The sequence below is a fragment of the Candidatus Polarisedimenticolaceae bacterium genome, assembly GCA_036275915.1.
Classification (GTDB): Bacteria; Acidobacteriota; Polarisedimenticolia; order Polarisedimenticolales; family DASRJG01; genus DASRJG01.
Window position 1 is genome coordinate 343,895 of sequence record DASUCV010000009.1, and the last position, 88,149, is coordinate 432,043.

General features: G+C 68.5%; 67 protein-coding genes and 4 pseudogenes (1 of these 71 running past the window's edge). 27 read left to right on the forward strand and 44 right to left on the reverse strand.

Annotated features, from left to right (window positions below; all coding sequences use genetic code 11):
• Positions 1 to 3, forward strand: partial view of a GreA/GreB family elongation factor gene (locus VFV19_08450; GenBank protein HEX4824332.1) — the 3' end only. It extends 447 nt beyond the left edge of the window; the window shows 3 of its 450 coding nt (coding positions 448-450); the start codon falls outside the window, past its left edge; the stop codon is at positions 1 to 3.
• A 17-nt stretch (positions 4 to 20) separates the two neighbouring features.
• On the opposite strand, the gene VFV19_08455 is transcribed toward VFV19_08450, so the two are convergent.
• The 5 genes and pseudogenes from VFV19_08455 to VFV19_08475 form a co-directional block, all read right to left on the reverse strand.
• Positions 21 to 503, reverse strand: a complete 483-nt coding sequence (locus VFV19_08455) for a putative metal-binding motif-containing protein (GenBank protein ID HEX4824333.1) — start codon at positions 501 to 503, stop codon at positions 21 to 23.
• Positions 504 to 593: 90 nt separating this feature from the next.
• A pseudogene (locus VFV19_08460) lies at positions 594 to 698 on the reverse strand (thrombospondin type 3 repeat-containing protein).
• A gap of 966 nt (positions 699 to 1,664) precedes the next feature.
• Positions 1,665 to 4,334, reverse strand: a pseudogene (locus VFV19_08465) (hypothetical protein).
• 69 nt (positions 4,335 to 4,403) lie between these two features.
• Positions 4,404 to 5,879 carry a pitrilysin family protein gene (locus VFV19_08470; protein ID HEX4824334.1) on the reverse strand — a complete coding sequence of 492 codons (1,476 nt, stop codon included), beginning with the start codon at positions 5,877 to 5,879 and terminating at the stop codon, positions 4,404 to 4,406.
• On the reverse strand, positions 5,879 to 7,504 hold the full coding sequence (locus VFV19_08475; GenBank protein ID HEX4824335.1) for a pitrilysin family protein: 1,626 nt from the start codon (positions 7,502 to 7,504) through the stop codon (positions 5,879 to 5,881). The genes VFV19_08470 and VFV19_08475 overlap by 1 nt, the downstream gene beginning before the upstream one ends.
• A 210-nt stretch (positions 7,505 to 7,714) precedes the next feature.
• Here VFV19_08475 and VFV19_08480 point away from each other — a divergent pair, with 210 nt between their 5' ends.
• Positions 7,715 to 9,115, forward strand: coding sequence for a hypothetical protein (locus tag VFV19_08480; protein ID HEX4824336.1), 1,401 nt, complete (start codon positions 7,715 to 7,717; stop codon positions 9,113 to 9,115).
• On the opposite strand, the gene VFV19_08485 is transcribed toward VFV19_08480, so the two are convergent.
• Positions 9,116 to 9,937 (reverse strand): methyltransferase domain-containing protein, encoded by an 822-nt coding sequence (locus VFV19_08485; GenBank protein ID HEX4824337.1) that lies wholly within the window; start codon positions 9,935 to 9,937, stop codon positions 9,116 to 9,118. It lies immediately after the preceding gene.
• Positions 9,938 to 9,959: 22 nt separating this feature from the next.
• Complete coding sequence (locus VFV19_08490) at positions 9,960 to 10,889, reverse strand: NAD(P)-dependent alcohol dehydrogenase (protein ID HEX4824338.1); 930 nt, start codon at positions 10,887 to 10,889, stop codon at positions 9,960 to 9,962.
• Between the two features lie 76 nt (positions 10,890 to 10,965).
• On the opposite strand from VFV19_08490, the gene VFV19_08495 reads away from it, so the two are divergent.
• On the forward strand, positions 10,966 to 12,645 hold the full coding sequence (locus VFV19_08495) for a hypothetical protein (GenBank protein HEX4824339.1): 1,680 nt from the start codon (positions 10,966 to 10,968) through the stop codon (positions 12,643 to 12,645).
• 4 nt (positions 12,646 to 12,649) lie between these two features.
• Here VFV19_08495 and VFV19_08500 read toward each other — a convergent pair whose 3' ends face one another.
• The 5 genes and pseudogenes from VFV19_08500 to VFV19_08520 all read right to left on the reverse strand — a co-directional run bounded on the left by VFV19_08500 (position 12,650) and on the right by VFV19_08520 (position 20,413).
• On the reverse strand, positions 12,650 to 13,147 hold the full coding sequence (locus VFV19_08500) for a cupin domain-containing protein (GenBank protein ID HEX4824340.1): 498 nt from the start codon (positions 13,145 to 13,147) through the stop codon (positions 12,650 to 12,652).
• 10 nt (positions 13,148 to 13,157) lie between these two features.
• Entirely contained in the window at positions 13,158 to 13,781 is a 624-nt protein-coding gene (locus VFV19_08505) for a murein L,D-transpeptidase catalytic domain family protein (GenBank protein ID HEX4824341.1), read from the reverse strand.
• A 556-nt stretch (positions 13,782 to 14,337) separates the two neighbouring features.
• Positions 14,338 to 14,574, reverse strand: a pseudogene (locus VFV19_08510) (thrombospondin type 3 repeat-containing protein).
• Between the two features lie 39 nt (positions 14,575 to 14,613).
• Positions 14,614 to 19,491, reverse strand: a pseudogene (locus VFV19_08515) (putative metal-binding motif-containing protein).
• Positions 19,492 to 19,732: 241 nt separating this feature from the next.
• Entirely contained in the window at positions 19,733 to 20,413 is a 681-nt protein-coding gene (locus tag VFV19_08520) for a hemerythrin domain-containing protein (GenBank protein HEX4824342.1), read from the reverse strand.
• A 69-nt stretch (positions 20,414 to 20,482) separates the two neighbouring features.
• On the opposite strand from VFV19_08520, the gene VFV19_08525 reads away from it, so the two are divergent.
• From VFV19_08525 to VFV19_08535, 3 genes are all read left to right on the forward strand, one after another.
• Positions 20,483 to 21,634 carry a protein kinase gene (locus tag VFV19_08525; GenBank protein ID HEX4824343.1) on the forward strand — a complete coding sequence of 384 codons (1,152 nt, stop codon included), beginning with the start codon at positions 20,483 to 20,485 and terminating at the stop codon, positions 21,632 to 21,634.
• Positions 21,635 to 21,831: 197 nt separating this feature from the next.
• Positions 21,832 to 22,650, forward strand: coding sequence for a class I SAM-dependent methyltransferase (locus VFV19_08530; protein ID HEX4824344.1), 819 nt, complete (start codon positions 21,832 to 21,834; stop codon positions 22,648 to 22,650).
• An 11-nt stretch (positions 22,651 to 22,661) separates the two neighbouring features.
• Positions 22,662 to 24,101 carry an FAD-binding oxidoreductase gene (locus tag VFV19_08535; protein HEX4824345.1) on the forward strand — a complete coding sequence of 480 codons (1,440 nt, stop codon included), beginning with the start codon at positions 22,662 to 22,664 and terminating at the stop codon, positions 24,099 to 24,101.
• Between the two features lie 56 nt (positions 24,102 to 24,157).
• On the opposite strand, the gene VFV19_08540 is transcribed toward VFV19_08535, so the two are convergent.
• Both VFV19_08540 and VFV19_08545 read right to left on the reverse strand, forming a co-directional pair.
• A complete protein-coding gene (locus tag VFV19_08540; protein ID HEX4824346.1) occupies positions 24,158 to 25,060 on the reverse strand; it encodes an SPFH domain-containing protein in 903 nt (300 codons plus the stop codon).
• A gap of 80 nt (positions 25,061 to 25,140) precedes the next feature.
• Complete coding sequence (locus VFV19_08545) at positions 25,141 to 26,982, reverse strand: tetratricopeptide repeat protein (GenBank protein ID HEX4824347.1); 1,842 nt, start codon at positions 26,980 to 26,982, stop codon at positions 25,141 to 25,143.
• Between the two features lie 132 nt (positions 26,983 to 27,114).
• On the opposite strand from VFV19_08545, the gene VFV19_08550 reads away from it, so the two are divergent.
• The gene (locus VFV19_08550; protein ID HEX4824348.1) at positions 27,115 to 29,100 is read left to right on the forward strand and encodes a hypothetical protein; all 1,986 of its coding nucleotides are present in this window, start codon (positions 27,115 to 27,117) and stop codon (positions 29,098 to 29,100) included.
• A 3-nt stretch (positions 29,101 to 29,103) separates the two neighbouring features.
• Here VFV19_08550 and VFV19_08555 read toward each other — a convergent pair whose 3' ends face one another.
• The 3 genes from VFV19_08555 to VFV19_08565 are packed head-to-tail and all read right to left on the reverse strand — an operon-like array spanning position 29,104 to position 31,482.
• Complete coding sequence (locus VFV19_08555; protein HEX4824349.1) at positions 29,104 to 29,913, reverse strand: hypothetical protein; 810 nt, start codon at positions 29,911 to 29,913, stop codon at positions 29,104 to 29,106.
• Positions 29,910 to 30,836, reverse strand: coding sequence for an alpha/beta fold hydrolase (locus VFV19_08560; GenBank protein ID HEX4824350.1), 927 nt, complete (start codon positions 30,834 to 30,836; stop codon positions 29,910 to 29,912). Before VFV19_08560 ends, VFV19_08555 begins: the two co-directional genes overlap by 4 nt.
• Before the next feature lie 19 nt (positions 30,837 to 30,855).
• Positions 30,856 to 31,482 (reverse strand): hypothetical protein, encoded by a 627-nt coding sequence (locus VFV19_08565; protein ID HEX4824351.1) that lies wholly within the window; start codon positions 31,480 to 31,482, stop codon positions 30,856 to 30,858.
• 74 nt (positions 31,483 to 31,556) lie between these two features.
• On the opposite strand from VFV19_08565, the gene VFV19_08570 reads away from it, so the two are divergent.
• Positions 31,557 to 32,798 (forward strand): GAF domain-containing SpoIIE family protein phosphatase, encoded by a 1,242-nt coding sequence (locus VFV19_08570; protein HEX4824352.1) that lies wholly within the window; start codon positions 31,557 to 31,559, stop codon positions 32,796 to 32,798.
• Here VFV19_08570 and VFV19_08575 read toward each other — a convergent pair.
• Positions 32,795 to 33,631 carry an MBL fold metallo-hydrolase gene (locus VFV19_08575; protein ID HEX4824353.1) on the reverse strand — a complete coding sequence of 279 codons (837 nt, stop codon included), beginning with the start codon at positions 33,629 to 33,631 and terminating at the stop codon, positions 32,795 to 32,797. The genes VFV19_08570 and VFV19_08575 overlap by 4 nt on opposite strands.
• Before the next feature lie 191 nt (positions 33,632 to 33,822).
• Between VFV19_08575 and VFV19_08580 the strand changes: the two genes are divergently transcribed.
• From VFV19_08580 to VFV19_08610, 7 genes are all read left to right on the forward strand, one after another.
• Entirely contained in the window at positions 33,823 to 37,368 is a 3,546-nt protein-coding gene (locus VFV19_08580) for a hypothetical protein (protein HEX4824354.1), read from the forward strand.
• A gap of 160 nt (positions 37,369 to 37,528) precedes the next feature.
• Positions 37,529 to 40,801: a FecR domain-containing protein gene (locus VFV19_08585; GenBank protein HEX4824355.1), complete on the forward strand. Its 3,273-nt coding sequence runs from the start codon at positions 37,529 to 37,531 to the stop codon at positions 40,799 to 40,801.
• Entirely contained in the window at positions 40,801 to 42,774 is a 1,974-nt protein-coding gene (locus VFV19_08590) for an adenylate/guanylate cyclase domain-containing protein (protein ID HEX4824356.1), read from the forward strand. Before VFV19_08585 ends, VFV19_08590 begins: the two co-directional genes overlap by 1 nt.
• A gap of 4 nt (positions 42,775 to 42,778) precedes the next feature.
• Entirely contained in the window at positions 42,779 to 44,371 is a 1,593-nt protein-coding gene (locus tag VFV19_08595; protein ID HEX4824357.1) for a hypothetical protein, read from the forward strand.
• A gap of 59 nt (positions 44,372 to 44,430) precedes the next feature.
• A complete protein-coding gene (locus VFV19_08600; GenBank protein ID HEX4824358.1) occupies positions 44,431 to 46,533 on the forward strand; it encodes a prolyl oligopeptidase family serine peptidase in 2,103 nt (700 codons plus the stop codon).
• 2 nt (positions 46,534 to 46,535) lie between these two features.
• Positions 46,536 to 47,519 (forward strand): HupE/UreJ family protein, encoded by a 984-nt coding sequence (locus tag VFV19_08605; GenBank protein HEX4824359.1) that lies wholly within the window; start codon positions 46,536 to 46,538, stop codon positions 47,517 to 47,519.
• 91 nt (positions 47,520 to 47,610) lie between these two features.
• Entirely contained in the window at positions 47,611 to 47,973 is a 363-nt protein-coding gene (locus VFV19_08610; GenBank protein HEX4824360.1) for a hypothetical protein, read from the forward strand.
• Here VFV19_08610 and VFV19_08615 read toward each other — a convergent pair.
• Together VFV19_08615 and VFV19_08620 are read right to left on the reverse strand one after the other, a co-directional pair.
• Positions 47,970 to 49,061 carry a pyridoxal phosphate-dependent aminotransferase gene (locus VFV19_08615; GenBank protein HEX4824361.1) on the reverse strand — a complete coding sequence of 364 codons (1,092 nt, stop codon included), beginning with the start codon at positions 49,059 to 49,061 and terminating at the stop codon, positions 47,970 to 47,972. The two genes, VFV19_08610 and VFV19_08615, sit on opposite strands and share 4 nt — an antisense overlap.
• Positions 49,058 to 50,347 (reverse strand): amino acid permease, encoded by a 1,290-nt coding sequence (locus VFV19_08620; protein HEX4824362.1) that lies wholly within the window; start codon positions 50,345 to 50,347, stop codon positions 49,058 to 49,060. The genes VFV19_08615 and VFV19_08620 overlap by 4 nt, the downstream gene beginning before the upstream one ends.
• A gap of 58 nt (positions 50,348 to 50,405) precedes the next feature.
• Between VFV19_08620 and VFV19_08625 the strand changes: the two genes are divergently transcribed.
• From VFV19_08625 to VFV19_08635, 3 genes are all read left to right on the forward strand, one after another.
• Positions 50,406 to 52,208 (forward strand): M2 family metallopeptidase, encoded by a 1,803-nt coding sequence (locus tag VFV19_08625; protein ID HEX4824363.1) that lies wholly within the window; start codon positions 50,406 to 50,408, stop codon positions 52,206 to 52,208.
• Between the two features lie 132 nt (positions 52,209 to 52,340).
• Positions 52,341 to 57,161 carry a sigma 54-interacting transcriptional regulator gene (locus VFV19_08630; GenBank protein HEX4824364.1) on the forward strand — a complete coding sequence of 1,607 codons (4,821 nt, stop codon included), beginning with the start codon at positions 52,341 to 52,343 and terminating at the stop codon, positions 57,159 to 57,161.
• A 267-nt stretch (positions 57,162 to 57,428) separates the two neighbouring features.
• Positions 57,429 to 57,761 (forward strand): hypothetical protein, encoded by a 333-nt coding sequence (locus VFV19_08635; protein ID HEX4824365.1) that lies wholly within the window; start codon positions 57,429 to 57,431, stop codon positions 57,759 to 57,761.
• A gap of 72 nt (positions 57,762 to 57,833) precedes the next feature.
• Here the strand turns inward: VFV19_08635 and VFV19_08640 are convergent, their stop codons facing one another.
• The gene (locus VFV19_08640) at positions 57,834 to 58,388 is read right to left on the reverse strand and encodes a hypothetical protein (GenBank protein HEX4824366.1); all 555 of its coding nucleotides are present in this window, start codon (positions 58,386 to 58,388) and stop codon (positions 57,834 to 57,836) included.
• Positions 58,385 to 58,891, reverse strand: coding sequence for a hypothetical protein (locus VFV19_08645; protein HEX4824367.1), 507 nt, complete (start codon positions 58,889 to 58,891; stop codon positions 58,385 to 58,387). The genes VFV19_08640 and VFV19_08645 overlap by 4 nt, the downstream gene beginning before the upstream one ends.
• Positions 58,892 to 59,069: 178 nt before the next feature.
• Here VFV19_08645 and VFV19_08650 point away from each other — a divergent pair, with 178 nt between their 5' ends.
• The gene (locus VFV19_08650) at positions 59,070 to 61,337 is read left to right on the forward strand and encodes an aconitate hydratase (protein ID HEX4824368.1); all 2,268 of its coding nucleotides are present in this window, start codon (positions 59,070 to 59,072) and stop codon (positions 61,335 to 61,337) included.
• A 132-nt stretch (positions 61,338 to 61,469) separates the two neighbouring features.
• Positions 61,470 to 61,865, forward strand: coding sequence for a response regulator (locus tag VFV19_08655; GenBank protein ID HEX4824369.1), 396 nt, complete (start codon positions 61,470 to 61,472; stop codon positions 61,863 to 61,865).
• Here VFV19_08655 and glgB read toward each other — a convergent pair.
• A complete protein-coding gene (gene glgB / locus VFV19_08660) occupies positions 61,804 to 64,092 on the reverse strand; it encodes a 1,4-alpha-glucan branching protein GlgB (GenBank protein HEX4824370.1) in 2,289 nt (762 codons plus the stop codon). The genes VFV19_08655 and glgB overlap by 62 nt on opposite strands.
• Before the next feature lie 115 nt (positions 64,093 to 64,207).
• On the opposite strand from glgB, the gene hemN reads away from it, so the two are divergent.
• Entirely contained in the window at positions 64,208 to 65,581 is a 1,374-nt protein-coding gene (hemN, locus tag VFV19_08665; protein HEX4824371.1) for an oxygen-independent coproporphyrinogen III oxidase, read from the forward strand.
• Positions 65,578 to 66,918 (forward strand): protoporphyrinogen oxidase, encoded by a 1,341-nt coding sequence (hemG, locus tag VFV19_08670; protein ID HEX4824372.1) that lies wholly within the window; start codon positions 65,578 to 65,580, stop codon positions 66,916 to 66,918. Before hemN ends, hemG begins: the two co-directional genes overlap by 4 nt.
• 10 nt (positions 66,919 to 66,928) lie before the next feature.
• On the opposite strand, the gene VFV19_08675 is transcribed toward hemG, so the two are convergent.
• From VFV19_08675 to queF, 10 genes are all read right to left on the reverse strand, one after another.
• Positions 66,929 to 67,885, reverse strand: a complete 957-nt coding sequence (locus VFV19_08675) for a GntR family transcriptional regulator (GenBank protein HEX4824373.1) — start codon at positions 67,883 to 67,885, stop codon at positions 66,929 to 66,931.
• A gap of 82 nt (positions 67,886 to 67,967) precedes the next feature.
• Positions 67,968 to 69,044, reverse strand: a complete 1,077-nt coding sequence (locus tag VFV19_08680; GenBank protein HEX4824374.1) for a hypothetical protein — start codon at positions 69,042 to 69,044, stop codon at positions 67,968 to 67,970.
• Positions 69,041 to 69,448 (reverse strand): hypothetical protein, encoded by a 408-nt coding sequence (locus VFV19_08685; GenBank protein ID HEX4824375.1) that lies wholly within the window; start codon positions 69,446 to 69,448, stop codon positions 69,041 to 69,043. The genes VFV19_08680 and VFV19_08685 overlap by 4 nt, the downstream gene beginning before the upstream one ends.
• Positions 69,445 to 70,215 carry a c-type cytochrome gene (locus VFV19_08690; protein ID HEX4824376.1) on the reverse strand — a complete coding sequence of 257 codons (771 nt, stop codon included), beginning with the start codon at positions 70,213 to 70,215 and terminating at the stop codon, positions 69,445 to 69,447. The genes VFV19_08685 and VFV19_08690 overlap by 4 nt, the downstream gene beginning before the upstream one ends.
• Complete coding sequence (locus tag VFV19_08695) at positions 70,212 to 70,577, reverse strand: hypothetical protein (GenBank protein ID HEX4824377.1); 366 nt, start codon at positions 70,575 to 70,577, stop codon at positions 70,212 to 70,214. The genes VFV19_08690 and VFV19_08695 overlap by 4 nt, the downstream gene beginning before the upstream one ends.
• Complete coding sequence (locus VFV19_08700) at positions 70,574 to 71,287, reverse strand: hypothetical protein (protein ID HEX4824378.1); 714 nt, start codon at positions 71,285 to 71,287, stop codon at positions 70,574 to 70,576. Before VFV19_08700 ends, VFV19_08695 begins: the two co-directional genes overlap by 4 nt.
• A gap of 97 nt (positions 71,288 to 71,384) precedes the next feature.
• Positions 71,385 to 72,815 carry a pitrilysin family protein gene (locus tag VFV19_08705; GenBank protein HEX4824379.1) on the reverse strand — a complete coding sequence of 477 codons (1,431 nt, stop codon included), beginning with the start codon at positions 72,813 to 72,815 and terminating at the stop codon, positions 71,385 to 71,387.
• Complete coding sequence (locus VFV19_08710; GenBank protein HEX4824380.1) at positions 72,812 to 74,080, reverse strand: pitrilysin family protein; 1,269 nt, start codon at positions 74,078 to 74,080, stop codon at positions 72,812 to 72,814. The genes VFV19_08705 and VFV19_08710 overlap by 4 nt, the downstream gene beginning before the upstream one ends.
• Entirely contained in the window at positions 74,077 to 74,574 is a 498-nt protein-coding gene (infC, locus tag VFV19_08715; GenBank protein ID HEX4824381.1) for a translation initiation factor IF-3, read from the reverse strand. The genes VFV19_08710 and infC overlap by 4 nt, the downstream gene beginning before the upstream one ends.
• Positions 74,575 to 74,676: 102 nt before the next feature.
• A complete protein-coding gene (queF, locus tag VFV19_08720) occupies positions 74,677 to 75,027 on the reverse strand; it encodes a preQ(1) synthase (GenBank protein HEX4824382.1) in 351 nt (116 codons plus the stop codon).
• Positions 75,028 to 75,096: 69 nt separating this feature from the next.
• On the opposite strand from queF, the gene VFV19_08725 reads away from it, so the two are divergent.
• Positions 75,097 to 75,708: a hypothetical protein gene (locus VFV19_08725; GenBank protein HEX4824383.1), complete on the forward strand. Its 612-nt coding sequence runs from the start codon at positions 75,097 to 75,099 to the stop codon at positions 75,706 to 75,708.
• A gap of 1 nt (position 75,709) precedes the next feature.
• On the opposite strand, the gene VFV19_08730 is transcribed toward VFV19_08725, so the two are convergent.
• The 5 genes from VFV19_08730 to VFV19_08750 all read right to left on the reverse strand — a co-directional run bounded on the left by VFV19_08730 (position 75,710) and on the right by VFV19_08750 (position 78,341).
• Positions 75,710 to 76,822, reverse strand: a complete 1,113-nt coding sequence (locus VFV19_08730; GenBank protein ID HEX4824384.1) for a trypsin-like peptidase domain-containing protein — start codon at positions 76,820 to 76,822, stop codon at positions 75,710 to 75,712.
• Positions 76,819 to 77,139, reverse strand: a complete 321-nt coding sequence (locus tag VFV19_08735) for a cytochrome c (protein HEX4824385.1) — start codon at positions 77,137 to 77,139, stop codon at positions 76,819 to 76,821. Before VFV19_08735 ends, VFV19_08730 begins: the two co-directional genes overlap by 4 nt.
• 57 nt (positions 77,140 to 77,196) lie before the next feature.
• Positions 77,197 to 77,511 carry a cytochrome c gene (locus VFV19_08740; protein ID HEX4824386.1) on the reverse strand — a complete coding sequence of 105 codons (315 nt, stop codon included), beginning with the start codon at positions 77,509 to 77,511 and terminating at the stop codon, positions 77,197 to 77,199.
• Between the two features lie 18 nt (positions 77,512 to 77,529).
• Complete coding sequence (locus tag VFV19_08745; protein ID HEX4824387.1) at positions 77,530 to 78,006, reverse strand: universal stress protein; 477 nt, start codon at positions 78,004 to 78,006, stop codon at positions 77,530 to 77,532.
• 71 nt (positions 78,007 to 78,077) lie between these two features.
• Positions 78,078 to 78,341, reverse strand: a complete 264-nt coding sequence (locus tag VFV19_08750; protein ID HEX4824388.1) for a hypothetical protein — start codon at positions 78,339 to 78,341, stop codon at positions 78,078 to 78,080.
• A 91-nt stretch (positions 78,342 to 78,432) separates the two neighbouring features.
• Between VFV19_08750 and ispG the strand changes: the two genes are divergently transcribed.
• Complete coding sequence (gene ispG / locus VFV19_08755) at positions 78,433 to 80,367, forward strand: (E)-4-hydroxy-3-methylbut-2-enyl-diphosphate synthase (GenBank protein ID HEX4824389.1); 1,935 nt, start codon at positions 78,433 to 78,435, stop codon at positions 80,365 to 80,367.
• On the opposite strand, the gene VFV19_08760 is transcribed toward ispG, so the two are convergent.
• The 4 genes from VFV19_08760 to VFV19_08775 form a co-directional block, all read right to left on the reverse strand.
• Positions 80,364 to 81,689, reverse strand: coding sequence for an acetyl-CoA hydrolase/transferase C-terminal domain-containing protein (locus VFV19_08760; protein HEX4824390.1), 1,326 nt, complete (start codon positions 81,687 to 81,689; stop codon positions 80,364 to 80,366). The genes ispG and VFV19_08760 overlap by 4 nt on opposite strands.
• A complete protein-coding gene (locus VFV19_08765) occupies positions 81,686 to 82,792 on the reverse strand; it encodes an alanine dehydrogenase (GenBank protein HEX4824391.1) in 1,107 nt (368 codons plus the stop codon). Before VFV19_08765 ends, VFV19_08760 begins: the two co-directional genes overlap by 4 nt.
• Before the next feature lie 88 nt (positions 82,793 to 82,880).
• Complete coding sequence (locus VFV19_08770; protein HEX4824392.1) at positions 82,881 to 83,147, reverse strand: YciI family protein; 267 nt, start codon at positions 83,145 to 83,147, stop codon at positions 82,881 to 82,883.
• Positions 83,147 to 84,538 (reverse strand): MBL fold metallo-hydrolase, encoded by a 1,392-nt coding sequence (locus tag VFV19_08775; GenBank protein ID HEX4824393.1) that lies wholly within the window; start codon positions 84,536 to 84,538, stop codon positions 83,147 to 83,149. The genes VFV19_08770 and VFV19_08775 overlap by 1 nt, the downstream gene beginning before the upstream one ends.
• A gap of 61 nt (positions 84,539 to 84,599) precedes the next feature.
• On the opposite strand from VFV19_08775, the gene VFV19_08780 reads away from it, so the two are divergent.
• Both VFV19_08780 and VFV19_08785 read left to right on the forward strand, forming a co-directional pair.
• On the forward strand, positions 84,600 to 84,824 hold the full coding sequence (locus tag VFV19_08780) for a SelT/SelW/SelH family (seleno)protein (protein HEX4824394.1): 225 nt from the start codon (positions 84,600 to 84,602) through the stop codon (positions 84,822 to 84,824).
• A gap of 25 nt (positions 84,825 to 84,849) precedes the next feature.
• Entirely contained in the window at positions 84,850 to 85,749 is a 900-nt protein-coding gene (locus tag VFV19_08785; protein ID HEX4824395.1) for a proline dehydrogenase family protein, read from the forward strand.
• On the opposite strand, the gene VFV19_08790 is transcribed toward VFV19_08785, so the two are convergent.
• Both VFV19_08790 and VFV19_08795 read right to left on the reverse strand, forming a co-directional pair.
• Positions 85,750 to 86,175 carry a DUF2231 domain-containing protein gene (locus VFV19_08790; GenBank protein ID HEX4824396.1) on the reverse strand — a complete coding sequence of 142 codons (426 nt, stop codon included), beginning with the start codon at positions 86,173 to 86,175 and terminating at the stop codon, positions 85,750 to 85,752.
• Between the two features lie 7 nt (positions 86,176 to 86,182).
• The gene (locus tag VFV19_08795; protein ID HEX4824397.1) at positions 86,183 to 87,085 is read right to left on the reverse strand and encodes a J domain-containing protein; all 903 of its coding nucleotides are present in this window, start codon (positions 87,083 to 87,085) and stop codon (positions 86,183 to 86,185) included.
• Between the two features lie 62 nt (positions 87,086 to 87,147).
• Here VFV19_08795 and VFV19_08800 point away from each other — a divergent pair, with 62 nt between their 5' ends.
• On the forward strand, positions 87,148 to 88,095 hold the full coding sequence (locus VFV19_08800; GenBank protein ID HEX4824398.1) for a hypothetical protein: 948 nt from the start codon (positions 87,148 to 87,150) through the stop codon (positions 88,093 to 88,095).
• The last annotated feature ends 54 nt before the right edge of the window (positions 88,096 to 88,149 follow it).

Consider the following 88,149-nt stretch of genomic DNA (forward strand, 5'->3'; position numbering starts at 1 on the left):
TGAGGGGACCTCGGGAACGCTCAGGGGCACGCGGCGGGTGAAGCCTGGATCGAAGCATCGCGCGACGCGACCTGGTGACACACCTCGGCGTCGTACGTCGGTGCGTCTCCGTCGAGCCGGTTCACGCGGACGAGATACCAGTAACCGCCGCCCGCCGTGGGCGCCTGGTCGTCCTCGAGTGAGGTCGCGCCCGCGTCGTTCGCGAGGCAGTCCGTCGTCGCCACGCTGAACTCGCCGTGGCTGGAGGCGAGGACGCCGAGGCTTCCGCGGACGACATCGTACGTGCTCGATTGTTCGGGAGCGGCGAAGTTGAGCACGGTCTGTCCCGGAGCCGGCTTCGCGAGCGACAGGAGTCCAGCGTCTTCGAACGGCTCGTCGATCAGGCCGTCGCAATCGTCGTCGAGGCCGTTGCACGACTCGCGGGCGCCCGGATGGACGTCCGGGTTGTCATCCGCGCAATCACCGCCTCCATGCGGGCACGTGGCGCCGGCGACCACGATCATCCGGGCATCGCAGTAACCGTCGCCGTCGTCGTCGCAGCCTTCATCGATGATCCCGTCATGATCGTCGTCGATCCCGTTGCAGATCTCGGCGTCGCACGCATCGCCGACGCCGTCCCCGTCCGCATCCGACTGCGCCGGGTCGCTGACCGTCGGGCAGTCGTCCTCGCTGTCCGGGATGCCGTCTCCGTCGCTGTCATGCGCGGGAACGAGCGCCGTCCGCAGCAGGTAGATGTGGCCGACCTGACCGAGGAGGTAGCCGCGGCCGTCCGAGTTCAGGAAGGCGAGCCCGTTCGAGCCCCAGCGGATCAGGCTGCTCGTGTAGAACGAGAGATCCGTCGGAAGCGCGAGCGAGCCGAGCTCCGCGAGCGTGTCGCGGTCGCACGCCGCGATCGTGTACGCGCTGGGCTTCTCGAGAAGATAGACACGAGCCGTTACCGGGTCCGGGGCGACGGCCTTCGAGGTCGAGGCGTTTCCGGGGAACGTTCCGATGCGCGTCTTGGCTTCGGGGTCGATGATGTCACCGTCCGAAGTGAACACGCGTCCCCGATCGAAGCGGATGTCGACGTCGAAGCCGGTGACGAGATTCTGCGTCGAGTCGAGGAGCGACACGCCGCCCGGGCCCACGTCCATTCTCGAGAAAGGAAAAGCAGAGCTCTGGTTGTAGTACCCGTACACGCGCGCGGCCGTCGCGCCGAACTCGATGACGTTGGCCGAGTAGGCCGACGTGCCGCGCTTCACGCCGTCGTCGTAGACCGCGACCTCTGCCGCTCCCGCGGCAGCGACCGTCTGCGGCCCTCCGGGCGCGACGGCGAGGTCGAACACGGCCCCGCCGCTCAATGCCGGGAACTCGAGACCCGGGGTCAGGGTCGCCGTGTCGAGCCTGCGGATGGAGAACCCGCCGGTGAGGGCGACATAGACGGCGGAACCGTCGTCCGACAGGGCGAGCTTGCCGGGCTCGCTTCCGACGAGCGTCGATGCGACGACGTTCCCTGTCGACGCCGAGATCGCCACCACGCGGTTCGGGTAGTGAGGATCCAACCCGCTCACGCTGGCCAAGATCCGGCCGGAGCCCGGGTCGTAGACGAGATCGTTGGCCGTCAGATCGAGCTCCGCCAACCGGTTGGCCGTCGGCGTGGCAACGACTCGATTCGTCTGACGGTCGGTGTTGTTGAGCGGCCGCGAGTCCGGTTGATCGCTCACGACCGAGACGGTGTTCACCGCCGGCCCGGCACTCGGCATGCGGATCGTGATCCGCGCCGTGATCGTGCTGTCCGCCGGGACTTCGCCGAGGGCGCAACTCACGGTGCCCGCGGAGGCCGAGCATCCCGCGGTCGTCGAAACGACGGAGGCCCCGGCGGGAAGCGTGTCCGTCACGATGACGCCGGTGGCGTCGGCCGGTCCGAAATTCTGCACGGCCAACCGGTACGTCAGGTCTTCTCCCACGACGGCCGGATCGGGACTGTCCTGCTGCACGACCGCGACGTCGGCCGACGTCGCGGACGCCGCGACGAGCGGCGCATCGAGGAGCACGATGAAGCCCTGATCCGCGAAGGAGCTCTGCGGGATGGCAAGGGCCAGCCCTTGCGCCCCGACACGGACCAGATCGATCGGGTCGCCGTAGCTCCCCGGCGGCACGATCGATCCGAGGTAGGCGAACGAGCCTCGATCGAACGCACGGACCGACGGATTCGGACCCACAGTGGCGATGAACGCGCGGCCACCATCGGCATCGAGGGCCACCTTCTTGCCGGTGATGATGCCGGGATTCAGGCCTAGCCGGCGAGGCACTTCCGGATCGACGACCTCGCCATGAGCCGCGTAAATCCGGCCCGCGTCGAAGGCGATGTCGCCGCTGCTCGAGATCAGCCCGCTGAACGCATCGCGGATTGATACGCCGAGCGAATCCACCTGCATCCGTGTGAACGTGTTGCCCGAGCTGCCCGCCTCGTAGCCGTACAGCTGCGCCGCGGAGGCGCCGAACTCGATCCGGTCGCTGCTCGGCGGACCGACGAGGTGCGGGCGTACGCCTGCGTCGTCGTACACGGCGATTCCCTGCCCCGTATTGGTGCCGCTCTTCCTCGCGACGACGAACGCCAGCGGATCTCCGGGAACCGCCTCGAGATCGTCGACGGTGTACGCGCCGAACGACGAATCCCGTCCCACCCAGATCGCGGCGCCCGCCGTCCACGCCTGGAGGTCGACCCGCCGGACGGCCTCCGCGCCGGCCAGCGCGACGTACAGGTACCGGCCGTCGTCGGAGACGGCGAGGGCCCGCGGCTCGCTCCCGACGTCGAGCGAACGCACGATGATGCCGGTCTCGGGATCGATGGCGCTGACCGTGTTCCCGTAGCGAGGATCCGCGCCGCCGATGCTAGCGAGCAACAAACCCGTGTTGGGATCGACGGCGAGTCCCTTGGCCGACACGTCGACAATGCCGAGGCGCTGGCCGGTCACCGGCGCCACCGCCAGAACCGACTGCGTGGCGGTGTTGTCCGCCGGATGCACGTCCGGCTGCGCCGCGGTCACCGACGCCGTGTTCGAGATGCGATCGGATCTCCACGCGTTGGCGACGATCTCGACGGTTGCCGTCTGGCCCGGCGCGAGCGTTCCGAGACTGCAGCTCACGACGAACGTCCCGGTGCAGCTCGGAGGCGCCGCGACGAACGTCAGCCCGATCGGCATCGTGTCCTGCACGACGACGCCGCTCGCGGACGCCGGCCCCGCGTTGCGCACCTCGAGCGTGTACGTGACGTTCTGGCCGACGGTCACCGGCCCGTAAGAGCCGGTGAAGTCGAGCGAGAGGTCCGCGGCGTTCGCGGCCTGGACGAGAGCGGTGCGGACGAGGATCAACTCGCTCGTCGTCCGGACCGCCAGGCCGTCGTCCCCCCAGCGCAGGACCTGCTGCGACGATCCGAAGGAGCCGCTGAAGGTCTTCGATCCGAGCAGGACGAACCGGCCGAGGTCGAATGCCGAGACCGTCAAACCGCTCGTGCCGGAGCTGACGCCGAACGCGCGTGCGAGCGAGGCATCGGCGACGACGACCCCGGCGCCCGGGAGCACGCCGCTCAATCGGTTCGACGTCGGGTCGAGCACCTTGCCGCCGTCCGAGTAGAAGTGCCCCGCGAGATACCTCATGCCGCCGGCGGCGTAGCACGGGACGGCACCCGTCACGTCCTGGACCGAGACGCCATCCGGTCCCACGACGAGGCGCGTGAAGTCGGCCCCGCTCGACTGCCGGTTGCAGACATCGAGCTGCGAAGCGGACCCCGCGAATCCGAGGTCGTCGCCGTACACCTGTACGGTCCCGGATCTTTCGACGCCGCCGTCGTCGATCGCGACGCGGTAATAAGGAAGGCCGACCGTCGTCGCGACGGCCACCGACGCTGGCGATCCGGGCACCGCCGCCAAATCGATGAGACTCCTGGGCCCCCACTGCGGATCCGTGCCGAGCGAGAATCGGAGATCCGGCGCCAGCGTGTTCAAGTCGATCCGCTGGATCGCTTTCGGGGTCCCGAGCCCCACGTGGAGATACTGGGCGTCTTCCGAGAGCGCGAGCTTCGTCGGCGTCTCGCCGATGAACAGCGGCGTCCCGATCGCTCCGGTGACGGGATCGATCGGGACGACTCTGCCGCCGTCGCCCCCCGCGGTCGGCAGCGTCGCGTAGATGCGCTGCCGGGTCGCGTCGTAGACCATGTCGATGAATCGGCTCGCGATGACGCGCGAAGAGTCGGCGTGCGCGACGCTAACCGCGAAGCCGAAGAGCAGGGAGCCTGTGAAAAGCGCGACGCGTCGCATCCCCACCCTCGCGTCGAGCCGGTCGTCGCGGCCCATCTGCGGCGAAAGTTAGTCCCCGGACGTCCTTGAATCAATAGGACGGCGCAAGGCCACCCTGAAGCCGCGTCACGGCATTGGCTTCATCGTCGCCGGATCCCGGAGCGGCAGCTTCTTGTAAGGGAGCGGCGTCGCGTCCTTCAGGGCGCCGGCGTGGTCGGGGTCGCCCGGTTCCACCTCGTCGCCCTTGCCGACGACGACGATGACCATCTTGTTGACGTCGAAGAGCTGCTTCGCCATGCGCTGCACGTCGGCCGCGCTGACGGCCTGGATCTTCTCGCGGAAGTTCGCCCACCAGTCTTCGGGCCAGCCTTCGCGGGCTTCGTCGGCGAAGCGCGTCGCGATCGCCTGCTTCGTGCCCCACTGGCTGGGGAACGCTTCGATGATGCCGTCCTTGTTGACGCGCATCTCTTCTTCGGAGGGCGCCTGGTCCTTCAGCTTCTTGATCTCTTCCATGGCGAGACGCAGCGCGTACGCGACGGAGCGGTTCTTGTTCTGCATCGTGCCGATGACGTCGCCGCGCCAGTACGTGCCGGGCTCGAGGTTCGAGTAGACGCCGTAGGTGAGCCCCTCGTCGGAGCGGATCCGCTTCATGAGGCGGCTCGTGAACCCGCGGCCGCCGAGGATCTGGTTCGCCACGAACGCCGCGTACCAGTCGGGATCGCTGCGGCGGATACCGGGGAACGCCCAGCGGACCGCCGCCTGCGTCCCGTCCTTGTCGACGAAGTAGAGGCCGGGGGTCCGCTGGAACTCGGGAGCGGGAACGGCGGGGCTGACCTTGGCGTCGGGCCCGGCCTTGATCGATCCCACGGTGCGGTCGAGCGCGTCGATCATCGACTTGCGGTCGAACTGCCCGGCGGCGGCGACGAAGAAGTTCGACGGATTGAGGAAACGCTTGTGGAAGGCGGCGAGGTCGCCCTGCGTGATCGATTCGAGGCTGGCCATCGTGTCGTCGGCGCTCGCGAAGTGATCGTCGCCGAAGAGGAGGTGCCGGGACTGGTAGCCGGCGATCGACAAGACGTCGTCGTTGCGGCGCCCGATGCGCTGCCGGCCCTGGCGCTTCGCGAGGTCGAGACGATCCTGCGCGAACGCGGGCTGCGTCAGCACCTGCATCATCAGGTCGAGGCCTTCGCTGAGATCCTTATCGAGCACCGTGAGCGACACGTTGCAGCTCGTGTCGGTGCACGCGCTCGTCAGCGTCGCGGCCAGCGACTCGAGCCGGTCCTCGAGCTGCGAGGCGTCGAGCTTCGCCGTGCCGCCCTGCGCGAGCTGCGCGCCGTAGATGGCGGCGAGCCCTTCCTTCCCCTTGGGGTCCATGTACGACCCGCCGCGCCATGAGACCGTGACGCGCACGAGCGGCGTTCCTTCCTTGCCGTTCGGCGCGACGTAGACGGGGATGCCGTTCTTGAGCTTCGCCTTGTAATCCTTCACCCTCGGGGTGTCGAACTTGATCGGAGAGAAGCTCAGCTTCTCGGGACGGTCGGGAATCTGCTGCGCGAGCGCGGCGGTCGCCACGAGGAGAACCGGAATCGCTTTGCGGATCATCACTGGTTCTCCTTCTCGGTGGGGGCCGGCGGGCGAGGCCCGCGCCGTCTCATGCCCTCGGGGGGTGCGCCGCCCTTCCGCGTCGTGATGAGCACGTTGCGTCCTTCCTTGACGAGGTACTCCTTCGCCACGCGCTGCACGTCGTCCTTCGTGACCGCCTGCACGCGCGGGAGCGCGTCCTTGAAGTCTTGGACCGTTCCCACCGCGAGGAACTGCGCCAGAGTCTCTCGGATGCCGGCGTTGGTCTCGAGCCGGTTGTAGTAACCGACGACCGTCGCGTTCTTGAAGTGCTCGAGCTCGTCGTCGGTGACGCCGTCCTTGATGATGCGATCGATCTCCGCCTGGAGCGGGGCCTCGAGCTCTTCGGGGCCCTTGCCGGGCACCGGCGTGACGTCGAACTCGAAGGTGCCGCCGAATTTCATTCCGCGCGAAGCGGCGGAGGCCCGCGTCGCGATCTTCTGGTCGAGCACGAGCGCCTTGTTGAGACGGCCGGAGGGCGGCCGCGCGCCGCCCGGGCCGCCGGGGCGCCCCTGGAACATCGCCGTGCCGCCGAGGATGCCGGCGAGCGCTTGTAGCGCGGGCGCGTCCTTGTGGACGGCGGGCACGGTCTTGAAGACGACCTGGTACGACGGAGTCGTGTCGACCTCGGCCAGCATGCGCTGTTCCGCCGGCTGCTTCGGCTCGAGCGTGATCACCTCGGGCACGCCCTTCGGGTTCGCGGGGATACGCCCGAAGTACTTCTCGGCGAGCGCGGTCGCCGTGTCGGGGTTGAAGTCGCCGACGATCACCGCGGTGATGTTGTTCGGCGCGTAGTAGGTCGCGAAGAACTCGTTGGCCGTTTCCCGAGTGAACTGCGAGATGTCGCTCGGCCAGCCGATCGTCTCCCAGGTGTACGGGCTCGCCATCCAGGTCATCGCGTTGAACGCCTCGTCGACGACACCGCCGGGGCGCGACTCGAGCGACTGGCGGCGCTCCTCGAAGATGACGTCGCGCTCGCTGTAGAACTCGCGGAAGACGGGGTTCGCCAGCCGGTCGGACTCGATCCACATCCAGAGCTCGAGCTTGTTCGACGGTAGGCCGACGATGTAGAAGGTGCGGTCCTCGTTCGTCGACGCGTTCAGGCCCGTGCCGCCGGCCTGCGTGTAGATCTTGTCCATCTCGTCCTTGACGATCAGCTCGCGCTGCTCCTTCACGAGGCGGTCGAACTCGTCGAGGGCTTCCTGGAGTTTCGGCGTGCGCGCCTTGGGGTCCATCATGTCGGCGATCTCGCCGCGGCGCTGCTTCTCGCGAAGGATCGACAGCTCCCCGCGGATCGTCGCCTGGACCGCATCCTGGCGGTCGTTCAGCTCCGCGTCGCGCTTCGCGTCCTTCGTGCCGATCGTCTTCGTGCCCTTGAACATCATGTGCTCGAACATGTGCGCCATGCCGGTGATCCCCGGCCGCTCATTGGCGCTTCCCACGCGCGCCATCCAGCCGAACGAGATCGTCGGCTGGTCGTGACGCTCCACCATGACGAGACGCATCCCGTTCTTGAGCGTCCGCTCGACGATGGGAACGTCCTGGGCCATTACCGGCGCCGCCGCGAGCAGCAGTGTGCCGAGCGCGATCCCTCGATGCACGATCATGATTCCTCCTCGGACTGTCTCTGAAGAGGGGATTCTAAGCGGACGGAGACGCAACGGAGCGACGATTTCGGACTAAACCATTTACGTCCGCCGGGAGTCGAATGCGGAGCTTACGGCCGCCACCAACGCGACCTCGTCGAGAGGCTCAGCAGCGCCCTCGCCTGAATTCGGCGTACGATTCGCCCAACGATCCGAACGGGGAGGGACATCATGCGACCCACGACACGCCTTGCGTTCGCTTTCGCCGTCGTCTGCGGACTCCTGTTGGCGCCCGCCGCGCGCGCAGCGGTTCAACAAGTTTGGATTTCCCAGGTCGACCCGGGACCGACGACTCCCCCCAGCGACGACACCGGGGAGCGCATTGCGATCGACGGCGTCGGGAATGTCCTCATCGCCGGGCGCGCGGGCCGCGTCCCCGAGACCGCGCGCGTTCTCGTCGCGAAGCTGAGCGCGAACGGGGCGCTGCAATGGCAGCGACCCATCGACGCGACCGCCCCCGCGATCTTTGACGGCCCATTGTTTCTCGGGCTCGACGGCACGGGGAACGTTCTTCTGGCGTGGCAGGAGTCGATCCACAGCGGTGGGGTGGAGATCGACGCGCCGATCCGCCTGGCCAAGATTGGCGGCGACGGCAGCGACATCTGGAGGACGACGTACAACCCCTCGGATTTCGTCACACTCGGTGATTTCGCGGTGACCGCGGACGGTGGACTCGTGATCGTCGGCACCTCGGCCGGGACCACGGGAAACGACGGCCTCGCGCTCACGGTCAAGATCGGATCGAGCGGCGCCGTTCAATGGGAGGACCGCTTCTCGACGGCGCATGAATTGGCAGCGGCGACGGCCGTCGCGATCGATCCGTCGTCTGGCGCTGTCGTCGTCGGCGGCTCGTCGGCCCCCTCGGGCTCCGAGTCGAAGACGCTCTTCATCCAATACGACGCTACCGGTCACCGCCAGTGGTCGAAGCGGATCGCGTCGGATCGGATCCTGAACTTCGAGGAGGTCTTCGACATCGCCGTCACCCCGTCGGGGAACATCCTGGCGAGCGGACGTCGAACGGCGTTCGGTGGGCCGTTCCATAGCCAGGGGCTCCTGTACGAGCTCCGGGGCACGAACGGGAAGCTGGATTGGTCGCGATTCTCGGCTCCGTCCACGAACGACGTCGAGTTCGATCTCGTTCGCACCGACTCCACGGGGAACGCCATCGTTGCGGGGTCGAGTAATGATTCGCCGAACAGCACCTCGGACCGCCTCGTCGCGAGGTTCCTCGCCGATGGGACGCCGGTGTGGTCGCAGATCCTCGACCTCCGCCCGGTGGACGTGATCTCCGGGCTCGCCCTCGACGCGGCCGGGAACGCCTTCACGACCGGGTATTCGACCGACTTCAATCTCGCGGATCCCACCGTGTGGGTCACCAGCCGTTTCGACGCCGCAACGGGGCACGCGTGGGACGTCACCCTCGACGTCGCTACCTACTACGACTGGGACAAGGGACTCGACGTCGCCCTGACGCCGGCGGGAGAGATCGTCGTCACGGGCCGGACGCTGAATACCGTCTCGCCGTCGACGTTTTCGGGAGACGCGACGACGATCAAGTACGCGGAGCAGTGATCAAGCTTTGACGGCGATGATGTCGACCATCGGCGGCGAGACGAAGTAGGCGCTCGGGTCGCTCCCGTACGCCTTCCAGTCGGCGACGAGGGCGTCGTGCTCGGCCTTCGTCAGGCGGCCTTCCTCGACGAGCTTCGGCGCGTAGGTCTCGATGAAGATCGTCGGCCAAGTCCAGAGCGGCGAGCCCGGGCGCGCGACGCGATGGAGCGGCGCGATCTCCGTGACCTTCATGCCGTGCTTGGCGAGGAGCGACGGGAGACGCATGCCGATCTCGGTGTCACCGCCGTGGCCGCGCCACGCTTCCGCGACGACCGTGACGAACCGGCGGAACGCCTTGCTCGGCGGCGCGAGCAGGATCCCCTCGTAGTGGAGGTAGTCCTGGCTCGTGAAGACGCCGCCGGGCTTGAGCGCCTTCGCCACGCCTCGCACGACGGCTTCGGGATCTTTGACGAAGCAGAGCACCCAGCGTTGGTAGGCGGCGTCGAGACTCTCGGGCTCGAGGTCGAGCTTCTGGACGTCCCCCACCCTCGCGTCGATCGTGCCGTTGGCGAGGAGGACCTGGCGGTGCTTCAGATACTCGATGTAGCGCGCCGACTCGTCGACGGCGATCACCTTGCCCTTGGGCGTGACGACGCCGGCGAGATCGAAGCTCGTGTATCCGGGGCCGCTGCCGAGGTCGAGCACCGTGTGGCCGGCCCTGATGCCGGCGCGCTCCCACAGCGCGAAGGCGGCGCCGCTCCACATGCGGTGCTGCAGTCCGAGACGCACCAATTCGGCGTCGTTCGTGCCGAGGGCGTATTCCTTGGTTCCTGTGTCGCTCACGTTCACCTCGCGGGCCCGTATCCTAACCGCCGATCGTGACGATCACGTTTCCCTTCTTGTGTCCCAGCTCGACGTAGCGGTGCGCGTCGGCGATCTGCTCGAGCGGGTAACGGCGGTCGATGACCGGCTTCAGCCGCCCCGATTCCACGAGAACCTTGAGCCGCTCGATGTCGTCGCGGCGGGGCCAGGTCAGTCCGTCGTCGACCGAGACGACTCGTCCTCCGATGGTCAGCGCCTTCCGGCACGCCTCCTTCAGCGCGGACGTCTTCTTCCGCCCGGCGGCGTCGAAGACGACGTCGAAGCGTCTGCTCCCGGGTGATTCCTCCCTCGCATAGTCGATCACCTCGTCGGCGCCGAGCGATCGCACGAGATCGAGGTTCGCCGTGCTGCAGACCGCCGTGACGTGGGCGCCGAGCCCCTTCGCGAGCTGCACCGCGGTCGTTCCGTTGGCTCCCGACGCCCCGTAGACGAGCACGCGATCGCCCTTGCGGATGTCGGCCTTCGCCAGGAAGTGTCCCGCGAGCAAGCCGGCGTAGGGAATGGCGGCGGCCTCGTCGTGCGACAGATTCGACGGGGCGAGAGCGAGGAGGCGCGTCTTCTCGGCGAGGCGGATGCGCTCGGCGCAGCAGCTCATGCGCATGAGCGTGAACGCCCAGACGCGGTCTCCAGCGCGGAAGCGCGTGACGTTCTTGCCGGCCGTCTCGATCTCGCCTGCGAGCACCGCGCCCGGGATCGCGCGACGCGGCTTCGTGAAGCCCACGAAGAGCCGGAGCATCGCGCGCGCCGGCAGCGGTGAGGCGGGAATTCCGCTCCGGATGAAGCAGTCGCTCGGCGTGACGGCCGTCGCCCGGATGCGGATCACGACGTCGCTGCCGCGCGGGACGGGATCGGCGAGGTCTCGGATCTGCAAGACCTCGGGAGGCCCGTACCGTGTGCAGACGACGGCTTTCATCGGTCGTGCTTACGAGCGAGCGAAGCTTTCAGTTCTGGAATTGCGCAGAAGGCTGTGCGGGGCGTAGCCTTCGGCCATGCTCCGGATCGTCGCCGCAACTGCCGTCTCCTTCGTGCTCGTCGCACCTTCGTGGGCCGGGACGCCGTCTCTGGGCGACATGAGCAAGGTGGGCACCGTCGACTTCCCGACGTCGTGCAACGCGAAGGCGCAGCCGGATTTCATCCGCGGCGTCGCGCTGCTCCACTCGTTCTTCTATGAAGAAGCGCGACGGCTCTTCAGTGAAGCGGCCGCGAAGGACTCCGGCTGCGCGATGGCGCAGTGGGGCATCGCGATGTCGTACTACCACCCGATCTGGGCGCCGCCGACGGCGAAGGACCTCGAAGCGGGGCTGGCGGCCGTCGAGAAGGCGGAGGCGGTCGCGAAGGTGACCCCGCGCGAGCACGACTACATTGCGTCGACCGCGGCGTTCTATCGCGCGGCCAAGGACAACGCCTCGGGCCCGCCCGGGATGAGCTGCCACGGGCCGACCGACAACGCGTCGCGCCGCGCGTCGTTCTCGGCGTCGCTCCTGAGCTTGCACGAGAAGTACCCCGACGACGTCGAGGCCGCGGCGTTCTACGCGCTCTCCCTCATCAAGGCGAGCCCGACGCCGGCGGACATCCCGACGCAGCTCGAAGCGGCCGGCATCCTGGAGGCGCTCTGGAAGACGCATCCCAATCATCCGGGGCTCGTGCACTACCTGATCCACGCCTACGACTATCCGACGCTGGCGTCGAAGGGGCTCGCCGCGGCGGACTACTACGCGAGCATCGCGCCGCAGGTCCCGCACGCGCTCCATATGCCGTCGCACATCTACACGCGCCTCGGGATGTGGTCGAAGTCGATCGAGGCGAACCTGGCGTCGGCCGACGCCGCGCGCGAGTACGCGGCGAAGTACCACCCCGGCGCGGCGAACTACAACGAGCTGCACGCGCTCGACTACCTGGCTTACGGTTACCTGCAGACCGCGCAGGATACGAAGGCGCGCGAGGTCGCCGCGCGCGTCGCGGCGATCCCGAGGACTTACCCCGAGGTCGATTTCGCCGTGGCCTACTCGGCCGGCGCCGTCCCCGCGCGTCTGGCGCTCGAGCGGCAAGCGTGGTCCGAGGCGGCGACGCTCCCACCGCCGAACCCGAAGCTGGTCGAGAAGTTCCCGTTCGATGCGGCGCACGTCGAGTACGCCCACGCGCTCGGACGCGTGCGCACGAAGGATCTCGACGGCGCGCGCCGCGCGCTCACGCGCATGCAGGAGCTGCACGACGCGAGCACCGACCCCGCGGCGGCGTATTTCCGCCGGCAGCTCGAGCTGCAGCAGCTCGCCGTGAAGGGCTGGCTCGCGTGGGGCGAGGGAAGAACCGACGAGGCGATCGCGTTCCTCCGCTACGCCGCCGACGAAGAGGATGCGCTCGGCAAGCACCCGGTGAGCCCGGGAGCGATCCTGCCGGTGCGCGAGCTGCTCGGCGATCTCTACCTGGAGATCGACCGGCCGGTCGACGCGCTCGTGGCCTACGAGCAATCGCTCATGCTCAATCCCGAGCGCTACCGTGCGATCGCCGGAGCGGCGCGTGCGTCCGAGCGCGCGGGGAAGGCCGACAAGGCGCGCGACTACTACACGCGGCTTCTCGAACTGGCGAAGCCGGGCGACGGGACGCGGCCCGAGATCGCGCAGGCGCGGGCGTACCTCGAGGGCGCTGCGACACCGATCGCCGGACGGTAGCCCGTCACTTCACCGGCCAGCGCGGCGGCGGCGACGGTGCGCGCGGCGGCGTGTCGGAGTACGCGACCGCCGGCTCCTCCGTCGGCTCCGGCGCTTCGGCGCCGTAGCGGCGCGCAAGATCGCTCGCGGGATAGAAGAGCGCCGGCTCCGGGTCCTGGCGGTGGCCGATGAAGAGGACCGCGGCGGGCTCGTCCATGCCGACGACGACGTGAGAGACGCCGGCGGGGAAGTGGACGAAGTCCCACGTCTCGAGGAGCCGTTCTTCTCCGTTCGCGAGAAGGCGGCAGCGCCCCGAGAGGACGAGGAGATCCTCCTGGGCTTCCTCGCGGTGATAGCGGCAGTTCGGCTTCCCCGGCTCGAGCACGTAAACGTGGATGCCGACCTGCGGGAACGGATCGCCGGGTCTCTCGAAAGAACCCTTCGGCCCGAAGAAGTCACCGCGGCGCGTCCATCGCGCGTCCTTCACGTTGACGACGAACCAGCCGTCGCGCTCCTTGATCATGCGGGGGATTCTAGCGCGCGACGGCCACCGAAGGATGCCACGCGTAGAGCACGCTGCCGTCCTTGATGCGGTCGATGAGCGCGTGCGCGATCTCGAGGCGAATCGCTGGGCAGCCGAAGCTGCGCCCCAGGCGGCCGAGGATCTTCACGGAGGCGTCGCTGACGTAGGCGGCGCCGTGCATCACGATCGCGCGGGCCTCGGCCCGGTCGTTGACGAGCGGCTCGGTGCCGCGGAGGCGCAACGAGTAGCCGTTGTCGCCCGTATACGTGCCTTCGGTGACGAACGCGCCGAGCGAGCTCATGAGGCTTCCGTCGGCGTTCGAGAACGACGTCGCGACGTCGTCGCCGGAGTTCTTGCCGTGCGCGACGCGCTCGCTGTAGAGCAGGCGCCCCTCCGCGAGGTCGAACACGAAGAGGCGCTTCGCCGTCGAGGGGAGCGCATAGTCGATGACGCTCAGGACCGGGCGCTTCGCGGCGCCCTCCTCGCTCAGGCAATCGTACGATGCGAGCGCCGCATGGAGGGCGTCGGCGTGAAGCTCCGGAGCCTGCTGGAGCATCGCGCTCTCGCGGTCGGCGGCGCGTACCGTCCCGCACAGGACCGCAAGGGCGAGGAGGATCCCCACACGCTTCTTCATCCCGGTTCAATGGTAGGCCGCGAGCGCGCCCGCGTCACGCTTTCCGGAGACTTTCGAAACCGTAAATGTCGGGCGCCCGGGGAAAAAGGTCCGGCCCCGGAACCGTTCGCCTTGGAGGGGGGGTAGGGTGGCGAACGATCCCGGGGCCGTTGCGTGTGGGCCCTTACGGGCAGGGAGACGTATTCGGTCGAACCGTTCCGTCGCTCATCGTGCCGAGACTGCTCTCGACGCCGTTCGCGACTCCGGTCACGAGATAGAAAGCCGCTCCACCGGCGTGAGGTGTCGTGAAGTCGTCGTACCACGGGTTCGCGAGGCCGCACAGATGGCCGGCGAGCAGATTCGATCCTGCCGTCTGCGTGTAGACGCCGGTCGACTTGAGCGTGCTGAGCGAGCCTCGGTAGACGTTCCATGCCGTATAGCCGGACTCCTTCTGCCACTCGAGGTAGTCCTTCCCGAGATCGGAGCCGGTGATGTAGATGAGACCGTCCTTCGTGTCGCAGGCGTCGCCGATGCCGTCGTGGTTGATGTCGGACTGGGTCTCGTTCGGAACGAGGACGCAGTTGTCGCACGCATCGCCGACGCCGTCGCGATCGTTGTCGTCCTGGTGGCTGTTCGGGACGGTCTTGCAGTTGTCGCACGCGTCGCCGACGCCGTCACCGTCCGTGTCCTGCTGGGCGGGGTTGAAGACGGCGGCGCAGTTGTCGCAGGCATCGCCGATGCCGTCGTGGTCCTTGTCCGACTGATCGGCGTTGGCCACGAACCGGCAGTTGTCGCAGGCGTTCGGGATGCCGTCGCCGTCGCTGTCGGTGCCGGACGCGTCGTCGTCGATGCGGCCGTTGCAGTCGTCGTCGATGCCGTTGCAGACCTCGACCGCACCGGGGTGCACGGCCGGATTCGTGTCGTCGCAGTCGCCGGAACAGGCGGAGTAGCCGTCGCCGTCGTGGTCCTGCTCGAAGGCGGGGGTCCACGTGGTGTTGTTGCAGTCGTTCCGGATGCCGTCGCCGCAGATCTCGGGCGCTCCCGGATAGACGGTCGCGCGCGTGTCGTCGCAGTCGCCGGCGCAGATGCGGAAGCCGTCGTGATCGGCGTCGGCCTCGTTCGCCGGGGCGGTCGGGTAATTCGGGGCCAAGCAGTTGTTCTCGAGGCCGTCGCACAGCTCGGGAGCGCCGGGGTAGACGGTCGCATGGGTGTCGTCGCAGTCGTCGAAGCCCGCTCCGAAGCCTGCCGGGGCGGTGCCGTTGCACGACTGCGCGATCGCACCGAGCACGCCGTGGCCGTCGCCGTCGGCGTCCGGATACCAGATGCTCGTGACCGGGCCGCCGAGCCTCAGGGCGCGCAGATTGCCGTCGATCGAGCCGGGATCGATGGCGAGGTTGCCGCCGACGTTGAACGTGCCGAAGATGTCGCCGAGCGTGGTCTGAGCCGAGGCGTTCAGGAGGTCGAAGCGGTAGCTCCCCGCGGCGACGTTGCCGGTCCACGTCGCCTCCGCGATGTCGATGACGTCGCCGATGCGGACGCCGGCCGCCATGTCGCACGGCGCGAGGCTGCGGATCAGGGCTTCGACGTCCGGCGAGAGCACGAGCTTCGTGTCGCGGTAGACGTTGCTGTTCATCTGGAGGGCGTGAACCGCTGGATTGGCGGGGTTGCTCACCGCGATGTTGAGCATCGTGCTCGTCAACTCGGTCAGCGTCCTGTTCGAGCCGCCGTAGATCGCGTCGATCGAGGTCACAGCGTCGGCTCGGAGCGCGCCGTTCCCGTTCACGAAGAGCGACAGGTAGATCGGCGAGCCTCGGAACGCGACGTCCATGATCGAGCGCATCTGCGCGTCGGTGTAGTGGTTCCTCCAGTTCTTCCAGAATCCCGAGGAGCCGGGGTGGAGGCTGCCGCTGAGCGAGTTCGTGAAGGTGCAGGTCACGATCGCGCCGGGAGGAGGCGTCACGCTGATGCTGGCGCCACCGGTCGTGCGGGTGCCGTCGGGGAAGACGCAGACCGACGACGCCTGGTACGGGAACAGCGGGGTCTCGGCGACCGTGTAGCTATGACCGCCGGCGAGGTACGGGCTGAGGTAGTGCTCGAGGTGCTTGAGGGTGAACGAAATCCCCCAGCCCGAGGTGAACTCGAACGGGATCGTCGTCGGGTCGAGTGTGGGGCCCGGGGTCGTGTCGGCGAGCATCTTGACGACCTCGATCTGGCCGCGCTTCGTGTCGACGAACGTGCAGGTGACGGTCTCGCCGGCGTTGAGGGTGAACGCGGTGCGGCGCGTGACGAGATCGACCGACGCGAAGCCGCTGCGGCCCTGCGAGCTGACGCAGGCGAGGGACGTCAGATCCCAGAGCTGGCCCGGATCGGCCTGCTGCGCGGCGACCGCTCCGGGCGCGTAGCTGAACGCGATGGAATTCGGGAGCTCGTTCGCCGGATTCCCGTCGTCGTCGAGCAGGAAGCCGGTGGAGGAGCCGTTCGGGGCCTGGATCGTGAACGAGAAGTCCTGCGGATCGTCGGGGCGCGCGTCCTCGACGATGACGACTCGTCCCCACTTCGTGTTCGTGAAGGTGCAGGTGACGGTCTCGCCCGGGTCGAGCACGATGCTCCCCGGCGCGCTGCCGTCGCTGCACACCACCGAGGTGAGGTCCCATCCCGCGGGCAGGGCGCCCTGCGCCGCCGCGTAGGCGCCGGGGCGGAGGAGGCCGGAGTCGTACTTCGCCGCCGCATCGGTCAAGGAAAAGGTCTGCGCGATCGCGTCGGGGCCGCCGCCGAGCGTGAACGAGAACGCCTGCGGGTCGTTCGACGGCAGTGTGACCTCGTCGATGAGGATGCGGCCGCGCTTCACGTTGTGGAAGACGCAGGTCACGACCTCGCCCGGGGAGAGCACGACCGCGTTCGGCGCGCTGCCGTCGCTGCACGTCGCGCCGGTGAAGTCCCAGCCGGCCGGGTTCGTCTGCGCAACCGCGTAGGTTCCCGCTCGAAGCGATGAAGACTGGTACGGCGCCGTCGCATCGGCGAGCGAGAAGCTCGCGTTGACCGCGTCGGGGCCGCCGCTCAGGTTGAAGGCGAAGAGCTGCGGGTCGCCCGTGGGAAGCGTCGACTCGTCGACGATGATCTTCCCGCGCTCGACGAAGGTGAAGGTGCAGGTGACCGTCTCGCCGGCGGAGACGCCGACGGCGCTCGGGGCGCTGCCGTCGTCGCAGGTCGCGGAGACGAGGTCCCAGCTCGAGACGGACCCAGGTGTCGCGGTGTAGGTCCCGGGCCGGATCGCGCCCGAATCGTAGGGCGCGCTCGCGTCGGCGAGAGAGAACGCGGCGTTCACGCTCGGGGCCGGACCGCCGGTCAACGTGAAGGGGAACGACTGCGGATCGCCGGACGGCGTCGTGACGACGTCGACGCGGATCCGTCCGCGCTTGACGTAGGAGAAGGTGCAGGTGACCGTTTCACCGGCATCGAGGCCGATCGCCGCCGGCGCGCTGCCGTCGCTGCACGTCGCGCTCGCGAGGTCCCATCCGGCGGGCGGCGCCTGCGGCACGGCCGCGTAGGTGCCACGGCGCACGAGGCCCGAGCCGTACGGCGTCGCGGCGTCGGTGAGCGAGAAGGCCGCATTGAAGGCGTCCGGCCCGCCCGAGAGCGTGAATCCGAACGACTGCGCGTCGCCCGACGGCGTCGTCACGACGTCGACGACGATCGTGCCGCGCTTGACGTTCGTGAACGTGCACGTGACCGTGGCGCCGGCCGCGACCTGCACCGCATTCACCGGGCTCCCGTTGTCGCAGGTCGCCGACGCGAGGTCCCACGCGGCGCCCGCCGGCGTTTGCGCGATCGCGTACGTTCCGGGTTTGACCGTCCCGCTGCCGTGAGGCGCCGTCTGGTCGGCGAGACCGAAGCTCTGCGCGATCGCGTCCGGGCCGCCGGTCAGCGAGAACGAGAACACCTGAGGGTCGCCGCCGGGAATCGTCACCTCGTCGATCAGGATCGCGCCGCGACGCGTGTGGGTGAAGGTGCAGTGCACCGTCTCCCCCGGGTCGAGGTGGATCGCGACCGGCGCGCTCCCGTCGTCACAGACCGCGGAGGTGAGGTCCCAGCCCGAGGGGATCGGGCTCTGCGCGGCGGTGTAGGTGCCCGGCTGGACGAGCGCGGTCGCATGCGGCGCCGCCGCGTCGGTCAGCGAGAACGCATCGGAGAAGGCGGCCGGGCCGCCGGACACGGTGAACGGGAACGACTGCGGGTCGCCGGACGGCACGGTCGTCTCGTCGACGACGATCCGGCCGCGCTTCACGTCGATGAAGGTGCAGGTCACGGTCTCGCCGGGGGCGACGTTGACGGCGCTCACCGGACTGCCGTCGTCGCAGGTCGCCGACGTGAGATCCCACGCGAGACCGGGGTTCGCCTGGACGATCGAGTACGTCCCGGGGAGGACCAAGCCGCTGTCGAACGCCGGCGCACCGCCGACGAGCGAGAACGACGAGGCCAAGGCGTCGGGGCCGCCGGAGAGCTGGAAGTCGAACACCTGCGGGTCACCGGCTGGCGCGACCGATTGCACGACGCGGATCCGTCCGCGCTTCGTGTTCGTGAATGTGCAGTCCGCGGTCTGACCGGACGACGGGGTCAACGTCACCTCTCCCGTGAGACGTCCGGCGGCGTCGCGCACCGGCGTGCCGGGGCCGGAGCACGTGAGGTCGGTGAGATCCCATCCCTGCTGCGGCGTCTCCGCGACGCTGAGAGCGCTCTCGAAGCGGCCGCTGAACGACCGGGAGCTCGGGAGCGCGTTGCCGTCGTTGCCGTCGTCGTCGAGGTCGAAAGAGGAAACGCCCAGCTCGGGCGACGACGTGAAGCCGAACACCTGCGTGTCCTGCGGCACGGCATGCTTGCGGATCGTCACGGTGCCGCAGTTCGTCACCGAGACGTCGATCGGCTTGATGAAGTCCTTGAGCGAGGCGCTGAAGGAGTTCGACGAGCGGCTCTTGACGAAGCCGCGGCCGAAGCTGACGCATTGATCGGCCGGGAAGACGCCGGCGGAGGTGAGGTCGATCGCCGCCTCGCCGAAGGTCAGCGCCGGGAGCGAGATTCCTGCGATCGGATCGTAGACGGCGGCGGCCGTGTTGACCGCGCCCTCGGCGAATCCAGTCAGCGGCATGACGGGGCCCCAGCACGGCCCGGACGACGCCGACTCGCAAGGGCCGGTCGTCGTCCAGCGCGAGAGCCCGAGCGTCGGGTTGCCGCCGCCGGAGAAGCCGTAGGTGATGAGCATGTCGCCCGCGGTTCGCTGAACGGTGCTGCCGTTCGCGGTGAGCACGTTCGACTGATTGAACTCGAAGTCCATGTTCGCGGTGCCGAGCGTGTCGAAGCGAACCCAGCCGAGGTAGAGGTAGTCGTGCTCGCTCCCGGCCGCGCCGAGCCGCTCGTGCGCGACGTAGAAGCGAAGGAGGTCGCTCTTGTTCGACGGGATCGACCCGAGGTCGATCCCGGGGACGACGTCGTCTTCCTTCCCGCGGAGCGAATCGTCGTTCTGCCCCGACGGCGTGTCCTGGCCGACGAAGAGCGCGGGGCTACCGACGAAAGACGACCAGTCGGTGCCGGCGCCGGCGGTCAGGTCGCCGTCCGCTCCCTCGAACGGGCTGCCGGAGAGCGCCCAGATCGCGCCCCCCGCGGCGACCGCGAGGGCCCAGAGTCCCAACGATCCGAAGAGACGGTTCGTGTAGCGCATCGTCCGTACCTCCCACATCGCAATGCGAGCGGAGGTACGGCGGTTCGAGGGCCGAACAATGGTAATGATGGTAACCGTAGGTGTTCACTCATGTTCATTTGATTGCTGTAGAGTCCATATTGGCCGGCGCTCTCGAGTGCAACGAGAGGGCGGTTCCCGCGTCGCCGCGCCCAAGAACGAAACCGTCGACGAGCCGCTCAGCAGCCGACAGCGCCGAGGATCGCGACCGCGGCGCTTCGATGCCGCCGGTCGAGAAAGGCTAGCGAGCCTGCGGTGTGAACTGGGCCAGGTCGTAGAGGCCGAGGGTCTTCTCGATCGTCGCGACCCGCTCGACGATCCCCTCGAAGCCGTCCTTCCCGAACAGCTCGTGCTCCCTCTTTTCGAAGTCGTCGCCGAGCGCGTCGTACTCGTTCGGGCTGATGATCGTGCGGAGCGCGGGGAAGAGCACGGTGTCCTCGCGCGCTTCGTGCGGCTCGTACATCCGGATGAAGGCGGCGAGGCTCGTGCTCAGCGCTCGGCGGCCGTCCTGCGTCGCGATTCCCGACGCGTTCGCGAGGTGAAGCGTTTCCTCGGTCACCGTGCGACCGGCGTGATGCTGCGCTTCGAGCACGTCGACGAGATCCTGTTGCACGCGCGCCTTGCGGAACCGCGGGAACAGGAAGTCCTCCTCGAGCTTCTCGTGATAATCCTCGATGAAGGTCCGGACGATCGTGGCCGAATCGGCGATCGCCTGCGGCGGGAGGTCCTGGCTCGCGTCGAGTCGGCGGATCCCCTCGCGGTAGACGAGCAGGATGCGCTTGAGCACGCCGTGCTCGCGCATGAGGTCTTCGGCGGGCGAGACGTCTTCGCCTTTTTCCGGTTCCTTCGCGGCACACGCGGGAACGATGGCGATGGCCCCCGCCGCCGCCGAGACCTTGAGAAGCTCGCGTCTGGTGAGCATGCACGCCTCCTCGGTGCGTCCACGGTAAACCCGTCACGGACTCGGCGCGAACGCCCGTAGGATACGGACGTGGAGCGGCCCGCTTCCCAGAAGACGACGCGCACGCGCCGGTCGACGCCGGCGGGAGGCGCTGCGCTGCTGGCGCCGGGGCAGATCGTCCATAGCATCGAGTCCGGCATCAGCTATCGCGCCGGCGCGTTGCTCGGGTTCGGCGGCTACGGGCAGGTCTTCCTGGCCAAGCGCCTGGGGCGCGCGCAGCACGTGCCCGACGTCGTTTGCCTCAAGGTCAGCCCGCACATGGATGCGTGGGTGCGCGAGGCGTACTTCGGCCAGCTCCTGGACGGGCACCCCCGCGCGATCCGCGTCTACGACCGCTTCACGTGGATGCCGGGCGAAGGGCGGCCGATCTACGGCCTGGCGCTCGAGTGGGCACGCCATGGCGACCTGAGCGCCTTCCTCAAACAGAGCGGCAAGCCGTGGTCCGAGCGAGCGGCCCGCCGCGAGATCGCGGGCGTGCTCGAGGTCCTCGGCAAGCTCCATCGCGGCGAGCTGCTCCACCGCGATCTCACGCCGATGAACGTCTTCGTCTGCGACGGCGTCAAGCTCAAGCTCGGCGACTTCGGCATCGTGCGCTCGATGAGCGACCGGCGCCGGGAGAGGGTGCGCACGTTCAACCCGTTCATGGCGCCGAGCGAGGTCGTCGCGGGCGCCGTTCCGAAGTGGCGGGCCCGGGACGACGTCTACCAGGTCGGCCAGCTCCTGGCGATGCTCGTCAAGGGCGACGCCCGCGAGCGCATCCGCACTCCGGAGGTCCGGCACCTCACGTGCAGCGACGAGCTGAAGGAGATCGTCCACCGCTGCATCGGCGAGAGGCGCAAGCGGTACGAGAGCGCGTCGGAGCTGATCGACGCCTTGGGGAAGCCGCCGGCGAGGCTGCGCGCCGGGGCGTCGGTGTCGCTGAAAGGCGTCCACCTCGCGTTCACGGGGATCCTGTCCAAGCCACGGAAGGACGCCGCGCGCGCCGCGAAGCGCGCCGGCGCGATCGTCCACGGCGGCCCATCCGCGCGGACGAGCGTCCTCGTTCGCGGCCGCCCGAACCCGCTCCAGGCCGCCGGCCGCGACGCTGGGTTGAAGCTCATGGAGATCAAGCGCCTCCGCGAGAAGGGTCAGAAAATCACGATCCTGAACGAGAAGCAGTTCTGGGCGCTCGTGAGGGGATAAGGGGACAGGCACCGATTTTCAGATCGGGACTTCAGAGGGGACAGCTTCCGAAACTCGCACTTCTGAGTTTCGGAAGCTGTCCCCTCGGTTTCTGAAACCTTATTCCCTTCGGACGATCGGTCATGCGATTGAGACGGCGGGACATGCCGCGGCGGTGTACTTGCCACATGATGGACGAACGACGAGCGGAGAACGCCATGATCACCACTCAATCCCCCGCCCCCGACCTGACCGCCATCAAGGTGAAGCAGCAGGCGACCTGGGCGTCCGGCGACTTCGGCCAGATCGGCGTGAGGCTCCAGATCGTCGGCGAGTCGCTCGCCGAAGCGGCGGACATCCACGCCGGCGAGAAGGTGCTGGACGTCGCCGCCGGTAACGGCAACGCTTCGCTCGCCGCCGCGCGGCGGTTCGCGGAGGTCACCTCGACCGATTACGTCCCCGCCCTTCTCGAGGCAGGACGCCGGCGCGCGGAAGCGGACCGGCTGCCGATCGCGTTCCAGGTGGCCGACGCCGAGGCGCTGCCTTTCGACGCCGCTTCGTTCGACGTCGCGCTCTCGACCTTCGGCGTGATGTTCGCGCCGAACCAGGCGAAGGCGGCGTCGGAGCTCCTTCGGGTCGTGAAACCGGGAGGGCGCATCGGGCTCGCGTGCTGGACGCCGGAAGGGTTCCTCGGCGACATGTTCCGCGTGGTCGGCTCGTTCGTGCCGCCGCCCGCGGGGCTCGAGTCGCCGATGCGCTGGGGAAGCGAGGCGCGCCTCGCGGAGCTGTTCGCGGGAGCGAGCGACATCAAGGCGGAGCGCAAGATCTGCAACTTCCGCTACGCGTCCGCCGAGCACAACGTCGATTTCTTCCGCGCCTACTACGGGCCGACGCACAAGGCGTTCGCCGCGCTCGACGAAGCGAAGCAGGCGGAGTTCCGCCGGGCGCTCGTCGACCTCTTGAACGAGAACAACGTCAGCAAGCGCGGCGGCCTGGTGGTCCCCGCCGAATATCTCGAGATCGTCATCACACGCTGAAGGGAGATGCCATGAACGACATGGTCGTCAAGACCAAGGACGGAAATCGCGCGCAGATCACCGCCGATCTGGCCGATGCCTTCCGCCGGAGCCTCCGCGGGACGCTCGCCCTTCCCGGCGAGGACGGCTACGACGAGGCCCGTACACTCTGGAACGCGATGATCGACCGGCGGCCCGCCGCGATCGTTCGCGCCGCGACCGCGGAAGACGTCGTGGAGACGGTGAAGCTGGCCGCCCGGCACGACCTGCTGCTCGCCGTCCGCGGCGGGGGTCACAACATCGCGGGCAACGCCGTCTGCGACGGCGGGCTCATGCTCGACCTGTCGCTCATGCGCGGCGTGAAGGTCGATCGGTCGGCGCGCACGGCGACGGTCGAGCCGGGCGCGCGCCTGTCCGACCTCGACAAGGCGACGCAGGAGTTCGGTCTCGCCACACCGGTCGGCATCAACTCGACGACCGGCGTCTCCGGACTGATCCTGGGCGGCGGCTTCGGGTGGCTCTCCCGTAAGCACGGCCTCTCGATCGACAATCTCGTGTCGGCCGACGTCGTCACCTCGTCAGGAACGCTCGTGCGGGCCACAGCCACGGAGAATCCCGATCTCTTCTGGGCGATCCGCGGCGGCGGCGGGAACTTCGGCGTCGTGACCTCGTTCACGATGAAGCTCCATCCGGTCGGCCCGGAGGTGCTCGCCGGGCTCATTGTGCACCCGTTCGCGGACGCGAAGCGCGTGCTCCACGAGTACCGCAAGGCGGTCGCGAGCGCGCCGGACGAGCTGACCTGCTGGGTCGTCATGCGGAAGGCACCCCCGCTCCCGTTCCTGCCCCCGGAGGTCCACGGGACCGAGGTGGTCGTTCTTGCGCTCTGCTACGCGGGCGATGTCGAGGCGGGAAAGAAGGCGGTGGCACCGTTCCAGGCGATCGGGAAGCCGATCGCCGACGTCGTCGGCCCCAGCCCCTACGCCGGCTGGCAGACGGCGTTCGATCCTCTGCTCACGCCGGGCGAGCGGAACTACTGGAAGTCGCACGACTTCACCGCTCTCACGGACGAGGCGCTCGACGCGATGCTCACAGCCGTGAAGACGCTCCCCACGCCGGCGTGCGAGATCTTCCTCGCGAGCATGGGCGGCGCCATCAACCGCGTCGCCGCGGACGCCACCGCGTACCCGCACCGGAGCGTCGAGTTCATCATGAACGTCCACGTGCGCTGGAGCGATGCGAAGGACGACGCGCGGTGCGTCGCATGGGGACGCGGCGTCTACGAGACCATGGCCCCCTTCGCGACCGGCGGCGTCTACGTGAACTTCATGCCCGGCGACGAGGCCGCCCGCGTGCGAGGCGGCGCGTACGGACCGAATTACGAACGTCTCGCCCGCCTCAAGACGAAGTACGACCCGAAGAACCTTTTCCGGCTGAATCAGAACGTGGCGCCGGCGGAGGCGGTGGCGAGCTAGATCAGTAAATGAGGGGACAGCTACCGAAATATCATTCTAATTCGGTAGCTGTCCCCTTATGTGGGCTTCGGCGGAGTCGCGGCCAGCATCGATTGCAAGATTTGCTGGCCGACATCCGCGACGGCCGCCGGCGAGTGCGGGATGAAGAGCGTGTTCGTCCCGTCGGACTCGCCGATCGACTTCAGCGTGTCGAAGTACTGGGTCACCATGACGAGCTGCATGACGTCCTTGGCGGTCGCGCCCTCGACCGCCTTCTGGAACTGCTCGATCGACGACTGGAGCCCCTCGACGATCGCTTTGCGCTGATTCGCGATCCCCTGCCCCTGGAGCGCCTTGCTCTCCGCCTCGGCCTCGGCCTTCTTGACGACGAGGATCTTCTCCGCCTCGCCGCGCGCGGCCGCGGCGACCTGCTCGCGCTGCGCCGCGTTGATGTCGTTCATCGCCGACTTCACCTTGGGGTCGGGGACGATGTCGGTGACGAGCACGTTGACGATCTCGTAGCCGAACCCCGCCATGTCGGCGTCGAGCTCCTTCTTGACCGCGAGGGCGATGCTCGACTGGCTGGCGAAGACCTCGTCGAGCGTCATGCCCGGAACGTGGCCGAGGATGACCTGCTCGACGTACGACTTGATCTGCGCGGCGGGGTCCGCGAGCTTGTAGAAGGCGTCGTACACCTTCTCGGCGCGCACGCGGTTCTGGACCGAGATCGGGATCGTCACGAAGACGTTGTCCTTCGTCTTCGTCTCCATCGTGAGGTTGATCTGCCCGACCTTGAGGCTGAGCGTGCCGGCGACGGCGTCGATGAACGGGACCTTCCAGTTCAAGCCCGCGTCGGCGACGCGGAGGAACTTGCCGAAGCGCGTCACGACGACCGCGCGCGCGGTCTGCACCGTGAAGAAGCTCCCGAGGATCGTGAACAGCAGGATGAGACCGACGACGGCGAGCGGGACCCACATCATGGCGGAACCTCCACGGAAGTCGACAGTCTACAGTCGACAGTTGACAGTCTGTGAACTGTCAACTGTGAACTGTAAACCTCTTATTTCTTCAGCTCCCGGATGAGCTCCGGCAGGTGCTCTTTCGCTTCGGGACTCTCCGGGGCCAGCGCGATCGCGCGCTCGTACGAGGCGATCGCCTTCGCGGAGGCGCCGGTCGCCTGGTAGGCGAGCCCCAGCTCGACCATGACGTCCGCATCGTCCGGCGCAAGCGCCGCCGCCTGCTCGAGCTGTGAGGTCGCTTCGTCGTTGCGTCCGAGGCGGCGGAGAACGCCGCCGAGATTGAATCGGGCCGGCGCGGAGTCGGGCGCGGTCGCGAGGCAGGCGGCGTACTCCGTCGCGGCCTCCTCGAGCTTCCCCGCGTCGACCAGCTCGTTCGCCTTCGCGAAGTGGCCGGCGGCGGCGGCCGCCTCGAGATCCTGGACGTTCTTGCGGAGGTCGTCGCGGCCGGGCGCCAGCGCCTCTGCCGCGCGCGCCTCGGCGATCGCGGGCGCGATCTCTCCGCGCAACAGGTGGCACCAGGCCAGGCCGAGCTTGACGTCGACGACGCCCGCGAGACCGACGCGGTCGGCGAGCGCGAAGTGCCGGTAGGCACTTTCGAGCGCGCGCGCGTGCGCCGGCGAGTACGCCTTCGCGCGGAACGCGCCCGAGAGACCGTCCGCGCGGTTGACCTCGGTGCGCTCGAGGTCGTAGCGTCCCCACGCGCGGTGCCACTGCGCGAACGCGCTGTGCGCGGTGAACAACAGCCAGAGGACCGTGAGGACCGCGAAGCCGCGGCCCCAGGACGTCACGCGCCCCGAAGATTTGAGCTCGAGGCTCTGGAGGCGCGCGGAAGGCCGCCGAACGAGATGCCACAGCTTGAGCGCCGTGAACGCGGTGATCCCGCCGAGCCCGACCGAGAGAAGCAGCGGAGGCCCGTCGTAGAGATCGCGGAAGACGAGGATCGATGCCGCGGCGACGGCGGCGACGGCGATCTCCTCGCCGAGGCTGAGGTCGTAGCGCTTGGCCCGAGGCGCCGGCGCCGGCCCCTTGAGGAGCGCCGGCTTCGCGAAGGAGAACGAGAGCGCCCCCTTCGGACAGACGCTGATGCAGTCGGTGCACTTCATGCAGCCGGTGTCGACGACCATGCCGTAGAGGCGTACTTCCTCGTGCACGCGCACGTTCGACGTGCAGGAGGCGGTGCAGTGCCCGCACTGCTCGCACGCGTCGCTGACGACGATGCGCCCCGGCGAAGCGAAATCGAGCGCGCCGAAGAGGCTTCCGTACGGGCAGCCGTAGGTGCAGAAGCCCTTCGCCCCGAGGAAGTAGACCGCGGCGAAGCCGCACACGGCGTACGTGAGGACCGTGAAGACGGGTCCCGGAAAGGTCGCCCAGAGGTCGGTCGTCATGAACCGGCTGGTGAACCCGGGAAACGGCGCACGCGGCGAAGAGAGAAGGCGCACGAGGCTCGGCCACGCGAACATGTAGAACGCGACGACGGCCGGCGTCCACGCGAGCAGGCGCGCGCGGAACGGCCGCGGACGAATCCCGAGGCGCTTCATGATCCACGCGCAGAAGTCTTGGAGCGCGACGATGTGACAGCCCCACCCGCAGAAGAAGCGGCCGAAGATCAGCGTGGCGAGGAGCGCGATGCCGAAGAAGACGAAGCCGGCGTTCACGGTGCCGAGCTCGAGCGTGTACATCGATTCCGAAGGCTCGACGGGCGAGAGCGAGCGCCGGGTCATCAAGAAGTGCGTGATGTGGATCGCGATGATCGCGTGAACGCCGATCAGGACCGCGGCGCGCCACGGTCCGCGCCGCGATTTTCGAACCTTCGCGAGCGACCCCTGACCGATCACCGGAAGCGCGGGATCCTCGGCGGCGACGCCTACTTCACAACGACCCATCTCGATCGGTCATTCTAGAGATCACCGGTCATTTTTCTAGGCCGGGCGCGCGTGGTTGTCGTACATTCGCCCGGGGGAATTCCGAAAATGCTTGGTCGACGCGCCTTACGTGTCTTCGCTCCTTTCGTCTTCGTGCTCGTCTCGGCCGTCGCCCCCCGAGCGTTCGCCGCCTGCGGCGACGGCACGATCAATCCCGGCGAGGACTGCGACGACGGCGCCTCGAACGGCACCACGAACTCCTGCTGCGATGCGACCTGCCATTTCAACGGCAACAGCCCCGACGTCTACGTCGGCGTGCTCACCGGTGTCACGTCCTATACGCCGGTCGGCGGGATCAGCGCCTACTCGATCGGGACGACGTCGTGCAACCAGGGATCGTGCTGGCTGAACTGGATCTCGAACACCGCTGAGCACCCCGTCATCGGCCAGAACATGTTCCGCCTCAAGGATGGCCGGTTCGAGCAGATCGGCCAGTCGTGGCTCAAGCACGGATTCACGGCGCTCCAGCAGGGCGCGTGCTTCAGCGACTGTAACGCCGCGCCGAACGGCTCGCACCTCGGCGTTCACTGCTCCGATCCCTACGATTCGGGCCTGAACGGGACGCAGACGCGGCTCGGCCCGAAGGACGACGTCAACGCGTTCACCGGCGTCTACCTCTATCCCGATTCTCGCGAGAGCACGACCGGGAACTCCATCTTCAAGCGCCTCCAGGTCCACAACACCGACATCGACCCCGCCCAGAACGCCGGCGCTCTCTACTTCGCGGAGGGGCAGTACGTCAGCCACGACGACGCGACCGCGAGCAACAACACGAACAACGCGTCCTACCGGCCGTGCACGTTCACCGGCACCGGTACGTTCACGCTCACGCTCACCGGATCGACGGTGACACAGAAGGCCGGGATTCAAGCATGGAAGGCGCAGGACCCATCGGTCAGCGAAGTCATCATCGACGCCGATCAGGGGAGGTTCATCCTCTCAGCCAAGGCGACGTCTCTGGGCGGAGGCATGTGGCACTACGAGTATGCCCTCCAGAATCTGACGAACCAGCGCGCCGGCAAATCGTTCACCGTGCCGATTCCGGCGGGCACGACGGTGTCGAACACGGGCTTCCACGACGTCGATTACCACAGCGGCGATCCGTACGACGGCACCGACTGGACGCCGACGGTCCAGTCGACTTCCGTGAGCTGGGCGATGGTGGTGGTCCAGAACCCGGCAAACTCGAACGCTCTGCGGTGGGGAACGCTTTACAACTTCCGCTTCGACGCGAATGTCGGGCCGGGGACCGGCAGCGTCACGATCGGTCTCTGGCGCGCGGGGCAACCGACGACGGCAACCGCTCTCACGGTCGTCCCCAGCCCGTGCGCCAGCGGACCAGACGGGACGCCGTGCGACGACGGGAACGCGTGCACGGTGGGCGATACCTGCTCGTCGGGCGTCTGCTCAGGCGGCGCGCCGGTGGTCTGCGCGCCGCTCGATCAGTGTCACAGCGCGGGGAGCTGCAACCCGGTGAGCGGCACCTGCTCGAACCCGAACCGGCCCGACGGCACGCCGTGCGACGACAGCAGGCTCTGCACGACCGCTGACGTGTGCGTGAGCGGCGCGTGCTCGGGGACGCCGGTCGTTTGCTCGCCGATCGACGCGTGCCACGACGCCGGCACGTGCAATGCGGCCACCGGGAGCTGCTCGACTCCGGCAAAGCCCGACGGCACGCCGTGCGATGACGGAAACTCCTGCACCGCCGGCGATCAGTGCACGTCCGGGACGTGCGCCGGAACCGGCCCGCTCCTTCCGGCGGACGTCGGCGACGGGGTCATGCTCTCCCAATCGAACGGCGTCACGACGATCTCGTGGACGCCGTCCCCGGGAAGCGCGACGTCGTCGGTGCTGCGCGGGCTCCTCGCGCAGCTCCCGGTCGGACCCGGCGGCGGCGACGAGGTGTGCCTCGATTCCGGTAACGCGAGCGGCTCGTCGCTCGACCCGCAAGATCCCCCTTCGGACGGAGGCTTCTGGTACCTCGTCCGTGGGGTCAACGCGTGCGGCGACGGGACCTACGGGTACGACGACGACTCCGGCGCGCAAGGGCCCGCCCGGCAGAGCACGACCTGCCCGTAGCGATCACGCGTCGAAAGAGCGCGTGACGGCCCGGAGCTTTTCCATCTCTTCCCGCGGGATGTGCCGGGCGGGAACGCCGCCCCAGGTCTCGCCCGGACCGATGCGCGAGCCCGGAAGGACCGCGGCGTGCGCGAGGACGACCGCGCCCGCCCCGATCGTGACGTCGCCCATGATCGTCGCCGCGATGCCGACCGTCGCTCGGTCTCCGATGACGACCGGCGCGATGACGAGGTTCCCTCCGCCGCCGTAGTGGGCGAAGATCCGAACGCTGCCGCCGAGCGTGACGTCGTCGCCGAGCGTGATGAGGCCGGGGTCCGAGATCAGCTCGGTATTGATGAACGAGTGCCTCCCGATCTTCATCCCCATCGCCTTCAAGAACCAGATCCCGAACGGCGTCAGCGTGACCCACGGCAGGAACGTGTAGCGCACGACGTAGAAGAGCGCGTTGTGGAGCACCCACGGCACGGCGTGGATCGTGTAGTAACCGCCGCGGAACGGCTTCACGCGCGTGGGAAGGAGCCGGTTGTAGATCGGGACGACCGCGAGGAGACTGAACCCGAACGCGAAGAACCCGGCGGGAAGGCTCGCCGCGATCACCGCGGCTCTCGCCCAGAAGCTCCACGGCGCGCTCCACGCAAGCACCGCTTGGACGAGCGCCACCGCCGGCACGAGGGCGAAGGCCAGCGCCGAGGCCATGGTGAGGAGCACGAGGACGACGAACCCGTGGTAGCTGAGCCGAGCGAAGCGGCGCAGGACCCGGTCGAGCTCGCTCTTCGGGGGCGGGTTCTTGGGACTGTTGATGAAATCGGTCATGGGGTCCGCGGGCGCGCGATCTCGACGAGGTACTCGCGCACGGCGGCGGCGAACGCCTGGGGCTCCTCGATGTGGCCCATGTGACCGCTCCGGGAGAGGAGGACGAGGCGCGAGTCGTGGATTCCCTCGTGGAGCACGCGGCCGAATCGCGCCGAGCAGACGAAGTCCTTCGTGCCCGAGAGGATGAGCGTCGGCACCTTGATCTCGCCGAGACGCTTCACCACGTCGAAGACCGGTGCGACCCCGACCTGGCCGGGAGCGCTCGGGTCGGTCCCGGCCCGGCCCGGCGCGACCGCGAACCGCACGGCGGCGCGATACGGCTCGTAGCGCACGGCGTGTCCGGTCCAATCGGCGAAGTAGAGGGGCATCTCGCGGCGGAAGACCGCCGTCATCTCGTCGTCGTCCTTGGCCGTCGTCTCGGCGGCCAGCGCGGCCTTCGCTTCGGCGAACCACGGCTCGTCCTGGAACCACGCGAGGTTCGCCTCGACGTCGCGCTGCCAGACCGGTCCCGTGGTCGGCGACGTGTCGTAGAGGATGAGACCGCGCAACCGTTCCGGGTAGGCGAGCGCGTACGCCTGCGCGACGAAGCCGCCGTGGCTGTGCCCCAAGAGGACGAAGCGGTCGATGCCGAGGACCGCGCGGAGGCCCTCGACGTCCTTGACGTAGCGATCGATCGTGTAACCGTTCGGATCGTCGAGACGCCCCGACGCGCCCGTGCCGACCGGCTCGATGTAGACGACCGTCGCGAACTCCTCGACCGCGCGCATCCGGAGGATGTCCCACTGCGCGCCCGGGCCTCCGGCGTGAGCGATGACGACCGGGCCCTTGCCGTAGACGTGGTAGGCGATCGGCACGCCGTTGATCGTGACCTGATGCGCCCCGGCTGCCATCACGATCACGGCGGCGGCGATGAGGGGTGTCATGCCGCCATCGTAAGCGAAGTCAGAGAGCGGCGATCCTCCACGTCCCGTCCGCGGCGCGTGTGAAGAAGATCCACTTCGGCCGTGTCCTCGCGCGGAGTGCGCGGATCGACCAGTAGGAGCCGACCTCACCCTCGAGCACGTACCCACTGAAGGCTTCGACCATGTCGCGCATCCGATCGAGGTCGCCCGCGGTCCCCGCGGCGAGGCACTGCTGCGCGAGCGCGCGGTCGCCTCCCTTCATCGCGCCGACGAACGTCTTGAGCGTGCGCTCGGGCGACCCCCAGCGCGGGTCGGAGGTGAAGACCGAAGGATTGATCACCGGGCGGATCGGCTTGCCGAGGGATGAGGACGTCGCGCGCGGCACAGGAGGCGGGGTGAAGGAGGCCGGCATCGCCTTCGGGCGGACCGGCGCCGCCGCCTTGGCCGTCACTTTCGGTTTCACCTTCGCTTCGGGAGGCGCCGCCGGTTCGGCCACCTTCTTCTTCCGGGCAGGCGCCATGTCGCAAGGATCGTTCTGAAGGACGATCGCTCCCGACGCGTCTTTGCACTGGTAGGTCTCGTCGGGGGAGGCGGTCGCAGCGTCGCCGGCGTACGCCGCGAGCGATGCCGCGGCGGCCAGAACGGCTCCGGCGAGGAAAGTTCTCACACCCAGAATCTAGCGACGGGACGCTCACGGGCAAGGAATGTGCGAATACCGCTAGAATGCGCCCACAAGGACGCATGAGAGACCGCGCCGACATCCTCGAGAGAGTCCTCGAGATCACCCGCCGGCTCGCCGAGCCGCTCGAGCTCAACGATCTCCTGGGGACGATCGTCCAGGCGGCGCTCTCGATCCTCGATGCCGATCGTGGGAGCGTCTTCCTCTACGACGCGGCGGCCGACGTGCTCGTCTCCCGCGTGGCGACCGGGTCGGGCGAGCTGCGCGTCCCGGCGAACCGCGGCTTCGCCGGTGAGTGCGTGAGGACGCGCGCCGTCGTGGTCGTCAACGACGCCTATGCCGATCCGCGCTTCAACCCCGACGTCGACCGCGCCACCGGCTATCGCACGCGATGCATCCTCACGATCCCCCTCGTCGGCCACGACGACGCGCTCGTCGGCGTCCTCCAGGTCCTGAACAAGCGCGACGGGACGTTCGGCGAGGACGACGTCGCGGTGGCGACCGCGCTCGCGGCCCAGTGCGCGGTGGCGATCCAGCGCATGAAGCTGCTGGAGGATCTCCTCGCCAAGCAGCGGCTCGAGCGCGAGCTCGAGGTCGCGAAGGACATCCAGACGCGCGTGCTCCCGCGCGTCATGCCCGAGCTCGCCGCGTACGAGGTCGCCGGCTGGAGCCGCGCAGCCGATCAGACGGGCGGCGATATCTTCGACGTGATCGAGACCGGAGGGCGCGTCATCCTCCTCCTCGGTGACGCGACCGGCCACGGGATCGGGCCGGCGCTCTCGGTGACGCAGGTGCGTGCCATGCTGCGGATCGCGGTGCGCCTCGGCGCCGGCCTCGACGACGCCTTCCGCCACATCAACGATCAGCTCTCGGACGACCTCTCCTCGAACCGCTTCGTGACCGGTTTCCTCGGCATCCTCGATACCGAGCGCCACGAGCTGTCGTACCACTCCGGCGGGCAGGGGCCGCTCCTCCACTTCCACGCGGCGCGCGGGGAGGCGACGCTCGAGACCGCGACCACCCTGCCGATGGGGATGATGCCGATCATGCGCCTGAAGCCTCCGCGCGTGGCGCCGATCGAGGCCGGCGACGTCTTCGCGGCGATCACGGACGGGATCTTCGAATACGAGAACGCCGCGGACGAGATGTTCGGGGAGGATCGCGTCGTCGATCTCTTCCGCGCCCATCGCGGCTCGACCGCCAGGGAGCTGCTCGATCTGGTCGTGCGCGAGGTCGACGCGTTCGCCGCCGGCGCCCCCCAGAAAGACGACATGACGCTCGTCGTCCTGCGCCGGAAACCCTAGAACGCCAGCTCCATCCCCTCCCGCGCGACGCACGCCGTGGGGAGCTCCGACCTCGTGATCCGCTGGATCTCGTCGAGCTGGTCGTCGGTGTGCTCGGGGTGGTGGTGGAAGAGGACGAGCCGGGAGACCCCCGCCGCGCGGGCGGCCTGCACCGCGGCGAACCAGGTGCTGTGGCCCCAGCCCTTCCGCAGGGTGTCGTACTCGGCGGGCATATAGGTCGCGTCGTAGATGAGGTGGTCGGCGCCTCGGGAGAACTCCGCCAGGGCGCCGTCGACTGCTGCATCGCCATATTCGTGGTCGGTGGCGAAGATGATCCGCCGGCTGCCGTGGCTCAGCCGGTAGGCGACCGAGCCGTCCGGGTGGGACAGCGGCATCGAGTCGACCTGGAGGTCTCCCACGTCGAAGGTCGAGCCGTCGACGTCGCGGAACTTGACCGTCGCCGGGACGCCGGCGAGGCGGAGCGGGAAATAGGGGGGCGCGATCAGCGTCTCGAGGTTGTCCTGGACGGTCCGCCCGTCGGCCGCAAACCCATGAAATATAACGGTGTTAGCGGCATCGTACAGCGGCTGGAAGAGGGAGAGCCCCTCGACGTGGTCGAGGTGGTAATGGGAGAGGAAGATGTTGATCCGGGTCGCCTTCCCGGCGCGCTTCTTGGCGATCGCGACCCCGAGATTCCGGACTCCCGTGCCGCAATCGAGGACGAGGTACTCGTCTTCGGCGAGCTCGACGGCGGCGCACGGCGTGTTCCCGCCGTAGCGCAGCTTGTCGGCCGCCGGCGTCGCGACGGTGCCGCGTACCCCCCAGAACCGCAGCCGGTAGTCCTTTGCTGACATCTCGCCCTCGGAAGCTCGCGGATTCTAGACCAACTCGTCGAGCTGAACGGAATCCCAATACGTCAAATAGCTAACAAAGATCACCGATCATCACCCTTGTGCCGTAAATTACAGTGGATCGGGTCGTTGGGTTGTACTTCGGGGTGGCGAAGTCGAAGGTCAGCGAAGACTCGCCGCAGTTGGGGGATTCCATGATCGGCAAGTGGTCGGCGGGTGGTTCGGCGCGACGTGCGTGGTTCCTGGCCGCGGTGCTTGTCGCGGGGCCGGCAGTGGCGGCGACGAAGACCGTCGACCTCGACGGTCAAGCGGCGAACGGCGCCGAGAGCCAGTGCGATCTCAACGTGCTGCAATCGTTCCCGGTCAAGATCGAGAACAAGGTCACGAGCAAAGCGGTCGGTGACGCGTACACGTTCTCGTGGCCTTCGGCCGGTCCGGGCGGGTTCACCTCGAGCATCACGCCGGGCTCGACGACTGGCGTCGGAGCCAAGTGGACCTGGACGACGAATCAAACCGTCTACTCCTACACGGGCGGCAGCTGTGCCAACGACATCTGCTTCGGCCAGACCGCCGGACCGGACACGTCGGCAGGAACGTGCAGCGACGCGTGCCTGCTCGACGGGGAGACGGTCAACGTGGCGAAGGGCGCGGTCGCCGGGACGGTGGTTCTCACCTGGACCGGCGGAACCGGAACGTTCACCGTTTACCGCGCGACCAGCGCGAACGGTGTCGTCCAGACGGTCAACGCGATCGGCACGACCGATCTGTCCACACTCACCGACACGCCGCCCACGAACTCGAGCGTGTTCTACGTCGTACGAGGCACCGATTGCACGACGCGCAAGGCGTGTGTCACGAACGCCGACTGCTCGGCGCCGGGTGACGGCTTCTGCGTCAACCGCGGACCGTTCGGCGTCCCGGGCCGGTCGCTCCTCGCGACCGACGTGACGGTGTCCGCGTCCTCGCTGACCTCGAGCCTGATCACGTTCTTCAGCCCGCCCAAGACGGTCTTCAGCGTCACGAGCACGGCCCAGGCGGGCGGCTCGCAGGAAACACTGTCGAACTTGTCCGACTCTCCGGTGACCGCGTTGACGCAAGAGTACCCGCCGGGATGCTGCCCCGCGGATGCCGACGGCAGTCCCCAGCTCCGCTGCGGGGACACGTGCGTCGAGTACCTCCAGGATTCGCAGAATTGCGGCGCGTGCGGCAACGTCTGCGGCGACGGGAGCTGCTGCGTCCAGGGCGTGTGCGCCTCGCTCTGCCCGGAAGGCACGACCTACTGCAACGGCCAGTGCGTCGACCTGTCGAGCGACAGCACCAATTGCGGCGCATGCGGCGTCCTCTGCGGCGACGGATCCTGCTGCAACGGAGGGGCGTGCGCCTCGATCTGCAGCTCGGGCGACAGCTACTGCGGCGACGGCGAGTGCGCCGACCTCCAGAACGACAACAACGATTGCGGCGCGTGCGCGACGAACTGCGGCGCGGGTACCTGCTGCTCGGCGGGGGGATGCGCCTCGCTGTGCGCCCAGGGCAAGACGTGGTGCCATGACGCCTGCGCCGACTTCCAGAACGACAACGCCAACTGCGGCGCGTGCGGGAACGCCTGCGGCGCCGGCACCTGCTGCAACGGCGGGACGTGCGCCTCGGTCTGCGCCGCGGGCCAGACGTTCTGCAACGGGCAGTGCGTCGACTTCCAGCACGACAACGCGAACTGCGGCGCGTGTGGAAACGCCTGCGGCGACGGCACGTGCTGCAACGGCGGCTCCTGCGTGTCGGTGTGCGCGGCGGGCCAGGTCTGGTGCAACGGTCAGTGCGTCGATCCCCAGAGCGACAGCGCCAACTGCGGCGCGTGCGGCAACGCCTGCGGCGACGGCACCTGCTGCAACGGCGGCACGTGCGCCTCGGTCTGCGCCGCGGGCCGCGTCTGGTGCAACGGCCAGTGCATCGACCTCCAGGACGACAGCGCCAACTGCGGCACCTGCGGCAACTCGTGCGGCTCCGGAACGTGCTGCAACGGCGGCACGTGCGCGTCGGTCTGCGCCGCGGGCCAGGTCTGGTGCAACGGTCAGTGCGTCGACCCGAAGAACGACAGCGACAATTGCGGCGCCTGCGGCAACTCCTGCGGCGCCGGCACGTGCTGCAACGGCGGCTCCTGTGTCGGCGAATGTCCGGCCGGGCGCACGTTCTGCAACGGCTACTGCGTCGACCTTCAGAACGACCGGAACAATTGCGGGTCTTGCGGGCACGCGTGCGGTAGGGACGACAACGAGTGCGAGCACGGCCAGTGCGAGCACGACGACCTGACGACGCTCGACGGCGGCGGTGGCGGCGGGCCGATCCCCGCGGTCTGCCCGAACCCGAACCCGACGCACCCCGTGCCGGGCTACTGCCCGAACCCGAACCCGGCGAGCCCGGTCGGCGGGTCGTGTCCGAACCCGAACCCGACACACCCGGTCGCCGGCTACTGCCCCGACACGACGCCGACGCATCCGGTCGCCGGAGTCTGCTCGAACCCGCATCCGTCGCCCGGGCCGGTCGCCGGCGTGTGCCCGAATGCGGATGTGTCGTATGGACCGGTCGCGGGGGTCTGCCCGAACGCGTCGCCGAGCTGGCCCTCGCCGGCGGTGTGCCCGGCCAGCGTCCCACAGGGGACGACGACACCTCCCGCGCCCGTCTGCCAGATCGAAGCGACGTCGACCACGATCCCGCCGGGAGGCACCAACACGATCTGCCGGCAGGGCGGAGTTCTCTTCACGGAGGTGCCGACCTCGGTCTCCGCGTGCGGGGACAGCCTGCCCGGTCCGAACGGCACCTGCGGGAGCGGCGTGACCCACGTCTCATCCGGCACCTTCATGCGGCTGGTTCCCGACCCGACGAAGACGCTGGGCGATGCGTACCTCACGCCGTACGCCGTCCACATCAGCGATACGTCGAACGACGGGATGCTCGAGCCGGGAGAGTCGGCCACCCTGCTCATCGACGTCGTCAACGCCGGGGCCGTCAACATCACCTCCGCGAGCGCGACGTTGACCGCGGCGGTCGCCGACCTCTCCCAGGACGGGATCAACAACCCGGTCGGCGTCACGATCAACACGGGAACGTCGAGCTACGGCGCCGTCCTCGGCACGCAGCCGACCACCAACTGCGTGCCGCCCGTGCTGCACCCGGCAACGAACACCGTGCCGTTCCAGATCACCGTGCCGGCGAGCCATCCGGGCGACACGAGCCATCCGTTCAACCTCGCCTTCACGGGGACCGTCAACGGCTCGCCGTTCTCGATGAACGTCCCGCTGACGATCGGCATCGCCGACGTCTGCGTTCCGGCGGCGAACACGCGTGACTTCGACGGGCTCGACGGGCTCTCGTCGCCGATGGCGAAGCTCGCTCCCGTGGGCGACGCCGTGCCGTTCCCGTCGAAGGCGTTCTCGGCGGGCAACTCGAGACCGATGAAGCTACGCGTGCTCTGCGGGGGCGCGAACCTGACCGACGCGACCGTCGATCCTCCGGAGATCGTGGGGCTCTCCGAGGCGACGCGCGGCGCCCTCGACATCCACCTGCTCAACTTGAATGCCGACAGCGGCACGAACCCGAACGATCCGTTCTTCCGCTTCAACAACACGTTGCAGGGCGGGCAGTGGAACTACAACATGCGCACGTCGCTGCTCGGAACGGGAACGTTCACGCTCACGATTCGCATCGCCGGACGCAAGGAGTACGTCACCGGATTCGTTCTTCAGTAGAGTCACGGCTGACGCTTGGACGAACCGGCGCCGCTCGAGACGCGGGCGGCGCCGCCTCTCCCCGGGGGGAACGATGGATGTCTCGGTACGCTTGAATTGTCTCTGGGTCCGCCGGAGGGCGCTCTGCGCCCTCTTCGCTTTTGGAGCCTCCGCCACGTTTATGGCGCACGCCGCCGACGGAAGCCTCGCGAAGGTCACGGCGGTCCAGAACACCGTCGAAGCCAGGACGTCTTCGGGCGCCTCGTGGTCGGCCGCCAAGAACGGGGACCCGTTGAAGGCGAACGACCGCGTGCGCACCGGACCGGGGAGCCGTGCGGCGATCCTCTACTCCGACCAGACGCTCCATCGGATGAACGAGAAGAGCGAGATCGAGATCCTTCCGCCGTCCGGCGGCGGCACCGGGATCGTCAAGATCCTTTCGGGCCAGAGCTACTTCACGACCCGCACGCCGAAAGACTTCGGCCGCGTTCAGACGCCCACGGTCACTGCTGCGATCAAGGGCACGGAGTTCGCCGTGTCGGTCGATGACGACGGGACGTCCGTCGTCACGATGATCGAGGGAACGGTCGAGGCGTCGAACGAGTTCGGCGCCGTCACCGTGACGAAGGGCGAAGAGGCGGTCGCGGCACCCGGCAAGGCCCCCCAGAAGCGGATCATCGTCAAGCCGCGCGACGCGGTGCAGTGGTCGCTCTACTTCCCGCCGGTTCTCGGCGGGGCCGATGCGGAGCGCCTCAAGGGATCGCCGCTGGCGGGCGCGGCGACCGAGCTGTCGAGCGGCCAGGTCGACGCCGCGAAGAAGACGATCGCGGACGCCCAGGCGGCCGATCCCCACAATCCCGTCGCGCTCGCGCTCGCATCGGTCGTCGCCCTCGCGGCGGACGACCGTGACCGCGCTCGCTCGCTCGCCGACCAGGCCGTCGGCGCCGATCCGAAGTCGCCGTCGGCGCTCCTCGCCCGGTCGTACGTGGCGCAGGCCGATTTCGACATCGACCGCGCGGCGAAGCTCGCCGAGCAGGCCGCCGCGGCCGACCCGCAGAGCGCCGAGGCGCAGGCGCGCGTCGCCGAGCTCCGGCTCGCGATGGGCGATCGCAGCGGCGCACGGAAGGCGGCGGAGGCCGCCGTCTCGCGCCAGCCGGGGAACGCCCGCGCGCTCACCGTGCTCGGCTTCGTGCAGCTCGCGCAATTTCAAACGAAAGATGCCGCGGCGAGCTTCGACAAGGCCGTCGCGGCCGACGGCGCGTTTCCGCTGGCCCACGCGGGCCGCGGCATCGCCCAGTTCCGTCTCGGCCACCTCGGCACCGGCAAGGAAGAGTTCCAGACGGCCGCGACGCTCGACCCCGCGGAGTCGCTCTACCGTTCGTACCTCGGCAAGGCGTACTACGAGGACTACCAGTCGAAGCCGGCGTCCAAGGAGCTCGCGGCAGCCAAGAGCCTGGACCCGCGCGATCCGACGCCGTGGCTCTACGACGCGATCCTCCTCCAGTCGGAGAACCGGCCGGTCGAGGCGCTCGAGAACCTGAACAAGTCGATGGAGCTGAACGATCAGCGCGCGGTCTACCGCTCGCGGCTGCTCCTGGACGAGGACACCGCCGTTCGCTCGACCGACCTCGCGCGCATCTACAAAGATCTCGGGTTCGAGCAGCTCGGCTTGGTCTCCGCGCGCCGCAGCGCCGACGAGGACCAGGCGAACTATTCGAGCCACCTCTTTCTCGCGGGCAACTACCAGTCGCTTCCCGGTTTCGCTTCGTCGTTCCTCAGTGAAACCCTTCAGGCGCGGATCTACCAGCCGGTCGGCGTGAACGCCGTGCGCCCGGATTCACAGACCGGCGCCGTCGAGTTCAACGAGTACACGGCGCTCTTCGACCGGCCCCGTGCGCAGGGGTACGTCAGCGGGTCGTACGGCTACACCGATACGAATCTCAGCTCGTACTTCCCGAACGACCCAGCGACCGAGGCGTTGTTCTCGATCGACAAGAGCGACAACTGGAGCGGCGCTGGCACCGCCACCTACCACAACGACCGGTTCTCGGGTGAGGTCTCGGTCTCGAAGGTCTCGGACGACGGCTTCCGTGTCAACAACGACCAGGACACCACGGTCTACTCCGGCCTCTTCGAGGGAGCGCTCTCGGGACGCGACACCCTCCAGCTGAGCGCGATCGTCGCGAACCGGAAGAATGGCGACCTGCCGCTCCGGGAGATTCCGGTCCTTCCCTTCCCCGAGCATTTCGACACCGACGAGCTGAACTTCGGCCTCGCGTGGCACCGCGAGATTCACCGCGGGACCGACCTCGCCGTCTCCGCGATCTGGAACAGCACCGATCAGACGGGGACGCTCCTCGGCTCGAGCATCCAGGCCGAGACGAAGCTCTCCGGCCCGCAGCTCGAGGCGCAGCTCGTCCATCGGTCCGGGAACGTCAACTGGATCGCGGGAGCCGGCGGCTTCGACGGCACCTTCGAGGCGACGCCGAGCTCCGGCACCACGACCAAGGCCGACGAGCGGTTCGCAAACGCGTACGGTTACGCCAAGCTCCGCGGCCTGGGCCCGGTCGACGTCGTCGCCGGGTTCGCCGTCGAGAGCGTCGACTCGCCGGTCGGGCTCCTGCCCCCGCGCGACTCGTTCATCGGCCAGAGCGACGTCAAGTTCCAGGGCACAGCCGTCAGCCCGAAGGTCGGCGCCTCCGCCACCTTCAAGAGCGGCACCACGATCCGCGCCGCGATCTTCTCGCGCCTCGCCGCCAGCATCGGCCGGCTCCAGACCCTCGAGCCGACGCAGGTCTCCGGCTTCAACCAGTTCTTCGAGGATGTCGGCGGAACGAAGTCCACGAACTACGGCATCGGCTTCGACCAGCAGCTCATCTCGAAGATCTTCTTCGGCGGGTCGTGGCTCCATCGCGACCTCGACGTCCCCGAGGCGAGCTGCCCGACGCCGGATCCGTTCTCGGGCTGCGCAGGCATCCCCGGCACCCTCCTCGTTCATCGCAACGAGAACGTCGAGCTCGTGTCCGCCTACGCGAACGGTCTCATCGGGAAGCGCGTCACGGCGTCGTTCGAATACGTGCTCGAGAACCGGATGTTCGACACGACGCAGCTGTCGCCGCTCGCCCTCTTCGAGAATTACGTGAAGACCGAGCGGTACCATCCGGAGGCGCGGGTCTTCCTGCCGTTCGGACTCTACGCCGTCGTCGGCGCGACGTACTACGCGCAGCGGATCCAGCAGTTCGACGACCTCGTCACCCCCGTTTACACGACGATCACGCCGCGCTTCTGGACGATGAACGCGGCGATCGGCTACCGGCTCCCCGATCGGCTCGGCCTCGTGACCCTCGAGGGGACGAACCTGACCGATCGTGAGTTCGACGTCTACCAGCAGTCGCTCCAGGAGCAGGTCATCCCGGCGCGGCGCGTGGTGCTGAAGGCCGACTTCCAGTTCTGATGCGTCCGAAGCGGCGGCTTCGGAAGACCCGGTCGGGGCTCCTCCTCGCGCTCATCCCTGGCGTGCTGGGGGTTCTCTTGATTCACTGGGCCCCGTCGGCCACCCTCGAGAAGGCCGGAGGCCTCGACAACCTCTTCCTCCTTCGTGGCACGCGCACGCCGCCGCCCGAAGTGTGCGTCGTGGCCATCGACGACGACTCGTACACCGAGATCGGGCGCGACCAAGCCCTCCCGTGGCCGCGCGCCAAGCACGCGGAGCTCTTGAGAACGCTCAAGGCGGAGGGCGCACGCGCCGTCGCCTTCGACGTCATCTTCGAGGACCCGAGCGCCGATCCGGACGCCGACGAGGCGCTCCGAAGCGCGCTCGCCGACACGAAGTTCGGCGTGCTCGGCGTCGAGGTGTCGACGACCGAGGATCCGCAGTTCCGGCAGGTTCAGGTCCACGAACCGTACGAGCCGTTCAAAGAAGCGGCGGCGGCGATCGCCGACGTCGGTCTCCCGACCGACAGCGACGGCGTCCTCCGCTACGCCTGGACGGCACGCGAAGGTCGGCCGGGCCTGGCGCTCGCCGCGTACGAGCTGGCAACCGGCGACCCGAGCCAGCGAAGCGACAACGGAAGGGTTCTCGACTACTACGGCCCCGCCCGATCGATCAAGACCGTCTCGATCTACCAGGCGCTCGATCCGAAGCAGTACCTACCGCCCGGCTTCTTCAAGGACAAGATCGTGTTTGTGGGGACCTCGAGGGACGCGGACCTGGCCGGGGCCTCGAAGGACTCCTTCTTGACCCCCTATCGCGGCGCGCACGGCTCGATGACCTTCGGCGTCGAAATCCACGCCACCCTCGCCGCGAATCTCCTCGAGCATCGCCAGATCCGACTCTTGGACTCGCGCGCCGAGACGGCGCTGCTGCTCCTGCTGCCGCTTCTCTCCACGCTGGTCTTCATGTATCTGCGGCCGCTCGCCGCCGGCGGCGCCTTCGTGGCCATGCTCCTCGCTCCGTGGGTCATGGGCTACGTCGCCTTCAGCCGGTACGAGCTGTGGGTACCGATCGTCATTCCTTCTGCGATCCAGCTTCCGATCTCGTACGGGCTCTCGCTCATCTGGTACTACCTCACGACCGTGCGCGAGCGCGAGAAGATCAAGCGCGCATTCGGTCTCTACCTCTCGCCCGAGATGATCAAGCGGATCGCGGAGGACCCGGACGCCGTCGACCTCGGCGGGCAGGAGATCGTCGGCACGGCGATGTTCACCGACATCAAGGGGTTCACGCCGCTCGCCGAGGGGAAGGGTGCCCACGAGGTGGCGGCGATGCTAAACGCCTACTTCTCGGAGGCGACGACCCACGTCTTCGACGCGGGCGGCACGCTCATCAAGTACATCGGCGACGCCGTCTTCGCGATTTGGGGCGCGCCGATCCCGCGCGAGGACCACGCGACCCAGGCGTGCATCGCGGCGCTCGCGCTGGCGCGGGCGCAAAAATCCGAAGGGGTGGTCGCGCAGCTCGTCACGCGCATCGGCGTCCACACGGGGCCGATGCTGGTCGGCAACCTCGGCTCCGCGCAGCGGTTCGACTACACGGCGATCGGCGACGCGGTCAACCTGGCCTCACGCATCGAAGGATTGAACAAGGCGTTCGGCACCTTGGCGCTCGCGAGCGGCGAGGCGCTCCGCGCGACCGATGGGCGGTTCATCACGCGCCCGCTCGGACGTGTCAAGGTCGTCGGACGCACGGAACCGGTCGAGCTGCACGAGCTCGTCGGAACGAAGGACGAGCCGCCGGCGAACGGTCACCTGGGGGCGTTCGCCGCCGCCCTCGAGGATTTCCGCGCCGGCCGATTCGCACAGGCCGAGGCGGGGTTCTCGGCGATCGACGGCGACTACGCGTCGAAATTCTTCGCGGCGTACGCCGGGCGGCTCGCCGCGAACCCACCCGAAGCGTGGGACGGCGTCGTCGTCATCGAGTCGAAGTAGGACGATGCTCCGCACCCTCGAGTCGCTGAGGCTCGACTTCTCCCCCGATGCCGCCGCTCGCAAGCTCGAAGCGCTGCGCGCGCTCGCTCGCGCCAAGCTCGCGACGCCGCGCGACGTCCTGCGCCTCCACGAGGCGGCCGCGTTCATCCGCGCCTACCCGGACGATCGGCAGGTCCTCGAGGCCGCTCGCGACGTTCTCGAGGGCTTCGAGCGGCGCGCGGATCTTCGGCGGCTCGCTCCATCCCTCGAGGATTCCGGCATCGCCGGCACCGCGATCCGCTACCGCTTCTTCGCCTCGACCGCCCGCTGGCTCGCCCGTCGATTCCCCGGGCATCTCACGCTCGACTGGTCCGAAGGAGAGTTCGACGAGCGATTGAGCGCGGCGTGGCCCGTCCTCCTCCCCGAGGCTCAAGCGGAGGCGATCCGGCGCGCCGCGATCGGCCCTCGGGAGGCGATCGAGCGCTTGCGGCAAGCGACCGAGACCGACGCCGAGTTCTACCTCCGGCACGTCGAGGCCCTTCCCGGCGGACCTCGCGTGCGTGAGGCGACGCACGACGCGATCGACGCGGCGTACGTGCTCTCGCCGGGGACTGGAACGCCGTCGAGGACCAAGGCGGAGCTGCGGGGGGCGCCCGTCGTCTTCCGCACGAGCGCGCCGCCGCACGGACGCCCCGATCTCTCGCGCGCGATCGCGAAGCCTCCGCGGCGTGTGCGGACCGCTTCACCCCACGAGTCGCGCCGCCTCGTCGACCTGGCGCGCGAGGCGATGGTCACGCGCGCCCGCGATCTCGACGCCTTCGCCCACGGCGATCCGCGTGACGTCCGGATCGTCGACGACGGCGACGGGCTCGCCTTCGCGCTGATCGGTGTCGCGCCGGCGTTCCGGCTCTTCCTGCCGGCGGTCTACGGCGCGCTCACGCTCCGGAACGGCGTTCCGATCGGATACGTCCAGATCGACGTTCTGTTCGGCAATGCCGAGATGTCCTACAACACCTTCCCGACCTTCCGGTCCGCCGAAGCTGGGTTCGTCTTCGGCCGTCTCCTCTCCGCCGTGCATCACGTCTTCGGCACCGCCGCCTTTTCCGTCGAGCCGTACCAGCTCGGCCACGGCAACGACGAGGGACTCGACTCGGGCGCCTGGTGGTTCTACGCGCTCGCCGGATTCCGACCGCGCGACCCGGCGGTCGCACGCCTCGCGGCGCGCGAGCTGGCCCGCCGGCGTGCGCGTCCCGGCTATCGATCGTCCCGCGCGACGCTCGCACGCCTCGCGACCGCTCATCTTCACTGGCCGCCCCGTGCGCGATCGGGCGTCGTCGTGACGCCGATCGACCGGATCGGGTTCGCGACGGCCGCGGCCTCGGCGTCGGCGGCAAGGCTCGGGCTCGGTTCACTCCGCGGGTGGAGCGCGAGCGAGCGCGATTGGCTCCGGCGCTGGGCTCCTCTGATCGCAGCTCTTCCCGGCCTCGAACGATGGCCGGCGCGCGACCGGAGGGCGCTGCTCGAGATCGTTCGCGCGAAAGCGGGGCGGAGGGAGACCGACTACGTGAAAAAATTTCACGCTCACCGCAGTCTCGCGCGCGCCATTCTCGACCTTTGATGGTCCGTTCTCCCGATGCGTCGTATAAAATCCCGCCAGCCACTTCCCGGAGATCGACGTTGTCCTCACCCCCCACCGGCCGTCCTCGTGCGGCATTCCCGGCCACGCCGAAAGTCGAAGCAGCGGACACCTATCACGGCGTCGCGGTCGCCGATCCGTACCGGTGGCTCGAGCAGCCCTCCGATCCTGACGTTCGCGCGTGGACCTCGGCGCAGAACGCGCACACCCGCGCCTATCTCGACGCGTGGCCGGGGCGTGCGGCCCTCAGAGAGCGCATTGCGGAGCTGACGATCTCGGGCCCCGTGACCTACGGCGGTCTCGCCGTGGGAGGCCGCTCGCTGTTCGCGCTCAAGCGCCAGCCGCCGCTCGAGCAGCCGATTCTCGTCGTCATGGACGACGAGGCGGATCCCTCTCGCGAGCGCGTTCTCTTCGATCCGACGGCGCGCGATGCCGCGGGGCGGACGTCGATCGACTGGTTCGTTCCCTCTCCGGACGGCACGACGATCGCGGTGTCGTTGTCCGTCGCCGGCACGGAGACCGGAGATGTCCATCTGCTCGACGCCGACGGACGGCCCACCGGTGAGATCGTCCCCCGCGTGAACGGCGGCACGGCCGGAGGGAGCCTCGCCTGGGCGCCCGACGGCCGCGGGTTCTACTACACCCGCTACCCGAGGCCAGGCGAGCGCCCCGACGAGGAGCTCGGCTTTCACGTCCACGTGTACTTTCATGCCCTCGGGACCGACCCGGCGGACGACCGGTTCGAGCTCGGCCACGACCTCCCGCGGATCGCCGAGATCCAGCTCCAGGTGGAACGCTCCGGCGTCGTCCTGGCAAGCGTGCAGAACGGCGACGGGGGTGAGTTCCAGCATTGGCTCCGGAGCGTCGACGGCGCCTGGCGAGCGATCACGCGTTACGCCGACCGATGCATCGCGGCGCGCCTGGGCTCGGATGCGCTCTACTTCGTCTCGCGCGCCGAGGCGCCGCGCGGAAAGGTGCTGAAGCTCCCGCTCGCGCGCGCCGCCGACCGGATCGCCGGCGCGATCGAGATCGTTCCCGAGGTCGTGCAGGCGATCGAAGCCTCTTTCTCGAAGGAGGCCGGCCTCTGGGTCGGCGACGACCGGCTCTACGTCCGGTACCAGCTCGGCGGCCCGAGCCGCATCCATGTCTACACGCAGGATGGCCGGCCGCTGGGCGGCATCGCCACACCGCCCTTGTCGGCGGTGGACAACCTCGCCGTCCTCCCTGGCGGGGACGTGCTCGTCGCGCACCAGTCGTTCACGTCGCCGAGCGCCTGGGACCGGTTCACGAAGGACGGGAAGGCTCCGCGTGCGACCGGACTGGGCACGCGCTCTCACGCGGGCTTCGAAGACTGCGAGGTCGTCCGCGAGCACGCTGTGTCGCCCGACGGAACGGAGATCCCGATCAGCGTCGTGAGGCGGCGCGGGCTCGTGCTCGACGGACGCAACCCGACGATCCTCCACGGCTACGGCGGGTACGGCGTCTGCCAGACCCCCGCGTTTCGCGGACGCATGAGCGCATGGATCGAGCGGGGCGGCGTCTTCGCGGTCGCGCACATCCGCGGGGGCGGCGAGTTCGGCGAGCGGTGGCATCACGAAGGGCGTCTCGCGAGCAAGCAGAACGTCTTCGACGACTTCGCGGCGTCGGCCCGCGCGCTCGTGGACGCGGGTTACACCGTGCCCTCGCGCCTGGCGCTCTTCGGCGGAAGCAACGGCGGCCTCCTCATGGGCGCGATGATCACCCAGCACCCGGGGATCGCGGGCGCCGTCGTCTCCCTCGTCGGGATCTACGACATGCTTCGCGTCGAGGGCACGCCGAACGGTGCGTACAACGTCACCGAGTTCGGCACGGTCGAGGATCCGGAGCTGTTCACGGCGCTCCTCGCGTACTCGCCGTACCACCGTGTCACCGAGGGGACGCACTACCCGCCGGTGCTCCTTCTCGCCGGCGAGAACGACCCGCGCGTCGACGCCTGGCAGAGCAAGAAGATGGTCGCCAGGCTCCAGACCGCGTCGGGAAGCGATGCGCCGATCCTCCTCCGGACCGCCGCCGCGGCCGGACACGGCGTCGCGACCCCGCTCTCGGAGCAGGTCGAGGAATTCACCGACGTCATGGCGTTCCTCCACCTGACGCTCGAGGTGTGATCGTGCCGCGCCGGGCCCTTCCGCTCGGCGCGACGCTCGTCCTGCTCGCCACCGCTTCCGCCGCGGCGCACGAGATGCGTCCGGCGTACCTCGAGATCCGCCAGACTTCGCCCGGGCGCGGCGCGCTCGTGTGGAGGACGCCGGCTCCGGTCGCGCTGGAGCTTCCGGCCGGCCTGCGCACCCTCGACGATGCCGTCGTCGCGGAGCCCGGCGGCCTCCGGGTCGAACGCCGCGACCTCGACCTCGGCGCCTCTGGGTTCGACGGCCGGCGCATCGCGTTCCCCGGGCTCGAAGCCGCCGGGATCGACGTCATCGTCCGCATCGTGCGGACCGACGGTACGGCGACGACCGCGGTCGTCCATCCCGGCCGCCCCTGGATCGAGATCGCCGCCGCGCGGAGCCGCCTCGCAACCCTCGGCGATTTCGTCGTGCAAGGGATCCGGCACATCCTGACCGGCCCGGACCACCTCCTCTTCGTGTTCGGGCTCGTCTTCCTCGTGCGCACACCGTGGAGGCTCGCCAAGACCATCACGGGCTTCACGCTCGCGCACAGCCTCACGCTGGCGATCGCGACGATCGGCGGCGTCCGCGTCCCGGCGCCGCCGCTCGAGGCGGCGATCGCGCTCTCGATCCTCTTCCTCGGCCCCGAGATCGTCCGCGCGCGGCGCGGCGAGACGAGCTTCACGATCCGCAACCCCTGGGTCGTCGCGTTCGCGTTCGGCCTCCTTCACGGGTTCGGCTTCGCGAGCGGGCTCGCCGTCGTGGGCTTGCCGCACGCCGACATCCCGCCGGCGCTCCTCGGCTTCAACGGCGGCGTCGAGATCGGACAGCTCGCGTTCGTGGCGGTCGTCTTGATCGCGGGGCGCGCCGTGCGCGCGCTGGGCGTCGCGTGGCCGCGCTTCGCCGAGGCGATCCCCGCCTATGCCGTCGGATCGCTCGGCGCGTTCTGGCTCATCGAGCGGGTCGCGGCGATGGTGGGAAGCTGACGCCTTCGAAACCGCGAATACGGAATCGGCGCGGAGCAGGGTTCGCCCGCGCACGCTCGCCTCGACGCCGGAGCGAGGCTATATTCGCGGCATGAAGGAGAGCGAGCTCCGCAGCTTCTTCGAAGGCGACATCGATGCCGCGTGGCTGGGCCGCGCGCTCGAGAGCGGCGACGCCGCCACCTCCCTCGTCACCGACCTCGACGCCCCGGTGAGGCTGACGTCCGGCGAGATGGTCCGCCTGTGCGACGCCCACATCGAGGGCGCGCTCTCCCCGGACGATCTTCAGGCGGTCGCAGGCCTGATCCTCGAGTCCGACAACTTCGCCTGGGACGAGGAATCGCCGGAGGGCGAGCTGGTCGCCGAGGTGCTCTGGGACTGGGCGATGCCCGAAGACGAGGCCCCGCCGACGAGCGAGGCCGTCGTCGCGTGCCGGCGGAAGCTGTCCTCGAGCTAGCCTCGCTTCAGATCGTCGAGCGCGGCGCCGAGGCGCTCGATCGCGGCGGGAAAGCGGCCGGGGTCGCCGCATAGCCCGAGACGCACATGATCGCCGGCTCCGAAGAACCGGCCGGGGACGAGCGACGTCTCGTAGCGCTCACGGAGGATCTCGCAGAGCCGGTCCGCGGAGCCGGACAGAACGCGCGGGAACGACGTCGTCCCGTAGGGAAGCCGCTCGACCTCGAGATCGTGGCGCCCTGCGAGGAACGCGTCCCACACCGCGCGGTTCGCGTCGAGGATCCTCCGCGTCCGCGCGAGGATCGCGTCGCTCTTCTTCAAGGCGACGACGGCGAGCCGCTCCGCGGGGTTGGCCTCGTTGACGCCGAAGAGGTTCTTGAGCGACCACATCCGCTCCGCGAGCCCGGGCTCGGCGACGATCCAGCCGGCGCGGAGGCCGCCGAGCCCGTACACCTTGGTGAGGCTCGTCGTCACGACGTAGGCGTCGCCGAGCGAGGCGACGGACGGCGCCGCCGCCTCGAAGGCGGCATCGAGGTAGACCTCGTCGGCGACGACCTTGGCGCCCACACGATCCGCGAGCGCGCCGAGAGCGCGCAGTGTCTTCTCGTCGACCATCGCGGACGACGGGTTGTGGAGGTTCGAGAGCACGATCGCCTTCGTGCGCGGTGTCACCGCGCGCGCGACGTCGTCGGGATCGATGCGAAACCCGTTCTCGTGCCGGCGGGGAAACGCCCGCACGGGTGCGCCGAGGTAACGGACGAGGCTCTCGACCGGCTCGTACACCGGAGACTCGAGCGCGACCTCGCCGCCGTCGGCGAGGAGCGTGGCGAGCGCCAGGTGGTTCGCGCCCGAGGTTCCGGAGGCGAGCACGATCCGCTCGGGGCCGACCTTCGACTTCGCGGCAAATGCCTCGAGGAGCGGCCCGTGGCCGTAGCCCACGAGCCCGTCGAGCGCGAGGTCGGCCTCGGTCGCGCCCAGCTCGTCCCAGCTCAGGCCCATGATCCCCGACACGGCGAGAGTGTGAGGGGCGACCTGCTTTCGCTTGGCCCAGTCCATGTAGACGGAGCCGACGACCCGCGATCCGCTCATGACGTCTTCCGCCTCCACAGCCCGTAGACCGGCACACCGGCCCCGATGAGGAGCCACCCGAAGCAGGACTGCCGCGGGTGCTCGACGAACGTGCTCACGACGACCGCGAGGCAGAGCACGATGAAGAAGACCGTCGTCAGCGGCTGGAGCGGCGTCGCCGGTGCGGTCCGCCGGGGATCGCGGGCGCGAAACACGAAGAGCGTCGCCGCGGTTGCGGACAGGAACACGAAGTCGACGGTGACGACCCAGCTCAGGAGCTCGTCGTAGGAGCCCGAGAGCGCGGTGATGATCGTCAAGAGGCCCTGGAGCGCGATCGCGACGTCCGGCACGCCGGTCTTCGGGTTCACGCGCCCGACGCGCTCGAAGAAGAGGCGATCCTTCGCCATGGCGTAGTAGACGCGGGGGCACGAGAGCATCCCCTGCGCGAGGAATCCGAACGCGGAGATCGCCACGACGACGGCGATGACCCGCGCCGCGTGGGAGCCGATGACCTTGGCGACGACGTCGACCGCCGGCGCGGCGCTCGCCGCGAGGCCCTGCACGCCGAGCGTCTTCAGGCACGCCGCGTTCACGCCGAGGTACAGCGCGACGACGCCGATCGTGCCGAGGAGGAGCGCGCGCGGAAGCGTTCGCGCCTGGTCCTCGATCTCGCCCGACACGAACGTCGCGGTCGCCCATCCGCCGTAGGCGAACATCACCGCGATCATCGCCGCGAAGAACGCCCGGAAGGTCGGGCGCGCAAGCGTCTCCGCGGCCACCGGATTCGGCGCCGCCAGGAAGAGCCCGCACACGACGAGCGCGCCGATCGCCACGATCTTCGCGACCATGAAGGCGCTCTGCACCGCGCCCCCGGCCCGCACGCCGGCGAGGTTCACCACGGTCAGGACGGCGAGCGTGAGCACGGCGGTGATCTTCGGCGCCCACGGCAGGGCGACGGTCGCGTGCGTGTAGATGGCGAACGTCACGGCGACCGCCGCCATCCCGCCGGTCTGGACGACGAGGAGGTTCGACCATCCATAAAGGAAGCCGGCGAGCGGGTGGACGCCGTCGCGCAGATAACCGTACTGGCCGCCGATCCCGGGGCGGCGCGCGGCGAGCTCGGCCCAGATGAAGCCGCCGGCGAGCGCGACGAGTCCGCCCAGGACCCACGCGCCGAGCACCGCGACCGCCGACGGCGCATCGCGCGCGACGACGGCGGGGTTCATGAAGATCCCGGAACCGACGATCCCGCCCATGACGAGCAGCGCCGTGTCGCGCAGGCCGAGCTTCGCGGTCGCCCTCTCCATGGCGGCGAAGGATACGCGTCCTCCGGCTATACTCCCCGATCTTCCGAGAGAGGCCGCCATGTTGCGTCGTCTCGCTGTCGCCTTCGCCGCCGTCCTCTGCCTGCGCTCGGCATCCGCCGCGCCGGCCGACAAGCCGCCGACACCCGAGGAGGCCAAGGCCTTCATCGAGCGTGCCGAGTCGAGCCTCCTCTCCCTCTGGATCGACGCGGAGCGCGCTTCGTGGGTGTACGAGACCTTCATCACCGACGACACGGAGAAGATCCAGGCCGAGGCGCGTCAGAAGGTCATCGATGAAACGGTCCGGCTCTCCAAGGAAGCGCAGCGGTTCAAGGGCCTCACGCTTCCCGACGACGTCGCGCGCAAGTTCCGGCTGCTGCCGATCTCGCTCTCGCTCGTCGCGCCGTCCGACCCGGCGAAGAGCCGCGAGCTGTCGGAGATCGCGGCGCAGATGGAAGGGATCTACGGCAAGGCCAAGTACTGCCCGCCGGGCAAAGAGTGCCTCGACATCGGCGGCATCTCCGAGCGGCTCGCGTCGAGCCGCGACCCGAAGGAGCTGACCGAGATCTGGGAGGGCTGGCACGCGATCGCGAAGCCGATCCGTCCGAAGTACGAGCGGTTCGTGACGCTGGCCAACGAAGGAGCTCGCGAGATCGGCTTTGACGACCTGGGCGCGCTCTGGCGCTCCGGTTACGACATGCCGCCCGCCGCCTTCGCCAAGGAGATGGACCGTCTCTGGTCGCAGGTGAAGCCGCTCTACGACGCGCTCCACTGCTACGTCCGCCGCCGTTTGGCGGAGACGTACGGCCCGGCGCTCGTCCCTCCCGGCAAGCCGATCCCCGCGCAGCTCCTCGGGAACCTGTGGGCGCAGAGCTGGGGCAACGTCTATCCCCTCGTCGCGCCGCCGGGCGGCGATCGCGGCTACGACCTCACCAAGCTCCTGGCCGACAAGAACGTCGACGCGAAGGGGCTCGTGCGGTACGGCGAGGGCTTCTTCAAGTCGCTCGGCTTCCCGTCGCTCCCGGGCACCTTCTGGGAGCGGTCGCAGTTCGTGAAGCCCCGTGACCGCGACGTCGTCTGCCACGCGAGCGCGTGGGACATTGACTGGAAGGACGATCTTCGCCTGAAGATGTGCATCCAGCTCAACGACGAGGACTTCGTCACGGTGCACCACGAGCTGGGCCACAACTTCTATCAGCGCGCGTACAACGCGCAGCCGCCGCTCTTCGCGCAGGGCGCGAACGACGGCTTCCACGAGGGGATCGGCGACGCGATCGCCCTCTCGGCGACGCCGGCGTACCTCGTCAAGATCGGACTCCTCGACAAGGTTCCGGCCGGGAGCAGCGACCTCCCCTACCTGATGAAGATGGCGCTCGACAAGGTCGCCTTCCTCCCGTTCGGTCTCGTGGTCGATCAGTGGCGCTGGAAGGTCTTCTCGGGAGAGATCACCCCGGCGAGCTACAACAAGGCGTGGTGGGACCTCAAGCTCAAGTATCAGGGGGTCGTGCCGCCTTCGCCGCGCACCGAGAACGACTTCGACCCGGGCGCGAAGTACCACGTGCCCGCGAACACTCCCTACGCGCGCTACTTCCTCGCCGCGATCCTCCAGTTCCAGTTCCATCGCGCGCTCTGCAAGGAAGCGGGGATCACGGGACCGCTCGACCAGTGCTCGATCTACGGGAACAAGAAGGCTGGCGAGAAGTTTGCCTCGATGCTCTCAATGGGAACGTCGAAGCCGTGGCCCGACGAGCTGGCCGCGCTCTCGGGCGAGCGGTCGATGGATGCGAGCGCCCTCCTCGAGTACTTCGCGCCTCTCAAGGCGTGGCTGGACGAGCAGAACAAGGGCCAGGTCTGCGGCTGGTAATCGCGTTCGAATGTGTTCGTCTTCGTTCGATACAGCACACTAACGTCCCATCCTGCCGTCTCAACTTGATACGTTCAGGCTTCCGATCGGAACCGAGCCGCCGTATATTGCGCGCATTTCTCGGGGGCCGGCGTGGAGCGATACCGTCGGATCGGTCGGCTCGGGGTCGGGGGCGCGGGTCGCGTCGATCTCGTCGAGGACCGCCTCCGCCCCGGGTCGCGGCTCGCTCTGAAGGAGCTCCTCGACGCCGATCCCGAAAGCACCGCTCAGCTCACCCGGGAGTTCGCCACGCTCGCGAGCCTCCGGCATCCGAGCCTCGTCGAGGTCCACGAGCTCGAGATCGACGCTTCGAGCGGACGGCCCAGGCTCCTCATGGAGTACGTCGAGGGAACGACCCTCGTGGACACGATCAAGCGCGAGGGCCCCGCGTCGCTCCTGCCGATCGTCGCGGAGACCCTTCGCGCGCTCGCCTTCCTCCACGACTTCGGTCTCGTCCATCGCGATCTCAAGCCCGGCAACATCCTCATCCGCACGACCGCCAAGGCCGGCCACCGGGTCGTCGTCCTCGACTTCGGGCTCGCCGCCGAGCGACACGCAGAGCAGTCCGCCGATGGCGCCGCCCTCGGAGGAACGCTTCCGTACATGGCGCCCGAGCTCTTCGACGGCGAAGCGCCTTCGAAGCGCACCGACCTCTACGCGCTCGGGGTCGTCATCTTCGAGGCGATCCACGGCAGGACTCCGTTCGTCCTGAAGGGCCAGGACATGACCGGCTTCGTGACCGCGTTGCGCGAGGGCCGCCGCGCGCGCCCCGCGCCGCCGGCGGGGTTCCCGGCCGGCTTCGGGCGTTGGCTCGACGCCCTGCTCGCCTCGCAGGCGACCGACCGCCCCTCGAGCGCCACCGATGCGCTGGCGCGACTGAACGAAGCTTCCGCGGTCGACTTCCCCCTCGAGACCGGAGACGACCGTGCCGCGCGCCTCGGCTCAGGCCCGCCCGTCGGGCGCGACGACGTGCTCGCCGCGCTCGGCACCGCGCTCGAGCCCGGAGACGCCCCGCGCGTGATCTGGCTCTGCGGCGATGCCGGCTCCGGCAAGTCGCGCCTGCTCCGTCACGTCGCCGGTGAAGCGGTGGGCGCCGGCCGCCGCGTCCACGCACCTCCGGGCGCTCTCCCCGACGACGCCGACGCGTTCGTCGAGCGCGTGCGCGCCGATGCACGGCAAGCACCCACGATCGTCCTGCTGGACGAGATGGAGCGCGCCGACAACGCCGTCGCGACGTTCGTCGACCGCATCGCGCGCGAGCCGCGCGAGGCGCCCGTCCGCGTCGTCGTCGCCACGCGGCCCGGCGAGCTGACCCATCCCAAGCTCAAGAAACTCCTCGCCGACACCGGCATCGTGCCCTCGCTCACACGCATCGACCTTGCCCCGCTCACCGACGCCGGCCTGAAGGCGATGATCGAGCGTGCGAGCGCCGGCCGCTCCTCCGCGCAAGCGCGCGTGAAGTGGCTCGCCGACGCCTCCGAAGGCAACGCCGGCGCCGCGGAATCGCTCATCGTCGAAGGCGTCTGGGAGAAGCGCGGCAAGGTCCCCGTCGCGACTGCGCTCCTCCAATCGATCCGCCGCCGCCTCGACGTCCTCTCCGCGGAAGCGCGCGCGTGGCTCGAGGCCCTCGCCGTCCTCGGCGACGACGCCCCCGAACCGCTCGTCGGCGAGTTGGCCGGCCTCGAAGACCAGGCGAGCCGCGCCGCCGACGAAGCCCTCGCCGCCGGCCTCGCGCGACGCACCGGCGCGACGCTCTCCCCCGACTCACGCCGCGCCGTCGACGCCATCACCGCCGCGGCCTCGCCCGAGCGCTTGCGCCAGCTCCACTCTCTCGCCGCGACCCACTTCGCCACCTTCGAGCGCGACACCTTCGGCGTCGTCTCCTGGCGCCTCGCCCGCCACTGGCGCGGCGCCGGCGACCTCGACCGCTCCCTCGCCGCCGCGCTCGACTCCGCTTCCGCCGCCGAAGTCGCGACGAACTGGGAAGAAGCCGCCACGCGCCTGCGCTTCGCCTTGACGCTCCTCCCCCGCCGCGACCCTCGCCGCGCCGACCTCTGGCCGCGCTACGCCGAAGCGCTGCGTCAAGCGATGCTCCATCGCGAAGCGGTGCGCGCCTTCGGCTCCGTGGCGCGATGGGCGAAGGACGAGGCATCGAGGCTCGAAGCGAGAGCGATGCAAGCGCAGGCGTTGATGATGGCGGGGCGCTGGGATGCAGCGTTAGTACGCGCAGAGCAATTGCGCGTTGTTGGTGAGTCAGGCGGGATCTCCTTACCGATTGCCAGGGCGTTTTACATTATCGCGACCATTGCCAGTCAACACTTCGAGCAACAGAGATCACTTGATTGCGCTCGCCGAGGGCTCGCTCTCCTGTCCGATGAGCCTTCGGGCCTGCGCGCCGATTTGCTGGCTACGCAGTTCATGGCGGAGTCCCGGCTTGGCGAACCGGATGCCAGCAAGCACTTCGACGAGGCACGATCCCTCGCCAGATCCCTCGGGATGCATTATCGCGAAACGCTCCTTCTTGTCGGCCGAGCGATGTACGAGGAGCGCGCTTCAAACTTTTCGGAACAGAGACGATTCTTGGAGGAAGCCCGCGCGTTGGCGATGGAGCAGCGTTCCCCGGTCTGGCTCCGTTACGTTTCAAGCCAATTGGCACGACTTGCGCTCATCAAGGGTGAGCTAGACCGTGCGCGTACTTTGTCGATTGAGGCCGAGGAATTGGCCTTGTACTCGGGCGCCCTCGAAACCGCGGCGAACTTCGCCGAAGGCGCGATTTTCGCGCTCCTCATCATGGGTCGACCACTGGAAGCGCAGGCCCGCGCGAGGCATTGGCTTGAGTCGGGCCGCTTGAGCGTCGGTACCTCACAGTACTTGGCGATGACCCTGACACTCGCTGAGGTGCTTCTCGCCATCGAAGAACCCGACTTCACCTTGGTCGACAATTTGCTGGAACAAGTCGAAACGCGATTAGAAAGAAGCAGTCACTCACTCCGCGTGTCGGCGATGAGCCATAGAGTGCTGCGCGACGCTCGGGATCCCAGTGTATTGAAAGATTCGCTCTGCTCGACTCGGCTGGAGGCCGAACTCCGAAATTCGAATGAGACATTGAGTCCACTCGTGGCGGCTAGAGCACATTTGGTATTGGCTCGCAATTATCTGCGTTGGGGTCTTTGGGACTCATTCGACAGTGCACTCAACAAGCTGTTCGCATTGTCGTCTGAAAGTGCCCTGCCGTACTTTGCTGCGGAAGGACGGTTCCTGCGTGCGGCTCGCCTCTCAGCTGCGGGCTATTCGGACGAAGCCGATGCCGAGCGTCGCACCGGTCGTCGCTTGTTCGAGGTAACCGCGACACGAATCGGGGACGCAGACTGCCGGAATGATTTCCTAACGCAGCGAACGGTTCGTGATTTGATGGCGTCCGCCGCAGACTCGGGAGAGCTGAGGCGTCTTACAGTTCTCTACGAGATGATTCGGGCACTGAACTCCGAGGTCGAGCCAGAGTCAATCCTAGAGACCAGCCTTGAACTATCAATGCGCGCGGTTGGCGCTGAGAGAGGCATGATTCTGCTTTCTGGACCCACCGGTGCCGACTTCTCAGTCCGCCTTTCCAAGAACTTGGAACAAGAGACACAAGCAGACGCTGAGGCGTTCAGTCGGCGGATCGTTCAACAGGCCGAGCAGGGCGAGCCGGTGCTTGCACTGGACGCCGGGCAAGACGATCGCTTCAAAGATTTCAAGAGCGTGAGTTTGTTCCGCATTCGATCACTCATGTGCGTCCCGCTTCGTTCACGGGGGCGCATCATCGGCACGGTGTACCTGGACAGTCGCAGACAGGGGCGACCGTTCAGACGTGACGACCTTCGCTTCGTCGAAGCGTTCGCGGATCATGCTGCTATCGCCCTCGAGAATGCACGACGTCGTGCCGAGCTGGAGTTGGAGAACAAGCGTCTACGCGCCGCGGTCGGTGAACGCGCCCAGTACTCGAACATCGTTGGTCGGTCGCTGGCCATGCAGCGGGTATTCGATCTCCTGGAACGCATCGCCGACAGCGATGTGACGGTTCTCGTTCAAGGAGAGAGCGGAACTGGCAAGGAGCTGGTGGCTCGTGCGCTTCACTTCAGCGGTCCGCGTAAGGACAAAGTGTTCCTCTCGGAGAACTGCGCGGCGATCACCGAGTCCCTGCTCGAGAGCGAGCTCTTTGGTCACATCAAGGGCGCGTTCACGGGAGCCGATAAGGATCGCGCTGGGCTATTCGAACAGGCGCATGGCGGCACGCTGTTCCTCGACGAAGTCGGAGACATGTCTCCTGCCATGCAGGCACGCCTTCTTCGTGTCCTTCAGGAGGGCGAGCTCCGTCGGGTCGGCGGCGATAGCCCCATCAGAGTCGATGTACGCGTCATCGCGGCGACGAACAAGAACCTCCAGGTGGAGGTGGCCGCCGGCAGATTTCGCGAGGATCTCTACTATCGGCTGGCTGTCGTGGTGGTCGAGTTGCCCCCTCTGCGTGAGCGTATCGGCGACGTTCCATTCCTGGCGAATCACCTCTCTCAATTGAACGCCTCTGCCCGAAAGCGGCCGGCGCCGCGCATCGATGGCGTGATCTTGGATGCGATGGAGAAATACGCGTGGCCGGGGAATGTTCGCCAGCTCGAGAACCTGCTCCGGCGGATGACGCTTCTGGCGGGCGACGGAGCCATCGACCGAACCGTCATCGATTCCGATCCTGAACTTTCGCGGATATTCTTTGGCAACGAGCGCTCGGTGGGTCCGATGCTGTCGCTCGAGAAGACGGAACAGGAACAAATTCGTCGGGCCTTGGATGCGGCCGCCGGTAACCGGGACCGAGCCGCACGGCTACTTGGGATCTCTCGCGCGACGATCTACCGAAAAATGCGGGAGTACGACCTCCACTAGAAAAAAATTTTCAACTGGACGCGCCGGGTGAGGGCTGCCGAGCCTGTAATCAGACCCCTCCGACACTGGCGAATTCCTCTACTTCTCCCGCCTCGAATCACACCCGCGTAACGCCTTCCCCTACCTCCTCCGGGGTTGTCGGCATCTCACGTAAGTACACGTTTGTACTTACGGTTGCGATGATTGCGTCTCATTTTGCGAGCCTCATCTTGACCATCGAGCCGCGACGAGAAGGCCAGACAGCAGGGCGGCTCGGGAGGCCGGGAGATGCGCAGCAAGATGGGACAGCGGTTGGCGGCAGCGGCGATGGCGATCGGAGTCGTGATGCTGGCTGCGGCCCCGGTGATGGCGGCCTCCTCCATCTCGGTCAGCGGCTACTCGCTGAACGGCTCAGTTGTCATGGTGACCGTTCACAACAACGCGAGCAGCGCCGTCGTGGGAAACATCTCGGTTCAAGCGCGAGTCGGCGGCTTGAACGTCATCAGTGTCGCGCCCGTGGCGCTCAGTGCTAACCAGACCACAACCGTCGGCGTTGCCTTCGTCGGGAGCATTTGCAAGGTGCTTAGCGTCGGAGTCACCGACGATGGAACGCCCTGGTAACTCCTCAGCCACCTAAGGCCGGCGGCCTTCCCCCCCCGACGGGTCGCCGGTTTTTCCCTGACGCCCGCCCCTTCATGGTGAAGTGGCGGGCGTTTTCTTTTCCAGCGCATCGATCTTCGCCCCGTACTGGACCCACAGCGGGATTCCCGTGCCGGGGATGCGCGCGATGACCTTTGGCGGCGTCACGTCGTATTTCGGGCCCTTGGTTGTAACCGTTCGCTCGTAGACGAGCACCTGTGGAATCCCGACCAAGGCGTCGTCGCCCGACGCCATGAGGTCGAGCACGGCCGAGTTGAAAAAGCCTCGACCGAGTTTGACTTCGTCGAACGGCCCGAGCGGCTTCAAGTAGTCGAGACCCTTGGCGAAATCGGAGTCGATGGCGACGCCGATCGCCGCGAACGGACGCTTCAAGGCGTCCGCTCGCTCGGCGACGATGTTCTTCGCCTTCACGACCGCGGCCTTGACGTCGGCGTCGTTGCAGAAGGCGCAGCCGGTGCCGCCGACGAACACGAAGACGATCTCGTTCCCTTCCTTCGGCTCGGGCGCCGCGCGATAGGGCTTCGGCTCGGACGCGGCGGCGATGCACGTCGTGACGAGGACGGCCGCGATCTTGAGGCGATGGCTCATAGATCTCCTTCGATCGGGATCATTCGCTTCGGGTAGATGCCGGTGTCGGAAGTGCAACAGATCGAGCCGTCGGTGCGCGTGCACATGCACACGATCGTCCCAGGGGGAAGATTGGTGAACGGCCCCGACGTGCACCACAGAATCGTGTCGAGGACGCAATCGGACTCCGGCGTGCTGAACGTCATCGCGGTGCCCGCGCCGGCGACGACCTCGGCCCAGCCTTCTCCCATCTGCACCTGAGGCGGCGGCATCGAGGCGCTGTAGCTCACACGCAGGGACTTTCGGGCGCCGATGACGGCCAGCAGGCGCGTGCCCTGGATCGGCGCGTCTCCGTCGTTACCGTTCCACACCTGGAACGGGCCCTCGTCGGCGATTCGAATCTTGTCGACGTGATCCTGAGTCGGCGGATTGACGATGCGCTGGTCTTTGAAAGCGGCGCGAGCCGGAACGATCGTGAGCGTGAGCATGACGATGGCGGCGAGCGGCGGTGCGGCGATGGTCATCAGGTTTCCTCGACGAGGATGGGACCTGTTGATCGCATCTTAGGGCGAGTACGCGCTCGTCGTGAAGCGAGGCGCGGTGAAGTGGGTTTCCTGGGCGCAACCAGCTCATCCGCTCGTTTGCGACCCTTCGGGCCGTTCTTGTACAGTGCGCGACGCCCACCTTCATCCGGAGGAATGCATGAACGTGATCGAGAGCACCCCGGAGTTCGTCGCCGAGGCCTACAAGAAGATGCAGCGCCGCCTCGAGGTCGTGCGCCGCCGCCTCGGAAGGCCGCTCACGCTTGCCGAGAAGGTGCTCCTGGGGCATCTCGCCGATCCCGAGGGCGCCGATCTGCGCGCCGGCGAGAGCTACCTGCAGCTCCTGCCCGACCGCGTGGCGATGCAGGACGCGACGGCGCAGATGGCGCTCCTCCAGTTCGCGCAGGCAGACATCGCGCGGGTCGCGGTGCCGACGACGGTGCACTGCGACCACCTCATCCAGGCGCGCGAGGGCGCGGAGAAGGACACGCTCAGGGCGCTCGACGACAACAAGGAGGTCTACGAGTTCCTGCGCACCGCGTCGGACCGGTACGGCATCGGCTTCTGGAAGCCCGGCGCCGGGATCATCCACCAGGTGCTCCTCGAGAACTACGCGTTCCCCGGCGGGATGATGATCGGCACCGACTCGCACACGCCGAACGCGGGCGGCCTGGGCATGTTCGCGTCGGGGGTCGGCGGCGCCGACGCGGTCGACGTCATGGCCGGGTTCCCGTGGGAGGTCAAGTACCCCAGGATCATCGGCGTGAAGCTGACCGGCGCGCTGACCGGCTGGACGGCGCCGAAGGATGTGATCCTCAAGCTCTGCGGCATCCTCACGGTGAAGGGCGGCACGAACGCGGTCATCGAGTACTTCGGCCCCGGCGCGGCGTCGATCTCGGCGACCGGAAAGGGCACGATCGCGAACATGGGCGCGGAGCTCGGCGCGACGACGTCGGTCTTCCCGTTCGACGGCACGATGGATCGCTACCTCCGCGGCACCGATCGCAAGGGTCTTGCGGAGCTGGCCGCCGCGCATCGCGATCTCGTAACCCCCGATCCGGAAGTCGAGGCCGATCCCGCGAAGTACTTCGCGCGCGTCATCGAGATCGACCTCTCGAAGCTCGAGCCGCATCTCGTCGGCCCGCACACCCCCGACCTCGCGCGGCCGATCTCGGAGGTGGCCGGAGCCGTCACGAAGGAGTCGTACCCTGACGAGATCTCCGTGGCGCTCATCGGGTCGTGCACGAACTCGTCGTACGAGGACATCGCGCGCGTCACCGACGTGGTGCAGCAGGCGAAGGCGCACGAGGCGAAGGCGGTGACGCCGTTCCTCGTCACGCCCGGGTCCGAGCAGATCCGCGCGACGATCGTGCGTGACGGACAGCTCGGCGAGATCCAGTCGGTCGGCGGACAGGTCCTGGCCAACGCGTGCGGCCCGTGCATCGGACAGTGGAAGCGCGACGAGATCAAACCCGGGACGAAGAACACGATCGTGACGTCGTTCAACCGGAACTTCCCCGCGCGGAACGACGGAAGCCGCGAGACGCTCGCGTTCATCGCGAGCCCCGAGATCGTCGCAGCGTACGCGCTCGCGGGGCGGCTCTCGTTCAATCCGCTGACCGACGAGATCCGGGGCGGCGACGGCAAGCCGTTCAAGCTCGTGGCTCCCGCGCCGGCGCCCGACCTCCCCGCGCGCGGGTTCGTGAAGGATCTCCAGGGCTATCTGCCTCCGGCCGCCGACGGCTCGACGATCACGATCCGCGTCGCCCCCGACAGTAAGCGCCTCCAGCTCCTGACGCCGTTCACCGCATGGGACGGAAAACCGTTCGAGAGGGTGCCGCTGTTGCTCAAGGCGAAGGGGAAGTGCACGACCGATCACATCTCCCCCGCCGGGCCGTGGCTTCGCTTCCGCGGCCACCTCGACAACATCTCGGACAACATGTTCACCGGCGCGGTCAACGCGTTCACCGGCGACGCGGGAACGACGAAGAACCTGGTCACCGGCGAGACCGGCCCCGTGCCGAAGGTCGCGAGGGACTACAGGGCACGCGGCCTGAGATGGGTGGTCGTCGGCGACGAGAACTACGGCGAGGGCTCGAGCCGCGAGCACGCCGCCATGTCGCCCCGGTTCCTCGGCGCGGCGGCGGTCATCGTGCGCTCGTTCGCGCGCATCCACGAGTCGAATCTGAAGAAGCAGGGCATCCTGCCGCTCACGTTCGCGGACGGGTCGGATTACGACAGGGTGCGCGAGACCGACCGGGTCACGATCGACCCGCGGGAGCTGGCGCCGGGACGCGAGATGACCGCCGTGCTGGTGCATGACGATGGGACCGAGGAGCGCGTGCGCCTGCAGCACACGCTGAACGCCGAGCAGATCGCATGGTTCAAAGCCGGGTCCGCGCTGAACGTCATCAAAGCAAAGTCCTGAAATAACGTCGGGCGCGTTCTTACAAAACCGCTCGAGACCAGGGTCGCTCCCGCCGCGTTCTCAGGGTTCGATGCGCCTGAAGTAGGGTTTCCCCTTATGGCTGGTCGTCGCGGTCGCGGCCACACTCCTGTCATGGGCGCATCCCGCGAGCTACGCATCCTTCTCGTGGGAGACCATCACGCCGAGCTCGAGGCGCTCTGCCGTGAAGTGGCCGAGCCGTCCGCGATCGAGATCGTCGGCCACGCTCGGTCGGCCGCGGAAGCCCACGAGCTCCTGGAGCTTCTCAGCCCCGATCTCGTGCTCCTCGACCTCGAGGCCGAGGCGATCGGCAGCCCCGCTGCGATCCCGCAGGTGAAGACACATCCTGGAGCGCCGATCGTCTTCGTCTTGACGTCGGACGACTCGGCCGCGGCGCGGACGGCATCGTTCGCCGCCGGCGCGGACGGTTTCATCGGGAAGGCCGAGGCTAGGGAGAAGCTCCGCGCTTTGATCGCGAAGATCCGCCCTTACGTGTCGCGCGCTTCTTAGCGGCCGGTTCCGGCGCCGGCTCCATCGTGGACCGCCGGAAGATCATCGCGGAGAGCGGCGGCAGGCGCAGGACGAGGGACTGCGGGAGGCCGTGCTGCGGCTCAGCTTCCGCTTCGACGGAGGCCGGGACCTCGAACCCGCTGCCGTCGAACGCGCGATCGTCGGAATTGAGCAGAAGATCGTAGCGGCCGGACTCCGGCGCGCCGATGCGGTAGCCTTCGTGCGTCATCGGGGTGAGGTTGAGGACGACGAGCAGGCTGTCGTCGCCACCGGAGCGCAGGTAGGACACCACCGAGTTCACGCGGTCGCTGCAATCGATCCACCGGAAGCCGTCCGGATCGTGGTCCCGCCGCCAGAGCGCCGGGTGCTCGTGGTAAAGGCGCCCGAGCGCGCGCACGAGGGCGAGGACCCCGCGGTGGAACGGCTCGGCGCCCAGGTTCCACTCCGGCCCTCGGCTCTCGCTCCACTCCCACCACGGCGCGAGCTCGCTCCCCATGAAGAGGAGCTTCTTCCCGGGCCGCGTCCACATGTAGGCGTAGAGGAGCCGCAGGTTCGCGAACTGCTGCTCGAGGGTCCCGGGCATCTTCCCGAGGAGCGATTTCTTCCCGTGGACGACCTCGTCGTGCGAGAGCGCGTTGACGAAGCGCTCGCTGTACTCGTAGATCATCGCGAACGTCAGCGTGTCGTGGTGCCAGGTCCTGCCGATCGGGTCGACGGCGAAGTACTTGAGCGTGTCGTGCATCCACCCCATGTTCCACTTGAAGGCGAAGCCCAGCCCGCCGGAGTCCGGCGGACGCGTCACGTGGGGCCACGACGTCGACTCCTCCGCGATCGTGAACGCGCCGGGGGCCTCTTCGGCGAGCGTGCGGTGGAGGTTCCGGAAGAATTCGATCGCATCGAGGTTCTCCCGCCCCCCCGCGCGGTTCGGGATCCATTCCCCTTCCTTGCGGCTGTAATCGAGGTAGAGCATCGACGCGACCGCATCGACCCGGAGACCGTCGACGTGCAGCTCGCGCAGCCAGTAGATCGCGTTCGCGATGAGGAACCCCGCGACCTCCGGCCGGCCGAGGTTGAAGATGAGCGTCCCCCAGTCCGGATGCTCGCCGAGACGCGGGTCGTCGTGCTCGTAGAGCGCGGTCCCGTCGAACCGGCGGAGAGCGAAGTCGTCGCGCGGGAAGTGAGCGGGGACCCAATCGACGATGACTCCGATTCCCGCGCGATGGCAGAGGTCGACGAACGCGCGGAAATCGTCGGGGGTCCCGAACCGTGAGGTGGGCGCGTAGTAGCCGGAGACCTGGTAACCCCACGATCCGTCGAACGGATGCTCCGCGACCGGCATCAGCTCGATGTGCGTGAACCCGAGCGCCCGCACGTGATCGATGAGGCCGGGGGCGATCTCCCGGTAGCTCGGCGTGCGTCCCTCGCGCTCGAGCGCCTTCGCCCATGAGCCGAGGTGCACCTCGTAAGCGGCGAGGGCCGCGGCCGCGGGGTCGATCGCGCGGCGCCGCTCCATCCATGCGCCGTCGCCCCAGACGTGCGTCGTCCGCTCGACGACCGACGCGGTGCGCGGCGGGCGTTCCATCGCGCGTGCCATCGGATCGGTCTTGAGCCGGAGCATCCCTTCCTGCGTCTTGACCTCGTACTTGTAGACGGCGTCCGGCCCGAGTCCGGGCACGAAGAGCTCGTGAACCCCGGAGCCCTGGAGCCGCCGCATCGGGTAGAGCCGCCCGTCCCATCCACAGAAATCGCCGACCAACGCGACGCGGCGCGCGTTCGGCGCCCAGACCGCGAATGCGACCCCTTCCGTGCCGTCCGGCGCAGTCGTCGTGCGCGCGCCGAGCGCCTGCCAGAGCCGCCGGTGAGTCCCCTCGTGGAAGAGATGGCGATCGACCTCGCCCATCGTCGGCGCGAAGCGATACGGCTCGTCGCGCTCCCACGTCCCGCCTCCGGCGAAATGGAGCGCGATCCGGTAGGCGAACGGCGGCGTGTGCCCCGCGACGAAGCAGGCGAAGAGGCCGCCGCCGAGCGCTTCCATCGGCCGCGTCTCACCGTCGAGGAGCAGCTCGCACGCGACGGCGTCCGGGTGAAACGCGCGGACGACCGCTCCGGCGGCTTCGCCCCATGCCGCCGGATGCGCGCCTAGGATCCGGTGGGGCTCGTCGTGGTCGCCGGAGAGGAGCCGGCCGACTTCGAGGGCGCTCTCCGCGCCCGGTGCGTGCGATCTCACGGGATCTAGATTATCGCGAAGGCGCGCCTTGTCCTTTGCGCGAGTTGCGGAAATAATCGAAGGCTTCGAGGGACTCGTCCGCATGAGGGATTCCGGCGGATCCGTGGATCGCGCGATGGCACTGCTCGAGCGGTACGATCGCCCCGGGCCGCGCTATACGTCCTATCCGACCGCCGTCGAGTTCCACGAGGGGGTCGACGACGCCGTCTACCGGTCGAAGCTCGAGGAGGCCGACAAAGACGCGGACGCCCCGCTCTCGCTCTACGCGCACCTCCCCTTCTGCGAGGCCCGCTGCTTCTTCTGCGGGTGCAACGTGGTCATCACCCGGCACCGCGACGTGGCGGCGCGTTACCTGGGCGCGCTCGATCGCGAAATCGATCTCCTCGCCGCGGCGCTGCCGCGGCGCCGGCGCGTCTCGCAGATGCACTGGGGAGGCGGCACGCCGACGTACTTCGAGGCGGAGCAGATGGAGACGACGTTCCGCCATCTTGCCGGCGTCTTCGCCTTCGACCCCGACGCCGAGATCGGTGTCGAGGTCGATCCCCGCGTGACGACGCCGCGCCACCTCGAAAGCCTCCGGCGACTCGGCTTCAACCGTCTGTCGCTCGGCGTTCAGGATTTCGACCACGAGGTCCAGGCCGCCGTCAATCGGGTGCAGAGCTACGATCAGACGCGCGACTGCATCGAGCTCGGCCGCAAGCTCGGATTCCAATCGATCAACGTCGATCTCATTTACGGGCTCCCGTACCAGCGCGTCGACACCTTCGAGACGACGCTCGAGCGGGTCATCGGCCTCCGGCCGGGGCGGGTCGCGGTCTACTCGTTCGCCTTCGTGCCTTGGATACGCGCGCACATGAAGCACCTTCCCCAGGAGGCGATGCCGGCGCCCGAGACGAAGCTCGCGCTTCTCCGCGCGGCGGCGCGCGCATTCACCTCCGCCGGTTACCTCCAGATCGGGATGGACCACTTCGCGCTGCCCGACGACGACATGGGCAAGGCCGCGCTCGCCCGCACGCTGCACCGCAACTTCATGGGCTACAGCACGCAGGCGGGGCGCGACATGGTCGCGCTCGGCGTCTCGGGAATCGGCGACGTCAAGGGCGCGCTCGTCCAGAACGTGAAGACCCTCACGGGCTACTACCAGGCGCTCGAGGCCGGGAGGTTCCCGATCGAGCGCGGCTACGTCTTGGACGACGACGACCGGATCCGCCGCTACGCGATCACCGAGCTCATGTGCCGCCTAAGGCTCGAGTTCGGGGAGGTCGCCCGGCAATTCGGGGTTGATCCTCGCGCCTACTTCGCGCGCGAGCTCGCCGAGCTGTCCGGTCCCGGCTCGCCGGCCGAGGACGGCCTGGTCACGCTCGAGGCCGATGCGATCGACGTCACCGAGTTGGGGCGGCAGTTCGTGCGGAACGTCTGCATGATCTTCGACCGGCATCACCGTGCGCGCGGGACCGGCGGGGCGCCGGTCTTCAGCCGCACGGTATGACGTCGCGGCGCGTCGCCGTCGTCGGCGCCGGGATCACGGGGCTCACACTCGGCTACCGCCTCCGCGAGCGCGGCCTGTCGCCCGTCGTGCTCGAGTCGGCGGCGGAGGTCGGCGGCCACGTCAAGACGATCGTCGAGGACGGCTTCGTCGTCGAAGGCGGCCCCAACGGCTTCCTCGATCGCGAGCCCGCGGTCCCCCGCCTCGTCGCCGACGTGGGCCTCACCGCGAGTCTCGTCGACGCGAGCCCCGAGTCGGCGCGCCGGTTCATCCTGGACGGCGGCAAGCTCTGGCAGGTCCCGCAGTCTCCGGGCACGCTCCTGCGCTTCGGCGCGATGAGCCTCGCCGGCCGCCTGCGCGTAGTACTCGAGCCGTTCGCGCGCCGTGCGCGAAGCGGGCAGGAGGAGACGGTCTTCGACTTCGCGCGCCGGCGGATTGGCCGCGAGGGCGCGGAGGTGCTGGTCGATACCGCCGTGTCGGGTATCTCGGCGGGCGACAGCCGGCGCCTCTCCGCACCGGCGCAGTTTCCGCTCATGATCGAGATGGAGCGCGAGCACGGCAGCCTGCTGCGCGCGATGATCGCGCGGCGCCGCCGCGGCGTCGGCGCTCCCAAGCTCAAGAGCTTCGACGGCGGGATGCATGTCCTCGTCGACGGCCTCGCCAAGACGCTCGGCGGCGCCATCCGCGTGAGCGCGGGGGTGGCATCGCTCACGCGTGACGGCTCGACCTGGCGCCTGGCGCTCGCCTCCGGAGAGACCGTCGAGGCGGACGTTCTCGCCCTCGCCTGCGGCGCCGCGCCGGCCGCACGCATCCTCCGGCCGTTCGATCCCTCGCTCGCCGCGGCCCTCGATCGGATCGAGGCCGCTCCCGTCGCCGTGTCGGCGTTCGCGTTCCCGCAGGAGGCCGTGAAGCGCCCGCTCGACGGCTACGGCTACCTCGTCACGCGAGCCGCCGGCCTCGCGACGCTCGGCGTGCTCTGGGAGTCGTCGCTCTTCCCGGGGCGTGCGCCGGCGGGAACCGCGCTCCTCCGGGTCATGATGGGCGGCTCGAGAGCGCCGGAGGTCGCGGCTCTCGATGCCGCGGCGGCCGAGTCGCAAGCGCTCGCGGAGATGCGCGACATCCTCGGTCTCACCGGCGAGCCGAGCCGTCGATGGCGATTCCCGGAGCGCGGCGCAATCGCCCAGTACACGCTCGGCCACGTCGGTCGCGTCGGCGAGATCCGCGCGCTCGCGGCACGCCATCCTGGTCTCGTTCTCTGCGGCACGTCGTACGACGGTGTGTCGTTCGGCGCCGCCGTCGCGTCGGCGGAGAAAACCGCAGAGATGCTCAGGGGACAGTAACCGAGTAGTTTTATGCGTGGCCCTTGCGGCGCTGCGCGAGCTCGAAGGCGAGCGTCGCGCGCAGGCCGTCCAGGGTGCCGTCGGCCAGGCGCCATTGCGCGGTGGCGCGCCGCGCGCCGGCGGGGATGCGCGTCTCGGCCTCACGCTCGATGAGCGGCGACACGAGGACGACCGCGTTCTCGCCAACCTCGCGGAGGGCGACGCGGAGGCGCGGCAGCGGCACGATGCTGATGCGCTGGATCACGTCGTCCGTCGCGCCGAGCTGGCGCAGGAACCGGAGGAAGACCTCGCCGAAACGCTCGTCGCGCACGGCGATGACGACGCCGCGCGACTTCGCCCACCGGAGGATCGCTTGCGGGAACTCGGCGTCGAGCGCGACGCGGTGGACCGAGAGGCCGACCGCACGGACGGCGGCCTCGACCTCGGCGCGGTGGCAGTCGGTCGTGACGACGCTCCATGCGCCCGCGGTGGCACCGGCCGGATTCGCGAGGAGGTCGGCGAGGAGCACCGGGCGCGGATTGACCCCGAGACCGACGCGCAGGTCGTGGGCGATCATCTCGATCTGCTCGCGATTGCATTCGACGACGGCGAGGGGCAGGCCCTGGAGGCCGCCGTTGAGCGTCGCTTGGACGAAGTCGGCGTAAGCCGTCGGCGAGAGGCCGAGCGCGTGTGCCTCGCCCCGGCAGCGGTTCACCGAGCGAACGAGCTCGTCGGTGGAGCGCGACGTCTCGTCGGCGGCGACGTAGGTGCCGGCCCCCGGCCGAACGGTGAGGAACCCCTCGTGCTCGAGCGCTTGGTACGCCCTGTGGATCGTCTTCCGATTGAGGCCGGTCAGCCCAGCCAGCCGCCGGACGGACATCACGCGGTCTCCCGGCTTCAGCCGGCCAAGATGCAGGGAGGTCAGAAGATGCTCGCGGACCTTCTCCGTGCCTTGGCTGATGCGTTTCGACGCCGTCGACTCTCCCATGGTGCCCTCCGCTTCGACCTCGCCCTCTGAGGATACGGCGATTCGCCTGCCCGTGCTCGCCGCCCGTCGGGATGCGTTCAGGCTAGAAGTAGATATGGGCCTGGAGGATGGCGCGGTCGTCCCGGCTGGCGCCGGACGACACGGGACCGTTGCCGAAGCGGTAGAGAACGCGGACCTGGAGTCCCGGGAGCGGGGTCCAATCGACCCCGGCCCCCCAGTTGACGATGTCCCCCTCGGTGTCGTCGAGATCGAGGTCGTACGCTCCGGCGAAGGTGCGGACGGTCAGTCCGGCGTGCGCGAGGATGTCCAGCTCCACCTGGGCCGCCCTGCCGTCTTGCGTGGGGTGGATCCCGTCGTCGTCACGGATCGCATCGATCTCGGCCAGTGCTACGACCGGGCCCGCGCGGAAGGCGCCGAACGTCCCGAAGACCGCTCGGTGCGCTCCGGCGGGGAGGTCGTTGTTGGACGCGGAGAGACCGAGGCGGCCGCGCTTCCACAGGACGGCGAAGGTCCCCGTGTACTGCTTGTCGTTGTCCTGCTCGGCGCCGCCCGCGGTGCCGTTCGAGACCGCGAACGCCCCCATGAAGTCGCCGTTGTCGAATCCGACCTCGGCTCCGATGTCCGATGTCTCGAAGGTGAAGCCGGTCGCCCGGCGCGTCGCGTAGTCGTTGTCCTCGAACCTCAGACCGAACGGCAGGAAGAACTTGCCGCCCTTGACGTAGAGGCCCGAGGTCTTGAACGCGTAGAGGAGGAACGCCTCGCGGCACGTGGCGCCTCCCGGTGCTACGCGCTCGTCGATGTACGCCTGGAGCTGGTCCTTGAGGAGGTCGACCCCGAGATAGACGTTGGCCTCGGCGATCTCCGCCTCGCCGATGTAAGGCCCGTCGGCGCGGAACGTGCCGGTGTAGCCGCCGCGGCCGTCGAGCCCGAGCCGCAGGCGATCGCCGATCGCGCCGTCGAAGAGCCCGTGCCCCGGCGCGAGCTTCTTCCAGGGCAGCGTTTGCGCGCCGTAGCCGGCGCCGTACACGGTGCGTCCGCCGCCACCGGTGCGGTTGAGGTGACAGGAGCCGCAGCCGAGGCCGGTCCTCACGGAGAGGTACGGCTCGGCGTGCGCCGCGGTCGAGAGGACGAGTACGGCACCGATCAGGAATCGTCTCAATTGTCGAGCGCTCCGGCATCGATCCACTGCTGGATCGCCGCGGTCTCCGCCGCCGACAGGTACGGACCGCCGAACGGCATCTGCTCGCCCGTGATCCTCGGGTCGGCGGTGACCTTCATGAAGAGGTAGGAGTTCGCCGCGTCGTTCGGGACCACCCGCTTGAATCCGGCCAGCTCGACGACGGCGACGTTCACCGTGTTGGCGTAGAAGTGTCCGGCGGACAGGTCCATCCCTTGCTGCGCGCCCGGGGCGACGTGGCAACCGGGCACGGCGCACCTCGGCGTGAAGATCGAAGACTGGAGCGCGGTCAGGGTCGGGGCGCTCGTCGGCGGCGGCTGCGACACGACGCCGTCGCCGCCGCAGGACAGAGCACCCAGAGTGAGGATGACGACGACCGCCCTCATCGCGGGTGCGCCCGGATCCAGGTCACGTACGCCGCGAGCTGCTTCATCTCGTCGTCCTTGATCCGGTCCTCGAAGCCGGGCATCTTGATCGCCTGGGCGGAGAGGAACGCGCGCGCCGCGGGGTTCGCACGGAAGCGGTCGCTCATCCCCGTTCGCACCCACTGTGCGAACTCGGCGTCGTCGCGCACCAGGTCGGCGTAGTCCTCGCCGTCCCACGGCGGGATGAACCCCTTGAACGAGCCCGGGTTCAGAACGAGGCCGCGCCCCTCGGGGCCGTGGCAGCCGAAGCAACCGAGACGGTACGCCGTCTCGTGCCCCGCAGCCGCCGTCGCGTCGTCGATCGCGTCGCACTGCGAGGCCGAGAGGACGAAGGCGAGCAGGTCGCCCGTCTCACGCGACGTGAGGCGGCTGCGATAGGCCGGCATCGCGATGAGCGCGCCGGAATCAGGCGCGCGACCGACGGGATGGCCGTCGAGGATCCAGCTCTTCAGGTCGGACGGGTCACGGCAGTACATCATCCACGTGCCGCCGACCCACCCCGGGACCTCGCCCCCTTTGGCTCCGGGGTTGGGGATCGGCGAGGCGCCCCCCGGCCCGTGGCACCCGAAGCAGCCCATCTGCCGGGCCAACGCCTCGCCCCGCTGGACCGGGCGGTCCGCGACGTTCTCTAGCCACGCCCGCTTGCGGAACACGAAGGCGAGACACGCCGCCTCGGCGGCGACGGCGATGGCGAGAACGACGATGAGGGCGCGTGCCGAACCGGTCACGACGGCGATGCGGCCTTGACCGAGTGGAGGAGCAGGATCTTGGCTCCACCGCGCTCGGCCCAGACCCCGGTGACCGTCGCCTTCCGTCCCGCGAAGGGACGGAGCTTGGCGTTCGGGGTCTCCATGTCGTCGACCGAGGCGATCCAGACGACCTCGTCGGTCTTGTCGACGAGGAGGGCGAGCGGGATCCCGGCATCGCCGCAGCGCTGCGCGCAGACCCGGTGGGACTCACCTTTCGACCCCGACTTGATGTAACAGGCGGAATCGATGACCTCCCCCGTCAGGGTGATCTCCGCCGGGTCCGCCGCGTGGATGGTGGCCGCGAGGAGGATCGCGGCGAGCGCCGCCGCGCCCGCTCTCATGGCTCGTTCGTCTGCTTGTTGCGGACGAGGTAGAAGTGCGTCGTCGCGTTCAAGAGGTCGCCCGTGTCGGTGAACGTCGTGCCGGTCACGCCCCCGTCGGGATTCACGGTCGTCGTGGTGCCGGCCGGCATCGCCGGGTTGCCCGCGTTGTCGCGCGCCACCTTGTACGAGAAGTCGCCGGTGACGCCTCCGCCCGTCCACGTGAGCTTCACCGAGCTCGTCGCGAGGTCCTTGTCGACCGAGAGGACGATCGGCGTCGTCACCTGCATCGTCCCGCGCATCGTCCCCGTCGTCGGCGAGGCGTGGATCCGGCAGTAGTAGGCATTGCCGGTCCCGGCGGGGTACGTGGCAGGGTCGTAGGAGCAGGTCGACGTGTTGGCCGCCGCCACGTTGCCGGTGTCGTAGTTGCAGCCGGCGACCGGCGGCGCGCCGCAGAGGCTGTCGTCGGTACAGGGGTTGCCGGTCGAGCTGTGCGTGAAGGTCGCGGCCGTCCACGTGATGCAGTCGCCAGGCTCGATCTTCGGGTTCGCCGGGACGAACGTCAGGCTTGCGGTCATCGACACATTGGGGGTGCGAGGAGCGGCCAGGTTCTGACAGACCGTGGGCTTTCCGCCCTGGACGCAGTTCGGGGTGGCGCAGACCGTCTGGGCCCGCGCTTGGGCCGCTGCGAGCATCATGGCCGCGAGTAAGCTCCGCCTTCCGATGGACATCGTCGCCTCCGAAAGCTCTGTTGATACCTCGCTCGAGGAGGTTGCAGCGTGGCGCTTGGGACACTTCGGAGGCACTGGCGGGACCGTCCCCTGCGCATCAGACCTCGAACATCGTGTCGGCCGGAACGACGCGGCAGCGGCGCGGATCGGTGTCGAGTTTCTCCACAGCGATGGAGCGGTCCTCGATGACGACCTCGGGACGCGTCTCGGTCTCGTACACGATCGGCGAGGGTGCGTTGGCCCCGAGCGCCTCGACGAACGGGCCCGCGCCGTCGGGGTCGGCGACGACCGCGAGGTGGAGGTTCTCGGCCGACAGATGGCGGCGGATCGCGGCGTTGACGTCGTCGACCGTCATCGAGGGAAGGCGGCGTCCGAGCTCCTCGGGAAGCGAGCCCGTCCCGTAGAACGCTCCGTCCATCGCGTACCCGAGACGTCGCGACGGCGTCTGGACCCAGAGCTTGTCGTAATGGCCGAGGAACTCGCGCGTTTCCTCGAAGGCCGCACGCGTGAGCCCCGATTCGATGAGGCGCCGCAGCTCGCGGACCGCCTGCCGGGTCGCGAAGTGCGCGTGCGCCGGGGCCACCGGACGGATCCAGATCGTGAACGCCTGTTGACGCCGCCCGACGTTGGGGAGCGGAAAGGTCGACCCACCGTCCTGGACGAACGCCTCGACGTAGCTGTAGTCGCCGTAGTTGAGGCCGCGGAGGCTCCGCATCGCGTTCATGAGCACGCCGTTGAACGTCCGGTGCTCTCCGAAGTAGGAGTTCGCGACGAACAACGGGTAGAAGTCGTCGTCGGCCCGCGTCACGGCGATCGGATGGCCGAGCGAGATCGCCCACGCGCGAGCCGGCTTCGTGACGACGAGCGCCTCCATCCCTGACGCCTTCTTGGGCGCCGGGAGCGCGGGCCGCACCGCTCCGTTCGTCGGAAGCCCGGCGAGATCGGCGAGGACGCGATCGGCGAACGCATCGGGGAAGCGCCCAGCGAGGCCCACCGTCAGGCGGTCTTGCGTGAGATGCGCGTCACGGAACGCGACGACCTCGTCACGGCCGATCGCCTGGAGACCGGCGACCGTCCCCTCGACGGGCCGTCCATAGGGATGGCCCGCGTACATCATCGCCATCAACGCTTCCTTGCCGAGCCCCTCGTCGTCGGTCGCCCGGAGCCCGGCGACGAGCGCGTTCTCCTGGTCGTCCTTGAGGCGGGAGACCTCCTTCAGGTCGAACCGCGGCTCGATGAGCACCTGGCGGACGAGGTCGTAGTACCGGTCGAGATGGTCCGCGTGGACGGTGCCCTGGACCACGGTCACCTCGCGATCGACCTGGACGCCGATTCCGGCCGCCATCGGGTAGAGCGCTTCGAGGAGCTGTTCGTAGGAGAGCTTCCGCGTCCCCCCCTCGGCGAGCGCGGCGCCGGCGAGGGCGGCGGTCCCCTCGCGGCCGCGCGGATCGTCGATCGACCCCGTCTCGAAGAGGAAACGGAACGAGACGAACGGCGTCGCCCGGGACGGAAGGAGGACGGTCTTCACGAGTGGATCAAGGTGACGACCGTCCGATTCTCGGCACGGAACGTCGTTCCGGCGGCGCGCACGAGATCGGCCGCCGCAACGTCGTCGAGCGTCGCGAACGAGCGATCGATCGCCCCGGTCGTGCCCGAGAGCTGGAAGAAGTGGCAGACGGTGTTCGCAACCTGGTCGGGAGTCATCAGGCCCGACAGGAACCCGTAACGCAGGCGCGAGCGCACCGCGGCGAGCCGCTCCTCGGGGAGCGCCGCGTCTGCCGCCGACGCGAGCGTCCGCTCGATCGCCGCGCGCACCCCGGAGATGTGGGCGGCCTCTTTCACCCGGGCGAGGACGAGGAAGAGGGTCGGATCGCGGTGGTCCTCGGCGCCCGCGGCGAGCCAATCGACCCACTGCCGCTCCAGCACCAGCTCGCGATAGAGCGGGCTCGTCGGCGCGAAGCACGCCTGCGCCAGGACGTCGAGCGCCCGCACCTCGACCGCACCAGGATCGAACGCCGGCGCGTGGAACGCCATCGCCAGGAGCGGGAGGGTGGGCGCGGCCCACGGGAGGTGCGCCGTGCGCTCCGCATCCTGAGGCGGCTCCGCGGGGGTCCGGAGCGACGCCGCGCCCGCGCGCCAGGGACCGTAATGGCGGCGGGCGAGCTCGAACACCCGCTCCGGATCGCAATCACCGGCGACGACGAGAACGGCGTTGTCGGGCCGGTACCACCGGTCGAAGAACTTCAGGCTGTAGTCGTACTGCTGCGGCATCGTCTCGATGTCGCGCAAGAACCCCATCGTCGTGTGCTTGTAGGTGTGGGTCGTGTACGCCGTGTCCGCGAGCTTCTCGAAGAGCGCGTTGAACGGGATCGAGTAGTTCTTGTTGTACTCGCCGAGGACCGCGCCGGCTTCCTTCTGGAACGCTTCGACGTCGTAGCGCAGGTGCATGAAGCGGTCGGCCTCGAGGTCCATGATCGTCTCGAGCGCCTCCGACGCCGCCGTGACGTGGTAGCACGTCCAGTCGTCGGTCGTGAACGCGTTGCCGTCGGCGCCGAGCCTCTTGAGAACGTCGTTGTACCTCTCCGGCGAGAAGCGCGGCGTTCCCCGGAACATCATGTGCTCGAAGAAGTGTGCGAAGCCCGTGAGCCCCGGCTCGATCTCGTTGCGCGAGCCGGTGCGCACCGCGACGTAGTGCGCGATGAGGCCGGGCGTGTCGAGGGGGATCGCGACGACCGGCAGCCCGTTGTCGAGCTTCGTCTCGACGATGGGATAGGGAAACGTGGGGCGGATCAATGCTTGCGAGGAGCGAGGGTCATGCTCATGTCGCGATTGATGATCTCTCCGGGCGCCGACTCGACGGTCGCGAGGTCGTTCAGGATCTCGATGACCTTGTCCAAGACCTTGCGTCCATTTTCGGGGCGCCTGAGGTCGCGCCCGCGGAACATGATCGTGACGCGGACCTTGTCCCCCTCGGCGAGGAACCGCTTGGCATGGGAGAGCTTCGTCTCCAGGTCGTGCTCGTCGATGGCGGGGCGCAGCTTGAGCTGCTTGACCACGATGCGCGTCTCCTTCTTGCGCGCATCCCTGGCCTTCTTCGCGGTCTCGAACCGGTGCTTCCCGTAGTCCATGATGCGGACGACGATCGGACGCGCTTCCGCGGCGACCTCGACGAGATCGAGGCCGGCCTCCTCCGCGATACGCCTGGCTTCTTCGATGGGGACGACGCCGACTTGTTCACCTAGGGCGCCGATGAGACGAACGGGACTCAAGCGGATCTGATGATTCACACGGATCTTGTCGTCGATTCTCCACCTCCTGGTCAGAGCCCTGTGCCAAAACCCCGTGAATATAGCATCCGGCGAACCCGGAACCAATGCAAGTGAACTTCTCTAAGGATGCGATGCCCGCACGACCGTATGAATTCCCCCGCGCACGTTGAAGTCGCCCGCGATCTCCATCTTCCGAGGTTGCACCGCCGCAACGAGATCGCTCAGGATCCGGTTCGTCACCGCCTCGTGGAAATGCCCCTCGTCGCGAAACGACCACAGGTAGAGCTTCAAGGACTTCAGCTCGACGCACAGCCGGTCGGGAACGTAACGGATCGTGAACGTCGCGAAATCGGGCTGCCCGGTCTTCGGGCAGACGCAGGTGAATTCCGGACATGTGAACTCGATCGTGTAGTCCCGCGACGGCTCCGGGTTAGGGAATGTCTCGAGGCACTTCCGCGGCTCGGTCGGCATGGCCGCACACTGTAGCCGCACCGCCGCGGCAGGTCTACGATGGGGGTGAGGGGGCCTTGGAGGTGCCCCATGAAGCACCGAGCCGCAACGTTCCTCACCGTGGCCGTCGCCGTCTCCTCGATCTGGGCGGCCATCCCCAAAGAAAACCGCACGAGCGACCGATTCGGCTACTCGACGTTCCTCGAGGACGCCGGACGGGTGACGATCCTCGCCGACGGCTATCCGGCCTCGGTCGCGCCGAAGTCCGGGTACGTCCCGGTACCGGTCGCGGTCGCGGTGACGCAACCGGGCCGCCGCGTCGTCTTCCGCCCCGAGTCGTTCACCCTCGTCGATGCCGACGGCCACGCCGTCCCGGCGGCGAGCTTCGAGGAGATCACGACGAAGTACGGGAGGCGGAATCACGACCGCTCGCTCGCGCGACTGCGCCCGATCGCGGTGCCCGAGACGATCGGCGCGCTGCTCCAAGTTCCGTCGGCCTTCTACCCGCCGGTGAACGGGGGAACGAGGATCCCCGAGGTCGAGCTGTCGAGCGGGACCTGGTTCCAGGACATCCTCTACTTCCCGGTGCCGCCGTCCGGGCTCCACGGCGTGCTGACGCTCCGCGTCACGATCCAGGGCGAGCCGACGGTAGACGTGCGCTTCGTGGCGACCGAGAAGGAGCTCTCCGGCGCGAACGGCTAGCTCACTTCAGATCGCCGAGCTTGACGCGGACGACGCGCTGATCGGTGCCGCGGCCGGTGACGACCGAGAGCTTGACGGTCGCGCCGAGGCCCGCGGTCTCGAAGGCGTCGTAGAGATCTTCCTGGCTGTGGACCTGCTTGCCCTCGACGCCGACGATGACGTCGCCGAGGCGGATCCGCCGTGAGCGCGTCATGGTGAGACCGCTCAGCCCCGCTTGATCGGCGGACGACCCGTCCTCCACCTCGCGGATGACGACCCCGTCGATGTCGGAGCGCTTCGCGTAATAGTCGGGAAGGAACGTGGCGCCGACGATCCCCGGCTGCTGGATCCGGTGATAGCGGATGAGCTGCGGCACGAGGCGCGACACGGTGTCGACCGGCACGGCGAACCCGATGCCGGCCGAAGCGCCGCTCGGCGAGAAGATCGCCGAGTTGATCCCGATGAGGCGGCCCGATGAGTCGAGGAGCGGCCCGCCGGAATTGCCGGGGTTGATCGCTGCGTCGGTCTGGATGACGTCGCGGATCCTGCGCCCCGACGGGGAGCGCAGCTCGCGGCCGAGGCCTGACACCACGCCGGTCGTCAGCGTGTGGTCGAACCCGAACGGGTTTCCGACCGCGAGGACGCGCTGGCCCACGATGAGGTCGGCGGAGCGTCCGCGCGTGAGCGGGGTCAGCTTCGCGGCGGGCGCCTCGATCTTGAGCACCGCGAGGTCCTTGTCGGCGGCCGCGCCGACGACCGTCGCGTCGTACTCGTCGTCGCCCAAGGCGACGGAGAACTTCGTCCCGTCCTCGATGACATGGTAGTTCGTGACGATGTGGCCGTCCTTGTCCCAGACGAACCCGCTGCCGGTCCCCTGCGGCGCGTCGACGGCGTCGAAGGAGAAGAGATCGACCTGGCGTGCGAAGTTCGTGATGAAGACGACGGAGGCCGACGCCTTGCGGAAGACGCCGATGTCCCGCCGTTCCTCGGCGGTCAGTCCTTCGGGAAGAGGGGCATCGGGAGCTTCGCTGGCGAGCGTGGACGACCGGGTGTCCGTCGCCGGCGGAGCCGCCCCTCGGCAAGCGCCGGCCGCGGCGAGCGCGGCCAGCGCCAGTGCCGGGAGGCGACGGATCACTTCGCGGGGCCGAGAGTCTTGACGTGCGCGGCGATCGCCTGGATCTGCTCGGGCGACAGCTTGCTCTTGAACGCCGGCATCTTGTTCTTGCCGTCCGTGGTCATCTTGGCGATCGCATCCGCCGACATCTCCGACTGGAACGCGGGGTCGTTGAAGTTCTTCGAGCCCTTCGCGGCCGGCTTGGCCACGCCGTCTTTCCCGTGGCAGAGGGCGCACTTCGAGTCGTAGAGGGCCTTCCCGTCCTCGGCCGCGAAGGCGAGCCCACAACCGAGGACGACGAGAGCGACGATCAGCGAACTGGTCAGCAAACGGCGCATACTTTTCTCCCTTGAATGGTCGGGCAACCGTCCCTCGATTCTAGCGTGGCGCCCGAGCTACTTCAGCGTTTTGACGTGCGCGGCGATGGCGTTGATTTGGTCGGCGTTCAGCTTGTCCTTGTAGGCGGGCATCTTGTTCTTGCCGTCCATCGTCACCTTGGCGATCGACTCGACCGTGGCGGTCTTTTGGTAGTTCGGATCGTTCAAGTTGGCCGACCCCTTCGCCATCGGCTTGGCGACTCCGTCCTTACCGTGGCACGACGCGCACTTTTGCTCGTACAACGCCTTGCCGTCCTCCGCGGCGAACGCGACTCCGGTGGCGAGGACGAGGCCGAGGATCATGAGGATCGAGATCGTTCTGACGCGACGCATGCGAGTCTCCTTTCGCGGTTACGCGACGGGTGGCGACTTTCGCACCGAGAGGACGGGACAGGGCGCCTCGCGAAGGATCTTCTCGGCGACCGATCCGAACACGAGGTGGCGCCAGCCCGTCCATCCGTGAGTCGCGAGCACGATGAGATCGATCTTCTCCGTCTGCGCGATCCGGCCGACCTCGGCGGCGGGGTCGCCTCGGCCAACGACGGCGCGCAGCTTGACGCCGTTGGGAGCGTTCTGCGCGGCGACCTGGGCGAGGCGCCGCTCGACCTCATCGCGGACCTGCCGCTCGTACTCGGGAAGCGGCGATGATGCCAAACCGAAGTCGGCATACGGCGGAATGTCCCAGGGAGTCGGAGCGTCCACCGGCAGGATGTGGACGAGGACGATCTCGGCATCGAAGTGCGAGGCCAGCTCCACCGCCGCGGGGATCGCCGTCAGCGAGGTGTCGCTGAAGTCGGTTGTCACCAGTATCCGGTGAAATGGGAGCATTCCGTGGCCTCCAGGACGTCAGGGTACGCCCTGGCGCGGCGTGCACCAAATCGATTCAGGACCAACCGGGCTCAGTTTGCGGAGCGGCGCGCCTCGAACCAAGTTCCCGCGGCAACGGCCAGGAGCATGAGGAAGAAGCACAGGGCGAACCCAGCGACGAACCCGTCCGAGTACGCCGCGCCGACGAGACGGTAGAACCCCTGGATCGTCGGGCCGTCCGGCGCCTCGAGGCCGTTCCGCATGATCTTGCGCAGGAACCCTGCGAGGGCGAGGACGCTCGCGACCACCCCGATAAAGCCGACAATGATGGTCGTCAGGCGTTGCCGCTTCGTCATGAACCCCCCGGGTGCTGGGAGTATCCGCTGTGGGCAGGAGGCTCGCCACTGCCAATTTTCGGCACTCGGCGGCGGCCTCTACAATGAGCGCGTGAGACTGAGCGCTTATCGCCGCCGGAAGACGCGCGCGGTCGCCATCGGGGACGTGACCGTCGGCGGCGACCATCCGATCCGTGTCCAGTCGATGACGACGCCCGCGACGACCGACACGTCGGGGACCGTCGCGCAGATCGAGCGGCTCGTCGCAGCGGGGTGCGAGATCGTCCGCGTCACCGTCCCGACCAGCGCCGACGCGGACAACCTCCCGAAGATCCGCGCCGCGCTCCGTTCCCGCGGGATTCGCGTGCCGCTCGTGGCGGACATCCACTTCACGCCGGCCGCGGCGATGAAGGCGGTCGAGCACGTCGAAAAGATCCGCGTGAACCCCGGGAACTTCGCCGACAAGAAACGCTTCGCGGTCCGTGAGTACACGGACGCCGAATACGCTGAGGAGCTGGCGCGGATCCACGCGGCGTTCTCGCCGCTCGTCCGGCGTGCGAAGGAGCTGGGCGTCGCGATGCGCATCGGGACGAATCACGGCTCGCTCTCGGACCGCATTATGAACCGCTTCGGGGACTCGCCCGATGGGATGGTCGAGTCGGCGCTCGAGTTCGTGCGCATCTGCGAGGACTGGGATTACCGCGACCTCGTGCTCTCGATGAAGGCCTCGAACCCCTCGGTCGTGCTCGAGGCGTACCGGTCTCTCGTCGCGCGGATGGATACGCTGGGAATGGACTACCCGCTCCACCTCGGCGTCACCGAGGCCGGCGACGGCGAGGACGCGCGCATCAAGTCGGCCCTCGGCATCGGCGTGCTCCTCGAGGAAGGAATCGGCGACACCGTTCGGGTCTCCCTCACAGAGGATCCCGTGGCGGAGGTCCCGGTCGCCTTCGCGCTCGTGGCTCCGTTCAACGCGCTCCTCGACCGGCCTCAGTCGACGGGAGCGATCGAGGTGCGGTCGTTCGTCAGGACGAGCCGGCCGGTCCGCATGGGCCCGCGGATGCTGGGAGGCCACGGCACCGTCCTCGTGGAAGTGCCGCTCCGCTCGGCCCTCGACGATCTCGACGCGGTCCGGCGCGAGCTCGACGGCGAGGCCGGCGTGCGCGTGCCCGAGGAGACCCGCGCGGAGATCGTCGTCGTCGAGGTGCGTCACGCCGGCGAGCTCGCAGCGCTCGAGCACCTCCACGCGTCGATGGAGCTCGTGGCCCCGAGCGTCGCGCTGTCGGCGCGGATGGCGCCTGAGCTGGCGGTCGAGGCCGCGTTCCGCGCCGCCCATCGCGTGGAGGTCGCTCTCACGGATGCCGCCGCGCTCGCGAGGCTCCTCCCGCTCGCGGCGCGAACGGGGACTCCCCTGCTCGTCGAGGCCGCGTCGGTCGATCTCGCGATCGATGCCGCGCGCGGCGGAGCGCCGGTCGTCCTCGCGCTCGATCCTGCGCTCGAGCCAGGACCGCTCGTGGCCTACCGCGACCTCGCGGCGCGGCTCGACGGCGCGGGGATCGCGGTCCCGATCGTCCTGCTCGACCGCCCCGCCTCGCGTGAGGCGGACGCGCTCCTCGGGCCGGCGGCCGCGCTCGGCGGCCTCCTCTGTCAGGGGATCGGTGACGCGGTCCGCGTCGAAGGCGGCACGGCCGGCGACGCGCGCCGGCTCGGATTCAACATCCTCCAGGCGGCGCGCGTGCGCATGACCAAGACCGAGTTCATCTCGTGCCCGTCGTGCGGCCGCACGCTCTTCGACCTCGAGACGACGACGGCGGCGATCAAGACCCGCACCGCGCACTTGAAAGGTCTCAAAATCGCGGTCATGGGATGCGTTGTCAACGGCCCCGGCGAGATGGCCGACGCCGACTTCGGCTACGTCGGCTGGGGCGACGAGAAGATCGCCCTCTTCGTCGGCAAGGAGCTGGTCGAGAAGGACATCCCGACCGTCGAGGCCGCCGACCGCCTCGTCGCGCTCATCAAGCGCCACGGACGCTGGGCCGAGCCCTAGAGCAGCCGCCTCTTCCGCGCTCCCGACGTCAGCTCGTCGCGGAACTTCGGGTGCGCGATCGCGATGAGCGCGCGGGCACGCTCGGCCAGGGTCTTGCCGAACAGATCGGCAACGCCGAGCTCGGTGACGACGTAGTGGACGTCGGCCCGTGACGTCACGACGCCCGCCGCCGGCTCGAGAGCCGATGTGATCCGCGAGACCTGCCCGTCCTTCGCGGTCGCGAGGAGCGCGATGACCGCGCGGCCGTTCCTCGCTCGCGCGGCGCCGCGGATGAAGTCGACCTGCCCGCCGAATCCCGAATAGACCGTCTCGCCGATCGAGTCGGAGCAGACCTGCCCGGTGAGATCGACGGCGATCGCGGAGTTCACCGCGACCATCCCGTCGTTCTGCGCGATCACGAACGGATCGTTGACGTAGTCGCTGGGATGGAACTCGACGATGGGATTGTTGTGGATGAAGTCGAAGAGCGCCCTCGATCCGAGCACGAACGACGCCACGGCCTTGCCGGGGTGAAGCGTCTTCCTCTCGTTGGTGACGACCCCCTGCTCGATCAGCTCGACCATCCCGTCCGAGAACATCTCGGTGTGGACGCCCAGATGCTTGCGATCGCGGAGAAAGTGGAGAACCGCGTCGGGAATGCCGCCGATGCCGAGCTGCAGCGTCGCGCCGTCCTCGATGAGCGAGGCGACGTTTCGTCCGATGTCCTCGTAGGCGTGGGACATGCGGACACGCGGCAGCTCGGGAAGCGGATCGTGCGCCTCGACGAAGTACGTGACCTTGCGCACGTGGATGAAGTTGTCGCCGAGAACGCGCGGCATCGCCGGGTTGACCTGCGCAATGACGACACGCGCCGCCTCGGCGGCGGCCTTCGTGCACTCGACGCCGACGCCGAAGCTGCAGAAGCCGTGCTCGTCCGGCGGCGAGACGTGGATGAGCGCGACGTCCGGCCTGAGGTTCCCGTTGCGGAGCACGCGAGGGACCTCGGAGAGGAAGATCGGCACGTAGTCCGCACGACCGTCGTTGACCGCGGAGCGCACGTTCTTCCCGCAGAAGAGGGCCACGTGGCGGAAATGCCCGTCCATTCCCTCGCCGACGTAGTCCGCACGCCCCACCGACATGAGGTGCATGATCCGGACGCCGGACAGCTCGGGCGCACGCGCGACGAGGGCATCGAGAAGGCGTTCCGGCGTGGCGCAGCCGGGGTGGACGTAAACGAGGTCCCCGGACGTCACGGCCGCCAGCGCCTCCTGGGCGGAGACGAGCTTGTCGTGGAAGATCCGCTCGGAGACGGGGCTGACGCGGCTGGCCGGTGTCGCGCTCATGGCACCATCTCCCGGTAGGGCAGCATGAGTGGGTCGGCGATCTTCCTCTGCGCGCAGTAGCCGCCGTGGGTGTAGAACCCTCGCGCCAGCGTTCCGCCCTCCCGGAGGACCGCCTCCGCGCTCGACGTCGCGAACTCCGCGAGTAACGGCAGCAGGATGTTCGAGAGCGCCACGGTCGCGGTCCGCGGGACGAGCGCGGGGATGTTCGGCACGCAGAAGTGCGTGACCCCTTCTTCGACGTAGACCGGATCGACGATCGTCGTGGGGCGCGAGGTCGTCGAGCAGCCGCCTTGGTCGATCGCGACGTCGGCGAACACGGAGCCCGGACGCATGCGGCCGATGAGGCCGGCGTTGAGGAGGTGAGGAGTCGCCTCCATGTCGATGAACACGGCTCCGACGAGCACGTCGGCGATCGGAACGAACCTCTCGAGATTGTAGGGGGTCGAGGTCGAGGTCACGACGGTGCGGCCGCGCTCGGCCAGCGCCCGCAGGCGCGCCACGTCACGGTCGAGGACGATGACGTGCGCGCCCATCTCCCCGGCCGCGAGAGCGGCATTCGTTCCCGCCACGCCCGCGCCGAGGATCACGACGGTCGCCGGCGCGACGCCCGGCGTGCCGCCGAGGAGGATCCCCCGCCCGCCCTGACGGGCCTGGAGGTAATGCGACGCGATCGGCATGATCAGACGCCCCGCGATCTCGCTCATCGCGGTCATGACCGGACGGTTCCCGCCCGGCTCCTCGATCGCCTCGAAGCCGATCGCCGTGACGTTCTTGGTCAGGAGAATCTCGACGGCTTCGCGTGTCGCGTGGGAGAGCTGGAGGAACGAGAACAGGACCTGCCCGTCCTCGAGCATCCGGTACTCCTCCCACGACGGGGGGTAGACCTTGAGGACCATCTCCGAGCGCGCGATCGCCTCGTCGGCGGCGTAGACGATCGCCGCTCCCTGCTCGCGGTACGACTGATCGTCGTACCCGGAGGCCGCCCCGGCTTCGGACTGGAGCACGACGCGGTGGCCGCGGCGGACGAGTTCGCCGACGGCGAACGGGATCAGGGGGACGCGCGTCTCGCCGACGTAGGTCTCGCGGACGATGCCGATGTCCATCGTCGCTCTCCTTCCGCGCCCCACGCGGGACCCGGAAGGGAAGATAGCGACTGTCGCGGAAGCGTCCCGGACCGAAACCGTCGTGATGTCAGATCGGGATCTCGTTCCACTCCCGGACCATCCACGTGCCCAGGCCGCGCTCGACGAGCGGGCTCATGCGCGCGAGCGATTCGGCCTCGTAGAGATCGTTCGCGTCCAGGATCTCGAGGAATCCGTCGCCCCGCGCGAAGGCGCCCGCGGCGCGCAGCTTGCCGGCGTCGGCCAGCGACCGGAGGTGCTCGAGGTGCTCGCGGCGCGCGGGCGCCACCTCGTCCTCAGGCCCGGTGACGAGGATCGTCCGCACGAAGTAAGGCATCAGAGATCGACCTTCTCGAGGTAGCTCGGGCAATGGACGTCGAGCTTCAGCGTCGCGCGGATCTGCGCGGCGAGCGCGTCGCGGGCGTCGGGCTCGCCGTGGACGAGGTGCACGCGTCCGGGGCGTACGCCGCCCTTGCCGAGCCACGCGAGGATCTCCCCGCGGTCGGCGTGCGCGGAGAGGCCGTCGAGCGTCTCGACGCGCGCCTTGACCGGGATCTCGCGCCCGAACATCTTGAGGAACTTGGCTCCATCCTGGAGCGCGCGGCCGCGCGTGCCCACCGCCTGGAAGCCGACGAGGAGCACGGTCGTCCGGTGGTCGGAGACCTTGTACGCGAGGTGGTGGAGGATGCGACCGCCCTCGGCCATCCCCGAGGCCGAGATGATGATCGTCGGGTAGGCGACGTTGTTGAGTCCCTTCGACTGCTCGATCGTCGTCGCGAAGTGGACGTTCTTCATCCCGAGAACGTCGGCCCCCCGCGCCTCGGCGGCGCGCATCTCGTCGTCCTGGGCCTCGGGGTGGCGAACGAGGATCGTGTTCGCCGCGATCGCCATCGGCGAATCGACCCAGATCGGGACATCCTCGGGCACCGTTCCCTCGGCGCGCAGCTGGCGCAGCAGGTACATAAGGTGCTGCGTGCGCCCGACGGCGAAGGACGGGATGAGAAGCGACCCGCCGGCGCGAATCGTCTCGTTGACGATGGCGCCGAGCCGTTGCTTGGGGTCGTCCTTGGGGTGGTCGCGGTTGCCGTACGTGCTCTCGCAGAGGAGGTGATCGCACGGAACGAGCGGCTCGGGATCGGGCAGGATCGGCTGATCCGGCCTCCCAAGATCGCCGGAGAAGAGGACGGTCGTCGTCTTCCCGTTCTTCGAGATGCGAACCTCGATCATCGAGGCGCCGACGATGTGGCCCGCCGCCTTGAAGTTCACCGTGATCCCCGGATGCACCTCCCGCGGCGTGTCGAACGCGATCGTGTCGATCTTCGGCAGCATCCGCCGTGCGTCGTCCTGCGTGTAGAGAGGGAGCGCCGGCTTGTGTTTGGTGAAACCGTGGCGGTTCGCGAAGCGGGCATCTTCTTCCTGGAGGTGGCCCGAGTCGGGCAAGATGATCCCGCAGAGGTCCCTTGACGCGGGTGTCGTGAGCGTCGCACCTTCGTAGCCGCCGCGGTAAACCACGGGAAGGTACCCGCTGTGGTCGAGATGCGCGTGCGTGAGCAGGATGAGGCCGAGCGACGACGGCTCGAACGGCGGCGGGCTCCAGTTACGAAGCCGCAGCTCCTTCAAACCCTGGAACAGCCCGCAATCGACGAGCATACGGAACCCGTCGTGCTCGAGCAGGTATTTCGACCCCGTGACCGTTCCCGTCGCGCCGAGAAACTGGAGCGTCGCCATACGCGGATCCTACCAGGGGCGAGCGCGGGATTTGCTACGATATGGGCGGCGGAGGTGAGCGATGACGATCGAGATCGAATACTGCACCCAGTGAAACTACAAGCCGAGAGCCGCCGGTCTGGCGGCCGAGCTGCAGAAGTCGTTCGGGGTCGAGCCTAAGCTCCTGGCGTCGGCCGGCGGCGTGTTCGAGATCAAGGTCGACGGCAAGAAGGTGTTCTCGAAGAAGGCGCTCGGACGCTTTCCCGAGGAAGGCGAGGTCGAGGGGCTGATCCGCGCCGCGCAGTGACGGAAGGGACGGTGGTTCGCCGGGGATGAGTCTTCTCGACAAGACGATCGCTCTCACGCTGCCCGCCGTCCCCAAGCCGATCGTCGGCTACTTCTCCAAGCGGTACATCGCCGGCCCTACCCGCGACGACGCCTTCCGTGTCGTCCGCACGCTCGCCGACGAGGGCGCGATGGCGACCCTCGACATCCTGGGCGAGTTCATCTCGTCGATCGACGAGGCCGACGCGAACACCGCGGATTACGTCGAGCTCGTCCAGCAGATCGCGGCCACGAAGCTCCCTCGCGCGAACGTTTCGGTCAAGCTCACCGGCCTCGGCCTGCTCCTCGACCGGGCGCGGTGCCTCGACAACATGCGCCGGCTCACACGGGCCGCCGCCGACGCGGACAACTTCGTGCGCATCGACATGGAAGACGCGCAGTGCACGGATGCGACCCTCGGGATCTACCGCACGCTGCGCACCGAGTTCCCCGGCCGCGTCGGCGTCGTGCTCCAGGCGCGCCTCCGTCGCACCTTGGACGACATCGACGCGCTCACCGCGACCCCCGCGAACTTCCGGCTGTGCAAGGGGATCTACCTCGAGCCGCGCGAGATCGCCTTCGACGACCCGCAGATCATCCGCGACAACTTCACGCTCTGCCTCGAGCGGATGCTCGAGAGGAGCGCGTACGTCGGCATCGCGACGCACGACGAGCGCCTCGTCTGGGAAGGCCTCCGCCTCGTCAGAAGATTCGGCCTGGCGCCGCACCAGTACGAGTTCCAGATGCTCCTCGGCGTCGAGGACGATCTCCGGAGGATCCTGCTCAAATCGGGCCACCGCGTCCGCGTCTACGTGCCGTTCGGCGAGCAGTGGTACGCCTACTCGGTGCGCCGCCTTCGCGAGAACCCTCAGATCGCGGGGTATGCGTTCAAGGCGATGTTCCGCTGACTACTTCCCGACTCCCACACCCAGCTCGTAGACCATCCGCCCTCCCAGAAACGCGACGAGAACGGTGAGCGCGACGCCGGCGAGAAGCCCCGCCGCGTAGAGCCGCCGCGCGCCTTCGGGGACGCGCCCGCGTCCCCACGCACGCACGAGCAGGAGCGGCAGGAAGACGCCGAGCACCATGATCCCGTAGCGCTCGTGCTGATCGACCGCCGCGGCGCCGGCCTCCGTGAGCGTGAGCGAGTTCTCCGCGAGAAACCCCGTGATCAGCGTCGGGATGAGCGCGAGCGTCCCGGTGACGACGAGCACCGTGCCCGTCGCCTCCCACGAGGCGCGCTGCCGGAGAACGCCCAGCGCCTCGACGACGCCTCCGGCGATGAGGAATGCGACCGTGAGGTGGACGAGCGCCGGGTGGATGAGGTGGAGCAACGGGGGCTCAGACGTTCGGGTTCAAGCGCGCCAACTCCTCGAGCAGCTCCTTGGAGCGCGCGTCCAGGTCACGCGGCGTGACGATCTGCACGACCGCGTAGAGATCGCCGGCCGGCCGCCCCGCGTGCGCGGGCACGCCGCGGCCCTTGAGGCGGAAGCGCTGGCCGCTCCGCGTCCCGGGCGGAAGCTTGATCGTCGCGCGTCCGTCGAGCGTCGGCACCTCCACATCGCCCCCGAGGGTGGGCTTCACGATGCCGATCGGGACCTCGACGACGAGGTCGTCCCCGTCCCGGCGGAAGAGCGGGTGCGGCTCGACATGAATGCTCACGTAGGCGTCGCCCGGGTGTCCGCCGCTCCCCTCGTTCCCCTTCCCCGGAATCCGGATCCGCTCGCCGTCGTCGATCCCGGCGGGAATGCGGACCTTCACTCGTTCCTGGGTCCGCGCACGACGCCCGTTGCGAACGACCTCGCGCGGGATCGCCACCTCGAGCGTGGTGCCATGGATCGCGTCGACGAACGGCAGGCTCATCTCGAGGCTCAGGCTCTGCCCCGGCTGAGGGCCGCGCGGGCCGCGGCGCCCTCCGCCCCGGCCGCCACCGAACATCTCGAACAGGTCGGAGAGGTTCCCGAGTCCGAGGTCCTCGAAGTTGACCGTCGAGCCCTGGAAGGGATCGAAGCCCGGCTCGAACGCCTCGTGCCCGCCGCGGTCGTACTTCGCCCGCTTCTCGGGATCGGAGAGGACGGCGAACGCCTCGGAGACTTCCTTGAACTTGTCTTCGGCGGATTTGTCGCCGGGGTTCACGTCCGGATGGTGCTTGCGGGCGAGGCGCCGGTACGCGGCCTTGAGCTCTTTCTCGCCGACTGTGCGTGGAACCCCCAGGATCTCGTAGTAGTCCTTCTTGGCGGTCACGCTCCGCACCTTAGGATTGGCCCTACGGGGTGTCAAGCCGCGGCCGAGGCTAGAATCCGCGCATGAGCCTCTTTCTTTCCGTCTGGTGCACCCTTCTCCTCGCCGCGCTGCCGCCTCCGGTCCCGCCGGACAGCCAGCTCAGTCCGCCACCGAAGCCGGCGCCTCCGCCTGCTTCGGACGACAGCCAGCAGAAGCAGGACGAGGGCGAGCCGGACCCCGCCTATCTGACGATGCTCCCCGACGACGGATCGCCCTGGGGCCTTGCGCCTGAGCTGGCCGACAAGCTCGCGGCGGTCGCGACGCGCTACGCCGAGTACGCGGTGCGCTTCCAAAGCGTGGAGACGGTCCGCAAGGCGAAGTTCGACGCGGGCGAGGCCAAGAAGGAGACCTCGAAGAAATACGGCTACCTCCTCGTGCGAGACCCGGATCAGAGGATCCAGGAGTTCCGTCAGAAGATGAAGAGCGACGGAACGATCACCTCGAGCGAGGTCAACGACGCCGAGGCGTTCCCGCCCGCGTACGAGTGGGTCTTCCTCTTCAGCAAGGTGAACCAGCCCTACTTCGCGTATCGCGAGCGAGGCGACCGTTTCGAGGGCTACGACTGGGTGCGGGTCATCGAGTTCAAGGGGGCGGTGCCCTACACCGACGGCCGCGAGATCCGTCAGTGGGACGGCGTCGTCCTCATCGACGCGGCGACGTTGACGCCGGTCGAGATCCGGGCCGAGCCGAGCCACCAGGCCGAGCGCCTGCGGATGCTCTTCGACCGCTGGGCACAGTCGTTCAACGTGGCGGGCTTCCGGGTCGGGCCCAAGCCATTCGGGTACTCCGGGCGTGTCCTCTTCCAGACCCGGAAGGACAACCTGACCTTCCCGACGCAGCTCCGGTACACGGCGTTTCGCGCAGTGTCGCCGAAGCAGACGGAGCCGACCGAGGCCTCGACGCGCGATTACGCCGAGTACAAGTTCTTCCAGACGGGGACCAGCGAGAAATCGGGCGTAGCGAAGCCCTAGAACAATAAGGGGACAGCTACCGAATTAAATGGGGACATTCTGCTTTTACTTTCA

Coding starts and splice junctions, on each gene's coding strand:
- VFV19_08590 (HEX4824356.1), top strand. CDS start 40,801: ATGCGTCCGAAGCGGCGGCTTCGGAAGACCCGGTCGGGGCTCCTCCTC.
- VFV19_08595 (HEX4824357.1), top strand. CDS start 42,779: ATGCTCCGCACCCTCGAGTCGCTGAGGCTCGACTTCTCCCCCGATGCC.
- VFV19_08775 (HEX4824393.1), bottom strand. CDS start 84,538: ATGGCGACGCTCCAGTTTCTCGGCGCGACGGGAACGGTCACGGGGTCG.
- VFV19_08585 (HEX4824355.1), top strand. CDS start 37,529: ATGGCGCACGCCGCCGACGGAAGCCTCGCGAAGGTCACGGCGGTCCAG.
- VFV19_08785 (HEX4824395.1), top strand. CDS start 84,850: ATGAGTCTTCTCGACAAGACGATCGCTCTCACGCTGCCCGCCGTCCCC.
- VFV19_08685 (HEX4824375.1), bottom strand. CDS start 69,448: ATGAGGGCGGTCGTCGTCATCCTCACTCTGGGTGCTCTGTCCTGCGGC.
- VFV19_08695 (HEX4824377.1), bottom strand. CDS start 70,577: ATGAGAGCGGGCGCGGCGGCGCTCGCCGCGATCCTCCTCGCGGCCACC.
- hemG (HEX4824372.1), top strand. CDS start 65,578: ATGACGTCGCGGCGCGTCGCCGTCGTCGGCGCCGGGATCACGGGGCTC.
- VFV19_08645 (HEX4824367.1), bottom strand. CDS start 58,891: ATGACCATCGCCGCACCGCCGCTCGCCGCCATCGTCATGCTCACGCTC.
- queF (HEX4824382.1), bottom strand. CDS start 75,027: ATGCCGACCGAGCCGCGGAAGTGCCTCGAGACATTCCCTAACCCGGAG.
- VFV19_08530 (HEX4824344.1), top strand. CDS start 21,832: ATGATCACCACTCAATCCCCCGCCCCCGACCTGACCGCCATCAAGGTG.
- VFV19_08640 (HEX4824366.1), bottom strand. CDS start 58,388: ATGAGCCATCGCCTCAAGATCGCGGCCGTCCTCGTCACGACGTGCATC.
- VFV19_08675 (HEX4824373.1), bottom strand. CDS start 67,885: ATGGGAGAGTCGACGGCGTCGAAACGCATCAGCCAAGGCACGGAGAAG.
- VFV19_08505 (HEX4824341.1), bottom strand. CDS start 13,781: ATGAAGAAGCGTGTGGGGATCCTCCTCGCCCTTGCGGTCCTGTGCGGG.
- VFV19_08760 (HEX4824390.1), bottom strand. CDS start 81,689: ATGAGCGCGACACCGGCCAGCCGCGTCAGCCCCGTCTCCGAGCGGATC.
- VFV19_08625 (HEX4824363.1), top strand. CDS start 50,406: ATGTTGCGTCGTCTCGCTGTCGCCTTCGCCGCCGTCCTCTGCCTGCGC.
- VFV19_08770 (HEX4824392.1), bottom strand. CDS start 83,147: ATGCCTTACTTCGTGCGGACGATCCTCGTCACCGGGCCTGAGGACGAG.
- VFV19_08735 (HEX4824385.1), bottom strand. CDS start 77,139: ATGCGCCGTTTGCTGACCAGTTCGCTGATCGTCGCTCTCGTCGTCCTC.
- VFV19_08655 (HEX4824369.1), top strand. CDS start 61,470: ATGGGCGCATCCCGCGAGCTACGCATCCTTCTCGTGGGAGACCATCAC.
- VFV19_08750 (HEX4824388.1), bottom strand. CDS start 78,341: ATGACGAAGCGGCAACGCCTGACGACCATCATTGTCGGCTTTATCGGG.
- VFV19_08580 (HEX4824354.1), top strand. CDS start 33,823: ATGATCGGCAAGTGGTCGGCGGGTGGTTCGGCGCGACGTGCGTGGTTC.
- VFV19_08545 (HEX4824347.1), bottom strand. CDS start 26,982: ATGGGTCGTTGTGAAGTAGGCGTCGCCGCCGAGGATCCCGCGCTTCCG.
- VFV19_08470 (HEX4824334.1), bottom strand. CDS start 5,879: ATGATCCGCAAAGCGATTCCGGTTCTCCTCGTGGCGACCGCCGCGCTC.
- VFV19_08490 (HEX4824338.1), bottom strand. CDS start 10,889: ATGAAAGCCGTCGTCTGCACACGGTACGGGCCTCCCGAGGTCTTGCAG.
- VFV19_08575 (HEX4824353.1), bottom strand. CDS start 33,631: ATGTCAGCAAAGGACTACCGGCTGCGGTTCTGGGGGGTACGCGGCACC.
- VFV19_08620 (HEX4824362.1), bottom strand. CDS start 50,347: ATGGAGAGGGCGACCGCGAAGCTCGGCCTGCGCGACACGGCGCTGCTC.
- VFV19_08635 (HEX4824365.1), top strand. CDS start 57,429: ATGCGCAGCAAGATGGGACAGCGGTTGGCGGCAGCGGCGATGGCGATC.
- VFV19_08745 (HEX4824387.1), bottom strand. CDS start 78,006: ATGCTCCCATTTCACCGGATACTGGTGACAACCGACTTCAGCGACACC.
- VFV19_08725 (HEX4824383.1), top strand. CDS start 75,097: ATGAAGCACCGAGCCGCAACGTTCCTCACCGTGGCCGTCGCCGTCTCC.
- VFV19_08800 (HEX4824398.1), top strand. CDS start 87,148: ATGAGCCTCTTTCTTTCCGTCTGGTGCACCCTTCTCCTCGCCGCGCTG.
- VFV19_08765 (HEX4824391.1), bottom strand. CDS start 82,792: ATGGACATCGGCATCGTCCGCGAGACCTACGTCGGCGAGACGCGCGTC.
- VFV19_08610 (HEX4824360.1), top strand. CDS start 47,611: ATGAAGGAGAGCGAGCTCCGCAGCTTCTTCGAAGGCGACATCGATGCC.
- VFV19_08650 (HEX4824368.1), top strand. CDS start 59,070: ATGAACGTGATCGAGAGCACCCCGGAGTTCGTCGCCGAGGCCTACAAG.
- VFV19_08560 (HEX4824350.1), bottom strand. CDS start 30,836: ATGACACCCCTCATCGCCGCCGCCGTGATCGTGATGGCAGCCGGGGCG.
- VFV19_08520 (HEX4824342.1), bottom strand. CDS start 20,413: ATGCTCACCAGACGCGAGCTTCTCAAGGTCTCGGCGGCGGCGGGGGCC.
- VFV19_08555 (HEX4824349.1), bottom strand. CDS start 29,913: ATGACCGATTTCATCAACAGTCCCAAGAACCCGCCCCCGAAGAGCGAG.
- VFV19_08475 (HEX4824335.1), bottom strand. CDS start 7,504: ATGATCGTGCATCGAGGGATCGCGCTCGGCACACTGCTGCTCGCGGCG.
- VFV19_08535 (HEX4824345.1), top strand. CDS start 22,662: ATGAACGACATGGTCGTCAAGACCAAGGACGGAAATCGCGCGCAGATC.
- VFV19_08740 (HEX4824386.1), bottom strand. CDS start 77,511: ATGCGTCGCGTCAGAACGATCTCGATCCTCATGATCCTCGGCCTCGTC.
- VFV19_08700 (HEX4824378.1), bottom strand. CDS start 71,287: ATGTCCATCGGAAGGCGGAGCTTACTCGCGGCCATGATGCTCGCAGCG.
- VFV19_08500 (HEX4824340.1), bottom strand. CDS start 13,147: ATGATCAAGGAGCGCGACGGCTGGTTCGTCGTCAACGTGAAGGACGCG.
- VFV19_08570 (HEX4824352.1), top strand. CDS start 31,557: ATGAGAGACCGCGCCGACATCCTCGAGAGAGTCCTCGAGATCACCCGC.
- VFV19_08455 (HEX4824333.1), bottom strand. CDS start 503: ATGATCGTGGTCGCCGGCGCCACGTGCCCGCATGGAGGCGGTGATTGC.
- VFV19_08495 (HEX4824339.1), top strand. CDS start 10,966: ATGCTCCGGATCGTCGCCGCAACTGCCGTCTCCTTCGTGCTCGTCGCA.
- hemN (HEX4824371.1), top strand. CDS start 64,208: ATGGCACTGCTCGAGCGGTACGATCGCCCCGGGCCGCGCTATACGTCC.
- VFV19_08540 (HEX4824346.1), bottom strand. CDS start 25,060: ATGATGTGGGTCCCGCTCGCCGTCGTCGGTCTCATCCTGCTGTTCACG.
- VFV19_08480 (HEX4824336.1), top strand. CDS start 7,715: ATGCGACCCACGACACGCCTTGCGTTCGCTTTCGCCGTCGTCTGCGGA.
- VFV19_08615 (HEX4824361.1), bottom strand. CDS start 49,061: ATGAGCGGATCGCGGGTCGTCGGCTCCGTCTACATGGACTGGGCCAAG.